The organism is Bradyrhizobium sp. McL0615, assembly GCF_049993905.1.
Taxonomy (GTDB): domain Bacteria; phylum Pseudomonadota; class Alphaproteobacteria; order Rhizobiales; family Xanthobacteraceae; genus Bradyrhizobium.
Map to the genome: position 1 here is coordinate 1017415 of NZ_CP188254.1, position 113310 is coordinate 1130724.

Genomic DNA, 113310 nt, shown 5'->3' on the forward strand with positions numbered 1-113310 from the left:
TTTACATAGCGGTTGCGAGTGCGGCGATTTCTGCGGCGGCCGCCATCTTCCTTACAGCCGCCCCGATCCCGAAATTCTTTGCATGGGTGCCGATCGGCATCGCCGTTCCACTCATCGGGGGCGCCTATTGTTGCTTTGTCAGCATGTGGAGCGCGGACATCCATTTGCCGGGCCGGTCGGCTGATTTTTGGCAATGGGCGATGAGGCCAGATGTCGAAACGAAAAAGGTCTATGAATCCTATCTTGAGCGACTCGGCGAAGGCCAAGCTACCAATACGGCCCTTAACAAGCACATGTCGAAATGGCTTGACTACGCCAAGCGCTGCGGCGTTCTCGCCCCGTTTTGCGGGTTGATCTCTTTTCTTGTCTCGACAGTGAGCCGCCTCTAGCGCGTGGGTAGTCGCGGCGTCTCGTTCTTTCGGTGATCTTGATCAGTTGGCGGGGGCGGCGGCGGCGGCACGTAGGGCTCCCGCTTGTCCTCGCTCGAAATAGTTTCCTCGCTGATCATAACTATTATCCCATGTACGATTCGAGGCTGCAGATTATCACAGCGGAGGCGGTCCTGAATGCCTCGATTTCCTGTGAACGATCGAGGAACAGATTCTCCGGATTTTCCCCGCATCCAAAGGTGATTTCGCGATCTGTTCTGCTGGAATCTGCCGAATGAAGCGAAGCAGCAAATTGCTAAAAGCGTTGAAATGTAAGGAGGAAAATGGTGCTGCCAGACAGGATTGAACTGTCGACCTCTCCATTACCAATTATGAGGCCCGTAATATCTTGAGATTGCTCGGGATTTCCCGAAGCTCCAAAACGCCGTTGCTATAAGAGTTCTCCGCTTTAGGGTGGTTCCTTGAGATTACCCATGATTCCTACCCGGTGGTTACTCGGTGGTTCCGTGGTTCCTAAAGGGGCGCTCGTCAGTGGCAACATCTCAGATCACTAAACGGCTCGTCGACAGTCTCAAACCTCGCCAAGGCGAATACTTCATTTGGGACGGCTCGCTATCGGGATTTGGCGTGCGTATTCAATCGACGGGAGCCATGTCCTATGTCGTGAAATATCGCGCCGGCAGTGGCCGCAGCGCCCCTACGAGACGTCTCACGCTGGCGAAGGCCGGCACCATCACGCCCGACGAAGCCCGCAGGCTAGCCAAGAAAACCCTTGGCTCGGTCGCCCATGGCGCCGATCCGGCAGCCCAGCGGGCCGCTGACAAGCGCGCGTCCACCCTCGCGGAGGTGGCTGAGCAATTTCTGACCGAGCATGTGCAGGCCAAGCGTTCGGCATCGTCCGCCAGATCGTACCGCGATTTGCTGGAGCGGCTGGCTCTGCCGGAAATCGGGAAGCGCAAGGCCGACAAAATCACGTCCGCCGAAATCCAGCGGCTCCACAGCAAAAATGCCCACACGCCTTACCAAGCCAACCGGTTGCTGCGGGTTCTCAGCAGCCTTTTTACCTTCGCGGGCAAGACCCACGTTGTGCCGGTCGGCTTCAATCCCTGCCGAGGGATCGAGTATTTCCCGGAAGAAGGCCGCGAGCGATACCTAACAACTTTGGAACTCGCCCAGATTGGGGAGGCCATCAGGGAGGCTGAAACTATCGGACTGCCCTATTCGGTGGACGAAACGAAGCCGAAAGCAAAACATGCGCCCAAGGAAAGCAACCGCCGCACCGTGATTGGGCCTCACGCCGCCGGTGCCCTTCGGTTGCTGATTTTCACCGGCGCTCGACTGCGGGAAATTCTGCACCTGAAATGGGAACACGTCGATTTCGAGCGGGGGCTCCTGCTGTTGCCGGCCAGCAAAACCGGAAAGAAAACCATTGTGCTGAACGCCCCCGCCTTGGCAATCCTCAACGGCCTACCCAGGACAAGCGACTTTGTCATTGCTGGGTCGTCTATCGATAGCCCGCGCTCCGATCTGAAGAAGCCTTGGAAAGCCGTTGTCACGCGCACGGGCCTGACGGGCGTCCGCATCCACGATTTGCGCCACACTCATGCATCGGTGGGAGCCGGTGCCGGGCTTGGCCTGCCCATCATTGGCAAGCTGCTGGGCCACACGCAAATCGCCACCACGCAGCGTTATGCACATCTAGACAATGACCCGTTAAAAAAAGCATCCGAACATATTGGAAGCCGGTTGGCTGTTGCGATGGGGGAAGTGAAAGCCACCCCCGCGAACATCATCAATATCTCGAAGGCAAAAAGATCAAAGAACCGGCGCGGCTAGGGTAGCTCCCGAAAAGCTGGTCCGCACCAGCCTGCCGCGTCGCCCTCATGCGGAGCACCAGCGGAGGTGCAATGATCGCTTTTTGGCGCGATCCGAGTCGCTGGGCTCGGGATGATGCGGCCCATGTTTTTCTAGCGCGCGCCGTGCATGAAATAGGTAAAGCTCTTTTTGGCAAAGAGTGGACTGGTGACGAAACTTACGTTGAGCTGATGCAATTTCTCCCAATGCAAAAGTCAGAGGGCTCGGTGGGTCAACAGAGTTTCGCAAACCAGTTGCTTGTCCGGCATCATCCAGAGTTTGGTCGAAAGCTTCCAATTCGACGCGCATCAAATCACGGCGGGTTTTCCGGGCCGCCGGCCTCCTTCAGGTTTACCGACCAAGAATGGAAAGCTGCATACTCGATTGTTGCCCGCGACCATGAGCTCAAGCTCCCCGCCTTGCTAAGATTTGCAAAAGTGAAGGAAAGGATAATTGAGCTTGCCGAGTCAGGAAAATTGATCACCGCGCTTCGGCACACTGTAGGTGGCGATCCGGTGGCCGTACATCGCTCGTTCTGGAACTCTGAACGATTATCTGTTCGGTTCAGTTATTGCCAGATGCATCCTAATAAGCCGTTCGGCATCGGTGTGGCGGGGGACGGCTATTGCTGGATATTTGTCACTCGGGAAAGCCTGCGGCACTGCGTGGCCGCCTTGGCACCTCAGCCGGGGAGCGCGGCGGAAGCTCTGCAACCCGAGAGCACCTTAAAAGAGGTGACCCCCAAAAAGTCGCCGGGGCGTAAGAAAGGAGATGGCTCTTTTGCCGAGCTTGATCGCCCCATCTTAAAAAAGATGGAAGAACTGATTTCAACGCACCGGGCAGCCTCGCCGGAAGAGGCCGCTAGAATACTAGCGGGGAAGGCGCACGGTGCGGGCAGCCTGGAAAGCAAAACCGAACGGCTGGCGAAACGATACCGAGCCAGCAGAACTAATTCGCTCGGAAGCGGTTCCTAATTCGCTCGGTACAAATCGGAAACGTTCGGTATCAATCGGGCGACTTTAAGTGTGGTTGATCCTCATAGTGAGTCGTCCGTTAAGAAGCTGATTTAAGCGCGGGCTGGAGGCTGACGACCGCGATTAGGGCTGTGAAGATGAGGCACCAAAGGGTCTTCAGCCAGGCGAGGATACGTCGGAAATTGTGGCCCACGGCTGAGAGGATGACGTTTGCGGCATCGCCGGCGCGGCCTTTGAGGTAGCAGCGGCCGAGGTGACCTTCGGCCTTCAGGTGTCCGATGATGGGCTCGATGGCGGAGCGGCGGCGCAACTCGCGCTTGATGACACCAAAGACGCCGCGCTTCTGGCCGGAGATGAAGACGCGACGGGGATTTTGCGCGTTGTGGCCGCGGTATCCCTTGTCAACATAGGCGCGCTCGATCGGACAGCCGGTGAGTGTTTCGGTGCGATCAATGATGTCCCGCAAGGTGTGACCGTCGTAGGGGTTATCGGGCAGTGCCCTGGCGTGCAGCACGAACAGGCCACCGGGAGCCCGGCGGTTGTTGGTGACGATGGAGGCCTTCACTCCGAACTCGTAAGGCGCCGCGGCCTTGCCTTTGCCGATGCACTCCACCTCAGGGGCATGGAAGGAATAAAGCTTCCAGCCGCGCTGGCGCTGCTGCTGCGAGCGGATCTGCGTGGCCCGGCCAAGCGGGAGGGCGAACGTCTCCTCCAGTGCTGGCTGGCCCTCGATCTTGCGGCGGATGTCGCGGATGATCCGGCCCAGCCTGGAGCGCAGGATACGCAACTGCCGCTGATGCCGCCTGAACTGTTTGGCATGGGCGTAGCGGCCCGCCATCATCGCTGCGGCCTTGGCGACGCGACAATAGGTTTGCCGCAGCCGCACCCCGTGCCTGGTCGCGAGGCGGTTGAGCCCCTTGATGGCCGCATGCAGCAGCTTGGCATCGGTCGGAAAGGTGATGGCCTTCGGCTGCACCGTGGTATCGACCGTGACCCGCTTGAGGTCTTTGCCGCGTAACGCGCCGGTCTCGTGCGCCACCCGAAGGCTCTCGGCCAACAACAGCTCCAGTCTGTCGCCAAGCCGCTTGCGCCAATGGCTCAGGTCCGAGCGCTCGTGCGGGAATGCGTGCTGGAAGAACTCTTCGCCGGTGAAGAACTGGAAATACGGGTCGTGGACCCAGCGCTCACACACCCCCTCATCGGACAGCCCGTAGATGTGCTTGAGCAACAACAGCCCGATCATGAAGCGGGTCTCAATCCCCGGCCGGCCGTTCTCGCTGTAGAGCGGCGCGATCTCGCCGTCGATCCAGTCCCAATCGATGTTGCCGGCAAGCAGAACCAGCTCGTGCTTCAGATTAATGATCTGGTCCAACCGCGCCCGGAACAGATCGTTGGATCCCGTCGACTTGTGCTTCTTCGGCCGCATCGGTCCCTCCGATACGACAGGGAATCATGCTTCGCTCTTCGAGGGAATCCAAAATCGAATTTGCAAGGTTCCGGTGCCCAAAGCACCAAAACCTTGCAATCTCAAATCAACCTTCAAACCAGATCATGATTCCAGATCAGCCGCTTAGCCGTTGTTCACGGACGACTAGTGACTTCGCAATGAGCGAGGTCACCGATGATTACACCACCAAATGAAACTGCCCCAGAGCGACACTTGCGCCGCAAGGATGCGGCAAAATACGTCGTCGAAACTCACAACCTTCCATGTTCCCCAAGAACGTTAGCAAAGCTTGCTTGCATTAGCTCGACTGGTCCGCCGTTTCGGCTCGCGGGACGTTTCCCGCTCTATCCAACGTCCGGTCTTGACGCTTGGGCGCTTGCCAAGATTGGTCCGCTGGTCCGGTCAACGTCCGAAGCCCGAATAATTTCGTAAACCCCGAAACAAAAGCCCGGTGCACACGTCCCCGCGAAGGTGGGTGCAGCCGGGCTTCTCATAAGGAAGTCTAACGTGAACACAAATACCAAACCACCCGTCAAAATTCAACAACTTTCCGGTTTGCCATTGTTCGACTGGAGGGCAGCCGTCGTCAACAAGCCGACCACTCTGGCCGGGCGATATATCCGCTCCCGGTTTTCGGTTTCTCCCAGTCATGCCGACTTGATCGCAACGCTTGCGGGCCTTGGATGGGCGGTGGATCAATGAACAGCCCAAGAATCAAAATTCGCCTGCCGGATGGATCGCAGCAATCTTTCGCCGGGCGTGAGGCTTGGACGCTGCGCCGTCTTGTCGATGCGGGATCAAGAGGCGTGACAACTGTCGACCATCCCGCGCCTCGGTGGTCTCACTACGTTTTCAAGCTACGCAGGGCCGGCCTAGCCATCTCAACGGACTATGAATCTCACAAGGGCGACTTCCCCGGGAAGCACGGGCGCTGCCGCCTTGAAACCCCGGTCACTGTCGTTGAAGGGGGAGCGTCATGACTTTTCATCAATCACGCCCACCGTTGACGGCAATCGAGTTGGACCGCCGCGCGGCCGTCATTTCGGCAGCGAATCCGCCGCAGACTGGTCGGAAGGGAGAAGAGAAACCATCACCGGTCGAAACCTTCAGCTCCGAGCCAAGCGACGAACGGCAGTACGGAAAAATGGCAGCGCAAGTTATCCGCGATGCCAGGCGAAGCGTTGCACTGGCACCCAATGACGCGCGCCTGGCCGTATTCCAGCAAGCGGTAGCCACACTGGCTGAAGCGGTGGCAGGACAGTGGTTGCCGAAAAATGTAGTGGTAGACCGGCTCCGCGATATCGCCGCAGCGCATGGGTTTTTCGGTCAAGAGGCGAGCGCCATCGAAGCAATGATTGGCGACTATTGCGCGAAAATCCCCGCACCGATTTCAGCGGTGGTTCTCCCGCCGATATCGTCGCAGCCTGTAAAGTCCGCGCGGCGACTTATCAGCCATCGCGCCAGCGACCTAAAGCCGGAGCGGTTGGTCTGGGTTTGGCCGGGCAGAATTCCTCAGGGCAAGCTGGTTTTGCTCGGTGGCCCGCCGGGTCTTGGCAAGAGTCAGTTGACGGCTTTTATTTCGGCGGTGGTTTCCAACGGCGGAACGTGGCCCTGCGGCGAGGGGTCGACGCTGTCGGGAGACGTTATCTTTATGAGTGCAGAAGATGGCATCCGGGACACCATCGTTCCGAGATTGATGGCGGCTGGCGCCGATACAAGTCGAGTCCATATCGTCGCGGCGGCTACAAAGCCGGACGGCACCGGGCGCAAAACCTTCAGCCTGAAAACAGATGTCGATTTACTTGAGGCTAAGGCGAAAGAGATTGGCTGCGTTCGGCTGATTATCGTTGATCCGATATCGGCATACATGGGCGGGGTGGACGGCAACGGCAACGTTGAAACGCGCGAAGTCTTGGGGCCTCTTGCAGAGATGGCGGACCGGCTCCGCATTGCGGTGGTTGCGGTCACGCATCTGAACAAAGGCGGCGCTGGCGGCCAAAGTGCATTGAACCGTTTCGCGGGATCCATCGCATTTGTGGCGGCGGCTCGGGCAGCATTCGCGGTCATAGAGGATTCGGTAGACGATGGTCGGCGGTTGTTGCTTCAGGCAAAAAACAATCTCGGGGCCAAGTGCGACGGACTGGCGTTCCGACTAGAGCAAAGGATGGTTGACGGGGACATCCTGTCATCGAATGTCATGTTTGAAAGCGACCATGTTTCGCAGTCGATTGACGAGGCCCTGATGGCATCCGAGGGCCGGGGCGGAGCGGCTGGCGGCCAAACATCAAAGGACGATGCGGCGGAGTTCTTGAGTGAGGTTTTGGCCCAAGGGCCTGTCGACGTTCTCGTGGTCGAATCGCTGGCTCGAGCGGCAACGTTGCTGGCGAACGACAAGCCACTACGTCAGAACAAGGCGTTCCGCGACGCCAGACAAAACCTCGGGATTATCGCACGCCGGGAGGGATTCGGACCGGGCGCCCGCTATGTCCTCAGCCTGCCGGGAGCTCCATGTGCGCCCGAAAACACCATGTGCGTCCCTTTAGGAACAAGGGCGCACATGAGCAATCCGGGCGCACATGACGTAACCGAGGGCGGCCGACCAATTGAAACAACAACGATTAACAATGCCCAGGAGGGCCGATGACGAAGCCAAAGGGACTGACGCTGGAACTCGATCCAAAGCCGAAGGGGGAACTCAAGAGACTTGGCGGCAGCCAATCCGATAAGTGGAATCTGCGGCTGGTAAACCTCGTCACCAACGCTTTGCCGATCCAATCGGACAAGGAAGCAGCACTCGTCGCTACCTCGGCAATCTGCCAAGGCACGGCGGATATGGCTCCAAATGATCCCATCGAGGGGATACTGATTGCTCAAATGATGGCGGCTAACGAGGCATCGCTTTCGATGTACCGGAGGGGTTGGTCACAACCGCCGGAGTTTTTCGAGGCTCGGACGAAGTATCTTCAACTTGCAGACAAGGCAGCGCGGACGGTGATGATGCTGACCGAAAGGCTTGACCACCACCGAGGTCGAGGCCAGCAGCAGATCACCGTCAAGCATGTTACGACGAACAACGTTATCGCAGATCAGGCGATAGTCGCGGACAGCGTTACGACTGAGAGCGCCGCTCGGCGTCATGACGCTTCCTCTCGGCTACTTAGCGCTAGTTCCGAAAAACCAGTGCCGACCCTAGTTGAGCCGCGAGTGGACCTGGTTGAGGCGGGGGGAGGCATCAAATCAAGATGACCGTCAACCCCATGCAAAGCGCCCACGATGCTCCTCGTTGCAAAGCCAGATCCAAACGAACCGGTAAGCCCTGTCGTGCGCCCGCGGTACGCGGCTATCGCGTTTGTCGGATGCACGGGGCTCGAGGTGGCGCGCCGCCCGGCTCGCGTAATGGAAACTACCGAGATGGCACGCGTACGCAGGACACGATCCAAGCAGGGAAATTGATAAGGCTGTTGTCACGCTTTGCACGGAAATCTTGAGAAGCCGCGGCCCGCTTGGGGCCGCCGAGGGGGGCTCCTCGACGACCCCAGCCTGTCGCTTGCTCCTCGAATGAAGGTCGGCGACCGACAGCAATCAACCTGCAATCACTGGAGAAGTTGTTAATTCACTTGGGAAGTGGGGCGTTGGTGACGGGTTAGCGACGAACCCGGCCGGGCGCGCTAAATGAGCGGATTAGGCGTTTCCCTCTGGCGAGGGCCGCCTTGTTGGATTAGTCCAATTGGTGCGTAACAGTCCTTATGGACAGCCATAAGCGCAGTACTCAGCTTGAGCGGCTTGAGGTGGTCGAGACTGGTCGCCGGCGGCGCTGGTCGGATGACGAGAAGCTGCGGATCGTGACCGAGAGCTTTGAAGCGCCGCGCGCTATATCGTCGACGGCACGGCGCCATGGCATATCACGTTCGTTGCTGATGACATGGCGTCGCGCGCTCAATGCCGAGCCGATTAGCCCTCAAAGCGAACAATCTGGCTTTGCGCGGGTCGTCCTTGCCGCTGAGGTCGAGCCGGCGGTTGCTGCCACACCGACGAGCGGGCAGATGGTGATTGTCGTTGGCAGGGATCGTCGGGTGATTGTCGACGCCGGCGTCGATGCGACGGCGCTGGCGCGGGTGTTGCAGGTTCTGGAGCGTCGATGATCCCGATCTCTTCGAACGCACGGATCTGGATTGCGACCGGCTACACCGACATGCGCAAGGGCATGCAGGGTTTGTCATTATTGGTGCAGGAAAGCCTAGGTCGAGATCCGTTTGCCGGAGATGTCTTCGTGTTCCGCGGCCGCGGCGGTTCGCTGATCAAGGCCTTGTGGCACGATGGAATTGGATTGTCGCTCTACGCCAAGCGGTTAGACCGTGGCCGTTTTGTCTGGCCGGTGACGGTGAGCGGTGTGGTGGGGCTGACTGCGGCGCAGATGAGTTATCTGCTGGAGGCGATCGACTGGCGCAACCCGCAGCATACGTGGCGGCCACAGAGCGCGGGATAGGCTCAAAAATGTTCTGAAGCACGGAAGAAAAGACGCCTCAAATCGCCCCTTTTGTGATTCCATCGGGGCCATGGGTGACGGCCTTGAATCGCTGCCAGACGACATCGAAACGCTGAAAGCGGCATTGATCGTTGCTCGCGCGGAGGCTGCGGCCGCCCGCGCTCAGCAGTCCGACAACCAGGCGCTGATCGCCCATCTGAAGCTGCAGATCGAGAAACTCAATCGCGACCGCTATGGGCCGCGCTCGGAGCGTACCGCGCGACTATTGGATCAGCTTGAGCTGACGCTGGAGGAGTTGGAGAGTTCGGCGACGGAGGACGAGCTCGCAGCCGAAATGGCCGCGACCAAAACCATGAAGGTGGCGTCGTTCACGCGCAAGCGACCGTCGCGCCAGCCGTTCCCGGAGCATCTGCCTCGCGAGCGGGTGATCGTGCCGGGGCCTGTGGTGTGCGCCTGCTGTGGCGGCGCGCGGCTGTCCAGGCTCGGGGAGGACATCACCGAGACGTTGGAGGTGGTCCCGAAATCCTGGAAGGTGATCCAGCACGTCCGCGAGAAGTTTACTTGCCGTGATTGCGAGAAGATCAGCCAGGCCCCGGCGCCGTTCTATGTGATTGCCCGCGGCTGGGCGGGGCCAAGCTTGCTGGCGATGGTGCTGTTCGAGAAGTTTGGCCAGCATCAGCCGCTGAACCGCCAAGCGGAACGCTATGCCAGGGAGGGCGTGCCGATCAGTCTATCGACCCTGGCCGACCAGGTCGGCGGCTGCACGGCGGCGCTGGCGCCCTTGTTCAAGCGCCTCGAGGCCTATGTGCTGAGCGCCGAGCGATTGCACGGGGACGACACCACGGTCCCGGTCCTGGCCAAAGGCAAGACCGACACCGCCCGGATCTGGGTCTATGTGCGCGACGACAAGCCTTTTGGCGGGCCGGCCCCGCCGGGGGCGGTGTTCTATTACTCGCGCGATCGCGCGGGCGAGCATCCCCAGGCGCATCTGGCCGGCTACAGCGGCATCTTCCAGGCCGATGCCTATAGCGGCTATGGCAAGCTTTACGACCCGGGCCGCAACGCAGGTCCGATCCTGGAAGCCGCGTGCTGGGTCCATGCCCGACGACCATTCTTCGTAATGGCTGATCTGGCTGAGAATGCGCGTCGCAAGGCTAAGGGCAAGAAGCCGGCAGTGATCTCGCCGCTGGCAATGGAAGCAGTCCGCCGGATCGACGCCTTGTTTGAGATCGAGCGAGGCATCAACGGACAGAGCCCCGAACGGCGCCGGGCCGTCCGCCAGGAACTGAGCGCGCCGTTGGTCGCCAATTTAGAAACCTGGATGCGCGAGCAACGCGCCAAGCTCTCGCGTCGCAACGACATCGCCAAGGCCATGGACTACATGCTCAAGCGCTGGAGCGCGTTCATACGCTTCCTCGACGACGGCCGCATCTGCCTGTCGAACAATGCGGCGGAGCGTGGCGTGCGCGGCATCGCTTTGGGTCGAAAGTCCTGGCTGTTCTGCGGCTCTGATCGCGGTGGCGAGCGTGCCGCGGTGATGTACAGCCTGATCGTCACCGCCAAGATGAACGATGTCGATCCGCAAGCCTGGCTCGCCGACGTTCTGGCGCGCATCGCCGAGCATCCCGTCCAAAGGCTCGACGAACTCCTTCCGTGGAATTGGCGCCACCGAAACAAGCAAGTCGATCAGGCAGCCTGAGTGGCCGGTGTGCGGTCTTCACCGGACGCTTACGATTAGGCGGAGTGTACGTTTTTTAGCCGTGAGGCGGACGCTCCGCGTATCGAGACCCCTCTGGGCAATACATGCAGATCTTTGATTGCCATTCCGCGGTTATGGATGCGCCGAGCCGTTTTCCAGCCCTGAAGGCCGCCCCGATTCGACGCGTTAGATACGCGTCGCGAACCCATAGAGTCATGGACGGCGTCTTGTGAGCAGCGACCGCCTGCTAACATTGTGGAAACGTGAGCAAGGAACCAGCTTCCTTGTCGCGTCGCGATTGTCCCTAGCGTAACTTGAGTTGGGACCGTCCGAAGCAGGTATTAAAAACGTCCTGGCTTTAGAAAGGTTGGTGATTGCGTTTCAAGAAAGCTGCGCGAGATTACAGAACTTCTTATTTTCATGGCTCGATCTTCAATACTTTCACCTTCTTTTGGTGCAACTCGTAATTTGAGCTTCGAGCTATCGCGGCCGACCGTTGCATGCAGTAGCACACCCCCGAGTACCGTACGGCCATCTTCTATATTGAAAGTCCGAGTTTGATCGCCAAGCCCGTTACATTGCGTTGAGTTTTCCGGAATAAGTACTTGAGGTTCATTCCTAGTTACATTGATGCCCATCGGAATTCGCTCACCCTCGGGAGATAGGCCAAGGTCCACGTGTTTTCCACATATGAGAAGTGAGCTGGAGATTGTTTCTAATGCCGGAAACGCCGGTGAAGCTCGCTCGGCCATCTCGATTTTCCCATTGTTTAACGAGAAGCGACCAGTCAACAAGCGGCGTTGTTCGAGCCAAATAGCCGTATTGGCAGTATCGGATGTAAACACTGCGAGTGGTAGATTGAGCCGCTTATCAAATCTTTTGATTACTACCCCATTAGCGTCATAAATTGAAAGAGTTCCAAATCTTTCCTTTCCCAAAACTGCTGGTTTCTGATCTTTGAAAAACAATGGATAACTATCATTGATTTCAGGCTGAGAAATAGCAGAAAACTCAGCAAGCTTTCCCCATTTATTGAAAAACATCCAGTGCTCACATGATAGGGCGAGGATGCCCCACCGTTCAGTTGCCTTCAGATCTGATGCAATGTCGGGCCCATCTCTACTCAAACAAGACGAGACGTCCAGATCGGCCACAAACTCCGAATGAACCTTATTGTAGCGAAACATTGCCGCTGGATTCTCCAGAACCTGGATTGTTTGCCTGTCTTTCCGAAGAAACGGGTCCCGAATATTAAGTTCGTCGCCCTCAATAGCATCGACACTAAGTGCCGAGCATTCCACCTTTTGTGAGTTCGGCGAGACAGGCGTTAAGATCCGATCGCCGTGGGCCATCACTAGAGCCGCCATGCGCAGGCAATAGGTTTGGTGATTGTGATTTACTACGGCGCGAAGTTCATCGCCTTCAGATACTAATTTAAAAGTTAAGCCATTGGAGTTTCCAACTTCGAAGGAAGTATCCCAAGGCTCGCACTTCGACTTGCTGCAATACTGCACGTACGCGCTATCCACATAGGTTTGTCCAAATTCGCCCCTTCGTTCAGTGTCTACACCTGGTGTTTTGGCAGAAACCATCCGGTTCCGGACGTCGTGTGTATCGAAGCTGACGAATAGGCTTTCGCCCGTCTCGATGTTTACCGCTAGTGAGACATTCGGGCCGGACGCGATCAGAAAGGATGAAAATTTTCCAGCGAGTTTTCTTGCCCGAACTGGTTTTGATCTAGTATCGAAGCTGGTCCCTGCGCTGGACGCTGCTGAACGGCTATCTTCAAACAACACCTTTGTAGGCGGCCTTGTTTTATCAAGAACGAACATGGGGGATTGGGACCCGAAGAGCAGAACCTTGTCTGTTGAAAGTGGATGAATTGTTATGGTCGACTGGGAGAGTTCGTTTGCCGAGGGCAGAACAAAATAGTCCCATCCGCCGCACCTTAAGCAGCGGAACATTAGTTTGTTATTTTCTAGGGCGACAAACGGTTGACCATCCGTGGCAAACCCAAACCAATCAAATCGGCCTTGATATATAAAACTTTCGCGATAGGTCAGGTCTCCATCTATCGACTTGTCTGGCTCAAACAAACTGAGTTTTGTATCGTCGCGACCGTGAGCGGCTAGGAACGCCATGTCGCTCTCTCGCATGGTCACACTGACGTCGCCGGTGACTGGCATCGCATAGACAATATCGTTCTCAAGCAGTATGCGCGAAAGCAATTCGTCGCGCGTGCTCTCCCAAAATTCTGTCACTCTTGGAATCTTCGCATACGGCCACACTGGTTTGAGAGCCATAACCTCGTCAACGTCCAGCGCAGTTAGGCGCACTCTATTTCTGATATCGAAAGCAATCTCTTGTCGAGCACCTATGTAACCATTAGCAGTCAAGTTAAAATAGCTTACCGCCGCCGCAACCAAAATGACTGTCGTTGTAAGGAATTTCGAAAACCGCATGAACCCTGCAAGTAGATCCCCGTAACGTGGGCGAGTGCGGGTCCCAGGCGAAATGCTTTCGTTTGATAGGGCCCTAAGGCAATAGTGGGCAATCCAGGAGTCCTGTCGAAGTTTAACGTCGGCGAAATAGCCGCTGTGGCCAAATTTAAAGTACCTCTGTTGCAGGTACTTTCCTTCAAACTGACCTTTAAACCCTACTCGACCGGCCAATCCGGAGTTCAATGGAAGCGCCGCGTTCAACAACAAGATTCGATCATTAGTTGAACAAAAATTGAAGATTGTAGATAGCTCAGAACGAAGAGCAATTGCCGTAACGTCAGCTTCCGACGGAAGAACGCTGCCCATTAGCACGACGTTTCCAATTATTCCATGATGACGCGGCGACAGACTGCGAAGCGCGTGATAGAGAACGTGCGTACCGAAACTGTGGGCAGCGAAATGAACTGTGATTTTTGGTCCATTTCCGCTATGTGCTGAGATGGCATCCAAGAGTGACTCGAGTTTTTTCCTAAACTCAGACACTTGAAGGTGGCGTGTGAGAGGGAATACGAATTTTAAAATATCGAAGAAGCCGTACTTATACCTTTCGGTGCGTTCAACGATTGATTTCTCGATCGCTAACTCGGATACTGCGTCCTGCCAATCGCCATTGTCGCGGATTCCGTGCACGGTCACTAGGACTTTGACCATTTGCTTTTTTCCCTAAGACTGCTTTTCAAAAGCTATCTGATAAATGTCAAATTATCCACTGCGGCTAGCTCCGCGTCGTCAATCAGATATTGCCCTCGAACTTATACTTACTATCTCGAGGACCAACCTGGAGCCCTCTGATGTCGCGGCCGCGCGAACGCGTTTGCCTTCAAGACGGACTGAAGCTGGATTTGAACCGTCTCGCTCGAAAGGGCTTCGTCCGACAAGGCGCGAACATCGGCGTTCGAGGAATTACATGGACGCACTCTTATTGGGGCGACGTCGCCACCGGGATGATTAGCGCGGACATGAGCGGTAAAGAGGAGGGCTGGTTTCGTATCCAGCTCGGCAGCCTCGACCAGTGGATTACCCTCACTGCACGTCCGCGACATTTCGGTGGGCAGCAATGGTATTTTGTCTGCCCAGTCAGGAATCGGCTCGTTTCGGTTCTTTGGAAGCCAAACGGGGCGACGCGGTTCTGCAGCCGCCAGACATGGGGCCGACAAGTCGCTTACCAATCTCAATTCAACGACCCAACAAATCGCGCTCATGCGGGCAAAGCGCGGATCAAGTCCAAGCTGATAGCTGACCTTGATCCAGATGAATGGGATTTTCCCCCAAAGCCGAAATGGATGCGGTGGGCGACATACAATGCTTATTCAGACCGGCACGACCGTTACGATGACGTTCTGGACTGCGGTCTTATAGCGCTAGCGGCAAAATTCTATGGAAAATAAAATCGTTTGAAATCAATAGGAGGCGTCAAGTTAGTCTAGAGATTTCGATTTGAGAAGCTTGCGCCCACGCCGCTACAAGAGGGGCATGAAATCACGCATTCGTGCGGTGTAACCTACCTCACATAAACCTACGCTTCTCAGGTCCACCATGCGTTGGAGCCAAGCGGCGCAGGACATGACGCCCCCGAAGCAAATACCCACGCGGCGGAAGATCGATGTGCTGACCGTCATCGTAGGCTGGGGTTGATCGTACTCGGCACGGTTACCACGACACGCATTCTTGGTACGTCCGTCAAGAGTATGCACGCCTAATTCCGTTTTAGAGGCCAGCTGGTCAAGGGTTTTGGCAAGAATAGGAACGAACGCGATTCGCAGCCGTTTTCCTCGGGTGTAATCAAACAAAACCCAAGGAGACTAAATGAAGAAGTTCCTGTTAGCTTCGGCCTGCATGTTCGCACTCGCAACACCCGCGGCCTTCGCGCAGAACGCCCAGCCCACCGGGGGCGCGTCTAGCTCAGGCAACGTTGGGCCCGGCGCGTCCGAAGGCGCTATGAAGGACGGCACCATGAACCAAGGCACCACAGGTGCTAGCAGCAGACCCTCCCCGCGAGGCGACGCGAGCAGTTCAGGCGCGCCCACGGCGGCCGGAACCCACAATACCGGCACAGACAAAGAGTCGGGCTCGGTACAGAAGGGCGTAAACAAACAGTAAACTTCGAACGTACTTTCGGCGGGGCCGTCCGGGTGGGCGGCCTCAACATGTAAGGGCCGCTCCGTGACTCGGCGCGAGTCACCGGTGCGTTTTACTGGCTGGCGGCCACCACATAGCTCTCACGCAAACGGTTCTCAGCGCGCTCCGCTGGCCGCTCTAGGGCGAACTGCAAAACATCTTGTCCGGAAACAAGGCCCTTCTGCCGAAGACTAGCCAGCGCCCGCCGGGTTGCAGCCTGTTGCTCGTAGCTCAACCGGCCAGGCCTGACCCGATAAACTTCAGAAGCAATGCTCAAAATGGTCGGCCTTTGACCCGCAGCCTCGCACTCCTCGATCACTCGCAGGCATCCACGCTGTATCCGACCAAGACGAACCCACTTAGGCATAAGGCGACTCCGCAAGTGTGCCCCACTCCACCAACACACCATCAACCACATTGTCCACGGCACCATCGCGGCATAACCGTGACTGTACCTTGTTCGATCCGGCGGCCGTTGCTGCACTTCATTTCCTACGCCGCCTCACAGGTTTCGGGTTGAAGTGACCTCCAGATGGTGCCGACGCCAACGCTGTATTCCTCGGCCAGCTCGGGGATTGTCGCACCTTGGCCGTAGCGATCGGCAATGACCCGCTTCTGACCGGCATCCAGCCGCTCGGGGCGCCCGAACTTCTTGCGCTGCTTCTTGGCCCGCTCGATCCCCTCATCGGTGCGCTTGCGGATTAGGCCACGCTCGAACTCAGCAATGCCGCCCATGATGGTCAGCATCAGCCTACCGGCGTCGGTGGTGGTGTCGCACCAACTTTCCCCAAGCGATACGAAGTCGCAAGAAAGGCCATCCAGTTCATGCACGATGTTGTGCAGGTCGCGGCTAGAACGCGCCAGGCGGTCTAGCTTGGTCACAACGACGGTATCGCCGGGGAGCAGCGCCTTCTGCAGCTTCAGAAACTCTGGCCGGCCGTCAGTGTTCTTCGCCGACGCCTTCTCGCTGAAGATCCGCTCACAGCCCGCGGCCTTCAGCGCCTCGACCTGAGCAGTGTAGTCCTGACCCTTCGAGCTCACTCGGGCGTATCCATATTTCATCTCCGAAACTCCGTTATGGAAACCCGACTTTCGGAAAAGTAATTGGTGTGCAGATTCAAGGTCAACAGGTTTCTTTCCAAAACTGTAGAGTTGTGGAAAAACAAATTATCGGGAAAATTGAGCAACTTTGCAAAATGCGCTCCGTTAATTTGGGTCGGTTGCGGTTGTGACAGGAACGCAGCTGGCTGGGGTCGCCGTTGGCTCAAGCCCCCCTGCGGCGGCCCCACCTATTTTTGATAGCAACCACACGATTTCCGCCAGGCTGAACGGCGAGGCGGTAGCTAGTGTTGGACCATTCGGTAGAAGGGGAACCACCACCGCTGACTATCAAAGTTGCGGTTTCGATATACGACCCCGTCATACGCTGCCTGGATCAGGCAGAAGAACAAGGTGACCGCAAAGAGCACCCCCAACTCATCCAGGCCTTCACGGACCTCTGGCTTGATGCAAGCACGCAGACGAAGCAGATAGCGCATTGTGACCTCAACGGCTCCCCAGTAGCGGCCCTTTAATAGCAAACCCGCCAGCGGTGAACTGGCGGGCTTTGAACAATCAAACCCCTCGCCCATAGCGCCCTGTTCGAGCGCTCCCGCCGGTCCAGATTGGACGCATTCGGCCTATTCACCGGCCAAGTAGGCTACGCCTGGAACAACGCTTTATTCTACGTTAAGGGCGGCGCTGCGGTCGTCGACGACCGCCACGACATCCTCTTCGGGGGAGCGGTTGTTGCATCGGCTAATACCGACACCCGTTGGGGCGCTACGGTTGGTGTCGGTCTTGAGTATGGCTTTGCTCCGAATTGGTCGGTTGGAATCGAATACGACCACCTGTTCCTCGATAACCGCACCACGGCCTTCAGGACACCTGCTGGCGTGGTATTTGCCAACGACCGCATCAACGGCGATGCCGACCTTATCATGGCCCGCATCAACTATCGCTTCGGCGGGTACGGGTACGGCGCTCCGGTTGCGGCGCGTTACTGATTTCCGCCATCTCCAGTAAACTAAGCCCCGGCATCGTCCGGGGCTTTTTTTTAGCCACTACCTCCGACATCCGCAGTGGTGAGTAGCCGACAGGGTCGCCTCATCACCAGTTTGGCCCCCCTTGATCGAGAAGTGGTAGTCCCGATGGGCCCCCTTCCAATCCTGTCGGTTCAAACCTGTCTACCGGTTGCCTCTTCGCAGATTGAAAGAGTTGCAACCTGGAAGCCCTCAAATGGGGAAGACCAAGAGATTTCGGGTTTCGGTATCGGTCACCATGGTAGGATATATACCTCGGTGGGCGCCGGGCCTTCTGCCGGTGCGCTTAAAGTGCGCCCGCTGGAGATAATTCTGCATACCTTGCGCGATGGGCAGCCGAAAACAAACGCGGTAATGGAATCCTGCGCTCGCGGTATCAATCCAGGGCACATATAGTTTGCCACATGCTCTTAGTTCTTTTGTGAGCCGCCCGTCATTCCTGGAACGCAAAATGGATCTAGAAAAACAAACTACGATTCTTCGGCCCGCTGAACCAAGCGCATCTTCAAATTCGATTGACGAGCCAAAGCAGGTTTCGCTCTTCGATGCCGTTCGGAAATGGACTGATGCGGAGGGAGCAAATGCTTTTGATATCGAATTGGATGGCAAACGTCTCACCCCAGCGCAGATTCAGGAGATTGCTCATTCAGAGGCCTACAAAGAAAGGCTGTTAGCTTTCCACGAAAGGCTGTCTTGAATGCCGCGACCACGCGAGCGGGTTGTCTCCAAGATGGATTGAAGCTGGATCTGAACCATCTCGCTCGAAAGGGCTTCGTCCGACACGGTGCGAACATCGGCGTTCGAGGAATTACATGGACGCACTCTTATTGGGGCGACGTCGCCACCGGGATGATTAGCGCGGACATGAGCGGTCAAGACGAGGGCTGGTTTCGTATCCAGCTCGGCAGCCTCGACCAGTGGATTACCCTCACTGCACGTCCGCGTCATTTTGGTGGGAGGCAATGGTACTTCATGTGTCCGATTGGAAACCGCCAGGCGTCCGTGCTCTGGAAGCCGTCCGGCTCAACCCGCTTTTGCAGTCGTCAGACGTGGGGCCTTGGACAAAGTTGCTTCTGCTAGACCTAATTGCGCGAGCCGAAGGTTTGCAGGAACAACGGAGGCTGGGCATTTTGTACAAACTGGCCCTGTTCGGGCGCTCGGGCTCCTTGTGGGGCCGGGTCTTGTACCCGTGACTTTTGCTCCCGCCGGACCCTCATTCGGGGATTGTGCACGGGCCGCATCTCTGCCTGCGCATTTCGGGGGGCGCGGACGTGTTGGTGCTTTTGCTTGGGCTTGAGAGATGCTCGGGTATCTTCCGCAATCTGTGCCGGGACATTTTGTGCAACTAGTGCTGGGGCATTTTGCACAACCTGCACGGAGGGTACCGGCCCGACCTGTGCCTGCTCTTCTTTCTCGGCCGCCCACGCTTGGAATTGCCTAAACAGGCCTTCACCATTTTCCGTCGGGTTCTGACCGGTGGGTTCAGAGGAGGTGGCATTTTCCTCGCGGGCCAGCACTTCCTTTGCCGCCGTCGGCAAAGCCTGAACACTGGCGCTAGTTTGAATTGTTGTTGGCATCGCCTGATAGGTGTCAGGCTGGAGCGCCGGTTTGTGGGCGAGCGAAGCCCTGACGTCCGCTATGGACGCCGTGACGTTCGCAAGGAGCGTCACTGGATTACCCACCACCGATAGAATCGCAATACTAAGCGCTGTCGCCGCTGCAGCCCAGATGCTCGCTTTGAGGATGTGGGACGAGAGGGCAGCTCTTTCCTCAGCTTTCCCGTGAGACAGGGGCTCAGGTTCACGTGTGAGAAAGCGAGGCAAACGATGGTCATTAAAATCGTCTTTGGTCGGCATTAGGTGATGCCTCCTTTAAATGTTTTCGTCGGCGAGTACCCTCTATCGTTGACCAAAAGGCGGAGAAATCTTGACTTCGGTTGGGCCGGGGAACCAGATACGCGCCTTCGTACCCTCGCCTTCCGGGAACTCAACTAACTGGGCCTCATGGAAATTAGGAGGGACTGAGCCTTGCAAGCTGGCGCTCCAAGGCGTTGTGACGCTTATGATGCAAGCGGTCCCGCTCCCGCTCAGCGAGCTTATCGAAGTCCTCGGCGAGCCGCAGCCAGCTTGCCGCATCAACTAAGCTGCGAGCCTTCTCCGACTCTTTCCGGCAGACCTCTGCTTGCCTGCGGTATCTATCCGCATCATTATTAGCGATGGCCATAAAAATGTAATGAAGCTATCCGGCGGGAAGTTCCAAAGCCGCAAGGCCGGACGGGTGCGAAAGCTGGCGCGGCATCATAACCCCTTCAACGTCGTTCGTTCCTGCCAGCCCTCGCACTGCTCCAGCGCAGCCTCGCGAGCGCCGTCTCGGGCCTAAGGCGCCCATTAATTAATCCTGTCACCATCATTCCGGGTCTTCGATTATGAGGAGAATGGACGTGGCCTCGTGCGTGCGACGGCGGCGCACCGGATATCGGACGAACCCGCCCCAGATTCGCTGGTGACGACGCTGTGTCGCTTTTCGAGGACCTCCTGTTGAAAGTTCAGGAAGCTCGCGACGTACAGGGCCGCCGGAAATGATTTTCCAAGTTGTCGGTGTTTTGCACTTGTGCCGAAGGGCACGTGAGTCTCGACTTCAAACTAGCGGCCCCTTCCGGCGAGGGACCGCTTTTTTGTGAAGGTGTTTCAACAAGAGTATCCCCAGCCGCCAAGCCTGCGACGCACGACAGGGCTCCTATAGAGAATACATTCCCAACATCGAATCCGGTGAGCAGTTGTGTCAAAGAATAAGCCGCCCTCAGCTTTGTTGTTACCGGTGAAGAGGTACAGGAGTTCATGTGCTTTACACTGACGCTAGCCCGCCTTTCGTTTGCTTGCAGGCTTCGATGACTTCGACTTCTTAATGGCTTTCGCGGGCTTTCCGCCGGGGTAGCAGGACATGAAACCCTCGAAGCAAATACCCACGCGGCGAAAGATCGATGTGCTGATCGTCATCGTACGGATAGGGTTGATCGCATTCGGAACGGTTATCACCAGCGCACGCATTTTTGGTGCGCCGATCTAGAAGCACGCGGTACGCTGGAGGCACACGCTCAGGTGGGACGGTCGCCGCATAATTGACATTCAGCGGCTAATTTGGCGTCCTTGCCGCCCTCGGTAATGCAGCGGAAGTAACTGGTGTACTGGCATTTGCCCGGATATTCCCATAGCGGGCCCTGCAAGCAGTAGCGATCCGGCACTCCTTCAGCAGCGGCAAGCGATGCTGCGGTCGGAGCGGAGAGAGATGCCAGAACGGCGACGCACACAGGGCGCATGAGCACTCCTTAGGCCTTATATAAATCCCAAAGATGATTGCCTACTTCGTTCCTTTCATCATGGCCGCTACGCCGAAGAAGTCGAACGCGAAAGAGAGAAAGTTCGGACGACCGAAACGGGCAAAGCTGCACGTTTATGATCCAGCGAATGCACCTAGAAAAAGGCCGACCGCCCTTGGCACCTGCGAACATTTATGATCGCAAACAAAGGAACCAACCTCGGTCATCCCGTTTAGGAGTATGGACTCAGGATGCGGCCGGCAATCGATCGTCTCCGGGTCTGTCAAACCTGTCTCAGGAAGCCCATCGGAGTGCGTGAAATGGCAAGCCAGATCGTGATGGATCATACCGGTGACACCCGCCACTTGTTCAACAAGCAGGATCGTGCGGAGGTCGCAAAGGCCGAGCAGCGGTTCAAGGAATTGACCGGAGCAGGCTTTACGGCAGCTGTCCGTTCCGGGCCGGGCGAACAGCGGATTATCCGCTCATTTGATCCAACGGCGGAAGAAACCTTGTTCTATCCGCGTCTAGTCGGCGGCTGACCGCGGTGGTTGAGCAAGCGCTTGCGTTGGGCTGGTACTGCCTGGCTTTGATCTGCCTGCCCGTGATCGGTACGCTGCTGCTTTTTGCACTTGTGTCGGCCGTGGTGCGGCCTGGTTTCTTCGACGCGAGGGCGCGGGCACTGACCCTGCTGGAGGATTGGCTTTCGCCGGAGCAACGCGCGTGCTATGACCGCTTCCGGTACTTCGACGTCGTCGGCAGCGATACCGGCACGCATTATCGGATACACCACGGCACCCAGACCAACATTGAGGAATTAGGCCACGCAGGGCAGCGTGTCTGCAGATGGTGCTTCGTTCCGGAGGGCAATCTCGTAGCTCGCGATGTGATGCTGGCGCAGAAGATCGCACTTGAAACGAACGAGCGCGGCGCGCTCGCAGTGGCGCATCGCTCATTTGTGTCGATGTAGGCGCGATGCAGACAGTCAATTGTCAGGCCGGACGTCTCGCCGGGGGTTTCGGCTGGCTAGACACCAACGGCATACTGCGCCGGTCGCCTACAACGATTCGAGACAAGCGGCCATGAACATTGAGCCCAGCGAGGAGTGTCTCCGTACGGATAGGTGGGCGGCTTTTTCGTCCCGCACCGCGTCACAAAATGTTCTTGATTGCCCAAAGTTCCCGACCCACGATGTTGGTAACGCCGCTGGGGAGCGGCGCACCACAGTGGAGGGGGACGATGGGAACGATCGGAGATTTTCTGATTGTCTTGCTGGGTGCTGCAGCGGGCTACATTTGCCGCGATCAAATTTCGCGAGTTCGTCGCTATCGCGAGCGAGTTCGGCACGCGCAAAGGGAGGAAAAGCGCTTGAATGCGCTCTCTTCCTCGATCGACCTGCCGGCATTTCTAAGTCGGCCACCGAACGCTTAGTCTCCACGAGCCTTCCTGACGGCGCGTCGTCGCCTAGCCGAAGTCCAGGCTCGCAGACCGTAGCCGGCCGCGAAACCAAGCCCAACCAAGATAGCTGCCTCCATCAACATTGGATGCTTGTACGATGCTCGCTCTTCGAAAGCGTGACTTTTAGTCTAGTCGTACAACCCGCTGTCGCCGCTCGTGGATGAAATGCCCAGTGGGGTGATGGCGAGGCACCCAGCAATCCCTAAGAAAATTTACTGTCCAGGACATACCTAAACTCCTGTTCTGAACATGACACCGGTGCATGGTGCGCTGCGGTGACGGCATTGCGGTAACGGGACATTAGCAGTTGCGACTTGCTGTCGCGTGGGAGCTGCGGAGCTGCTGCTCTTGAGGACTAAGGTCCATGACGGAACAACGAAAATGTCCACTGCGCGGCTGCTGTCGGGTAGCCGACATAAATTTTGGTCGGCCTCTGCGGTGGGTTCGGCCCTGATTCAGCGCGGGTCACCGGTGCGTTTTTCCTGCACTGGCCTCACGCGATGCGGATCAGCGCGTCTCTAAAGCCCAAGAAACGTCGGGTCACGAGTTTCGCTTCAGACAATCGAGAATATGCGCCACCTCTTGCTGAAACCGGTCGTAAGCCTCTCGTGCCGTCATCATAGAATTTACCTCGTATTCGAAGGCCACGCCTTCCGGGTCGTTGACAGCTAACCAAGCCTCCGCGGCATCCTGGCTGTCGAAGACCTTGAGTTGGCCGCGGTCTCCGACCTGCTTAGCGGTGTTGACGTAGATCCAGACTGTCATCTGCCGCTCTCGATAGCAACGCGCTCGCTTAAGGACTAAATTCATCAGCGCAATTATTTCGAGACGGTCGGCTGACTCGGCAATTCCTTTTCCAAGAAACTGAGTGCAATGTCGATCTTCATCAGCTCGCCCTCAATTTTCTCCCGCTCCTCTGGGCCTACGGCTCGCTCTAGATGGTCCTCCAGCTGCCGCTTCCGTGTTCGGAGATTGTCGAGGGTGGTCATGGTCGAGAACCTTGCGCATGTGCCCGTCCGGCTTACGAAAGCTAGTCGTCTGCATCTCCTGCGCAACTAAACGCGAATGTTAAGCTTGATAAGTCCATTGCGGGTTAATTTCGGAACCCCGATCGGCCGTCGGTGTTCAGAAGTTAAACCAATATCCGCGTATTATCGGGTTCAAACCGACTTTGGTTTCAGGGGCACGGCCATCGTCACTCAACGCTCTTCGTCTGGATGCACCCACTTATAAGGCGTAATCGCGCGCGTCTCGGTCAGCTTGATCATCCGCACCGGCGGCGCGGACCGACCTTTCCGGCACGACCGGCACTTCAATGACGCCTCAAGTTCCAGATCGGCGTATCCCGCGGCCGGCGAATGGCATCCAACGGCAGGCTTGCCCGCTTGGTCAATCCGACTAACGGAACGATTCGATGCTCGTCGGCTTGAATCCCCGTTTTGTGGCCGCCAGGTTCAGCTCCAGCATGTCTGCTTGTGTTGAAGCGCTGAAGCAGAACCGGACGGAAGATGGCTCCGTCACACAGGTCACAGCTTGGCTATCAACGCTTTGAGAGGCAGGGCTGCGGAGTGCTTGCGAGCAAGTCGGTAATGAGAACCTACTGCAACGATGTCAGGAGGTGGGGGACCCACGCGGCGGTCGACATGGTCTGGTCCATGTAATGCCGGCGGGATACCGCGTCTTCGGCGGCCCAGACCGCCCGGGTCATCTGAACGGGAGAGAGGAAGCTACCGACACTCGCTTCTGGCGGGACTGGCCCACTCCACGAAAGGACGCACGCTGGAATATGCAGCCTCCAACATGCTCGCACGGTGTTCCGTCAGGAAGAATTTCTCACGCTCAAAATCGGACAGCGCTCGCGGAACAATCTCTTGTCCCCTTTGAATAGCCGCATCGCACGCCGGCAGCGACCAGATGGCCATCCTTCCATTTCCTGACGTTGTCCAAAGACCAGAGCTATCTTCGAGAAACGCCGCAGAATGAAATTCATCCTGAGTCTTCAATTCGGCCACCACCAGCTTCGACTTCAAGTCAATCACCTCAGCCGAATAATACTTCGCGGAGAATACGAATCTGCTGTCACGTGAGAACACCACATTCCCGCGCAGTTCGCCTTGCTGGAAAGCATCGCCGCTGTTCATAATCGAATTCGCAGAGGCGCCGGGAAAGGTAGCAATCAGGGAGCCGTCGCGAGCTTTCCAGACCCGCAGTTCGTCCTTTTGCTGAGCATTCCACTCTTCCGATTTGTCGTCGCCGGTGGACGCAATCATTTCACTGTCGGCACTAAACGCAAATGTGTAATCGCCCGAACCGGAAAGGGTCGCGATTTTTTCTCCCGTTGCCGGGTCCCACAAAATTGCGCGTCCATCGAACGCCGCTACGATTCGGCTCTTATCTGGCGCAATATAAACATGTCGAAGCTCGCCATTCTCAATGTTAAGCTCGGCGACTGGTGAATGTGAACCCCTTTCCCACACGAGGAGTCGATCTTTGAAGCTCACCAAGACTTTTGTATCAGACAGAAAGGATGCGAACATAACGTCTTCATCGCTTTCGAGAGTATCGATCAATTGGCCCGTCCCACTGTCTCTCAGCTCTGGCGCGCCAGTTGCCGACAACATCAAAATCGATCGAGCGTCGGGAGCGAACAGAGGTTCGACATATCGATTTGAGTTTGCCATCGTCAAGATTTGGGTGCCGGTATCTGCTAGCCACGTTTGCACGGTCCCATCGTCGGATTTCGTTGCGATTTGAGTTCCGCTTCGTGAGAACGTTCCACTGCGAACAACGCCGTGGTGGCCGCGGAACACAGATATCACCACCCCGGTCCCGGCGTCCCAGACCCTGGCAGTGCGATCGCCCGAAGTCGTGAGAATTCTTCTGCCGTCATCGGATACGGAGAGGGAGGTGATTGGGCCACTATGACCAGCAAGGGTGGCAATCAGCTTGCCGGAGGTCATACTGAATAATTCTGCAGTCTGTCTTCGTGGTGACCATCTCGCGAACCATTTGCTGGTCGGCCCTATAACGAAGCTATTATCACTCTCTTCCGACGATCGAATGACGGTCGGTTCGGTTGCTTTGGACAAAGTCCACAGTCGAACCGTGTTGTCAGCAGAAAGCGTCAGAATGCGACTCCCATCGGATGAAAACTCCGCCTTTTCGACCGTTGCCCCGTGGCCACGCAGCCTTGCTACTTCTGCTCCGGATACTGCATTCCAAACGGCTGCCGTTCCGTCGTCAGAGGCCGTCGAGATTGCTTTTCCGTCTGAGGAATAGGACACATCTGTGATCCCACTGTTGTGCGCGTGGACCGTCCACAGCAGACTGCCTGATTTAACGTTCCACGTTTGCAGTTCGCCGCTCGCTTCTCCCGAGGCAATAGTCCCCTCGTCCGGTGCAAATGCGACTGAGCGCGTTCCGGATTTGTTTGAAGGCCATGTTAAGAGGACTTGAGCTGTGGCCGCCGACCAAAGCGTCACCCCCCCTTCTTGGGAAACGGTAGCCACTAAGTGACCAGTAGGCGCGATTCTGGCTTGGACGATAGGATCCTTCCCCTTCAAGCTGGTGAGTGCAGATCCTGTAGTCACGTCCCATAAGCGAGCAACTCCATCATCGCTCAGCGAGAGAACCTTCTTGCCATCGGATGAGAATTCGGCCGTTCTGACCGGACCCGCATTGGCGTCATAAGTTCGTAGTGACACCTTGGAATTTAGGTCCCATATACGCAGCGTACCGTCGTCGCTTCCACTCAGCAACGTCAGTCCATCGGGCGAAAACTGCAGGGTATTGATTTGTCTCTTATGTCCCAACAGCCTCCGCGAGCCTCCGCTCGAAACATCGAAAAGCTCGATTTCCCCTCTCGATGAGCCGGTCGCTATCCATTTGCCGTCTGCCGATGTCGCGCCGAGGTTCGCCCCGCGAGAGGTTTTCCACGTTATCCGCGTGCCACTCATGTCCCAAATAGTGGATCGTCCGTCTAGCGAGACCGTATTCACCCGATCAGTACCGGGCAGGAATCCAGCGAACCTGATAGTCGACTTTGGCAGATCACCAATAACTCTTCGATCTACGCTCTCCAGACGCCATACCCTGCTGGTTCCGTCAGACGAACTCGCCAAGACAAAGTTGCCGTCAGGAGAAAATTCAGCTGTGGTGACGGGTCGGTGAAACGGCGCAAGCTTGTAGAACTCCTTGCTGAGGTCCCACTTTTTCCAAACCTTCACAGTCCCGTCGGCGGACGCTGTGAGGATCAAGTCTCCGTTGGGTGAGAATTTTGCAGCCGTAACCTTATTGGTGTGCGGCCTGCTGACCGACGGTGGTTTCAGTGTCCTCGATGCGCGATCGACATCCCAAAGAGCCATCGTGCCATCATATGATGCTGTCAATGCCGAATCTCCGTTCGGCGAAAATGCTATCGCTACCACGGACCCGTTGTGGGCCTTAGCAAATTCATCTCTTTCGATCTCAGGTTTCCCGATCCAGTCCCAAACTTCGACCTCTCCTCTTTCGTGTCCAGCTACAACCCTGCTGTCGTCTGGAAAAAAGGCGATTGAGGTAACTGCGCCTAAAGAAGGCTGCGTGTTATTCAGATCTTTTCCGAGTCTTGCGACAAGCGAACCTGTCTTCGTGTCATACACGCCAGCGACGCTCCTGAGGGACCCTGCGGCCAGGTGACTCCCGTCCGCTGAAAAAGTCAGGCTAAGGATGTTATCTATGCCCCTGCGACGAGAAACGAGCCCCTCGAGAGTCACAGTTTTCCGTCCGGTTCGAGCGTCCCAAATGGATATAAAGGAATCAAATCCGGTGAGTGCGACGAAATGGCTATCGGGTGAAAATTTGGCCGTTGTGATCCGATTGTAGAATGGGCGGTCCCCTTGGTCGTCGAGTATCCAAAGCAATTTTCCGCTCTCACCTGACCAGATCCGTACCGTTCCGTCTTCCGAGGAGGTCAGTAGCAGTTTGCCGTCGGGTGAAAAGGCAGCTCCGGTAACTGGTTTTTTGTGGCCGACCAACTCGCTGAGCAACTTGCCATCGGCGGTCCTCCAAATCCGCGCCGTGTCGTCTTTCGACCCTGTGACGATACGCGTGCCGTCCGGTGAGAACGCGGAAGTTAGGACGTCTTGCGTGTGCTCCTGAAGCACAATGGTCTCTCTCTCATTAGAAATGGCGCGACGAAGAGCAGCCATAGCTTGAGCTAGCAGAGGTCGGTTCGGAGAAGAGGCCTTCTTGGGCAATGCCTCAAGCGCCAAAAGGATACCCAGTGTAGAGTCGCCGTCAGAATTTGCGGCTAGAGAATCTCGGGCGAGGAAAAGTGATTGCGAGGTGAGCGCAGAATCACGCTGGCCCTGAGCGACCCACAACGCACCCAGGGCAGTCCCGGACAAACCCAGCAGAATGAGCACGACGACGCTCACCAACGCTCGCCTTACCCGCGCAGCTGCCGTGGCAGCGGAGTTTGACTGGTCGATAAACAGGCGCACATCGCTCGTAAGTTCCGCGCCGAAATTTTTGACTAACACATTCGCTTCAGCGAGCTCGAGTTCGGAGGAAATCAGCCTGGCTTTAATTCGACCCTGCTGGTTCCACCGCCTGAACGACGACTCGACTTCCGCCCGGATGCGAAAAAATTCCCTATTCTTCACAACCGCGTCGCTTGCGCGAGGCCAGCTTGCGATTACCGCGTCGTGAGCTAACCGCACAGTTGGTCTTCCGGTCGCATCGAAGCGCGCTGTCACAATCCGAGCGTCAATGAGAGCCTCGAGCAGAGCTTCCTCAGATGAATCACTAGAGATTTCAGCCTTAAGCACTTCACGAAGAGTGAACGCCGTCGCATCCCTGCCAGGCTCCACAAGACGGCGCATCAGCCGAGGGAGAGACACTTGGATTCGCGGTGATAGATCGGAAACCGCCTTCTCGGCTACCTTTGCGATTGCGCCACTCAAGCCGCCAAGAACTTCGTACTCCGAATGAGTCAGCTGAACTATATGGTTCGAGCGGATGCCTCGTTCATACAAGAGCTGCAGTGTAAATTGCAGGAGAGGTAAACTGTCTGTGCCTTTCGCTTCAGTGATTAGACGTTCGTCAAGGCCAATGCCCTTCGGATCCACCTCGAAGGCCAGTCCCGCTGCCTTGGCCGGCTGACGGATGACGTCGACGAGCTCAGTTGCTCCCGGCGGCTCAAGATCGAAAGTCGAACCTGCGTCCTTCAACTTCTTCAAAGCCGGTTCGCGGAGAATAGCCTCATAAACGTCGGCCCGGAGCGTGGCGATACACCAGACGGACCGACTCTCGACGAGCTCAGCCAAGCAACAAGCAAATATTGCGCGTTCCTCCTCGTCCACCGTGCGAGCAAAAAGCTCTTCGAGCTGATCAACCAGTAGTATTAACGCACCCTTCTGGCGATTTTCGCTGCTACGCTTTCTCAGTTCACCCTCTTCTGCCCGCTCTAGCGCGCGCAGCAAAGGCTGAGCGATCATTGTCCGTGCATGACGGAAGTGACTCGCCAGCAAATCCGGAGTGTTGAAGTCACCATTGCGAAGCTCGGGGAGCGCATCCGCAGAAAACAAGGAGCTTGCAAGGGCCGCGATCGGCCGGGCTCCCATCTCGCTCGGCTTGAGCCGGGCTATTCGCCAGAATCCGATCCCGGGAACGATCCCAGGAATTACAAGTCGAGGGATGAGCCCCGCGCGTGCCAGTGAGGATTTTCCGGCCCCGCTTGCCCCCACAATCAGCAGAAAGGGCGCTCCGTGCTCGTAGGCGGCAACAAGACGACGACGCCCCTCATCGATCACCCGCTCGCGTCCAAAGAAGACCGCAGAATGTTCAGCTTCAAAAGGTGAGAGCCCACGGAAAGGAGATCCTTTCTCCGGTGGCCAAGCTAGCCAGTTGTCACGGACATTGTGGTTTGCGAGCCATTGACGAAGAAGTTTCTCCAGTTTGATTTCGAAGTCATCGGCCGTGCCAAAGGTCTGAAATGCCGCTCGGAACTCGCCGGTTTCACTTTCAAACCACTCGCTCCAGAAGGCTTCAAGCGCGTCAAGTTGCGCTTGCGCAACGCGCCGGCGAGCAGAATCTGCGGCAGGCAATGCGAGATCTGAAGTCTTTCGGAAAACATAGACGTCGGGAATTCCGGTCTGTCGTGAAGCTTGGAGCGCGGTGAGCAATTCATAGACCGTCCCTGACGGGTAGGATGCCCCGTTCGGCATCTGCCCGAAAGCGACCGGCAGCTCAGTACCAAGGCGGCTCCAGAAAATCGAAACGACCACGTCGCAGGCGTTCGGTCCCTCTATCTGGGCCTGGAATGTTGCGTCTGCCTTATAGAAGTTGTCTTCCCAGAGGATAGTCTCGAACTGTGCGATTCTTCGATATTCAGCATTCAATTTGGAAGTTACTGCCTGTACTCGCCCCCTTTCCGGGGCGACATCGCTCGGTGAGGATACGAACAGGCGAATGACCTTAATCTCACCGTTGGTGCTCACCGCTGCTCCCTCCCCTTCCAACTATGAGCTGCACCATTGAAGCAGCTCGCACTACGGTAATTGTTGCATGGATGTCAATTAACGAACAAGCGGGCGACGGGTACCAAGAGATCTCAGGAGTGCGGAAACCTGTTCAAAGTCCTTCCTCACTTCCGCCGGCGATTTCCTTAGCTGCTCCCAGGGGATGAGCAGCGGATGATGTCGCTTCTGATCATCACGCGATGGGCCATACGACCACCCGTCCAGCTTCCGCTCTATCATCCATCGTTCGTGTTCGACGCGCGACAATTCCGCAGCGAATTCGGAGTTTGAGGCCTTTTGCAAAACCGCGGCCAATGCGTCAGGATTCAGGTTTGGTAGCTCGCCAGGAGCCCACTCACGAACCTCAACCCCTAAGCTCCAAAGCAGAGCAGGTATTTGGTCGGCCGCGCGGATGTTTGCTCTACGGAGAGAATCCGGCAGCATCTCCCACGTGGCTGCCGATTGATGCGACGGCGTCGCCCTCCGATAATTCTCGTGAGATGCGCGGGCCAGATCTTCACGGCCGTCAAGGTCGAGAATGTCGTTCACAAGCATTTCAATGGGGGCTTGCATTGCGACGATTTCGTCCTGTTCAGACAACGATAGTGGGACGAACGATCGCTCTGTGCCCGACGGCCGTTGATAGTAAAATATAGGCCCTCTAAGATCTCCAGTTCGTTCCTGGTAGCGTCTCAACAAGAGCGCCGCTCGCAAGCTCTCAGACTCACTGTTAAAGGCAACATAGATCGCGGTGACGCCACTGCCGGCTTCCGATCGGAACAGGCTCTCCATACCAGCCGTGTTTTCGAGGGTCGACGAAAGGTCAATGTCGATATCGAATTGAACGAATCGGATCGGAAGCTGTTCTATAACTCCGGGCCTTCGCGCCCTGAATTCCTGTTCGCGCCGTGCCGCATCACGATCAAGAATGGTCACCAGGGGAACGTCCAGCGAAACTCCTATTGAGGTCAGCAGGACCTGATCAACAAGTCGCTCTGCCAAATCGTTTGCGCCAAGTATAACAGCGTGCACTCTGCGTTGGTTGCGCTGGCTTGCAAGAACGAAGAGCGGATAGCGTGCCAATGTGTAACGGGCGACAGTTCGATACTCGTCAAACTGCATCGGGCGGATTTTTCTAGTCATATTGGCTTTGCCGGGGACTGATCCAGTGTAACGCTCGACAAACTCCAGAAACTGTTCGGATAGCACTTGGTCTTCCACCTTGAGGGCCAAGCGGCTTTCATTTGGCGAACTTGGTCGATCTTTCGTATCTGGCTCTTGAATTACGTTCAATCCAAGAAGCATTCCCTGTCCAAACGCGAGCGTTGCCGCATCAGTCTCCAGGTCCACAACTATCAGTCTGGCTCGATGCGATCTGGTGGCGGAAATGACATCCGAGGCGTCGAAACCGATGGGCAGGCTCGTGGGTGAACGCTCGCCATTAACAGGCCCCACCTGAACAACACGGTTTCCGTTCGAACGAAACCGGCTGGCAAGACGAGACGCTAAGGGAGTGTCCCCAACAACAATAACGTGCTCGGTCCAGACATACTTCGTCCTGAACCTCAGCAGGCGCTCGCGTGAAAATACGAAGGCGAAGGCAATGACGCCGGCGAACGTAGTCAGCGAGCCAAAGAACGCCGAGAGATTTACGAACCAATTGCTCTGCTCGGTAATGGACTTGTAGTCGGTCGACAGGTTGAAGGACGATAGGGTAAGCACAACGATTTTGACAGCCGATAGAAGCGGGTCCTTTCTGTCGAAAGAGACGGTGCTCCATCCGACCAGCCCCAAGATTATCGTCACGACGACCGGGATCGCAATCAGCAAAGAATAGGATGCGGCGGCGCGACGTGCCTCCCGATTGGGCGCGTCATACTTCTTCCTGAGGTTGTTCATCTCGTGTCGAGCCTCTCGCCCTGCAGAAGAGAGACTACCGCTGCTCCCCCCTATGTTCTCCCAAGTATAAGAATGTCGTCTGTACGACCGCAAGGACTCCTGGCCGTAGCGGCTGGTTGTGCATAAGATTGGCTAGCCGCCGCGCAACGCGTGCAGCTCGCGGGCGATGACGATGGCCTGGCGCGACAGCGGCACCTAGTGCTGCCGCTTCATCTTCATGGTCGCGGCGGCCGCCGTCACTGCAAATTGCCAAGGGGAGGGCGATATCGGCGGCTTGGAATAGGCAGGTTTCGGGTTTACCCTTCGCGTGCAAGCGCTATTGAAGCGTTTAGCGCGCTCACCACCCGAACGGCCTTAAGAACGCAGAAATGTCGAATATCAGGCTTTTCAAACCGAAAGCCCGGTCGGAATTGATCTGGCGCAATATCGGCTCGCCCAACGTGCCGGCAACTAATTGGACCACCTTCTCCAGCGTGTTGACCCGTGGGCTGCAATGATTATTAAGTCGTGGGCTTTAACAGTCGCCGTTCTTGCAGCCGCGCAGTTTACGAACTTGAGCGCCAACGCCGACACGGTGAATGTCCATGGTGAGTTTAACTTCGGCCGACAAGGACCGGCATTTTGGGCTGATGCGGTGCTCTTCGATTTGCCTACCGGTTTTACGAACGCCACATTCACAATTAACAGCTATTTCGCAGATGACAGCTCGGTCGCCTTTTTAAACCAAGGGGAGTTGACCAGCACTGGGATTGGCGGACCTGGCATGGGGGCCTTTACTTTTGATGGCGTGACATCGCAACCATACAATTTTCTCAACGAAAACGCGTTCACATCCTTCACGACCCTGTTTCGCTTTTTGCCCGCGCGGTAGACCCATGCAGAATGCTGCATGTGACAGTACTTGCTCGTCTAGAAGAAATGAAAATTGCTCTGTTGCGCCAGGAGTTGCGCCGTGGTGGTATGCTGAATTGTGAGGGTGTCATGCAGAGCATCCGTAACGACTGCATTGCCCGATAGATCGTCGTGAGTGGCTGCGATCAGCGCGTCGATATCTGCAAGCACTGATTTGCCGAAGTAAATGTTGTCTGATACAGGATCGAAGTTTGTGATGATTAGCTGCCCAAAGTTTGGATTGAATACAAATCCATCGTGCCCAGACATCGTTACGACGACGGGCTGACTTGAAAGCGACGGCGGCCCGGACGTATAAACAGTCGTTCCCCCGAAGCCGTCGTTAGCAAAATGGAAATTTTCTGGCGAGTACTGACCCGAAAATTCTAGTTTTGCTGTAATGGTGCCGTCGCCCACGATCAGCACGCCCGTCGTGCTATCGAAGCTCGAATAGAGGGAATTCGAATTGATGCCCTTAAGATCTATCTGATCCGACCCGCTAACTGTGCCATCACCTCTGAATCCGATAATCGGTCCATTGAGCATCGGCGGGTCGAGAATCGGTATTCTACTGTCGAATGAATACGATCGCGTGAGAACGAGATCCGCTTGGGGGGAGGCCAGGGCTGTAGCAGAAGGAATTCCGACGGTCCCGTCACCGTTGAGGTCCTGATTGAAGGTGGTCTCGTATTGTTCAAGGACGGTGCTGTTCGCCGCGACGCCGGAAAAAATGTCATTGATGTAGTTGCCGTTGCTGTCGACGCTCGAGACGGCATAGACCCCGGTGGGAAACTTCCAGGCGATGTCATAGCCGCCGGAAACATGGACAGCGCCGATCAGGGTCCAGCTTCCAAATTCGCCACTATAGAGCGGTGTGCCATTGTATTTTAGTTCGGGCCCTGTCCCTCCGCTAACCGGGTTCAGGAAGTAATTGGTTCCGACCTGAATTAGGCTGGTCGTCCCATCGTTGTGGATGACGGTTGTCGGAATTCCGACGGTGCCGTCACCGTTGAGGTCCTGGTTGAAGGTGGTCTCGTATTGTTCAAGGATGGTGCTGTTCGCCGCGACGCCGGAAAAAATGTCATTGATGTAGTTGCCGTTGCTGTCGACGCTCGAGACGGCATAGATTCCAGTGGGAAACTTCCAGGCGATGTCGTAGCCGCCGGAAACTTGAACTGCGCCGATTAGCGTCCAGCTTCCAAACTCGCCGGTGTAGACGGGCGCGCCGTTATATTTGAATTCGGGGCCAGTGACGCCGCTACCAACGGCATTGAAGAAATAGTTGTTTCCGACTTGGACCAGGCTAGTCGTGCCGTCGTTGTGGATGACGATTGTCGGAATTCCGACGGTCCCGTCACCGTTGAGGTCCTGATTGAAGGTGGTCTCGTATTGTTCAAGGACGGTGCTGTTCGCCGGGACGCCGGAAAAAATGTCATTGATGTAGTTGCCGTTGCTGTCGACGCTCGAGACGGCATAGACCCCGGTAGGAAACTTCCAGGCGATGTCGTAGCCGCCGGAAACTTGAACTGCGCCGATCAGCGTCCAGCTGCCGAATTCGCCGCTGTATAGCGGCGCGCCGTTGTATTTTAGCTCGGGGCCAATCCCCCCTCCAACGGGGTTCAAGAAGTAATTGGTTCCGACCTGAATTAGGCTGGTCGTCCCATCGTTGTGGATGACGGTTGTCGGAATTCCGACGGTACCGTCACCGTTGAGGTCCTGGTTGAAGGTGGTCTCGTATTGTTCAAGGATGGTGCTGTTCGCCGCGACGCCGGAAAAAATGTCATTGATGTAGTTGCCGTTGCTGTCGACGCTCGAGACGGCATAGATTCCAGTGGGAAACTTCCAGGCGATGTCGTAGCCGCCGGAAACTTGAACTGCGCCGATTAGCGTCCAGCTTCCAAACTCGCCGGTGTAGACGGGCGCGCCGTTATATTTGAATTCGGGGCCAGTGACGCCGCTACCAACGGCATTGAAGAAATAGTTGTTTCCGACTTGGACCAGGCTAGTCGTGCCGTCGTTGTGGATGACGATTGTCGGAATTCCGACGGTCCCGTCACCGTTGAGGTCCTGATTGAAGGTGGTCTCGTATTGTTCAAGGACGGTGCTGTTCGCCGGGACGCCGGAAAAAATGTCATTGATGTAGTTGCCGTTGCTGTCGACGCTCGAGACGGCATAGACCCCGGTAGGAAACTTCCAGGCGATGTCGTAGCCGCCGGAAACTTGAACTGCGCCGATCAGCGTCCAGCTGCCGAATTCGCCGCTGTATAGCGGCGCGCCGTTGTATTTTAGCTCGGGGCCAATCCCCCCTCCAACGGGGTTCAAGAAGTAATTGGTTCCGATCAGAACCAGGCTAGTCGTAAGGTCCGTTTGGACCACGACAGGCGTCGGCCCCCTGACGGTAAAGGTGTGCCAACCACTCCAGAGCATTCCATCGTTGACGCGGAGTTGAAGCGTGTCTGTAGCGCCGACACTCTGATAAGTGAGCTGTGAAAGCTGTGCGGAGCTTACGTCGATTTCCTGGTTGTTGGCCTGCGCGACGCCATTGAGCAGGAAGTAACCTGTCCCCGAATTGATGAAGCCGTATGTGACGAGACTGTCAGCGTCGGGGTCGTAGGCTACACACAACGAAGAAGCCGCAACCATTGAGACGTTCGCATTCAAGACCACATTTGAAGTGATCGCCACCGGCGCTCGCTCGATCGCGATTTGCGAGGTATTATAGAAAGTGCTGCTGCCGTCGTTAACGCTCCAGGTGACGGTGCGAACCGGATGGCTGCCCATGGAGACGTCGGTGCCTGTGTCTTGGTAAGAGATTTGGCCGAGCAGTGCGTCGTAGGTGGCGATCGAAGCGTTCCCCGACAGCGTAAGCGTATCAGCGCTGACGTTCCAACTTGCCGTTACACCGGTGGCGACGACTCCGTTCTGGGTCCCGTTCACTGAGAGCAGGTCGCCCACAATGGCGCCGCCGCTCGCGTTGGTGATCTTGATGGTTGCGCTCGAAAGGGTTGTGCTCGTACCGGCGATGGTCGGCTGGGTGCTCAGGAGTTTGACCGCGCTACCTCCCTGAATCGCCTGCGATGATGTGCCGGTAACGAAGATGGCCTTCGAGGCCGTATGAAAACCGAGTGCGTCGAGGATCTGTTTGTCGACTGTCGTGAGACTTTGCAGCGTGCCGCCGCCGTAATACTCGTTGAATGGATCGGTGGATCCTTGCACGCCGCTGTTCAGAAAATCGCTTGGGTCGGAGTATTGGCCGAAATCGGCGAGGTTCGTTGATCCGCCGTCGAGCGAGAAATAGGCCGGCGCGGCTGTGCTACTTCCGTCAAATAGCCGGACACCGGGGCTTGTGAAGCGAAACAGGTCGAAGATGTCGGGCGACGAACTGTAGGGAGACCCGTAGGGGACGCGGCCCATCGCATGCGTTAATTCGTGGAGTGCGACGCCGACGAGCAGATTGGAATTGATGTCGGTTGCAAAAGTTGCGCTGCCGTCGTCCGTCGTGGTGTCGGTCGCCCCCAGCACACCCCAAAGCTTTAACTGGGCGTTCCAAACCGCGACATTGGTCTGTCCCTGGATCGACGTACCGCTCGGCAGCGCGTTGAACGCCGTGTCACCAGCCGTCGCATGATTGATCAGGTTGCTCCTAACGAAAGAATAGGACTCATAGAGCCCTGCATCTGGGCCCGCTGCCGCGCCGCCCCCCGTGCCGCTGTAGTCGATCTTGATATTGACAGTGATCTGGTCCGAAATCGCCGCCGTCAGCAGTGACGCAGCCTGCTGGATGCCGGCCCGAAAACTCGCGGGCGCAGCCATCGCTGCGGCGTCGAACAACAGGTTGATGGTGATGCCGCCGGTCGTCATGGAGGTGACCGTGGTGGGGCCGCTTTGAGCGCCCAAAGCTTCTACGGCTTCGCTGACGAGGGCCGGGGTGTACGGCACCTCTACCGGTGCGTCTAGGCTTGATGCAGGCTCTGCGCTGGCACCGATCGCTGATAGGAGCCACGCTTGGCTCGGGGAGGGCGTAAAGTGCCAGGCTTGGCCCAAGGCCTCTCCAAAAGCGTCGAAAAAATTCGAGCCGTCGGCTGAGTCGAACGGATCACTAAGGAGACGTGGCTTCATTCGGGTCTCCAGCTCCTGACATCCGCTAGCGTGAACCGTGGCCGTCACAATCGTCGGGAGGAAGGCAGCCACAGCTATGGCCGACCTTCGTCATCATCTTTTTGGAGGGTTAAATTGTCGTTTAGCGATTTGGAGCCTGAACGCTATGGCGTGTTTAGCTCGGGCCTATGCTGCCGCCCTGAGGCGAACAAGCGCAGTGTGGTTACGCGGTGGTTCCATAAAGTGCCCGCGGAATAAAGCCGCGTAAATCGAGTATGAAAGATACAATGATTTCAGTAGGATGGGTGGTGCTGCCAGACAGGATTGAACTGTCGACCTCTCCATTACCAATGGAGTGCTCTACCACTGAGCTACGGCAGCATGCCCGGTATTGAGGGGAATCGGCCCAAATGGCCGCCCACTAGGCGGCCGGTTCTTGCCACATGGGCCCCTCTCGCGCAAGCGCGCGGGCAGGCCGGAAAGGACCCAAAATCGTCAAAAAGCGGCGCTTGTTGCCGGCAAGCTTCTTCAAAATCGGCCAAACCCCGGGGCCGACGCGGTTCCCAACCATCCTTGGTCCGTATTCGAACCGCCGAATCATGACTTCGCACGGCCTTGCGGCGGCACGGGTCATTGCGGCAAGGGGCGTCGAAACCCACTATGCTTTGACGACAGTGCTGCGGGCGGCGTGGTGCCCGGCTCAACCAAGGCATATTCGGCGGACGGACGATGATGAAGGGCGATCAAGGCAAGCACGCGGAAAAGAGCGACGCGGATATGAAGGATTCACGACGGGACCGGCTGAAGCTGGCGCTGCGCGAAAATCTCAAGCGACGAAAGTCGCAGGCCCGTGGGCGCAGCGATGCCGATGCATCTTCCGAAGACGCCGACGCGTCCCTAGATGACGCCAGCGGAGAAAAGCCGTAGCCAGTAGCGTAGAGGGAAACCTCCATCGCTCGCCGGATGGCATGGCGCGCTCCTTGCAAGGTTTCTGTTTCTTTTTTAGGCGGGTACAATGAGTGCAGACATCACGGCCGGTCCGGCGACCGGCGCGACTTCCATCGCGTTTCCCCGTCACGAGCAGACGTTCCCGACGCTGACCCCTCACGAAATCGAGCGCATGCGCCGGTTCGGGGAGCTGCGAAGCTACAGCGACGGCGATGCCTTGTTCGAGACCGGCAAGGTGGGTCCCGGCATGTTCGTCGTGCTCACGGGCCATGTCGCCATCACCCAGCGCGACGGCCTCGGCCATGTCACTCCCGTCATCGACCAGGGCCCGGGACAATTTCTCGCCGAGATCGGCCAGCTTTCCAGCCGCGTTGCGCTGGTCGACGGCCATGCCGAGGGTAAGGTCGAAACGCTGTTGATTCCGCCGGACCAATTGCGCGCGCTTCTGGTCGCGGAAGCCGAACTCGGCGAGCGCATCATGCGCGCGCTGATCCTGCGCCGGGTCAACCTGATTCAGGGCGGCGTCGGTGGTCCGGTGCTGATCGGGCCTGGCTCGCTCGGCGACACGGCGCGGCTGCAGAATTTCCTGGTGCGCAACGGCCAGCCGCACCACGTGCTCGATCCCGCCACCGACAAGGACGCCGCCGATCTGGTCGCGCGCTACTCGCCCTCGCGCGCCGATCTGCCGCTGGTGGTGTGCCCCGACGGCACCGTGCTGCGCAATCCGTCGGAGACGGAGCTGGCGCTGGCGGTGGGGATGATCACCAACCAGGCGCATGTGAAGCTCTACGACGTGGCCGTCGTCGGGAGCGGCCCCGCCGGCCTCGCCACCGCGGTCTATGCCGCGTCCGAAGGATTGTCGGTCGCGGTGTTCGATGCGCGGGCCTTCGGCGGCCAGGCCGGCGCCAGCGCGCGCATTGAAAACTATCTGGGATTTCCGACCGGGATTTCAGGGCAGGCGCTCACCGGCCGCGCCTACAATCAGGCGCAGAAATTCGGCGCGGACATGCTGATTCCGGTTTGTGTCAGGTCGCTGGATTGTTCGCATCGCGACGGCGTGTTTGCGCTGGCGACCGAATGCGGGCAGTCGTTGCGTGCGAAATCCATCGTGGTGGCGAGCGGGGCGCGTTACCGGCGGCCCGAGATCGAGAATCTCGAGAAATTTGAAGGCCGCGGGGTCTGGTATTGGGCCTCACCGATCGAGGCCAAGCTCTGCGTGGGCCAGGACGTCGTATTGGTCGGCGGCGGCAATTCGGCAGGCCAGGCCGCGGTGTTTCTGTCCGGCCACGCGCGCAAGGTCTACATGATTATCCGCGGCGGCGGGCTGGGGGCCAGCATGTCGCGTTATCTGATCGAGCGGATCGAGGCGGCGCCCAATATCGAACTGATCTTCAACGCCGAAGTGCTTGCAGTCCAGGGCAGCGAGGATGGCTCGCTCGAACGCGTGCGCTGGAAGAGCCGGCTGGCGTCTGAACAGCACCATTTCGATGCCCGCAACCTGTTTCTGTTCGTCGGCGCCGACCCGGCGACCCATTGGCTGAACGGCTGCGGCGTGACGCTCGACCGCGCGGGCTTCGTGGTGACGGGCGCGCAATCCGAGCAAAATCTCGGCCGCCCGGTGCCGCCGCTGGAAACCTCGGTGCCCGGGGTGTTCGCGGTCGGCGACGTACGCGCCGGCTCGGTCAAGCGCGTCGGCGGCGCGATCGGCGAGGGCGCGCAGGTGGTGGCCGCACTGCACGGCTATCTGGCCGATGCCATGAAACCGTCGCTCTAGGGAAGGGATGCAACGATGTCCAAGGGCTGCAGCCATATCGCCGGCATTCAAACGGTGACGCCGAGCGCGCTCGGCTGCGAGGAGTGCCTGAAAAGCGGAAGCGAGTGGCTGCATTTGCGGATCTGCCGCACCTGCGGCCATGTCGGCTGTTGCGACGATTCACCGAACAAGCATGCCACCGCGCACTTCCATGCCACCGGCCATCCAGTGATCGAAGGTTACGATCCGCCGGAGGGTTGGGGTTGGTGCTATGTCGACAATGTGCTGTTCGATCTCTCGAACCGAAAAACTCCACACAACGGACCGATACCGCGCTACTACTGATCCTCTTTCAACGAAGAATGAGGAATCTCACATGCAATGTGTGCCGAGAACGTTACGCGCCATCGCTTCCGTCACGTGGATGGCGCTATCGGTCGCATTGATCCCTTCGAGCGGTGCGTTCGCAGAGTCGCCGCAGAGCAAATTTGCCGACGTCAACGGCGTCAAGCTGCACTATCTGGTTGCCGGCAAGGGCGATCCCGTCGTGCTGCTGCATGGTTTTGCCGAAACCAGCCATATGTGGCGGCCGCTGATCGCCAAACTTTCCGACAAGCACACCGTGATCGCACCTGATCTGCGCGGCTTCGGCCAGTCATCGACGCCGGAGGGCGGATACACCAAGAAGGCGATGGCGCAAGACATCCACGCTTTGGTGAAAAGCCTCAAATACGACCGTATCCGGCTGGTGGGTCATGATATCGGACTGATGGTGGCCTACGCCTATGCGGCGCAATACCCGGGCGAAGTCGACCGGATCGTGCTGATGGAAGCGTTCCTGCCCGGCGTTGGCGAATGGAATAACGTCTTTCTGCTGCGCGACCTCTGGCACTTCCACTTTTTCGGCAAGACGCCGCTGGCGCTGGTCACCGGCCGCGAGCGCATCTATCTCGAACATTTCTGGAACGATTTTGCCGCCGATGCCACGAAATCCGTCTCCGAGGCCGATCGTCAATTCTATGCCAAGGAGTATGCCAGGCCCGGCCACATGAAGGCGGGGATGGAAGTTTTTCGTGCATTTCCGCAAGACGCCGTCGAGTTTGCAGGCTTTGCTAAGACAAAGTTGTCGATGCCGATGCTGGTGCTGTCGGGCGAGAAGGCCGGCGGTCCATTCCTGATCGAGCAAGGAAAAATGGTCGCGACCAATGTTGAGGGTATGCTGGTGCAGGGGCGCGGACATTGGCTGATGGAAGAGGCGCCCGATCAGGTGATTCCCAAACTGGTCGAATTTCTCAATCGTTAAAACTCGAACGAAGCACTGCCTCCATTTGTGACGGCGGTGCAAATATTTCGTGCATCAAACAACTTTCGTTGATGTGTCTTCATTCACTCACATGCCTACATTGCCGACGCAGTACGCGATGCGTGTGGAAATTTTCCATGACGCATCGTAGTCTTTAGAAAGTTTCCAACGAAGGGGCCTATCATGATTTTGGGTATGAGTTTGGCGACGTTTGTTCTTGTGCATGTCGTCATCAGTTTGATCGCAATTGTGGCGGGCCTGATCGTGATGTTCGGAATGCTCGGCTCGAAATCTCAGCCGGGGCTAACCGCGATCTTCCTGGTGTTCACGATCCTGACCAACGCCACCGGCTTTCTGATTCCGCCGCTGGTGTCCGAGAAGCTGTTGCCGTCGCACATCATCGGCATTCTGTCGCTGGTACTGCTGGCGATTGCCTGCATCGCGCTCTACGTCATGAAGCTGGCTGGGCCGTGGCGCTGGATCTATGTGCTGACGGCGCTGCTGTCGCTTTACTTCAACGTGTTCGTGCTCGTCATCCAGAGTTTCCTCAAGATACCGGCGCTGACGACGCTGGCGCCGGGCAATCCGCCCTCCGGGCCGGTATTCGCGGTGGCGCAGGGCATCGTGCTGGTGTTTTTCGTCCTCATGATCATCGGCGTATGGCGGCGCTTCCGCCCGGCGTGACCGAACGCGACTGAATCTTGGCTGCGGCTCGGTGAGCGTCTGTTCGCCGAGCCGTGCGCCGTTGATTGCAACTGAAGAAGAGGAGAATTCCCATGCCCACCATCACGACAAAGGACGGCGTCGAGATCTTCTACAAGGATTGGGGCAAGGGGCAGCCGATCGTGTTCAGCCATGGCTGGCCGTTGTCGGCTGACGACTGGGACACCCAGATGATCTTCTTCGCCAATAACGGCTTCCGGGTCATCGCCCATGACCGCCGCGGCCACGGGCGTTCCAGCCAGGTCAGCGACGGCCATGACATGGACCATTACGCCGACGACCTCGCGGCGGTGACGGCGCATCTCGACCTGAAGAACGCGGTTCATGTCGGCCATTCCACCGGCGGCGGCGAGGTGGTGCACTATATCGCCCGCCATGGCGAGAGCCGGGTGGCGAAGGCCGCGATCCTCAGCGCCGTGCCGCCGCTGATGGTGCAGACGGCGGCCAATCCGGGCGGCCTCCCCAAGGAAGTCTTTGACGGACTTCAGGCGCAGCTCGCGGCCAGCCGCACGCAATTCTATCGCGATCTCCCGGCAGGCCCGTTCTACGGCTACAACCGGCCGGGTGCCAAGCCGTCGGAGGCCGTGATCCAGAACTGGTGGCGTCAGGGCATGATGGGCGGCGCGAAAGCGCATTACGATGGCATCGTCGCCTTCTCGCAGACCGATTTCACCGAAGACTTCAAGAAGATTACCGTGCCGGTGCTGGTGATGCATGGCGACGACGACCAGATCGTGCCTTATGCCGACTCGGCGCCGTTGTCGGCGAAGCTTTTGAAGAACGGCACGCTGAAAACCTACAAGGGCTTTCCGCACGGCATGCCGACCACGGAAGCGGCTACCATCAATGCCGACCTGCTCGCGTTCATCAAGGGATGAGCGGAGTCATCCTGACATGAAAGTCATCCTGTTCGGCGCCACCGGCATGGTCGGGCAGGGTGTCCTGCGCGAATGCCTCGTCGATGCCGGCGTCACGGAAGTACTGGCGGTCGGGCGCGGCCCGACCGGGGTGCAGAACGCCAAGCTGCGTGAAATCCTGCACGACGATTTCACTGATTTCGCGAAGATCGAATCCCGGTTGGCAGGATATGACGCCTGCCTCTTCTGCCTCGGCGTCTCCTCGATCGGCATGGACCCGGAGCGCTACCGGCATCTCACCTACGACGTCACCATGGCGGCGGCGAAAACATTGGCGCGGCTCAACCCCGGCATGGTGTTCACCTATGTCACCGGCAAGGGCACCGACTCAACCGAGCAAGGCTCGCTCCGATGGGCACGGGTCAAGGGCAAGACCGAGAACGATCTTTTGAAACTGCCGTTCAAGGCGGCCTACATGTTTCGGCCTTCCGGCATCCAGCCGCTGCACGGCGTCCGGTCGAAGACCGGCTGGATCAACGTGGTCTACGCCGTCACCGCGCCGCTGCTGTCCTGGATGGTGCGAGCCACGCCGAACCACATGACGACCAGCGAGCAACTCGGCCGCGCCATGATCAAGGTGGCGCGCGATGGCTATCCGAAGCCGATCCTGGAGAGTTCGGACATCAACGCAGTCTGAGTGTCACGGCACTGTCGACCGTCATTCCGGGGCAGCCCGCAGGGCTGAACTTTGATGTGCAATTGCACATCAAAGAATCCATTTCGCGGCTGAGTGCGCGGCACAATGGATTCTCAGATGTGCAATTGCACATCGTAGCTGGCGCTTCGCGCGCCCCGGAATGACGGCGGTGATTGACAGCGCACCCCATCAAATCGCCGCAAATGTCACGGCTTCTGCCGTTGACGCACAGGCTTCATAAATTGTGCGTCGCAAGGGGGGGTGGCATGGACCGCATTCGTATTGTCGGCGGCAGCAAGCTCAACGGCACCATCGCCATTTCCGGCGCGAAAAACGCCGCGCTGCCCCTGATGATCGCCGCGCTCCTGACCGAGGAAACCCTCATCCTCGACAACGTGCCGCGCCTTGCCGATGTCGCGCAGTTACAGCGTATCCTCGGCAACCATGGCGTCGACATCACCTCGGTTGGCAAGCGCTCCGGCGACCGCGCCTATCAGGGCCAGACCCTGCACATCTCGGCGGCCGACATCATCGACACCACCGCACCTTACGACCTGGTGTCGCGGATGCGCGCCAGCTTCTGGGTGATCGCACCGCTCCTGGCGCGGATGCACGAGGCAAAAGTCTCCCTGCCGGGTGGCTGCGCCATCGGCACGCGGCCGGTCGATCTCCTGATCATGGCGCTGGAAAAGCTCGGCGCTGAGCTCACCATCGACGGCGGCTATGTGGTGGCGAAGGCGCCCGGTGGCCTGCGCGGCGCCGAAATCGATTTCCCCAAGGTGACGGTGAGCGGCACCCATGTCGCCCTGATGGCGGCGACGCTGGCGAAGGGCGCGACCGTTATCACCAACGCCGCCTGCGAACCCGAGATCGCCGACGTTGCCGATTGCCTGAACAAGATGGGTGCGCGCATCACCGGCGCCGGTACGCCGCGGATCGTGGTCGAGGGCGTCGCGAAGCTGCACGGCGCGCGGCATACCGTGCTGCCCGATCGGATCGAGACCGGCACCTATGCGATGGCGGTCGCCATGACCGGCGGCGACGTGCAGCTTTCCGGCGCGCGTCCCGAACTGCTGCAGTCGGCGCTCGACGTGCTGGCTCAGGCCGGCGCCGACATCACCGTCAACAATGACGGCATCCGGGTTATCAGGAACGGCGCCGGGCTCCGGCCGGTGACGGTGTCGACCGCGCCGTTCCCGGGCTTCCCGACCGACCTGCAGGCGCAATTGATGGCGCTGATGGCCTGCGCCGGCGGTTCCTCGCAGATCACCGAGACGATTTTTGAGAACCGTTTCATGCATGTGCAGGAACTTGCGCGGTTCGGGGCGCGTATATCCCTGGACGGCGAGACCGCGACCATCGACGGCACCGCAAAACTGCGCGGCGCGCCCGTGATGGCGACAGACCTGCGCGCCTCGGTGTCGCTGGTCATCGCGGGACTTGCCGCCGAGGGTGAAACCATGGTCAACCGTATCTATCACCTGGACCGCGGTTTCGAACGGCTTGAGGAAAAACTCTCAGGCTGCGGTGCGTCGATCCAGCGCATCAGCGACTAGCGCGCGTATCCCGCAAAAGCATGTCCTCGGACTTGATCCGTGGATGGGTACCGGTTTTGCGATTATGATACGCGCAAATTAAAGGTAAGGACTTTTGGGATGCCGGCGCCCGACCCGCTCAAATTGATTGCGCTCGACGCCGACGATCTCGCGGTCATATCGGCCCATGTGCAGGACGCCCGGGTGCAGGCCTCCGACATCGTCTGGCGACAGGACGAAAAGCGGCTGGTGGTCGGCATCGACCGGCTGGACTGGGAGCAGACGCTGTCGGGCGGAACCGAGCCGCGGCGTTCGATCGCGGCGCTGCGCTTCGACCGCGTGCTGGCCTGCAAGTCGCGCAACATCGATCTGGATCAGCCCGAGGCGGTGCTGGAACTGGTCGGGATCGAATTCCATCCGGGCGAAGCCCCCGGCGGCAGTGCGCTTTTGCTGTTCAGCCATGGCGAGGCGCTGCGGCTGGACGTCGAATGCCTGGAATGCGAGCTGACCGACCTCGGTACCGACGACCTCGGCACCAGCGACCTGGCTATCGCGCCGGAGGGGTGAAGGGCTCGTCATTCCGGGGCGATGCGCAGTGCCGTAGGGTGGGCAAAGGCGCGTTTGCGCCGTGCCCACCATCTTCGGCCGCCCGCGGGATGGTGGGCTCGCTGCGCTCAGCCCACCCTACGGGTCCTATTTCCGGGCAGACATGGGTTGACGGCCCTTGGCCGCCGCGCCATTGAGCAGGGGCCTTCGCTGTCTCTCAGAAAGCCACCATGCCCGTTCGCCTGGATACCAGCAGCGCCGATTTTGGTCCGCTATTCAAGCAATTCCTTGCCGCCAAGCGCGAGGTCTCGGCCGATGTCGAGCGCGCCACCCGCGCCATTGTCGATGACGTGGCCGCGCGCGGCGACGCCGCCCTGATCGAGGCGACGAAGAAATTCGACCGGCTCGAGGTCGCAGCCTCCGGCCTGCGCGTGACCCCGGCCGAAATCGATGCCGCCGTGAAGGCCTGCGACGCGACCACCCTCGAGGCCCTGAAATTCGCCCGCGACCGGATCGAATTGTTCCACCGGCGGCAATTGCCGAAGGACGAGCGCTTCACCGATGCGCTGGGTGTCGAGCTCGGCTGGCGCTGGAGCGCGGTCGAGGCGGTCGGCCTCTATGTGCCCGGCGGCACCGCCGCCTATCCGTCCTCGGTGCTGATGAATGCGGTGCCGGCGCGCGTTGCCGGCGTGCCGCGGGTTGTCATGGTGGTGCCGTCGCCCGACGGCAAGCTCAACCCGCTGGTGCTGGCGGCAGCCCAGCTTGGCGGCGTCTCCGAGATCTATCGCGTCGGCGGCGCGCAAGCGGTGGCGGCGCTGGCGTATGGTACGGCCACCATCGCGCCGGTGGCGAAAATCGTAGGCCCCGGCAACGCCTATGTCGCCGCCGCCAAGCGGCAGGTGTTCGGCAAGGTCGGCATCGACATGATCGCCGGCCCCTCGGAAGTGCTCGTCATCGCCGACGACACCGGCAATGCCGGCTGGATCGCCGCCGATCTGCTGGCACAGGCCGAGCACGATGCGAGCGCGCAGTCGATCCTGATCACCGACAGTGCAGCCCTGGCCGCCGACGTCGCGCGTGCAGTGGAATCGCAACTGGCGACGCTGCCCCGCGCCGACATCGCGCGGGCCTCGTGGAACGATTTCGGCGCTATCATCATGGTCAAAAAACTCGACGAGGCGGTGGAGCTCGCGAACGCCATCGCCGCCGAGCATCTGGAAATCATGACCGCGGATGCGGAAGCGCTGTCGGCAAAAGTCCGCAACGCCGGCGCGATCTTTCTTGGGCCCCATACGCCGGAAGCGATCGGCGATTATGTCGGCGGCTCCAACCATGTGCTGCCGACGGCGCGTTCGGCGCGGTTTTCGTCGGGGCTCGGTGTGCTAGACTTCATGAAGCGCACCTCGATTCTCAAATGTGGGCCGGACCAGTTGCGCGCGCTGGGGCCTGCCGCGATGACCTTGGGCAAGGCCGAGGGTTTGGACGCTCATTCACGCTCGATCGGATTGCGCCTCAATTTGCCATGAACAAGCCGCCACCAGACGATGACCAGCACAACCGCATCGTCGCGGTGACGCTCGACGAGGAATCGATCGGGCGTTCCGGGCCCGACATCGAGCATGAGCGCGCGATCGCGATCTACGACCTGATCGAGCAGAATTTGTTCGCGCCGGAAGGGGCGGGCGAGGGCCCGTTCACGTTGCATCTGGCGATAACCGGCAACCGGCTGATGTTCGACATCCGTCGCGAGGACGGCACGCCCGTCGTGGCGCATTTGCTGTCGCTGACGCCGTTCCGGCGGATCGTGAAGGACTATTTCATGATCTGCGACAGCTACTACCAGGCGATCCGCACCGCCACCACCGACAAGATCGAGGCGATCGACATGGGCCGCCGCGGCATCCATGACGAAGGCTCGCGCACGCTGCAGGAACGGCTGAACGGCAAGGTAAGAATCGATTTCGAAACCTCGCGCCGGCTGTTCACGCTGATCTGTGTCCTGCACTGGAAGGGGCAGGACGGATGAGTGGTATAGAGGGATCTTTCGAAGAGGTCTCGCCTCAAACAAGAGAAGCCTGACCGCATGGATGCGCCCCGCGCGCGCAATCCGCAGGCCGTGCTGTTCGCATGCGGTTTCAACAGCGTGCGTTCGCCGATGGCCGAGAGCCTGCTGCGGCAGATGTTCCCGCAGGCGCTCTATGTGAAATCCGCCGGCGTCAGGAAGGCTGAACTTGATCCGTTTGCGGTCTCGGTGATGGCTGAACTCGGCCAGGATATTTCGGGCCACAAGCCGATGACGTTCGAGGAGCTCGAGGATTGGGAGGGGCTCAATTTCGATCTCATCATCACGCTGTCACCCGAGGCGCATCACAAGGCACTGGAGCTGACACACACGCTCGCGGCCGATGTCGAATATTGGCCGACGCCTGATCCCACCGGCACGGAAGGCAGCCGTGAGCAGAAGCTGCAGGCCTATCGCGAGGTCTGCGACGGACTCATGATGCGCATCCGCCGCCGCTTTGCCAAGGCAGGCGCGGCGAGCGGCTGACCGCATGCCGTAGCGGCTCAACCGATCGATGCAACCCAGGCGTTAAATCTCTCCACGGAGGTTTCAAATTGGACATCTCACGTGGTCGTTCGTTGAAGCTGACGCGCCACTTTGTTCAGCCTCAAGATAAAGTGTTGCGTCGACCGGTTGAGACCGCTCCTCGATAACGGGCAGGTGCGATACTACATTCGACCGGCGGGTGGGGGCGCCTGCGCGCGATTTCGTTCGCGCATTTCATGTTGGAGTAAGCGATGAGCGAGATCTGGCAACTTCCGGCCACTGAGCTGGCGCAGCGCATTGCACGCCGGCAACTGAGTTCGGTTGAAGTGGTGGATGCCCATCTGGCGCGTATCGATGCAGTGAACCCTGCGCTGAATGCCGTGGTGCGCGTGCTGGCCGACGAGGCCCGCGCGGCGGCCGTCAAGGCCGACCAGAAGCTGGCGGCCGGCGAGACCATTGGCCCGCTGCACGGCGTGCCTTTCACGGTGAAGGAAAACATCGACATGGCCGGCCTGCCCACCACCTGGGGCGTGCACGCGCTGGCCCAGGCGGTGGTGCCGGTGGATGCGCCGGTCGTCGAACGCATGCGCGCCGCCGGCGCCATCCCGATCGCGCGCACCAATCTGCCTGACATGGCGCTGCGCGTGCACACCGACAGTTCGCTGCACGGCCTGACGCGAAATCCCTGGCATCCCGGCCGCACCGCGGGCGGCTCGAGCGGCGGCGAGGCTGCGGCGCTGGCCAGCGGCATGAGCCCGATCGGCCTTGGCAACGACATCGGCGGCTCGCTGCGGAATCCGGCCAATGCCTGCGGCATCGCTTCCATCCGTCCCTCCGCCGGCCGCGTGCCCGATGCGGGTTATGTTCCGGCCGAAGACCGCTTGCTGGCGGTTCAACTGATGAACGTGCAGGGGCCGATGGCCCGCCGCGTCGCGGATGTGCGCCTCGGACTGCAGGTATTGATGGGCGCACATCCGCGCGATCCCTGGTCGATCGATGCCCCGTTCGAGGGCCGGGCGTTGACGCGGCCGGTTCGCGTGGCTGTGCTGTCCGAGCCGCCCGGCGGCGGCACCGATCCAAAGGTGGCGGCTGTGGTGCGACATGCCGCGCAGGCGCTGACGGATGCCGGTTATGTCGTCGAGGAAGCCTGCCCGCCGCGCTACGAGGACGCGGTCGGCTGCTGGCGCCGCCTGATCATGGGTGATTTCGGCTCGGTGCTGGCGTTGTTGTCCCCGATGATGGGCGCTGACGCGATGGCCTTCCTGAATAACTTCAATGAAGGCATACCGCCGTTGGCCGACGCCGCGGCATGGTCGCTATTGATGGCCGAACGCGACGGCATCGCGCGCGCGTGGTCGACCTTCATGGCCGACCGGCCGCTGCTGCTGTCGCCAACCTGGACGCAATTGCCGTTCGAGCACGGTTTTGATTCGGCGAGCCTGGCCGGAGCGGAGGCGACCAAGGAGCTGATGCGTCCGGTGGTCCCGGCCAACCTGCTCGGCCTGCCTTCGGCCTGCGTGCCGGCGGGGCGTGACGAGGCGACAGGGTTGCCGATCGGCGTGCTGATCACCGGGCAGCGGCTGCGCGACGATTTGTGCCTGGAAGCGGCTGAGGCCATCGAGGCCCGCCTGGGCATAGCTACGCCGATTGATCCGGTGCGCTGAGGGCGCCCGCTGGCTAGCGGCGTGACAAACACTCGCTGTCGTTCCTGCGAAAGCAGGAACCCCGAGCGTGAGCGCAATTGCGCTCATCGCGGCGCCGCGGCCGAGCGATTTAAGGCAGTGCCAGTCGCTCTGTCACGCCCATGACAACGGCCTGTGGTTATGGGTCCCTGCGTTCGCAGGGACGACGGAAGATTGGTAATCCGTTCAAGCACTTGTTCCCCGGTTGTGGAATGGAGTGCCTTCCGATAGGTTCCGCGCGCGCATCCCTCCGAATCCTTATTTCCGCGACAAACCCCGCATGCTTGGCCGCCCCAAAATCGTTCTCGCTTCCGGTTCGCCGCGACGGCTCAGCCTGCTCAACCAGGCCGGCATCGAGCCCGACGCGCTGCGGCCGGCCGATGTCGACGAGACCCCGAAGCGGGGCGAGCTGCCGCGCGCCTGCGCCAATCGCCTCGCCCGCGCCAAGGCCGACGCGGCGCTGAAATCTATCCAGCTCGACGACGAGCTGCGCGGCTCCTTCATTCTCGCCGCCGATACGGTGGTCGCGGTCGGCCGCCGTATTCTCCCCAAGGCCAATCTGGTGGATGAAGCCGCGCAGTGCCTGCGGCTGCTGTCGGGCCGCAATCACCGCGTCTACACCGCCATTTGCCTGGTGACGCCGAAGGAGGCGTTTCGCCAGCGCTTGATCGAAACCCGCGTCCGCTTCAAGCGCCTGAGCGAGGACGACATCCAGGCCTATATCGGCTCCGGCGAATGGCGCGGCAAAGCCGGCGGCTACGCCGTGCAGGGCATCGCTGGATCGTTCGTGGTCAAGATGGTCGGCTCCTACACCAACGTCGTCGGCCTGCCGCTCTACGAATCGGTCACGCTGCTCGGCGGCGAGGGTTTCCCGATCCGCTTCGGCTGGCTCAATGCCAGCTGAGCCCCCCGCCAAAGCCGGGGAAACCAAGGGCGGATCAAAGCCCTGCCCGGAATGCGGCAAGCCGTCGAGCCCGGCCACCGCGCCGTTCTGCTCCCCGCGCTGCCGCGACGTCGACTTGAACCGCTGGCTGTCGGGCAAGTACGTCATCCCCGGCAAAGAGACCGATCCCGAAGACGCGGAATAGGTGTGATTCGCCAATCATTTGGGGAAGGGGCACACGGCGGGCCGCGCCCAGCGAAGCCGCAGGCGAAGCTGGGTGGACATGCGCTCCCGACCTCTCTATAAACCGCCCGCTCGCCTAGCCCTTTGGGCCGTCCGAGTATGCCCAGGTAGCTCAGTTGGTAGAGCATGCGACTGAAAATCGCAGTGTCGGTGGTTCGATCCCGCCCCTGGGCACCATTCAAATATCTGAAATCACTTTATATTTTTTTGCGGGTCGTGCGGCTAATTTGGAGCCGAAAGCAGGATCGTTCGCCGTGTCATGGGCAATGACTACGGCCTGACAGCCTGCGACCCCGTAAAGAGATCATCGGATGGCCGAGCATTATTGCGCTGGCATGTATCCCGCGTCATTATCCAGAGCGGCGCAAAGCCAGGCTCGGTCCGGTCTGGCATCGCTTGCCAGCTTGAACTTGAAATCCATTTTCGGAAGCTGGTAGGTGTGTTCTTTTTCAAGCTTGATATTGATGTCCTGAGAATTTTCAGACTTTCCGACGGGCGGGAAAATGTCCATCTGGTCCGCACCGTAAACCGGATGGATATAGCACGAGCGCATTTCCATGCGGTTCAGGGTCATCGTAAAGGGCGGTTGGAAGAGTGCGTTCGTCGTCACTGATCCTTCATCCACGTGGCCGCTGACCTCGCCGTCTTTGACCTGATATGTGCCTTTCATCCGCACGGCTGCCTGAGATCCTGGCAGCGCGCCGAATTCAAAAGACGCAGGTCCCGCGATGTTTAGAAGCGCGACACCAACCGGCACAGGTGGTGGTGGCCGTGGATTAAGATATCGCGAAGCCATGGCAATGCCGATGACCGCAAATATAAAGACGGTGGAGGTCACCGCCACGTAAAGAAAATAGTTCGGTCGCGTGGTCCGGTCCTGAAGCAGGGACTTGACGACCACCAGCCCGACCCCGGTGACACCGGACGCAAGGCTTGTCCAGATCGCGGAATAAGCATTGGTGACGAATGTGGGCAGCACCTGAAAGGTCGGACTGTTTATGAATTGCGTTCCGATCGTGAAGATGAAAATGACAATCGACGCCGAAAACAGAAGAACGATAAAGATGTCGACCAGATCGAGAGACGGCCTGACCGCAGGCCTGATGGTTTGATCGTTCGTCACAGCGCCGTCCCCGAATTTGTTCTGGCCTGGGTGCACATTGGACGCCCGATCGCCATGAATGGTTCAAAAGTGAAGCAAGATAAAGATCTCTATTGCGGCCATTGCTGATAAAGATTGGCATAGCGCGCTTCCGCGTTGCTTTGGGCCTCGTTCTCCATCTCGTCATAATTGCTGATGTAATCGACTGCGAAGCCGTCCACTGACTCGAGCAGATTGCCGCTGTACCGCATATATTGTTCGATATGAAACATCTCGTGCAGAAGCCACGTTACCCCATCCTGCGTGCTAAGGTCCGGCGCTTGCGAGAAAATCATTATGTTGCCAACGGTGACGGCAAATCCCTGTCCCATCATTTCGTGCCCGGCATTGAGAAAGCCTGGAATCGTGAAGTTCGGGACGCTGCCGATCGTCCAGCGCGCGCTGGCAACGACCGGAAACGGTACGACGCGGCTCAGAATCTGGATGAGCTGCGGATTGAGCGGTTGCGAGTTAGGGAAATAGACTTTGTAGGCGTCACGTAGCGACGCAGCCAGAGGCATTGCGGTCATCTGATTGACGCTGCAAGCCCCTGTCGCAAAGCACTGGCTCAGAAAGCGCCCTTGCGTAAAGGCCATCTCCTGCTGAATCCGCTGCGACGCCGTCAGGGCGTCATAGGCGTTGAGCCAATCACCGCCCAGATTGCTCTGGATTACGTCGCGCTGCACCCGGCTTATGAAATCGTTTCCCTGCTGGATCAGATTTATCGCGCTGCCTGCGGCAACCGCTGGTGCGCCGACCTGAAGGTTCAACTGATTCTGGGCAACTTCATTGGCGGGCCGTCCCTGCAGCAGGTCCTGGGTCGCCTGAATGGGCGCGCGTATGGGTGCGGTAACGGCGTTTCCGACATCAGAGAAAAAATCCGCAGATGCCGGTGTGAAAATCGTCAATATTGCAATGATCGAAACCGGTATGAATCGCAAATTCATCACAACCCCCTGAAAAAAGCGGGTGTTAACTTATGCAATCACGGGCTGCAACGAATGTCACGCGATAGTTTGAAGATCAGGGGGGAGCGTGTCCGGCCCATGCCCGCCGGGCCACATTCGTCTGTTGCCTTACCGAGTCTGACGCCTCGGCCCATGAGGGTGACTGTCCCTCACGCGGAAGGCAAGCAACGGTCAGCTGCCGCTAACATTTATTCCGTCTGGAAGAGGGGCCTTGCCCCAGGCCGTCAAGGCCAGGCCCTTCGGGCGGTTATGCCGGTGTCCCCATCTTTCACTTCGCTGCAAGACGGCTGCGCCGCCCTTCGGGTGAGATTACGGTGACAGTACTGGACTGCACAAAACTCCATGCGCTATTAGGCGCACCGTAATCAAACGCCCGTAATCGCGGATCGAGCAACGCCGAGACGACTTCCGGCAATTTGATATTGGCTTCAATCCAAAGAATAGGACAACGCGATGCGCGGCGGGGGGATCCGCGACGCAACCGCGCGGTGGCAGACCTCTGCCATAGTTGTCATAACTCAACCTGCAAGACCTGATTTGCGCCGAACTGCTTAATGGGCCAACGACGAATTGAGGTCGCTACATGTTCGACCACTTGCGATTGAAATGGACCATCTTTGTCTATAACTATCAATGGCCGGACTACGTTCCCCTGTTTGATGGATGGATCGCCAAGTGTTCGATGGCTGTGCCAATCGTTGGATACCTCATTCTATTCAATGACAGCATTTCGCAGCACATTGCGTTCAATAGTCTCGCCAGCGAGCAGCTACTCAGCTTCGGCATTTCGCCCGGAGCGCGGCTGAAATTTCTATATTTCGGGCTCTTAGCCTTAGGCGCATCGAACATCGTCTATCGAATTCGACGCCCATACGCGCTCAAAATTGGCAAAAACCAATTCGAATATGTTGAGGCGGCCCTGAAATACTTCACCGTGGACGATTACATTCAAATAAATGGGGAAATCAAAAGCAGCGATTTCGATCCTTATACCCAACACGGAAAATACTACAGTTCCGAGTTCGACGCGTTTTTAAAAATGTCTATCGGTGGCAACTACGGGAAAGATGCAGACGCCACACATTGGGTGGAAGCGAAAAGAAAATTCGAAGGTTTGCTAAGAGCAATGCTTATCGAGACTTTCTTTCGACAAAAAATTCGAAGGAGATATTCTTTGACGTTCTGCATTGTTCTTTCCCTTATCGGATATTTTTTGTTGCTCGTTCCAAGTGCCGATCTGTTCTTAAAGGTCATGTCTGTTGTCTTAGGTTACCGGACGTAAAAGGTTCGCCGATCTCGATTTCATTACGGTGACAGTGCACTAAAATTCAACCGCCTGATTAAGTGCACTGGCACCGTATTGCCCGCGCTTGAAAGCGCGTTCAAGGACGTTGCTGATAGACTTCGCGTGCCACTGCCTCCGCCGCGACACCTCCCGGCATTCGACTGTTTAACCATCCGTTAACCATAGCTATTGATGATGCTTCTCGTGTGTGTTCGCGACGAGCTTGAACTACATGGCGCAGCGTAATTCCAGAGCGTCAGTTGAAGGGGATGAGGGCGCCCTGAGCTTTCCCTCCCCGCTGGCACCAGACAAGGGAGCAACAGCCCTCGATCTGGTATATCAAGCAGCCGATATTTTCCGCGGTATGGAGAAGCACGCCCGCGAGACGGAAGCTCGCGCCCAGTCGCTTTGCGCGAGCGCCTTGGAAGGATTGCGGCTTGCCGAAATGCGAGCGGAGGCCGCCGAGCAGGCACAACGCGAACTCATCGTCACCGCCGAACTTAAGCTGCAACAAGCGTGTCGAGCGCTGGAACAAGCCCGGTCCTGTATTGAAGGTCAGAAGGACAAGTTGACCGCCGTAGAGCTTCGTGCCGAAGTTGCTGAAGCTGAAGCGCGACAAGCCAAGGAGGCGCTCGCGCTCGTCGAAGAGGCCATTCGCAAGCGTCTGCTTTGCGCAAGCCCGGATGCCGGTGTCAGGTTGACAGCGGTAGCCTGACCCATAGCGACTGCCATGGCTCACCGGGTACTACAGTGGGCAGGCGCGGCACGAGCGAACACGCTGCTGTGAGCTTGACGGCAGCCGCCTCCTTTAGGCCAACCATTTGAAATCGGGCGGCGCATGTCGGGGCTCAAGTAAGCGTGTGCGCCAATTCAACATGACAGAGCCGAACGATAACCGGTTATTAACCAAGTTGGATTATCTGGAGAGTTGGGCATTCGGGGCGTGTGTGCTGGCTTGCGGGCCAGCCGGTAGTGTAGGCGTGGACCCATGGCCCTTGACCCCGAAGAGTTCGTCACCCTCACAGATCACGGCTCGATGAAACTGCGCGCGGCCGTTTCGCGCGCGATGACCTTGCTACCCAAGGAACGCAAGCGGGCGACAATCGTTCGCGAGGGTGAACCGGCGATCCTGAATTTCGACCAGATCAAGAACCTTGCGGCGCAGTGGGACGAACGGCTCGTGCCAATCGACTAGTTGCGCCGTGCCAGGTTCAATCGGGCCGTGCCCCAGTCGAAGCGGTAGTTGATCCGCAGGCTGACCATATCGACGAAATTTTTCCCTCCCCGGAGCTAGCGTGAATGAAGCATGCTTGCCGGTCCCCTCAACAAAAAAGCATGCTTCACGTCATTTTTTTTCTCTCCCCCGATAGGTGTCCCAAAAGTACTGGTGGCGACGGGGATCAAAATGTGGATGCGCCCCGGTTTGGCGGCCAGTTACAACCACTCATCGCGATCAATCTATTTTTCGTCTTCAACGCACAGCAGGGATCTCGCGGCACTGCGCCTCATCCCGTGGGCTACTTGCTTAAACGAAACGCCATACCAGTCGGATGATCGAGTGACTCCACGCTGGCAGTCGGCATAAGATTGCCGATACCGCCATCACGCGAGGCCTTCGCATGCTGCCCATTCCCGCAGATATCTTCACCGAACCCGACGACGTATCCCCCGACAGCCTGGCCAATCTCGGACCCCTGCGCCATCTGGCAGGCGTTTGGCAGGCCGACAAGGGCGTGGACGTCAATCCCAAGGCCGACGGCCCCGAGCGGCGGGTGTTTCGCGAGCATATCCGGATGGACCCGATCGATCCGCAGGCCAATGGACCGCAGCTCTTTTATGGCTTGCGTTATCACATCCACATCAACACGCCCGAAGAAGACATCACCTTCCACGATCAGGTCGGCTACTGGCTTTGGGAGCCGGCGACCGGCCTGATCCTGCAGACCGTGGCTATCCCGCGCGGCCAGGTCCTGCTCGCATCGGGCCAGGCGAAGCCGGATGACATGAAGATCTCCGTCACCGCGAAGCGCGGCGACACGCGTTACGGAATCTGTTCGACGGAATTTCTGGACGAAGCTTTCCGCACCGAAAGCTACCGTTGCGGCATCACCTTCAACACTGACGGCAGCTGGACCTATCTCATCGAAACCGAGCTAATGGTGAAGGGAAGGGACCAGCCGTTCAATCATCACGACTCCAACACCTTGCAGCGCGTCGGGGCGCCGGCACTCAATCCGTTGGCGGCCATCCTGAAAGATCGCGAAGAGAAGAAATAGCAGGCGTAGCCCGGATGAGCGGAGCGACATCCGGGGTGAGGTTAGCGCTGCTCCCGCATATCGCTCCGCTCATGCGGGCTACCGGCGAACAAGCGAGCGTCGTTCACTCCGGAAAAAGACCCGCCAGAATTTCCCCGGCCATGTTGAACGCCGCCACGCCGCGGAACAGGGCGGCGATGCCGGCGGCGGCGTGCAGTTCTTCCAGCGTCGCGCCGGCCTTGATCGCGGCCTTGGCGTGGTTGGCGGCGGCTTCGGAGGTCTGCACCAGCAGGATCGCAAAGGCCATCAATTGCACGGTCTTCTGATCCAGCGCATCCGGCGTCAACGCCGCGATCCGCCAGTCTTCCAGCGCCGTCACCAGATCCGGATCGATGCGCATGCCGAGTTCGAGTCGCTTCGCGATCTTGGGCGGCGTGAAGCCGATCATGGATTCGTAGCGCGACTTCAACTCGTCCAGTGACGCCGGCTTTTTAGTCATGCGCTTCTCTTCCTCGTCTCGACGCCGGTTCACTCGACCTTGGCGCCGGAGGTTTTTACCACCTCGCCCCACTTGTCGACCTCGCTGCGCAGGAAAGCGCCGAACGCATCGCCGGACAACGTGCCGGGCTCGGCGCCGACGTCGGCCAGCCGCTTCGCCATGTCAGGCTCGCTCATCACCTTGCTGACGGCTTCGATCAGCGCCTTCGTGACGTCAGGTGGTGTCTTGGCGGGCGCAACCAGGCCGAACCACGACGAGGCCTCGAAATTCGCCACACCCGCTTCGACCATGGTCGGAAGCTCGGGAAACAGCGGCGAGCGCGCGGCGCCGGCGACGGCCAGCGCGCGGATCTTGCCGCCCTGCACCTGCGGACGAACGGCCGGCATGTTGTCGAACATCATCGGCATCTCGCCGGAGATCAGATCGTTCATCGCCGGCGCCGCGCCGCGATACGGCACGTGAACGATATCGATGCCGGCCCGCGCCTTCAGCAGTTCGCCGGCCAGATGATTGGTCGAACCAAGACCCGACGATCCGAAATTGAGCTTTCCGGGCGACGCCTTGGCCAGCGCGATCAGTTCGGACACGGTTGTCGCCTTCACGCCAGGATTCACCGCCAGCACGATCGGCACCGATGCAATCAACGCGATCGGAGTGAAATCCTGTGCCGGATTGAACGACAGTTTTGAATACAGCGATTGATTGACGACCAGCGGCCCCGGCGCTGTCAGCAGCAGCGTGTAGCCATCGGCCGGCGAGCGCGCCACGGCTTCGGCGCCGATATTGCCGCCACCGCCGCCGCGGTTGTCGATGACCACGGACTGCCCCCACAATTCGGACAATCGATTTCCCAGCAGGCGCGCCACCACGTCATTCGATCCACCGGCCGGGAAGGGGACCACGATCTTGACGCCGCGCTCGGGGAATTCGGCGTGCGCCGCCTGCCCGATCAACGATGCCATGACGAGGGCCAGCACGGAAATGAGGTACCGCATTCGCGTCTCCAGATAATCGATTTTTTTTATTTCGTCGATTTTAAGTTGACAGCAATAAGGACGGCCGTCAAATCGGCCGTCGTCATGCCGTCCGATCAAAGTTACCGACAGGTCAATGAGGAGCCATGAGCGCGTATCAATCCGGCACAGTGAAACCTTGTCCCGGTCCGGACCGCCATCCGAGACGTCCGGTCTATGCCATGCCGGCGGGCGCCTGCGACACGCATGTCCATGTCTTCGGACCACAGGCTGAGTTTCCCTTCAGCGACCAGCGCAGCTACACGCCGGAGGACTGCACCTGTGAAGACCTGATGCAGCTTCACGCCACGCTCGGAATCGATCGCGCCGTCATCGTGCACGGCGGCGCGCATGGCACCGATAACAGCGCCACGCTCGCGGCGCTTGACCGCCATCCCGAAAAATTTCGCGGCGTTGCCGTCATCCCGTCCGGATTGCCCCGGGCTGAACTGGAGGACATGAACCGGCGCGGCATGCGCGGTTGCCGCATGTCGACGGTGGTGAGCGGCGGCGCTTCGTTCGCGCATCTCGGCGGACTGGCCGGGGAAACCTTCGATCTGGGCTGGCACCTCGTGCTGCATTTCAACAAGGCAACCGAACTGGTGGAGGTGGCGCCACAGCTCAAGCAAATTCAAAACCCGTTCGTGCTCGATCATCTCGCGCGGATCAGCGCCACTGAGGGCGTCGACTCCGAGCCGTTCCGGACGCTGCTGCGGCTGCTCGACACCGATCGATGCTGGATCAAGCTCGCCAGCCTTTATCGCCTGTCTTCGGAGCCCTATCCCCATCGCGACATGCTGCCGATGATCGAAAAGGTCGTCGAATTGCGTCCGGACCGCATCCTGTGGGGCAGCAACTGGCCGCATCCGATCTGTCCCGTGCCGATGCCTGACGACGGCGATCTGGTCGATCTGATTCCGCTGTGGCTGCCGGACAGGCGCACGCAGCAACTCGCTTTGGTCGCCAACCCCGCTTTGCTTTACGGTTTCGACCCGGTACCCTGAGCGCACCATGATCGACGCACGCACCGCCGCCGTTCCGGCCTCCGCCACGCTCTCGACGACGCTGGTCGCCCGCCTGCGCGACGCGATCATGCGCGGTGAATTGCTGCCGGGAAGCAAGCTCAACCTGGACCGGCTGCGCACGGCCTTCGGCGTCAGCCTCAGTCCGCTGCGCGAAGCGCTCTGCCGCCTGGAAAATGACGGCCTGGTCGCCCTGATCGACCAGCGTGGCTACCGCGTCACGCCGGTCTCCGCGGATAACCTCACCGAGATCATCCGGCTCCGTGTCGAACTCGAGGGTCTCGCGATCAAGGAGGCGATCGAACACGGCGACGTCGCCTGGGAAGGCCGTATCCTCGCGGCGCTGCATCAACTGAGCCGCTGCAAGCGTGGCGCGCGGTCCGCAGCCGAGCAGGAGGTTTGGGAGACCGCCCATCGCGCCTTCCATGCCGAACTGATTTCGGCGTGCCAGATGCCGCTGCTCCGCCAGTTCTGCGCCACCCTGCACGATCAGAGCGATCGCTATCGCCGGATCTTTCTCAAGAAGAATGCGCCGGACCGCAAGGTGCCGGCCGAGCACACCGCGCTCGCGCAGGCGATGATCGAGCGCCGCGCGCGCGACGCCACGCGGATCCTGCGTGAGCACATCGAACGCACCGGGCGCAACATTCAGGCGGCGCTGGCGCTCAGCTCGAAATAATACTCAATTCGTAGCCCGGATGAGCGCAGCGACATCCGGGATCTACTAATCCCCGCATATCGCAAGCGCTCATGCGGGCTACCTCGCGCAAGCGCATCCATGTTGCGCGCACGCCATCGTCCAGCGAATTCCGGGATAATGGCGTTGTGCCGCTGATTTGCCCGACGTGTCAAGTTGTCGAACCAAACCTTGGACTGCGGCCGCCGCCGGCTACTTTGCATGGGGTTGTTTTCGATATTTTTGGTGCGAGGCCCGGCAGCCCGGCGCGACGCATCTCACTTCTGCTCTTGCGCCTTCATCTCTTCTGCGAACGGCTGCAGCGCCTTGTTCATGTCGTCGAGACGCTTTTGCCACTCGGCGCCGGGCATGAAGGCGAGAACGGCGGCGTCGGCGGGCGAGGCCTTGATGAACTCAGGGTCGCGCAGGCCTTCGGCGATGGCGGCTTCGAGCTTCCTGGCGATCTCGTCGGGGACGGCCTTGGGTACCGCAAAACCGCGTTCGGCGGTCATCGTCACCGCGATGCCCAACTCCTCGGCGGTTGGAACGTCGGGGAGAACGGGTGAGCGCTGCTTAGAAAGAATCGCGAGGGCGCGGACGGTCCCCTTGCCGCCGCCATGCAGTTCGGGCACTTCGCTGACGCTGACCATGCCGACCTCCAGATGGCCACCGAGCAGATCGGTCCGCTGTACAGCGGTGCCACGATAGGAGATTTCGTTGGGCTCGACCTTGGCGGCGCCCGCCAGCATGCGGATCGCCAGATGGCCGTTGGTGCCTGCACCGTTGTGGCCGAACGTCACCGAGCCCGGCTTGCTGCGCAGCGCCGCCAGCACGTCCGCCAGCGTGGCGTACTTGCTGTCCGCCGGCACCACGATCACGCTGGGATCGTCCACCACGCGCGCGATCAGGCGAATTTCATCCATGCTGTATTGGGTTTTCCGCGTCATCGGGATGAAATTGTAGCCGGGCACGTTGACCACGCCGATCGAATAGGCGTCGGGCGCAGCGCGCTGGATTCCGGCAAAGGCAATCTCGCCGCCGGCGCCGGGCTTGTTCAGCACGACGAACTTGGTCTTGCCGCCCAGCCGCTGCTCGACGAACGGTAATAGCTTGCGCGCCATGACGTCGGTCGCGCCGCTGGGCGCAAAGCCGATGACGACTTCGATCGGCTTGTCGTCCGGCCATCCCGCCCAGGCTGATCCGCAAGCTACGACCCCGACGACTGCTGCAACCAGCGCGACGACCTTACGATGCATGAAATTCCACCCTTTTCTTGTTGTTAGCCGGCCGCCCGCCGCCGGGGCAGCGCGACCGATGATTTGCGATCGCTTTGTAACTGCCCGGCTCGGCGAAGAACAGCCGGCGCAACAGCACGCATAGCCGCATGCGCGGCTTGTCCGGCGTAGCTCAACGAGCGAAGGCGGAAGCGATATCCGACTTTGGCTGATGCCGATCCTCACACATTGCTTTGCTCATGTGATCGACTCGCGAAGGCTGTACGCGGGCTTCGACCAGAAGCGGACATTTGCGGCTTGCAATCTTACGGCGCGAGTAATCCAGTTCACACCCGCTATTCCATGGCTGGTCTAGGATTCCTCCAAGGCCATTCTAGACACTCGCTCAAAACTTGACGTCGCCCGGGAGCAGACGAGCTGAACCGTCTGTTCTCAAGACATGGAGGCCTGTATGCCTGATTTCGATCGCAAGCACGCATTGATCTCAATTGCAGATGTAGACTACGCATGGCTCCGCGACATCCTCGTGGCGCTTCACGGCGGCGCCCCTTCGAACTGGGCCATCCTGTGCGTATGTTTCAAGGACGACCCCGTGTCACTGCCGCCGCTGGATCATTACCGCAAGCTCTTCACCAGCGAAGGCGCGGGCACCATGAACATGGTGGAGTTCTTCCGCGACATGTCGCACGGGCAGATCGACGTCGGCGCCTCAAAGGTCTTCGGATGGTATCGATTGGACCGCCCGCGCAGCGACTACGTCGGCAACGTCTACCCGCAGCCTGACGGCAAACTCAACCGCAATGGGCTTCTGGACGCGGGAAAGGCCGCCGCGACCGCTGCCAAGGTGGATCTCTCGAAGTTCGACGGCGTCGTCGTATCCGGTTATGGCGGCACCGATTTGTGCGGCTGGCTCGGCGGGATGGCCGCGCTGTGCGATGCCAATTCATTGCAGCCCAGTCTGCTGGGACAGGAGATGGGCCATGGCTACGGCCTGGACCACGCGCGGCTGAACGGATCGACGGCGGACTACCAGGACCCGTGGGACGTCATGAGCACCGCGGCCTGGCCTGACCGTCAGGCGCCCAACACCGACTACGTCAGCATCGGCCCCGGGCTGAACGCCGCATGCATGCGGTCACGCGGCTGGCTGGATGAAACGCGGGTGTGGAGCGGACCGTACGCCGGCTTTGACTCCGTCATCACGCTCCGTCCGCTGCATCACCGCCAACTGAGCGGCTACCTCGCCGCCGAGGTCGGCCCGTATCTGGTCGAACTGCGGGTACGCGATCGCTGGGACGCTGCCATTCCGCGCGCGGCGGTGCTGGTCCACCGTTTCTCCGACAACCACAGCTACCTGATGCCCGCCTCCAGCGGTTCCGAGGACCTCGGTGAAGGCGAGCAGTTCGAATCCGGCAGCGCGGACCACGTCTTTCGGCCGCACGTTCTGGTCAAGGTGCTCGATATCGACGAAGGCGGCCGCACTGCGAGGGTCCGAATAGGCTGGCGCCCGCAACAATTCCCGCCGAACTACGAGATCGTCGGCCACCTGATCGGGGCCGTCGCGATCGACGGCGGCGGCGGCATCATCGTCAACGGCAAGTTCATCCCGGTGCCGCCAAGGGGGCCGGAGTACCAACTGCTCAGCGCGCTCAGTAATGCCTTGTCCAGCGACATCACGGCATCGGTGTCTGCGGGAACGTCCTACAAACGGGACCTGTTGCGGCAGGTGGTGAAGAGCGCCCTGCAAATGCAGGCGGAGCTGGCGGAGGTAACGCATTCACCGCCGCGTCGCGATACGCCACAGCGCAGGAACCGAGAGCATTAGGTCTCGCTCGCAAGACGATCCCTGCTCGGCAGCAAGCGTGGCCCGGATAAGCGAAGCGACATCCGGGTTTCGGTGTTCCGATTTCCGCATATCGAGGAGCCTGTCATCTCCGCGCGAGCGCAATTGCGTTCGTGGCGCGCACACAGCATCGGCGGCAAAATCGTTCCAGAAATGTTCGAGATAGATGCGCTCACGGCCGGTAACCAGCGCCAGCGGCGTTTTGCCGAAGAAGTGGAAGTGCCAGAGGTCGTGCAGCAGAAAGACGTTATTCCATTCGCCAACGCCCGGGAGGAACAACGCCGCCGGCGTGTCGTTAACACTCCTGTAGCAATGGAGTAAAACATGACCAACGACAACGCTCGCGACGTCGAGCGCGCATGGGAATTGATGAAGAAGATCGGTTTCGCGATGCTCGTGACGCGCGATGGAGACAAGCTGCGCGCCCGGCCCATGAGCGCGTATCTTGAGCGCGAGAGCAACACGATCTATTTCCTGACCGATGCGCGGCGTCACAAGGACGAAGAGATCGCGCGCAACCCCGGCATCAATCTCAGCTTTGCCGACGCCTCTGCCCAGAAGTACGTCTCTTTGACCGCGACCGCGGTCGTTTCCAATGACCGCGCCAAGATCAAGGAATTGTTTTCGACGCCTGCGAAAGCGTGGTGGGAAAGCGCCGATGATCCGAACATCCGCGTCCTGAAAGTCACGCCCGACGATGCGGAATATTGGGATTCGCCGGGCACCATTGTCTCATACGTGAAGATGGCAGCTGCCGCCGTCACCGGCACGCGGCCCGATATCGGTGAAAACCGCAAGATCTCGATGTGACCTCGAGGAGGAAAGCCGTAGCCCGGATGAAGCGAAGCGCAACCTGGGACAGTGTAGCCGTCGAGAGAGAAACCCGGTTGCGCTCCGCTTCACCCGGGCTACTTGCTGTTTTATCGTCGCCGATGTGGCTTGGGTTTCGGAGGGTCTGTTCCGGTAATGGCCCGATACCACGCGGCGTCTGATTGCGCGAGCGCTCTGTCAGCAGCAAGATCCGATTGCGCACGATAGAACTGACTTAGGCCGAGGTAGCAATCGGTGCGTGCCGGTCCGTGAGGTATCGCCTCGCAATTCGGTTGCGCGTTCGCAACGGCAGGCGGAGCCACCAGCAAGGCTGTGAAGAGACTTGCAGTCCAGGGTCGCATACTGCCTCCAAGTGCCCCCGCACGGGCAAGCCATCGGATTCAGTAATAACTACGCCGGCGCAGGTTCGCGTTGATCGTGCATTTGATCACCTGGCGGTCGCAGCGCCAACATTTGTCCAGGCGCCCCCAGTCGCTTATCCCTGCTGCCCTGTCGGTACATCTGCCCAAGCAATTCGCGGCTCTGTCTTCACATCGCCAATGCTGTGCTTCGGAAGGTGAGTTGAGGAGCACTCCGGTGCCTATGAGCGCAATCGCGAAAAAAAGGTGCCGTGTCATGATCGGACCTCCTGAGAAAGGCGCGGGCCGTTCCAATCCTAACCCCTCGGCAGAGCTAAATCCAGCGGGCGTGGCCCAGCGACATGCGGATCTGGTCCGTGCCGATTCCCGCGCATCGCTTTGTTTGACGGTTGGATTTGAACGATGACGTCTAGCGGCTCGTCTTGCCGAGCATGAGATCGACCGTATGGGCGGCAATCTTCCTAAGCTGCGCCTCATCACCGAAGGCGCGTTCGAGCACGGCCAATCCGCGCGTCATGGTGACGATGTGCAATGCAGCGGTCTCGGGTTCTCCGTTGAACTCGCCTCGTGCGGCACCCTCGGACAAGGCCTGCTGAACCAGGCCGGTGATGCGCGCCACCAGATCCGCGAAGGTTTTGCGCGCGTTCTCGTCCAGCCCTTCGCCTTCGACCGACCCAAGCTCCATCAGTCCCCGCGTGGTTGGACAGCCGCGGGGCGGCGAGCCGGAACGAAAATTCTTGATCGTCAGCTCGAAAAACGCGGTGAGGCGCTCCCGCAAGGTCCCCGAGCCGAGCGTCTTTTGAAGCGCGCTCAGATAGTCGCTCGCATAGCGCTCGTAGGCGCAGAGAAACAGCGCTTCCTTGCTGCCAAAAGCGTTGTAGAGACTGCCGCGCTGGACGCCAGCGTCACGGGCGATGTCCGAGAGCGACGTTCCCCGCACCCCCTTGCGCCAGAATTGATCGAACGCAATGCGCAGGACGTCGCCATGGTCAAACTCGCGCGGTCTCAAGCTTCCCTCCAGGGTGCGACATCGATCCGATGCCGCCTGACGTCGGTCAAAAAAGTATTTGACACAACGTCAAGAATTTCGAATATCCATTTCGACAACGTGTCAAAAACTATTGATAGCCGATTTCATCAACGGGGTGAACCAGCCGTTGCGGGGGCCGCAGGCGTGCGTCCGCCTTGCCGGTTTCAGATAAGGATCCGCGATGCCGCTCATTCACATCTCCCTGCGCGCCGGAAAGCCGGAAGCCTATCGGCAGGCGATCTTCGACGGCCTGTACCGCGCGATGCGCGAAGCGCTCAGCGTGCCCGAAGACGACCAGTTCATGACCATCACCGAACATGACGCCGCGAATTTCCGCTACAGCGCGTCCTGCTATGGCGTCAGCCGGAGCGAAGATGTCGTGTACATCCAGATCACCGTGTTCGACAGCCGCACCGCCGAACAGAAGAAAGCGCTGTTTCGGCGGACCGCCGAACTGCTCGGCGAAAACCCGGGCATCCAGCCGGAGAACGTGTTCGTGAACGTTCTCGAGTCCGCGAAAGAGAATTGGTCAGTCGGTCACGGTCTCGCGCAATTCGCCTGAGGCGGACCAGGCGGTCGCCGGGATTGCGGGCCAGGGCGGCCATGATCAGGAGCCAGTTCATCCCGACAGCTTAGACCATTTCGTGCAGCGCAAAAGACTGCCCAAAGGCGGCCTCGCTGCGGTTCCGTCAGGGCAATCAGGCGGCACGGATCGCAGTGCTGTATGCTCACAGGCACATGTGCCGGCCATCATGCCGCCCTCGCGTCCGGATTGACTCGGAGCCGGCAATGGCTTCTCAACGAGGCCACGGCGCGTCTGGTTGCCGATCAAGCCAGAGAGGTGCACCCATGACGGAATGGTATTTTGTTTGGGTCGAAGGCCTGCGCGGGCCCGTGCCGCAGAAATGGTCGTCGGATGGGCTCTGGGGGCAGGTGGGCCGTCAGGATGTCATCGTTCGTTTCACGCTTGATGATGCGGAGGCGCATCTGTCGCTCGACGAACTGGCGAGGCTGCATCCCATTCCTGACAGGCGATAGCTGGCCGCCCCGTTGGCGGCCGCCACGAGATTTTCACACTTGGTGTTTGGTTCAGGCCTGGCTTTGTTGGGAACATCGCGAGTTTAATTTCGTTGCCGGGTTGTACCGGAGCAAAGAGGCACCATTGTCCCGGGTTCAATTCGCTGTTCTCGCGGGTTGAACGACAACTTGCGAACCAGCGCGCGGTGCTGGTGGGGACGAGCGATCAGGATCCAAAGCACCTGACGCCTTTATCCTTCGCAAGCAGCAGCCGCGCGCGGTCAGGCCGCATGCGGTCCTCAACCAACCAAGCCAGTCAAGGAGTCGTGCATGAAATTGAACTCTGCACAGGTGGAACGCGCTTTGAAACAGTTCGAAGCCCAGGCGCTTCCCGACGACCATCCGGTGGTTCCGCAACTTGCCAGCATGTTCGGGGAACATACGTTCTTCCTCGACAGCGGCGGGCTCAATGTTTTGGAACCGACCGAAGCTACCGAGTCCGAAGCGCCGGCCGGCATGATCGTCAACCTGGCCTACTGGAGCGATGAGACGCTGACAAAACTGTCGCCGCACGAGCCTGAGCCGACAGGCGTTATCGTCAGCCTCGCATCCAGGCACTGACGCCACAGGCTGCGAGGAGCGTTCATTTCGCGGCGGGTTTGGTCACGACGTATCGGGCCGGTCCCGCCGCGATCTGAGATGCGCCTGCGCTGCGCGGCGTCAGGTTTCGAAATGAACCCCGATCCGCTTCTCTTTTCGCCACATGACACGACATGGCAGATGGCTGTGGTCGGCTTCGACCACCAGCGTGAAGCGCTCGGGAATCCCGACGGGAGAGCTCACCTCGAGCGCAGCGCCGGTTTCGGAAAAATTACGGATCGTGCAATCGATGGCGGCGCCGCCGCCAAACGATATCCTGCCCGATTTCAACAACCGCCGCCGTGGTGCAATTCTGTGCTCGTCCACCACCTGGACCTCCGCCTGAACGGGGAAGTCTTCGATGCTCGAGGTTACTATCCCGTTAAGGTATGTTGCAGATCTGATACAACTAAAGGTGGTGATCTGCCACAGGGCCGTTCCATCCGTTCATCGGCCTCCGCCACCCGTCCGTGCCCGCCGTCCCTCGATCGGATAGGCCGGGTCGTTGAAGCCCGGCGTCGAGGGGTGGCCGCTCACCACGAGTTGATCGATCAGCGCCTCGTCCTCGGCCGTGAAGCGATAATCGAGCGCCTTCAAGTAGTCGTCCCATTGCTCCTCGGTGCGCGGACCTGCGATCACCGCCGAAACGAACGACGAATTTAACACCCATGAAACCGCGAACTGCCCGGCGGTGATGCCGCGAGCTTCGGCGTGCCGCTTGATCTCCTGGGCGAGCTGCAGGGATTCCGGCCGCCATTCGGTCTGCATCATGCGCTTGTCGGCGCGGCCTGCGCGCGTCTCCTTGTCGGGCGCGGCGTCGGGCTTGTACTTGCCGGTCAGCACGCCGCGGGCCAGGGGGCTATAGGGCACGATGCCGAGGCCGTAATAGCCGCAGGCCGGAAAATGCTCGACCTCGGGCATACGATTCATGGCGTTGTAATAGGGCTGGCTGACGATCGGGCGGTCGATGCCGTTCCGATCGCAGATGTTGCAGATCTCGGCGACGCGCCAGGCGCGGTAATTCGAGACGCCGAAATAGCGGATCTTGCCCTGGCGCATCAGATCGCCGATCGCGCGCACCGTCTCCTCCAGCGGCGTCGCGTGGTCCTCCTTGTGCAGGTAATAGATGTCGATGAAGTCGGTGCCGAGCCGCTTCAGGCTTTCGTCCGCCGCCTGCAGCACCCAGCGCCGCGACAGCCCGCCGCGATTGGGATCGTCGCCGATCTGGTTGGCGAGTTTTGTTGCCAGAATCCAGTTGTGCCTGTTGTTGGAGATGGCGCGGCCGACCACCTGTTCGGACTGGCCGCCATTATAGGCATCCGCAGAGTCGATGAAGTTGATGCCGGCCTCGCGCGCCTTGGCGACGATCCGCGACGACGTCGCCTCGTCGGTCGGGCCGCCGAACATCATGGTGCCGAGACAGATCGGCGAAATCTTTAGGCCGCTGCGGCCGAGTTGGCGGTATTGCATGGGGTGGGTCCTCGCATTCGCTGCATCTACTCCCTCGCCCCTTGCGGGGAGAGGGTTGGGGTGAGGGGCTCTCTCCCCGGGCCACGATCGATCGATAGCCCGGTACCCCCTCACCCGGACTGCTGCGCAGTCCGACCTCTCCCCGCAAGCGGGGCGAGGTAAGAAAGCGCATCAACTCTCATTCTTCAATATCTTGAACACGCCGCTCGCCATCGCGATACAGCGCTTGTCGACGGTCACTTCTGTCGTGATGAAAATGAGGCTGCGGGTGGAGCGTACCACATGCGGCCTCGAGATCAGGACTTCGCCGATCTTGCCGGCTTCAACAAAGTGCGTATCGAGCTGCACGGTCGCCAGCGTTGGCTTGCCCGAGACGAAGCGGGCGGTGATGCCGCAGGTTCGGTCGGCGAAGGTCATGATCACGCCGCCCTGCACCAGGCCACGGCGATTGTGGTGCTTGTCCTCGGTCGCAAGCGCGTATTCGTGCGTGCCGTCGACCACGCGCTGCCATAGCGGGCCGATCAGGTGCAGGAAACCCGACGTTTCGACGATCTTCCAGCCGTCGGATTTGAGTTTGTCCGCGGCTTTGCTCGTCATGTCGTGGTGTCCATTCCCTGCGGGTTGTCATGCGATCCGGGTCATTTCATCGGCTGCGCTTGTGTTGTAGTCAAGCGGGATGGTCCGGTCATTCGACGATACCACAAGGCGGAATATTGCAGGTCGCTGCGCGGCATTCACGCGGGTGCCGTCGGGCGACCCGGCGCCTGAGCTGAAACGCGCGGCGGTGGCCATTGCGCTGACGGAAGCCGAGGCCGGCGGCGGCACGACGTTTCTGCTGACCCGCCGCGCCGCGACCTTGCGTTCGCACGCCGCCCAATGGGCGCTGCCGGGCGGGCGCTGCGACCACGGCGAGACGCAGGCGCAGGCCGCCCTGCGCGAACTGCATGAAGAACTCGGCGTCGCATTGGGCGAGGGCGATGTGCTCGGCCTGCTCGACGATTACCCGACCCGATCGGGCTATCTGATCACGCCGGTGGTGGTCTGGGTGGGTACCAGCACCGAACTCATCCCTAACCCGGCAGAGGTCGCATCGGTGCATCGCGTCGCGCTCGACGATATCGAACGAAACGACGCCTTCAGCTTCACCACGATTCCCGAAAGCACGCGGCGCGTGATCCGCTTCCGCCATGCCGGTCAGCATATCCACGCGCCGACGGCGGCGCTGATCTATCAATTTGCCGAACTTCTGGCGGGAAGAAACACCCGCGTCGCGGAACTGGAACAGCCGGTATTTGCGTGGCGGTAGTCCGGCATCGTGAGGTGCGGTAGGGTGGGCAAAGGCGCGTTAGCGCCGTGCCCACCATCTCTGAACCAGCGCGCCGACAGCGATGGTGGGCACGCTTCGCTTTGCCCACCCTACAGCTCTGCCCGCATCGCCATAGCCGGGTTGCGAATACCGGTCGTTTCGGCGACGATAGCGGACCAACGATAAGAAATAATCCCGGGAGTTCGCTCAGCATGCTCAAGAAATGGCTTTGCGTCGCCGCCGCAGTGCTCGTCCTGGGCGCATTCCACGGCGCTCAAGCGCAAAACTATCCCACTCGCGCTATCACGCTGGTCATCCCATTCGCGCCCGGCGGCAGCACCTCGATCGTCGGCCGCGCCATCGCCGACAAGATGAGCGAAGTGCTCGGCGAAAAGGTGGTGGTCGACAACCGCCCCGGCGCCGGCGGCACGGTCGGCACCAAGGCGGTCGCCAAAAGCGATCCTGATGGCTATACGCTGCTGCTCGGCTACACCGGCACGCTGGCGATCGGTCCCTCGCTGTACAAGAATCCCGGCTACGATCCGCGCAAGGATTTTGCGCCGATCGGCATGATCGGCAACGCGCCGAATTCGCTGGTGGTGCATCCGTCGTTTCCCGCGAAAAGCGTGGCCGAACTGATCGCCTATGCGAAGGCCAATCCCGACAGCGTCAATTTCGGCTCGGCCGGCGCCGGCACCGCCAGCCACATCACCGGCGAATATTTCGCCCGTGCTGCCGGCATCAAGCTGGTGCACATCCCTTACAAGGGCACCGGGCCGGCGTTGACCGATCTGCTCGGTGGCCATATCCCGATGGCGTTCGCGCCGATTCCGGCCTCGCATCCCAACGTCTCCGCCGGCAAGTTGCGCGCGCTCGCGGTCACCAGCGTCACCCGTTCGGGCCTGTTGCCCGACGTCCCGACGATGATCGAAGCGGGCCTGTCCAGCTTTGACGCCTCGCTGTATTACGGCCTTGTCTCTCCCGCCGGCACGCCGCGGCCGATCGTCGACAAGCTCAACAAGGCGCTGCGCGACGCGCTCGCCTCCGACGAGGTGAAGAAGCAGCTGGGCAATGACGGCACCGAGATCACGCCCGGCACGCCGGAAGACTATGCCGACTTCATCGACAAGGATGAGAAGAAGTGGTCGCAGCTCGTGAAAGCGAGCGGCGTCGAGCAGGAGTAGGAGACTCTTCCCTTCTCCCCCTGTGGGAGAAGGTGCCTTGCCGAAGGCAAGGCGGATGAGGGGTTCTCTCCGCGGAGACATACCCCTCATCCGGCTCGCCGCTGCTTCGCAGCGTCGATCTTCCTTCTCCCACAAGGGGAGAAGGAAGAAGGCTTCCGGCAAAGTTGATTCCTTTCGGGGCTGACTTCGCGGACACGCTTGCTACAACGGGGCCATGCGCCTGCCATTGATTCGCATGGGTTCCGGCTTCGTCACGCTTGCGCTGTTCGCGGGCGCGCCTGCAATGGCAGTCAAAGCGGACGTATTGCCTCCCTCGACCACCGATGCGATGGCGCAAGCGGCCTCACCGCAGGCGATCGCAGAATATCGCCGCAGGCTGAAAGAGTACGAGGAAGCGCGCGCCGCGTTCGAGGAGCAAGCCGGCGCCTATTGGTCTTCGATCTCGGAGAGACGAAAGGGCCGCAACGCCAAGCGCCGGGAACGCCAGAGCATTGCGCTTGATGATTATGTGTTGACCCAGCCGCCGGTCTACAGCGGTCCGAAGCGCCCGGTGAATCCGGAGCCGGAGGAGGAAAAGCCGCCGCGCGAGCGCAAGCCAATTCCGGTGGTCGCCGATTTGCTGAAAGTTGCCGCGGAAAATTTCCAGTTCGTGCCGCAGCGGCCGTCGTCCGAGGTCGAATTCAAGCGCGCCTATGCCCGCTACGCGCTGGCCGCGGGACTGACCCGCGAACAGGCGGTGCGGGTCTATTCGTTCGAGACCGGCGGCACCGGCAACCACGACATGCAGTCGGGCTTGAGCGCCTCGCGCCCGGGCTCCCGTGCGATCTCGACCGCGATCGGCTACAACCAGCTGCTCACCACCAACAGCGTCGAATTGCTGGCCGAACAGGGCCACGAATTCATCAAGGAATTGACGGCAAGGGCCGCGACGCTCTCCGGCGCGCCGCGCAAGGCGATGGATCAGAAGCTGGCCGTGCTGAAAAAGATGGTGGCGTTCACGCGTACCGTGCCGGACACATGGTCCGATCATGAGAAGCTCGCCAATACGCCGCAGGGCTGGGCCGTGCACGCCATGGTGCTCGATATCGACGTCGGGCCGATGCTGCAGACCCACAAGCTCCTGACATCCGTGATCTTCGCCCGCGCCAAGGGCTACAATCGCCCGCTTTCGGCCTCCGAACTCGAAATGATGAACCTGACCGGCGACGGCACCGGCCTCGACATGGTGACCATGCCGCAGGCGATGCGCGAACAGGTGCCGACCTCGAATTTCTTCCAGCGCGGCGGCTACGAGCGCAACCCCGTCGCGATTCGCCACAACACGGTGGCGAAGCTGCTGGCGGTGACCGACGAGCGCATGGATTTCAACTCCGGCAAGCCTGGCGCGAAGGAATTGGCGGCGGCGTTTTAATTGAGCCACGACCCCGAACCGTCATGCCCCGCGAAGGCGGGGCATCCAGTAATCGGCACTATCAGAGCAAAGTCGCGGACGGCCCGGCGTACTGGATCATCCGCTTTCGCGGATGATGACATCCTGCCTGTGGCTGATCGCCCCTCAATTCGTCCCGAACTTGAACCTGCCGTCGTCCTCGAGATAGGGGCCGGTCCGGATGTAGAGTTGTCCATTCTCGCCGAGGAAGAACAAGGTGCCCTTCGGCACCTTCTTGGCGCCTTTCAGCAGCGTGCCGGCATTATTGGTGCCCATCTTGTAGGACAGCGTCTTGCCGTCCTTGCCATAGGCATAGCCCATGTCCGGCTTCAGCTCCCAGGGGGTCGGCGCCGCGCCTTGCGCAAATGCGCACGTCGAGAACCCCGCCAGGGCGGCCATCGTCAAAACCGTCTTCGTTGAAATGCCCGTCATCATCCATCCTCCCCACGGCCGTTCGGCCTCTTGCCCCACGTTTTGAACAAATCACGAACGGCATTGTGCCGTCAATTGGCACCTTCGACGCATCACGCAGCCCTGTAGACTTTGTGATTCCCCGCGTTCGACTTCGCGACTATGTTCGCCTTTCCGGCTACAAGCATGCATTGCGAAAAACGTCATAGGATGGTCAGGATGAACCACGTCATGAAGCTCGGTCTTGGTGTTGCGCTGTCGTTCATGACGCTGGCTCAAGCGGCGGCCGCCGACGATTTCAAGCTCTCCAACAACCAGCGGATCGCCTGCAGCCGCGGCTTGAGCGCGGGCAAGCTCAACACCTCGACCTGCAAATCCTATGCGTATGTGTTCAACACCAAGACGTCGGAATATTTCCGCTGCCAGGTCTCACTGGCGCTGACGCGGGACAACAAGGAAGTCATCAACGTCCAGGCGGACGGCAGCTGCGCCAAGAAGCCGCGCATCTTCGATGCCGATTCGAGCTATTCGTTCGATGCCACCGAAACCGAGCCGCCGAACACCAATTCGTTCTTCGGTCCCGGCGGTTATTCGGTATGGGCCAGCGACAACACTAATCTGAAGGTGCGCGGTTGCATCATCATCTCGTCGGGCCTCGGCTCCGATATCGCCAAGTGCATCGACATGAAGTTCGAGTGAGGCGAGAGCATGCTTCAACTGAGTTGAATCATGCTCCTCGATCATCTTCTTGTTTGAGCATGATCTCCGGGCAAACGCGTTCCGCGTTTGTCCCGAGGGAAAACCGGTGTCCACTTTTCTGGATCATGCTCTCGCTCAGGACGGCTCGTCGGAGCCGGATGGGAGCTGAGGGCGGGAACGGGCAAATTTCCGCACCGCCACCGGCTTGCCGAACAGGTGACCCTGGACCAGATCGAACCCGATGTCGTGGGCGGCAAGAAAATCGGCGCGGGTCTCCACGCCCTGGGCGACGACGCGGGCGCCGTTGTCCCGGGCCAGCTCGACGATGCGCCGGCATACCGTCTGCTTCAGCCGGTCGTCGGTACAGCCGTTGATGTATTGCTGGTCGACCTTGAGTTCGGCGAACGGGAAGCTCCGCAGCTCCAGCAGGGACGGCCATTCCGTGCCGACATTGTCGATGGCGATCGCGATATTGTGCAGGCGCAGCCGCCTTGCGGCGTCCACCGTCAGGTCCGGATGCTCGATCACCTCGCTGCTGTCGATTTCGATTAAAAGTCCGCCGAAGGCCGGGTGAGTGGGCATGGCGCGGCACAGATCGCGCACCGCCTCGGCATTGCCGAAGAACGATGCCGGCAGGTTGATCGAAAGGTCGACCGGACCCTGGCTCTCCAGCAGGTAGCGCCAGTCTTCGATGGCGCGTCCGACCACGAATTCGGACAGCGCGCGAAAATGCGGATCCTTGTCGTCGGGAATGAAATAGGCCGGCGGGACCACGCCCCAGGCGGGATGCCGCATCCGGACCAGTGCCTCCGCTCCGCTCGGCACCAGCGTGCGGGTGTTGATCTTCTGCTGGTACCACAATTCGAGCCAGCCGGCCTTCAAGGCCTCGGCGACATCGACGGCCGGGCTTGGCGCGGGCTCGGCCGGCAGCAACTCCGCGACGCTGGCACGCAGGCTCGCCGCACCGAACGGCGTTGGCAGCGAAGGCAGCATGGCAATGCCGTACTCGTCGCCAATTTGCCTGACGGCCTTCACCATGATTGAATCGGGTTGTCCGATGACGAGGACCTTGCCGCCGAAATTTTTCCGGACAATGACCTCGAGAATTTCGCCGACATTGATCCCGTCGACACACACGCTGAGCACGATCAGGTCCGGTTGCTCCGTCTGCAGCATGCCCGCCAGATCGCCGGTCTGACCGCATTCGCAGGTGACGAAGCCGAGATCCTCGAGCGCGTCGGAAAGAAACAAGCGAAGGTGTTTTTTGCTGTCGACGACGCAGGCCCTCGGCGTCAGCTTTCGATGCCCGAAGTTAGCTGCGCGCGAATATTCGCTAAAGCTGATCTGCTCCATCCCCGCCCTCCCAACAGATACCCCGGCGCCAGTGGTACATCCGCCTTGAGGTCGCAATAATGGAATTTTGCGGGAAGCCACATGATTACTTCAATAGGGTTAAGAGCGCAGACGAGAATCTGATCTTGCGGTCATTGCAGCCTTTCAACACGCGCTGCCGGTGAGCGGATAAACCCATCCATTTCATGAGCTTCAGTGAGCGCCCAACTCACCTGGGCAATTCTTGATCGGCTCCGCATGTTAACGCCTGTGGTCGCTTGTCGGCGCCGCGATGTCCGTGACTCGTTCGCAGCAGCAGCAATGATGCGGCGCACCAAGTCATATTCGACGAGGAGAGCAGGCGAACGGCGCTTCTTCAATCGCCGGGCTTGCCTCCCTCATCCTGCGCACGCCGCAATGTCTCCGGCATCATGGTCGCAAATCCGATCAGTCCAGCCCCGGCCACCGCCGCAAGAAAGAGGAATGCCGCGCTGTAGCCGGCCTTGACGACGATAAGGCCGGCGGCCGTGGTGCTGAGCGAGCCGCCAAGGCCGGCAGCGGTCGCAATCGCACCCTGGCTGATATTGAAATGTCCGGTGCCGCGCGTGAGGTCGGCGACGACGAGCGGAAACAGCGCGCCGAAAATCCCGGCGCCGACGCCGTCGAGCAGTTGCACCGACACTAGCCAATAGGCGTTTTCGGAGAGCGGATAGAGCATGCCACGCAGCATCAACACGGCAAGCGCGGCGGTGAAGATCGGCTTGCGTCCCCAGACGTCGGCCTTGTGCCCGACCAGCATCGCGACCGGCACCATCACCATCTGCGCGGCGATGATGCACACCGACATCAGCGTGGTGCCGAGGTCGCGGTTGACCAGTGCCAGCTTCTGCCCGACCAGTGGCAACATCGCCGCGTTCGAGAAATGAAACGCCACCGTCGCAACCGCGAAGATCAACAAAGGCCTGCACGTCAGAAGTACCTGGAAGCCGGATGGCTTGTCGTGCCCAGCGCTATTCGTTTCGGTCCCATCGTCGAGGCCTCGCGCGACATGGTGGTCGATCGCATCTGACGGGATCGCGAGTGTAGCGAAGATGCTGGCGACCGCCATTGCGGCCAGCAGCCAGAACACCACGACGGGCCCGAACGAATAGGCGGTAGCGCCGGCAATGGCGGCGGCCACCGCATTGCCGGCATGGTTGAAAGCCTCGTTGCGGCCGGTGCGGCGGGCAAAGGCGCGCGGGCCGACGATCCCGAGGGTCACCGCGGCAACCGCAGGCGCAAAAATCGCTCCGGCAGCCGCCGCGATCGCCTGCGTTGCCGCGACCAGTTCAAACCGGTGGATCAGCGGCAAGGCGATGCAGGAAAGGGTGACGAGGACGGCCGCCGTTACCATCAATGCGCGCTTCGCCGTCGTGCGGTCGATCAGCGCGCCGGCGGGCGTCTGGGCGATGATCCCGGCGAGCGCGGCCACCGACATCACGATGCCGATCGAGGCCTCGTCCCATTTCTGTTCTGTCAGGAGGTAGATTGCGAGATAGGGGCCGAGGCCGTCGCGCACGTCGGCGAGAAAGAAATTCAGCGCATCCAGCGCCCGCTCAACGCCTGGCTTCTCGACATTGGCCAAATTTGTCTCACGTGCATCCATGCCCGCGAGGTAACTTTATCCGAACGGTTCAGTTCCCGTTAGGGTGGGCAAAGGCGCGACTGCGCCGTGCCCACCATCTCTATCGAAGTCATGCAAGTGGTGGGCACGCTTCCGCCTTCGCTCTTCGAGCTACGGCGGACAAGTCGCTTTGCCCACCCTACGGCTACTTGCCGATACCCTGCTCCTTGAAGTATTTCAGCGCGCCGGGATGGAACGGGATCGGCGAGCGCTCCTGCAGCTGGTTGTCGAGCGAAAAACTCTCGGCTTCCTTGTGCACGGCGACGATATCGGCCTTCTTCTCCACCAGCGTCTTGACGATGGTGTAGGCATCCTCGTTGCTCATCTTGTCGTTGGTGACGATCAGGTTCCAGACCTCGGTGATGGAATTGTCCTTGTCGTAGCCGGGATACGAGCCCGCCTTGATCTTGTTGGGCGAATAGAGCTTGCCGTATTTGGCGTTCATCTTCTCGGCCAGGTCGCCGTGGTCGACCAGTTTCATCTTCATGCCTGGCGTCGCGGCGAGGTCCGTGACCGCGGCGGTTGGAATGCCGCCGACCCAGAAGAACGCGTCGATCTTGCGGTCCTTGATGGCGTTGACGGATTCGGCGACGCCGAGCCGCTCGCGTTTCATGTCCTTGTCCTTGTCGAGGCCGGCGGCTTCGATGACGCGGAACGCCATCACTTCGGTGGCGCCGCCCGGCGACCCCGTCGAGACGCGCTTGCCCTTCAGGTCCGCCATGGTGTTGATGCCGGTGCCTTCAACCGTCACCACATGCATGCGGTTGGGATAGACCACCAGCAGCGCCTGCAACGGCAGCTTGCCGCTCTTGAACTTGTCCTCGCCGTTGAGCGCATCGAGCGCGGCATCGGCCATGGTGAAGCCCAATTCGCTCTTACCGGCGCCGATCAGCTTGAGATTGTCGACCGAGCCGCCGGTGACCTCGGCGGTGGCCTGCACGTTGGGAAGGCTCTTCGACAGCACGTTGGCAACTGCGCCGCCGAGCGGATAATAGACGCCGCCGGTGCCGCCGGTTCCGATCGACATGGTTTTCTGCTGGGCATAGGCCGCGCCCGCAATTGCGAGGCCCAGGGTCATCGCCAACATGGCTGTGGTCTTTTTCATTTTTGTCTCCTCAATCCCTTCGTTGACTATGTCGTGAGCGCCGGCTGCTCTGGCGCCCGCGTTCTGGCCTGCCACAGCACCACGCCGAGACCGATGATCAGGCCCGGCACATAGGTGTAGCTGATATCGCGGCCGATGATCCCTTCGATGATCGCCTCGATCAGGCTTGGAAACACCAGCAACAATCCCGATAGCAGAAGCAGGCCGCGCTCGACCGCTGTATTTTGTCGCAGCGCCCAGTTCTGGGCGAACGCCGCCAGCGCCAGCAGGCCGAAGGTCGTCTTGATCGTGATCTCGACAATATCGACCCATGACCCGCCCTTCGGGATCGACAGCAGGAGGCCAACGCCCTGCGGGTCGAGCACGAACACGAACGGCACCAGGAACGCCGGCAGCGTGTACTTCCAGGATTGCAGCGTGGTCTTGTAGGGATCGCCACCTGTGATGGCAGCGGCTGCGAACGGCGAAAGCGCCGTCGGCGGCGACACCTCGGACAGCACCGCATAGTAGAAGATGAACATGTGCGCGGCGTAGTCGGGCACGCCGAGCTTGATCAGCGCGGGCGCCGCGATGACCGCGCAGATAATGTAGGAGGCGGTGACCGGCACCGCGAGGCCGATGATCCAGACGATCAGCGAGGTGTAGATCGCCGTCAGCAGCAGGCTGCCGCCGGCATAGCTGATGACGATCGACGAGAATTTGAGGCCGAGACCGGTCAGCGTCACGATGCCGACGACGATGCCGGCGCAGGCGCAGGTGGTCGCGGCATTGAGCGCGCCGATCGAGCCGTCGGCCAGCGCCTTCACCAGCTTCTTCGGCATCAGCGCGGTTTCCTTGCGCAGGAAGCTGAGCACGAAGGTGACGACGATGGCGTAGAACACCGACAGCGATGGCGAATAGCCGATGATCATGAATACGACCACGGCGAGCAGCGAGATGAAGTGGAAGCCGTAGCGCTTGGTCATCTGGCCGAGCGACATCTCGGGCGTAAACGTCACGTCCTTGGCGTGGAATTTCTTGGCGTCGAGTTCGACCATGAACAGCAGCGACATGTAATAAAGACAGGTCGGGATCGTCGCCATCCAGATCACGTCGAGGTAGCTGATCTTGAGAAACTCGGCGATCAGGAACGCGGCGGCGCCCAGCACCGGCGGCGACAGGATCGCGCCCAACCCGCCGGCTGCGAGCAAGCCGCCTGCGGCGTTTTTCTCAAAACCTGCCTTGGCCATCATCGGATAGGCCACGGTGCCGATCATGACGGTCGTGGCGACGCCTGATCCGGAGGGACCGCCGAGCAGGAATGACGACAGCACCACGGTGCGGCCGGCGCTGTTCGGCTTTCCGCCCATCAGCGCCAGCGAGAAATCGATGAAGAATTTTCCCGCGCCGGATTGCTGCAGGAATGCGCCGTAAATCGTGAACAGGATGATCAGTGTCGCCGACACGTCGACGGCGACGCCGAAAATGCCTTCCAGCGTAATGAAGAGATGACCGACCAGGCGGGCGATGTCGTAGCCGCGATGGGTCCAGGGCGCCGGCAAATACGGGCCGAGCATGGCGTAGGCGATAAACAGCAGCGACACCACGGGCATGATCGCGCCGGTGGTGCGCCGCGTCGCCTCCAGCAGCAGCACGATGAAGACGATGCCGACGACGATGTCCCAGTGGTCGGGCATGGTAGCGCGGTCGGTAAAGTCGTCGCCGCCCCACAGCGCATAGACGATGGTCGCGACCGCGACGACCCCGGGAACGATGTCCCACCAGCGCACGCGATTGCGAAAGCGCGTCGCCAGCGGAAACAGCAGGAAGCTCAGGACCAGCGTGAAGGCGACGTGGATGTAGCGCAGTTCCTGGGTCGGAACGATGGCGTAGGCCGCGTAGAGGTGAAACAGGCTCATGACCACGGCGATCGCGGTCGAAATTTTCCCCGCCCACCCCATCAGGCGGTTGGCCGCACCTTCTTCCGCCTCGACGAAGGACTCCGCCTTCTGCAAGGCTTCGTCGGATACCGCAATGACCTCGTCATTGGGCGGCGTTGTCTTGTCTTCTGCCATGCTTTCCCCGGTGACCCGTTAACTCCCAGACCCGGTGCCCCCCGGACCTTTCGCGGGCGCATTCAGTCCAATTTGGGTAACCGTGGCAAGGGCCTTGTAGGCATATGCCGGGCGCATCTTTTTAGCTTATCGGACGGCTTGACCCGGAGCCGCCGCCCGTCCACCTTCCCGGCCAAAATAAGCGGAGAATGGTTTTCATGAACTCCCGATTGATTGCAGCCGCCATTGCCATGGCGGCCATATTTTTTGCCAACGGCGCGCATGCGCAGTCGTTCATCAACATTCTGACCGGCGGAACTTCCGGCGTGTATTATCCGCTCGGCGTCGCCATCGGAAAGATTTACAGCGACAAGATTCCGAACGTGAAGACGCAGGTGCAGGCCACCAAGGCCTCGGTCGAGAACCTGATCCTGTTGCAACAGGGCCGCGGCGAACTCGCCTTCACGCTCGGCGATTCGCTCAAGGCAGCCTGGGAGGGCGACGAGGAAGCCGGCTTCAAGTCGAAGCTGGACAAGCTGCGCGTCCTGGGGGCGATCTATCCGAATTACATCCAGATCGTCGCGACATCGGACAGCGGCATCAAGACGCTCGCCGACCTCAAGGGCAAGAGCCTCTCGGTCGGGGCGCCGAGATCAGGCACGGAACTGAACTCGCGCACCATCCTGGCGGCCGCCGGCATGACCTACAAAAGCATCGGCAAGGTCGAATATCTCCCGTTCGCCGAATCCGTCGACCTGATGAAGAACCGCCAGCTCAATGCGACGCTGCAGTCGGCCGGCCTCGGCGTCGCCTCGCTGAAGGATCTCTCGACGTCGACCGAAATCACCGTGGTGTCGGTGCCGAAGGCCGTCGTCGACAAGATCGGTCCGCCCTTCGTGCCGGCCATGATTCCCGCCAACACCTATACCGGCCAGGACAAGGACGTCGCGACGGCCGCGGTGGGGAACTATCTCGTCACCAGTGCGGCGGTCTCCGATGATCTGGCCTATCAGATGACCAGCCTGATCTTCGAATCGCTTCCGGAACTCGTCAACGCGCACGCGGCCGGCAAGGAGATCAAACTGGAGACGGCCGCGACCGGCAGCCCGGTGCCGCTGCACCCCGGCGCGATCCGATATTACAAAGAAAAGGGCGTGATGAAGTAGGCCGGGCCTGCGAGTCCTGCCGTCATTGCGAGCGTAGCGAAGCAATCCATGTCTCAGCTTGCGGCGCGATGGATGGCTTCCGCCTTCGTTCTTCGAGCTACGGCCGACAAGTCGCTGCGCTCGCATTGACGGACGCTTGGCGGTTATCTCGCACTTTCCTGTCTTTCCCGGGCGTGGCCGGGCCGGTATAACCGGCGCGGGCAGGGAATCACGGACATGCGGCAAGCTGAGGGGCCGGAAGAGCCCGTTAGGGTCGAGTTCGACAATTTCGAACATGGTTTTCCGGCAGGCTTCGGCCCGGGCGGCTGGGGCTATCTTGCCTATGCCATCGGCATCGTCTTTGCGGCCTTCCAGCTTTACGTCGCCGCGTTCAATTATCTGCCGAGCCAGGTGGTGCGCGGCGTTCACGTCGGCTTCCTGCTGCTGATGACCTTCGGCCTGATCGGCAACTTCACCGCCAAAAGCGATTTCGGCCGGGCGCTCGGCTGGCTGATCGGCGGCGCGGGTTTTCTGTGCGGACTGTACCAGTGGATATTCTACGCCGACCTGATCGCCCGCGACGGCGATCCGACGCGCGCCGATCTCGTGGTCGGCACGCTGCTTGCCGTGCTGATCTTCGAAGGTACGCGGCGATTGATGGGACTGGCGCTGCCGCTGATGTGCGGTGCGTGTCTGCTCTATTGGTTCTTCGGCCAGTATCTGCCGCAGCCTTTCAACCATCGCGGCTATGATTTCGATCAGGTCATCACGCATCTTTCCTTCGGCACCGAAGGATTTTACGGCGTGCCGATCTATGTCTCGGCGACCTACATCTTCCTCTTCATTCTGTTCGGTTCGTTCCTCGAACGCGCCGGGATGATCCAGCTCTTCACCGATGTCTCGCTCGGCCTGTTCGGCCGCGCCCGCGGCGGACCTGCCAAGGTCGCGGTGTTCGCCTCCGGCTTGATGGGAACCATCTCCGGCTCCGGCGTCGCCAATGTCGTGACCGTCGGGCAGTTCACGATTCCGCTGATGATCAAGTTCGGTTATCGCCGCGCCTTTGCCGCCGGCGTCGAGGCCACGGCCTCGATGGGAGGGCAGATCATGCCGCCGGTGATGGGCGCGGTCGCCTTCATCATGGCCGAGACGCTCGGCGTGCAATATTCCGAGATCGTCAAGGCCGCGGTGATCCCGGCCATCCTCTATTTCGCGTCCGCGTTCTGGATGGTGCACCTGGAAGCCGGCAAGCATGGGCTCGTCGGCATGAAGCGTTCGGAAATCCCGAACGCCTGGAAAGCGCTGGTAGCGCGCTGGTACCTGGTGTTGCCGCTGGTCGCGCTGGTCTACATGCTGTTCGAAGGTTTTACGCCGCTTTACGCCGGCAGCATGGGGCTTGCGCTGACGGTCGCCCTGATCCTCGGCGCCAGCATCACGCTCGGTCTCTCCCACACCGTGGTGCGTTACATCTTCTGGTTCGGGCTCGCGCTGGTGGTGGCCGCGGTGTCGCGCTCTGGCCTTGAGATCGTTCCGATCGCGTGCGTCGTCGGCGGGTTGCTCCTGATTGCCGCGTTCACGCGGGGCGGCCGGACGACGCTCGCGATCTGCCGCGATTCACTCGCTGACAGCGCCAAATCGGCGCTCACCGTAGGCATGGCCTGCGCCATCGTCGGCACCATCATCGGCATGATGACACAGACCGGCGTCGGCACCATCTTCGGCGGCTGGATCATCGGGCTCGGTGCCAAGAGCCTGTTCCTGGCGCTGGTCATGACCATGCTGCTGTCGATCCTGCTCGGCACCGGCATCCCGACGATTCCGACCTACATCATCACCGCGGCGCTCGCAGCGCCGGCACTCGCCAAACTCGGCGTGCCGCTGATCGCGAGCCACATGTTTGCGTTCTATTACGGCATCATGGCCGACCTCTCGCCGCCGGTGGCGCTGGCCGCGCTCGCGGCGGCGCCAATCGCGAAGGAAAATCCCGACCGGATCGGCTGGGAGGCGATGCGGATCGCGCTGGCGGGTTACGTCATTCCGTTCATCTTCGTCTACTCGCCGGCCCTGATGCTGCAGGCGGGCGATCCCATGGCGGTCCAGCTGGGTTTCTACGGCGCGGTGGCGCTGGCAATGCTCAAGGCGCTGGTCGCGATCGGCCTGTTCGGGATCGTCGCCATCGGTTTCCTGTTTACGCGGCTGACCTGGCTTGAGATCGCGGTCGCCTTCGGTGCGGCGCTGTGCCTGCTCGGCGAGTTCGCGTTCAGCGACACCATCGGCTTCGTGCTGGCAGCGGCCGTCGTGGTCTGGCAATGGCGCCAGCGTTCGCGCAGCGCGGTGGCGGCGGCATGAGCCTTTGCCTCGCTTCGGCCGGCGTGGTGAAGATGCTGTCGGTTGCGGCGTTCACGCTTGCATGGACGCATTCGATCGAGAAGTCCGACTGGCAGGAAGACTGGCGTATCACGCCGCAGGGGCTGGAACTGGTGCAGGCGCGCATCAAAGGCAGCGGCGCCGGCATGGAACCGCCGCCGGAAGCGCGATTGATCGATGGCTGGTTTCAATGGCAGCCCGCGCGAGCGCCGTTGCCGGAAGTGGTGCTTGGCAATTCCGGTTCTGCCGGCGAATGGCGGCTGTGCCATGATGGCAATTGCAGAACATTATCTGACATATTCGGTCGTCCGGTCGGAATTGATGTGACGATCATGCGCGCCTGCAATCCGTAGCCCGGATGGAGCGAAGCGCAATCCGGGGAAACTGCAAAACAAGAATCCCGGGTTGCGCTTCGCTTCACCCGGGCTACAAGAAAATGAGAAACTCACTGGGAGAAGAAAGTCGATGGAACGGCTCAAGGGCAAAACGGCGATGGTGGTGGGCGCGGGCTCGATCGGTCCCGGCTGGGGCAATGGCAAGGCGACCGCCGTCACCTTTGCGCGCGAGGGCGCGCAGGTGTTTTGCGTCGATCGCAACGCGGCGGCAGCAAAGGAGACGGTCGAGATCATTACGGGCGAAGGCGGCAAAGCCACCGCTTTCACCGCCGACGTCTCGCGTGAAGCCGAGGTCGAGGCGATGGTGGCGGCGTGCCTGAAGGCCTACGGCCGCATTGACGTGCTCGACAACAATGTCGGCATCGCCGAGGTCGGCAGCGTCGTCGAGGTGAGCGAAGCGAGCTGGGACCACGTCTTCGCGGTCAACCTCAAGAGCGCCTATTTCGCCATGAAGCACGTCATTCCGGTGATGGCGAAGCAGGGCGGCGGCTCGATTATCAACATCTCCTCGATCGCCTCGATCCGCCATGTCGGCATTTCCTATGTCAGCTACAATGCGAGCAAGGCGGCGATGAACCAGATGACGCGCACCACGGCGGTCGAATTCGCGCCAAAGCATGTGCGGGTGAACGCGATCCTGCCGGGATTGATGAAGACGCCGATGGTCGAGCATTCGGCAGGTCTCGCGCAGAGCTACGCCAAGGGCGATGTGGAAGCGATGTGGCGGGCACGCGACGCGCAGGTGCCGATGGGGCACATGGGCGACGCCTGGGACGTCGCCAATGCCGCGCTGTTTCTCGCCTCGGATGAATCGAAATACGTCACCGGCATCGAGCTCGTGGTCGATGGCGGTATCACGAGCAAGTCGGGCGCGTAACGCGCGTTATGCCTGTGCGCTCAATTCGGCGCGGTCGAGCTCTTCTTCCACCTGGTGGAAGGCGTCGTCGCTGATCTCTTCGAGATGACGCATCCTCAACAGCGCCTCTCGTGCCGCGCCGATGGCGCGGCGGCGCAGCGGATCGGCCGGCAGTTCGCTGCTCGCGATGCCGAGTTCGGGTTCGGTTTCGGCGCGCAGCAGCACAGCGCGGTATTCGAGCCGCAGGATCTCGGCTTCCTCGGAAGGATCGGATTCAATCGCCTCGAGCGCGGCGCGATAGGCGATGCAGCGGGCTTGCGCGGCCTCGCGCGCGACCGGATCGTCCTCCTCGAATTTCAGCGCGAGGATCACCGGCCGCAGCGTCAGGCCCTGGACCACGAGCGTTCCCAGCACCACGGCAAAGGCCGTCAGCAGGATGAGGTCGCGGTACGGAAAACTCTCGGGTAGCGCGAAGGCGGCCGCCAGCGTCACGATGCCGCGCATCCCGCACCAGGACACGATGATGCCGCGTTCCACCGTCGGTACCGCGGGAGACACATAGGGAGGAAGCAAGCCATACGCATTCAAGGCGCGCAGCAAGGCGCCGTATGACATCACCCAGGTGATGCGGGCGAAGACCACGACGGCGAAGATCGTCGCGGCAAAGCTGCAATATTTGAACCGCACCTCGTCGTCGAGCCCGGACCAGATCGGATTGAGCTGCATGCCGATCATAATGAATGCCAGCACGTTGAGCACGAACACGACGGTTTCCCACACCGCATAGGAGGCCACGCGCAGCCGCGCCGGGGTACGCTCGGGCGCGGTGCGGGCGATCGTGATCGCATAGGCGACGATGGTGAGAATGCCTGATAGCCCGATATGCTCGGCGACGATCCACACCATGAAGGTGCCGGCGAATTGGGTGATGATGGCGCTGGGCGCCTCGGTGATGCGGCGCGTGATCTGCGCCCAGACCCGTGCGAACAGGAAGCCGGCGATGAGGCTTCCGAACAGCGCCAGCGCAATGGACGGCACGAACTCGTGCACCTTCATGTGCTCGGCGGCAACCAGGCCGACGCAGACGCGGTAGATCAGGAGCGCGCTGGCATCGTTGAGCAGGCTTTCGCCCTCGAGGATCTTCTGGATGCGGTAGGGGGGGTTGATCTGGCGCAGGATCGCGGTGGCCGCCGCGGCGTCCGGCGGCGCCACGATGGCGCCGAGTGCGATCGCGACCGCCCACGGCATGTCCGGGCGCAGCCAGTGCGCGACGACAGCGACGGCGGCGGTCGTGACCCCGACCGCGACCAGCACCAGTGTCGAGACCGGCAGCCAGTTGTTGCGGAGGTCGCGCAGTGATGTATCGAAAGCGGCGTCCAGCAGCACCGGCGCCACGGACAGCGCCAGCGCCAGCTCAGGCTCCAGCGCCCACGACGGACCCCCGGGCACGAATGCCAGCAGCATGCCGCCGATCGCAAGAAATGTCGGATAGGGCACCTTGAGCCGCCGCGCCAGCGCGGACAGCCCCACCGCGCCAAGCAGCAGCCCGATGATCCATTCGAATGCTAGCAAATCTGGGATTCCTGCCGGTCGAGATCGATGTCGCCATCAATCTAGCACCAAATCCGGCAAGTCCAGTCCGGCAAGTCTATTGCGCCATCGCCAATATGCCGCCTGCGAAGGCATGCCACAGCGGCGACACGCTGATCGGCCAGTTCAAAAGCTTGACGGCGATCAGCGCAATGCCGCCATAGACGTAGACCGGATGCGGCCGGCCGCGCGTGCGCCAGTCGAACACCATGGCGACCACCAGCAACAGATAGGCAACGAAGGCTGGCGGGATGGTCACCGGCACCGGCGGCGGACCGAGCGGGCCGGGAGGCGCCAGGAAGGTCAGAAACCAGCGCGCGACCGCGGCGTCCAATAGCGAGATGCCGGCCAGCAGCATCAGCCGCTTGTGCGTCTCGGGCTTGCGGATGGCGGCGATGGCCAGCGTGAACACCACGGCGAAGAAAAGAATTCCGCTTAGCGGAACAATCGCGAATGCGATTCCGTCATCGGTCAATCCCGCCGCGGCGGAGCGCTTCATTGCATTGACAGCCACCAGGAAGCCGAAGATCGTCATCGCGGTCGCCAGCGACACGCCGATCATTCCGATCGTGCGGTGCCAGGCGACCTTGCCGGATGCGGCAAGCCAGCTCTGGAAAGCAAAATAGAGTGACCAGGCGAAGAACAATAATCCGTGAAAGTGGACGACCGGGGAAGCCGAAAACGACCGCTTCGCCATCGGCAGCCAGTAGGTCGGCGCAAAGCCGAGAAAGGCGACGGCCGTGCAGGCCAGCGCCATGTAAAAATAGAAGTAGCCGGTTTGGGATTGCGCAATCGTGCGCGGCGGATTGAAGTCGGTCAATGTGGTCATGGATATTGAGTCCGCGAGAGCTGCAAAAGGTTCAAGGCAAATTTCGTGACCGAACCTATCCATCCGCGTGCGTATGACGGTGTTTTCGCGCGTGTCATGTTTCAGCCAGAATCTGTCCCCGTACGAAAACGGATACGCGCACACGCCAGTTGTCGAAAAAGTGCGCGGCTTGCTAGGATCGCGCGCCAATCCGACGCTTCCCGGATCACAAGGCTTCCCGGATCAATTGATGCGATTCCATTCCGACATCCGCAAACTCGTCGCGGCTTCCTTGTTATGGATCGCGTCAGTGCAGGGCGTATTGGCGACCGGTGCCGAACCGTCCAAGGATCTGCGCGTGGACCCCGCGCTCTGCCTGGCCGCCGCGCTGGCGCGTGACGACGACAAGACGGTCGCGAACTGTGGCGCGCTGATCGACAACGCCAAGACGGAAAAGGCCGACCGCATCAAGGCGCTGATTGCGCGCGGCGCTGCCTACGAGCGCAAGGAGATGACTGAGCGCGCTATCGCCGACTATGACGGCGTGCTGCGGCTCGATCCCTCGCTCGCCGATATCCATAACACGCGCGGCGAACTCTGGCGCAAGAAGGGCGACCTGCCGAAGGCGGTGACGGATTTTGCGGCAGCGATCAAGCTGAACCCGGACCACGTTACGGCCAGAGCTAACCACCGGGCGTTGGCGCAGGAGCTGGAGCGGTTAGGCGCGCTGAAGGCGATCGCCGGCAAGCCGAGCTTCAATTGCGTCACCGCCCGCCGCAAGGTGGAAAAAGCGATCTGCGCCAACCCCGAGCTTGCCGATCTCGATCGCGAGGTCCAGGGGTCGTATGTCAGGGCGGTCGCTGAGAAGATGACGCCACAGCAGGCGCGCAAGCTGCGGCGGGAGCAGGAGGAATATATCTCCCGTCGCAACGCGGAATACGGCCGGCCCGGCTACGATCTGAAAAAAACGATGCGCGACCGCCTGCGACAGATCAACGGAATCGACGGATACTAGATTACAGCATGAACAGCCCGAGGCCTTCGACAACTTCCCGCTTCGTTGTCTCGGTTCGGCTCCGCGCCTTTTCCGTACCGCGGCGGATCACGTCGAGCACATAGACCGGATCCTTGGCCAGTTGCGTCCTTCGTTCGCGTATAGGTCCAATCAGCGCCTGCAAGATGTCTTCGAGACGGCGCTTGATCTTGCTGTCGCCTAGTCCTCCCCGCCGATACTGCGCCTTCAGCTCTTCCAGCGTGGTGCGGTCCTCGTCGAAAGCATCCAGATAGGTGAAGACGACATTGCCTTCGACGTGCCCGGGATCTTCGACCCGCAGATGATGGGGGTCGGTGAACATCGCCTTCACGGCCGCCGCGATCTCGTCCGGCGATGCCGAAAGGGCGATGGCATTGCCGCCGGATTTCGACATTTTCGCTTTCCCGTCCACGCCCGGCAGTCGCCCCACCTGCGCAATGACGGCCTGCGCTTCCGGCAGGATGGCCCGTCCGGCGGTGGTGTTGATACGGCGCACGATCTCGTTGGTCTGTTCGATCAGCGGCGCCTGATCCTCGCCCACCGGCACGACGGTTGCCTTGAACGCGGTAATGTCCGCCGCTTGCGCCGCAGGATAGCACAGGAAGCCTGCCGGGATGTCGCGCCCGAAGCCGCGGCCGCGGATCTCGTCCTTGATCGTGGGGTTGCGCTCCAATCTGGCGACGGTCACGAAGTTCAAATAGAGCATCGACAGCTCGGCCAGCGCGGGCAGGTGGGATTGCAGGCAGATCGTGGACTTGTCTGGGTCGATCCCGACGGCAAGGTAGTCGAGCGCCACCTCCATCACACCAAGCCGTACCTTGTCGGGGGCGTGAGCATTGTCGGTCAGGGCTTGTGTATCAGCCAGCAGCAGGAACTGCTCATGGGTGTCCTGAAATCGCAGACGGTTGAACAGCGATCCGGCATAGTGACCAACGTGCAGCGGGCCGGTGGTGCGGTCGCCTGTCAGAATAACGGGTCTGGTCATGGGGTGTCCTCGTGAGATGAGGGGGGCACCGCATGGGGGGATCATCAAAACAAAAGGCCGCCCTTGCGGCGGCCCCAGATGCAATGAAACGTCCGGCCGCCCTGTCAGAAGGCCAGCCACCAGAGTGCGACAATGATCATCGTGCGTTTCATGGAAATCTCCCTAGGCCATGCACGGATGCAGGTCAATACGAATGACAACAAGAGGCTCGGACCCCGATTTATGGATGGTCCTGCGCCCTGGCCGTATTGGCTCGATCGGAGGTAGATGCCCGCAAGCCCTCGAACCTTTGGAAGATCAGCGGCGACCCAGTGATCGGGCGCGGCATATCCGCGCGTCCTTATTTTGAAGAGTCGATTATGCGCTCATTTATTTCGCGATTTGCTGCGAAGGCGGCTTTTTCCGTTGCAATCCTGACCTCCTTCGGCGCCCCGGCTCAGCCAGCCGCCGAACCGCCGGTCATTTGCGCGGCGCTTTCGGCCGCCGAGCCCGCGAAGGTGATCGAGGCTTGTACCGCGTTGATCGACAGTCCGGCGACGCCGGAGGGCGACCGGCTCGACGCCACAATTACCCGCGCCGCCGCCCTGCATAATAGCGGCCAGACCGCCAAGGCCCTGGCCGAAATCGATGCCGTCATCGCCAAGGATCCCAGCCGGGCCCGCGCTTTCCGCGCCCGCGGTGAAATCCTTCGCCAGACCGGCAAGACGGAGGCTGCGTTCGAGGCGTTGAATCAGGCCGTCCGGCTCGAGCCTGACAATGCCAACGGATACGCCAACCGCGGCAATGCCTTCAACAACGCCAAGAAATACGATCGCGCCATCGAGGACTATAACGAGGCGCTGCGGCTGCAGCCCGATCTTGCGCAGGTGTTTTCGGATCGCGGCGCAGCCTGGTACTTCAAGGGCGAGTATCAGAAGGCGATCGCCGATTACGACGAGGCGCTGCGTCTCGAACCGCATCGCGCGCGCACCTACAGCAACCGTTCGGCGGCTTACCGCAAGCTGGGCCGTACGGAAAAAGCGATCGAGGATGTGAGCGCGGCGATCCGGATCGATCCGACGCAGCCGGAATTCTTCGACAATCGCGGCCTCGACCTTGCCGGCAATAGCGATTATGCCCGCGCGATTGCCGACTATGACGAAGCGATCAAGATCCGCCCCGAGCCGAAATTTTTGACCAACCGCGGCGACGCCTATCAGGCGCTGAAGGACTACGACCGTGCCATCGCGGACTACGACGCCGCGCTGAAGCTCGATCCGAAATTCCAGCGCGCCCACAACAACCGCGGCGCGGCCTGGGTCAAGAAGGGCGACCGCGGCCGCGCGCTGCAGGATTATGCCGAAGCCGTGCGTCTCAACCCTTCCGACAGCACGGCCGCCGCCAATCACAAGGACGTGGCGCAGGAAATCGAACGGCTGGGCTCGCTGTCGTACCAGAAGAATCTGCCGAGTTTTAATTGCGCCACCGCAAAACGCCAGGTCGAAAAGGCGATCTGCGCCGACCCCGGCCTCGCCCAACTCGACCGCAACATCAACGACGTATTCCTGCGGGTGGTCGCGACTGCGGAATCCGACAGCCATCGCGCGGCGCTGGCGCTGACCCGGCAGCAGCGCGACTTCATCGAAAAGCGCAACAGCTCTTTCGGCAAGCGCGGCTATGACCTCCGTCAGGCGATGGAAGACCGGCTGGAGAAGCTTAATACGATCGCCCGGCAGTGAGGTCCGGCTGAACGGCCGGCCTGTTCCGGCTTGATCTCCCGCGGCTTCCCGTGACAATGCGTTCAAGAAAAGTGGCCTGCATTTGATCCTGGTCAATGGCGGGGCGCCTGGCGCCCGCCCATGTCAGGATGCTGCAAAGTGGCCCAAGAACGCGTCGACCGGGAGTGCGCCATGAATATTCAGAACAACAGCAGATACCACGAGGTCCACGCCCGCTCGCTCAGCGATCCGGAGGGCTTTTGGGCCGAGGCTGCACGTGAAATCGACTGGATCGAGCCGGCCAAAAAGGTCTTCGATCCCTCGATGGGGGCGTATGGCCGCTGGTTTGCCGGCGCCGTCGTCAACACCTGCTACAACGCGCTTGATCGCCATGTCGCGAACGGTCGCGCCGATCAGGTGGCGCTGATCCACGATTCGCCGCTCACCAACTCGATCTCGAAATTCACCTATGCCGAGATGCTCAAGGAAGTGCAGACGCTCGCCGCCGTGATGGCCGATTTCGGTGTCGCCAAGGGCGACCGCGTCATTCTCTATATGCCGCTGGTGCCGGAAGCGGTGTTTGCGATGCTGGCCTGCGCGCGGATCGGCGCGGTGCATTCGGTGGTGTTTGGCGGTTTTGCCGCGAAAGAGCTCGCGACCCGCATCGAGGACGCCAAGCCGAAACTGATTCTTTCGGCAAGCTGCGGCGTCGAGCCCGGCCGCATCGTGCAGTACAAGCCGTTGCTCGACGAGGCGATCAGGCTTTCCAGTGTGAAGCCGCAGGCTTGCATTATCCTGGAGCGGCCGCAGCATCCTTGCGAACTCACGGCCGGCCGCGATCACGATTGGGCGGCGCTCCGCAGCGCCGCGCTCGCCGCCGGAAAGGCCGCGCCGTGCACGCCGGTGCTCGCGACCGATCCGCTCTACATTCTCTATACGTCCGGCACCACGGGAATCCCGAAGGGCGTCGTGCGTGACAATGGCGGGCATCTGGTCGCGCTGAAATGGTCGATGTTCAATCTCTACGGCGTCAAGCCCGGCGAGGTCTGGTGGTGCGGCTCCGACATCGGCTGGGTGGTTGGTCACAGCTACATCGTCTATGGCCCGCTGATTCACGGCGCCACGTCCATCATGTATGAGGGCAAGCCGATCGGCACGCCGGATGCCGGCGCGTTCTGGCGCGTGATCTCCGAACACAAAGCTGTCGCGTTCTTCACCGCGCCGACCGCCTTCCGCGCCATCCGCAAGGAAGATCCGGAAGGCAAATTCATCCGCAAATACGATCTGTCGAAATTCCGTACGCTGTTCCTGGCCGGCGAACGCGCCGATCCGCCGACGGTGGAATGGGCGGAAGCGCAGTTGAAGGTGCCCGTGATCGATCACTGGTGGCAGACCGAAACCGGCTGGTGCATCGCCGGCAATCCGGTGGGGCTAGGGCTGCTGCCGGTCAAGCACGGCTCGCCGACGGTGCCGATGCCTGGCTATCAGGTCGACGTGGTCGACGAGGCGTCGAGGCCAGTGCCGGCGGGCACCATGGGCTCGATCGTAATCAAGCTGCCGATGCCGCCGGCCTGCCTGCCGACATTGTGGGAACAGGATGCGCGCTTCAAGGAAGCCTACCTCACGGAGTTTCCCGGCTACTACAAGACCTCGGACGCCGGCTACAAGGATGACGACGGCTATGTCTGGGTGATGGGTCGCACCGACGACATCATCAATGTCGCCGGCCATCGGCTCTCCACCGGCGGCATGGAGGAAATCCTGGCCTCGCATGCCGACGTCGCCGAATGCGCGGTGCTCGGCATCAAGGACGCGATCAAGGGCGAAGTGCCCTGCGGCTTCCTGGTGCTGAAGGCCGGCGTCACGCGCCAGCCTGCCGAGATCGAAAAGGAGATCGTGGCGCTGGTGCGCGACAAGCTCGGGCCGGTCGCGGCCTTCAAGCTCGCGATCACGGTCGGGCGATTGCCGAAGACGCGCTCCGGAAAAATCCTGCGCGGCACCATCAAGAAGATCGCCGACGGCGAGAGCTGGAGCATGCCGGCCACCATCGAGGACCCCAAGGTGCTCGACGAAATCGGCGACGCGCTGAAGGGCAGGGTGTAGGGGCGAGGCAAGCCCTTCGCTGGCCCCGCCCGTCGCACCTGCAGCTATCCCAGCAGCTCTTCGATGACCTCGTCGGAGAACCGCTTTCGCACGCCGGCAATCAGTACCCATTCGGGATCGTCAGGGATGATCGTGGCGCGCGGCATGCCGTGATCGAGCAAAGCGCGCGCGCAACCAACCCAGTCTCCGCCTTCGACCGGCTCGTTGAGGGATGCCCACGACAGCGAGCCGCTGGCATTGTCGCCAAAGCCATGCTGCTCCGTCCATTTCGCGCCGTGCTCGAGCAGAAAGCGCGTCAGGCCGGCGTCGCCGCGAAAGATTGCGTAATTGAGCGCGGACCCATCCCAATCGCCGCCGCGCACGGCGATCGGCCAGCCAAGACTGACCATCAGCTTTACGGCGTCGCCGGCGCCTTCCGCCGCCACGTCCGGCAGCAATCGCAATTGCACCGGCGACAGCGAGGCCGGTAGATCGGGGTGCGCGTCACGAATACTTCGCGCCTCGCTCTCGTCACCGCGCGCGCAGGCGGCCACGAAGCGTTCCTCGTCCGAGCTGTCAGGCACATCAATCCGCTCGCGCAGCAGAGCGGCAATTTCGGAGAGCCCGAACCGCAGCGCCAGTTGGTAGGGGCTGGCGCCATCCGCGGCGGGCCGTGATGCATCCGCGCCGGCATCCAGCAGGGCCTTCGCATGCCGCGGGCGTCGGCGCTGGATCGCCCATCCCAGCGGCGAACCCCAATCGGTCAGTGGCGGATTTCGCGCCGGCTCGTTCGGATCGCCACCATGCGCCAGCAACAGTTTCAGCGCGGTATCGTCGTCGAGGTCCATGGCGCGGTAGATCGCATTGCTTTCCGCAATCCGCGCGCCGTGCTCCAGCAGCAGTCGCGTGCATGCCGGATTCTCCAGTGAATGGTAGAGCGATTCACCGTCATTGGGATACGCACCGGCTTCGATCAATAATCTGGTCAGATCGGGATCATGGTTGCTACCCGCTGCGCCGTAGAGCGTCGAGAGCGCATAGCGCTGATCCGGCTCACTCAGCGATCCCGGCGGCCAGCGACTGTGGATGTGCTGGTTGACGTCGGCGCCATCAGCGATCAGCGCTGCCGCGCAGCGATGCAGCCGCTCGCGAAATTCTTCCACGCGCAGCAGGCTCGAATGCGCAATCGCGAAGAGCGGCGGCAATCGTAGCGGACCACCTGACAGGTTGACCCATGCCGGATCGGTCTTCATCGCCTGCCGTATCGCGCCTTCGTCGCCGATCGCGCAGGCGAGCCAGGGATCGCCCGCGATCAGGTCGGGATCATCGGCCAGAATCCGCAACGCCACGCGCGGGTTTGCGCGGTTGACCGTGCCGCTGACGTCGCCGGAATATACCAGCTGGGCCCAGTGCAGGACGCGAACGGCGCGCTCCTTCTGCGCCACGGCCTGCACCTCGACGTAACGCTTCAGGTCAAGCCAGGATGCAAAGCCGTGTTCGCGCGCGATACATGATTGCGCATCGTGCAGGCGTAGTTGTTGCGATGAAATGGCTTCATCGCTGAGGCCCGTCGTTGCCGGCAGCGCGTTGCGAAACCGCGCCATCGCCGCCGCGTCGTGGCTTCGATAGAGGCGGATCAGTTGCTTGGCTTGCTTCTTCAGATGATCGAGATTCAATCGATCGGGGAGCGGATTCATCAAAACACCTCCGTGCATGACATCGCCGAAGGCCCGCAATACCGGCTGCACAAAGGTTGTGGATGTCGCTCGAAAGCTGCAAGTGGGTTCAACCCTTCCCGCGGGCCCGGGAGCGGCTTGCACCGCATCCGCTAGAATATGGCGGACGCTGGCAATGGTCAACGTGGCCGGATCAGGCACGATTCCAGGGCAGAAAAATCCCGGCCGCGTGTTACGGCCGGGATCTTTATTGCAGGGACGTTCGATCAGTAAGCGCAGACGTTCACAGTGCGCAGGCGCATGCCGCGGCGGGTTTCGACCCAGCGCTGCTGCAGGCAGCCGTTGAAGCCGGTGTTGACATAGAGACCGCCGATGCCGACGCCGACAGCGGGACCCCAGCCATAGCCGTAACCGTGGCCCCAGTGATGGCCGTGGTAGAAGCCGCCCGCGGAAGCGGGCGCTGCAGCGGCGATGGTGAGCGAGGCGGCGGCGATCAGTCCGAGGGTCATCTTGCGAAACATTTTAAGTATTCTCCAATTGATTGGCGCGAGGCCGTTGTTGCGTCCCTGCCCATCAGTCGTATCGGAAGCGTCGTGCGTTCACGTGCGCCGGGGAGAATCGTGTTTCAGGAATGTTTCGTGGCGTGCGATCTGCGGATATCCTTGTCATCCTGGTAACCATGTTGCGCCGTCTGGTAGCGTGCGGCCATGGCCTGGGTGAGTTCGGCCATCCTGTCACGCAGCTCGGCCGGCGCCAGCACCTCCGCCTCCGCGCCAAGACGCAGCAGCTCGGCGGCCGCATGCCACACCGTCTTTCCGATCGGGACCATAGCGATCCGCCAGCCGGCCGCATCCGCGGTCTCCTCGATACGGGTGCGTGTCTTCACGTAAGGCTGGCTCAAGGCGTCGAGCAGTTTTATGCCGAACGGCGACAGCCGCACGGTGGCGGTGTTGGGATGCATCTCGGCTTCGAGCCGGACCGTTGCGGCTTGCCAATAGGCGGCGAGATCGAAATCGGCGGGCCGCACGCAGCGCTCATCCAGAACGCTGCAGTCGAGAACACGCGCCACGCGATAGGTGCGCACGCTGCCATCGACGTGTCCTGCGAGATACCAGTTGCCGCCTTTCAGCACGAGGCCGAGCGGCGCGAGGCGACGGCGTTTCTCGGCCCGCCAGCTTTGATAGCGGATTTCGATCAGGCTCTCGCGCAGCAGCGCGCCGGCAATGGCGCGTAGATGCTTCGGCTGCTCGGCTTCGCCGAACCAGCTTGGCGCATCGAGATGAAAGCGTTCCTGCATCCGGCTGGCGTTCGGGCGCAGATTGGCCGGCAGTGCCGCCATCAGCTTGGTCTGCGCCGCCAGCATCGCAGGCTCGAGGCCAAGCGCGGCTGCAGGCCCCGGCAATCCGGTCATGAACAGCGCCTCGGCCTCCGGCTGCGACAGTCCATTCAGCCGCACGCGATAGCCATCGAGCAGCCGATAGCCGCCTTCCGCGCCGCGGTCGGCATAGACGGGAATGCCGGCCGCGGCGAGCGCATCGATGTCGCGATAGATGGTGCGCACAGAAACCTCGCAGGTGTCCGCGAGTTCAGGCGCGGTGACCTGTCCCCGCGCCTGCAGGGTGGTGAGGATCGAAAGCAGCCGGCTCGCGCGCATGGTTCCTTAAACCATACCTGACACAGGATGTCAGGTATGGTCAGGCATACAGGGTCCGTTGCCCGCGGAGTTCAAAAGAGCGGGTTCAAAAGGAGACTGCCAATGACCAGCCAGGACCGCATTACGCTTTATTATTCGCCGCAGACCCGGGCGACCGGCGCGCGGGTGCTGCTGGAGGAACTGGGAGCCCCCTACGATCTGCATGTCCTGAACATGAAGGCGGGCGAACAACGCCAGCCGGCCTATCTCGCCATCAACCCGCTGGGCAAGGTGCCGGCGATTCGCCGCGGCGAGGCGCTGGTGACGGAGCAGGTGGCGATTTACATCTATCTCGCCGACCTGTTTCCGAAAGCCGGGCTGACACCCGCGCTCGACGATCCCAACCGCGGCCCCTATCTGCGCTGGATCACCTATTATGGTTCCTCCTTCGAACCTGCCTTGATCGACAAATTCATGAAGCGCGAACCGGCCCCTGTGACGCAGTCGCCATATTCCGATTACGATTCCATGCTCAGCGCATTGGAGGCGCAACTTTCCAGGGGGCCGTATCTGCTAGGAGAGCGCATGACGGCAGCCGACATTCTCTGGGGCGTGGCGTTCAGCTGGACGATGACGTTTGGCCTCGTGCCACGAAAGGACGTATTTGTGGCCTATGCCGAGCGGATGACGTCGCGGCCCGCCTTCCAGCGGATCACCGCTGCCGATGCCGAGATGGCGGCGCAGCACGCCGCGGCTTGCGGCGGGTGAGCAGCACCACGGGTTTCCCGATGACAAAAACAGTCCACACGACCAACTGTTTCGACACCTTCATCCAGGTTGCGGAGGATTGCCCTGCGCGCACCGGCGAGAAACCGCCGGCCCGCGCCGGGAATCCGACAGTGGCAGGCCTGCAATACAGGATGATTGCGGAGGCGCCCTACAAATACACGTCGGACGACGTGATATTCGCGACCTCCGCCGGCGGCCGGCAGCTCGATGCGAAAGCGACGAAGAAGGAACGGAGCCTTGCCCGCGATGAATTCTTCTCCAGGGGGCAGGCGTGTATGCGGGCATCAGGACTTGGCAAGCGCTTCGGCTGGGGCGTGCATGCCGATGCCGAGGCGCGTATCGCCATCTATGCGGTGGACAGCAAGCGCTATCAGGCGCTTGCGCGGGATCCCGGTCTCAAGCAGGTCCGGGCGATGCGGGCCAAGCGAGCCTGAGTTTGCAGGTTAGAATTTCGGCGGACGCTTCTCCGCAAACGCCTTGATGCCTTCCTTGATCTCGTCGCTGCGCATGCTTTCGCGATGGCGGAGGTCGGCCGCTTCCTCATCGAATTTGCCGCGCGCGAATTCGTTGATGGCGCGCTTCATGCCGCGCATCGCGAGCTGGGCGTTGCCGGCCAGAATGTTGGCGAGCTTGTCCACTTCCTCATCCAGCATTTCCAGAGGCACCATGTCGGTGAGGTAGCCGATTCGCAGCATTTCCGGCGCGGTGATCTTTTGCGCAGTCAGGAACAGCTTCTTTGCGTTGTCGACGCCGAGCCGCGACACGTAGCGGGCGATGCCGCTCTTGTAATAATGCAGGCCGAGCCGCGCCGCCGGCATGAACATTTCAGCCGTATCGACCCCGATGCGGAAATCGCAGGCCAGCGCCAGATCGGTCGAGCCGCCATAGACGCCGCCATTGAGCCGGCAGATTGTCGGCACGCCAAGGTCCTCCAGGCGGTCGACCACCGCTTCGAATGCCGATCCCGCGCTCGGCTGCGCGGTTGCGCTGGTGGCGCGGTCCGCCACCGAATTGAGATCGTAGCCGGCGCTGAAGGCGCGGCCGTTGCCGGTCAGCACCAGCACGCGGATGGCGGGATCGGCCTCGATCCGGTCGAACAGCTTTATGAGATCGCCGAGATCCTCGCTCTGCAGCCGGTTCAGATGTTTTGGCCGGTTGAGGCGGATGGTGGCGCGCGCGCCGTTGATCTCGAGGATGGGCGCGCTCGCCGCCTCGGCTGCTTCAGGCATTATTTTCTCCATTGTTGGCCGTCATTGCGAGCGAAGCGAAGCAATCCATCTTGCCGCTCAAAGAAAGAATGGGTTGCTTCGTCGCTTCGCCCCCTTGTGCAAACGCTCTTCGTTTGTACAGGCAATGACGTCCTGTGAGTTATTCATTTGTTTTCTTGCGCGCGCCGCTGCGCCTCGGCATCGATGGTCTCGGCCAGATCGGGATGCCTCGCCATCAACAGGCGAAAATCCACGAGATCGAGCACCAAGAGCCGCGTCACCTTGGTGGTCGTGACATTGGCACCGCGCACATTGTTGCCGAGCAGCGCCATCTCGCCGAAGAACGCGCCTTCGCCGAGCGCCACTTTCTTGCCGGGCAATTCGACCTCGGCCTCGCCGGCGGCGATGAAATACATGCAGTCGCCCTGCTGGCCCTTGCGGATGATCATGGTGCGCGCCGGCAGGTCCATGGTTCGCAGCATGTGGGTGACGTCGGCGATCGCGGCTGGGCCGAGGGTGGCGAAGAACGGCACCTTGCTGACGGTCTCCCATGTCTTCAGGAAATTGTCGCGGCGGGTCTCGGCGGCAAAGCCGGTGGCCAGAATACCGGTCCAGAGCCCGAACACGCCGAGGCCGGAGATCATGACCATCGCCGCGACCATGCGACCGAGCGGCGTGATCGGCACCACGTCGCCATAGCCGGTGGTGGTCAGTGTCACCACCGCCCACCACAGCGCCGCCGGCACGCTGCCGAAGGTCCCCGGCTGCACGTCGCGCTCCAGGAAATATTCCGCGACCGACGCCAGAAACACCACCATCAGGAAGATTACGAGCACGCTGAGCAGCGGCCCTGATTCTAGCACCAGCACGCGCCGCAACTGCCGCAGCCCAGGGATGCCTGGAACGACCTTGAGCACCCAGAGGATGCTGAACAGCCACGCCGTCCTGGGCTCGATGCCCGAGAGCAGCGCGACCGGCACGGCAAGGGCGCCGATCGCGTCGACGATCCCGCTGGCGGAAAGCGCGTAGAGCGATAGCCGGTCTTGCCGCGCCATGTGGCGCAGCCGCACCAGCCATTCGAACACGAAATAGACGAGGCACGTCCACAGCACCGCGTCGACCCAGTGGTGCGCCATCTCGTAGGCGGGGCCCGTGGTGAGCACCACCATCGCGGCGACGCCGGCCGCCACCGCGGCATAGGCCGCCTTGGTCATGTTGCGACCGGCCGTCTTGGCGGCGAATTGAGCCAGTGCCGAGAGAACGAGCCGCTGGGTCATCGGATAAGGAGGGCCCTGATGGGTGCAATGAAAGCTGGATAATGGCCAAGCCGCAGCGTGACCAACGCCCGCAAAGTGCCTGCCTGCGGGGAGGCCGTCAACGACGGCCTTCACATGGTGCTGCGCGTCCTCAAGGCGGCCGGTCCAGCCCGCTGCCGGGTCCCGGGTTGAGGCCGAATTATACCGGTGAATGGTGAGAAACACGACAAATCGTCGTTCTTTCCTCGTATATCAAAATGGCCCCGCGGACATTACGATAGCGGCGCTGCAACAGAATCGTGAACGTTTAGATATTGGTTGGTTTCCGATGGATACGTCTCATCTGGTACAACACGCAGGAACCGCGGGCGCGCTGTTCGCATCGATCTTCGTGGTCGCCACCACCACGATGAAGACCATGATCCCGCTGCGGGTCTTCGGCATCCTGGCCAACGTCGTTCTGATCGTGACCGCGATCCCTAGCCATAATTTCCTGGTGATGGGGGTGCAGGTGGTCATGCTTCTGGTCAACTCCTATCGCCTGCACCAGATGCTGCAGCTGGTGCGCGACGTGAAAAAATCCGTCAACAGCGACCTCTCGATGGAATGGCTGAAGCCGTTCATGACCGAACGCCAATGCGCGGCCGGCGAGATACTGTTCTACAAGGACGAAAAAGCCGAGGACATGCTCTATATCGTCAGCGGCAGGTTCAAGCTGGTCGAGTCGGGCATCGTGCTGCCGGTCGGCGCCATCGTCGGCGAGCTCGGCATGATGTCGCCGTCGAACATGCGAACCCAGACGCTGGAATGCGTGGAAGCCGGCCTGGTGCTGAGCGTCAGCTACACCAAGGTCGAGGAGCTCTACGTGCAGAATCCGGCTTTCGGCTTCTATTTCCTTCGCCTCTGCACCGCGCGGCTGTTTCAGAACCTCGAGACGCTGCAGCAGCAGTTGAACCAGCAAACGGCGCCCACCGCGGCGCCAAAGCCTGCATAGAGGCCGGAGCTCAGGGGAGTGGTAGACCGCGGTATCCTGTCGTCGTTGCGTTATCTGTTCGCCGATGTCCTTGGCGATGATGACGACACGCCGCCGTTCCTGCCCGAAGGGCTGCCGGAGCCGGTTGTGGCGGTGACGAGCGACGCTATCCATCTCCTCATCGACTATCAGGGCCCGAGCTACGCTCACCTCTATGTCGACCGGCTGCGGCGGTTCATCGGCAAACAAGGCGTCGACGATGCGATGCTGGCCGACATCGCACGGCTGATGGCGGTGCGCATGAGCTACGAGGACCCGATCCGGATCGCGCAACTCAAGCTCATCGAACTTGACGGCGGGCCCGGTGCGTCGGCCGGATCCATCGACGTCAGGAAATTCCGAATCGAGGAGTTGATCGGCGCGCTTCCAGCTATCGTCGCCGAGTATGTGCTCGACGCCCTCGAATGGGCAGGCTGGCTGCACAAACGGGTCTCCATCCGCTTCAGCACGGCCAGCCCGTTCGGCATCCGCCGGCTCAAGATCGAGGCGGGGCTGCGGCGATGGCGGCTGCTTTCGGTGCGTTACACCAAGGAGCGGGTCTGGGTCGAACGCTGGCTGCACATGATCGACCGCAGCCTGAGCAAGCAGCCCGCAGCCGCACCCGCGATCGTGCAGAGCGCGACCATGATCGAGGGATATGGCGACGGCTATCGTCAGGGCCTGGCGGACTGGAATGCGATCATCGACGGCCTGGTCAAGCCGACCTTCGATGGCGGGCTGGCGCTGCGTGATCTCGGGAGCGCGGTGACCGAGGCGCGCGCCGCCGCGCTGCCCGACCCGCGGCAGTCCGCGCTCAAGCGCAAGATCGCCGAAATCCGGGCGCGGGCGACTGCAAGCTCATATGTGACCTGATTTCAAGCGCTCTGCGCGGTCTTCACGGCCACCACCTTGTCATCCCCGGGCGGCGGGTGCCGCTTGAGATGTTCGCGGCGCAAGCCGATCTCGTCGCGCACGAATTCATAGCCGAGCTTGAACGTGTCCAGCCCGTCGCTTGAAATGGTGCCGTCGCGCAAGCCGATCACCACGCCGCGCAGGACTGCTTCCAGCTCGTCCTGCAATTCGTCGAGCGCATCGAGCGATTTGGCGTATTCCATCCGCTCGCCGATATCGAGAATCGCGGTTGCGAGCTGGCTGGCCTTCTCCGGCGCGACCCGCGTGACCTTGGTGTAGATGGCGGCAAAGATCGAGCCGATGATGCTGAGCGCGGCTAGCCCGACATAGATCAGCTCACTGTAGCGCTCGATGAAGGACTTCGATTCGTCGTTGATGTACTCGGCGGCGCCCGGATGCGCCACGATGAAGGCGTCCTTGTCGGTTGCCGCCGGCTCGATCTTGGACGCGAAGCCGTCGGGAAGCGCGAGCTCGGTCTTGTTCTCGTAGATGATCCGGGCGAGGTCGGCGACGGTCGCGGTCGGCAGCTTGGACTGGGCGACCAGCAGCCATTCCAGCCCGATCGTGTCGAGGTCTTCTTCAGGGACCGCGGGCGAAGCGGACAGCATGCCGGTCGCCACTGTTTCCTCGGAAACGGCCGGATTTTTCCGGGCGATCGATTTTGCCGAATCGATCGCATTCAGGGTGAAGCCGCCGCGCCGGGCGAGTTGCTCGTAGCTCTTGTCCTTTACGATGTGCGAGGCATGCGCGACCTTGATCACGGCGCCAAAGCCCGAGGTGAACAGCCTGTCGAAGGTCGAGCCGGGCGGCGCCATCTGGACCCGGGCCGCCGCATCCGGGGTGTCGGAGAGTTCGAGAATATTGCGTACCAGGGCTACGCTGCTTTCGCTGTCGGCGATGACCGCGATCTTCTTTTTCTTCAGGTCCGCAATCGTCTTGATCTTCTTGCCGCCGGGACTGATCAGCAGGAACAGGTCATGATCGAGAATTGCCAGTGAGCGGGCGCGAGGCGGAATCCTGGCGTCGGTGCGCAAAATCGCCAGATTTGCCTCTTTGCGATCGAACTGCGACAGCGCCTTTGCATTGTCGCCGCTGGGCACGATCTTGAGACGCAGCCGCGAGGAATTATTCTTCAGCACCGTCGCCAGCCGGGCAGCGAAGCGCGCCTCGGGACCAGTGGACTCGCCGACGGCAAACACCAGCGTCTCGGAATTGCGCAGCCAGGTCCGGCCGCCCCATACCACGGCGGCGGTCAGGGCCAAGGTCAGGACGGAAAACAGCAGGATCTGGGTCCGGTTGCTCTTGACGACCCGCGAACGGCGACGCGGCATTTCCGGATGCGGCGTTGGGGCTTCAGCACTCATCGCTCGTACCCCGGGATCAGGGACGTGTCGCCGCCGCGCAGGCCGCAGGCCGTCCGAATGAATTCGTAAATACCTAGAAAAGAACGATAATTTTGCCTGCGGGCCAATGATAGCTCGCTCCTGTGGGATTGCAAACCGCGCCCGGCGGTAACCTTACCCCCGCGGGCCATGCCGCGCGCCCGCACCGCAGTATCGCAGTTCCGCCACACCGTGCGATTTTCAGACTACCCACAGGTGCATTCCGGCGCGGGAGATGTCATAAATAAAGGCAACGTTCGAACAGTCCGGGTTTGACAACAACATTGCGCTGACAGCCTAGGTCCCGGTTTTTTTTCGCCACCTCTCCAGTCCCAGAAAAGGGCGTCAGCTTTGTTGTTTCCTTCGATGTCGTCCTCGGTCCCGGTTGGTGCGCTGATAGGATGGATGCTGCTTCTTACCGTGAAGCACATCATTGCCGATTTCATGCTGCAGAATTCCTGGATGGCGATCGGCAAGGATCAAAAGACCGGCTGGGCCTTGCCGCTATTGGCGCATTGCCTCGTGCATCTTGCGGTCGCGTTGGCGCTGATCCTGATCGTCGCGCCGCGATTCTGGTTCGTCGCCTTCATCGACTTCGCCATTCACATCACCGTCGACCGTATCAAGGGGATCTTCGCTTCCCGCTACGGCGTGACGATGGAGAACGAGCATCCGTGGTTCTGGACGCTGATCGGCGTCGACCAGGCGCTGCACCATCTCACCGGTTTCGGCCTGTCGATCTTCATGGCGGCGAACTGATCCTGCGTGGCCAGCGGCGTCGGCCTGCTTTGTTTCAATTCTGCTCCGGCATCTGAAGGCCAGCATCCACGCTGGCGCGAATCATGTCGCGGTTCCAATTCAGTTGCGGCTGACAAGTCCCCCCGGAACACTACTGATGCGCGTGGTTAACCTTTCATTAGCGTATTGCATTGCATCTTCCGGACAGGGAGAACCCGCAATGTTTTCAAGCCGTGACGCCTTCGAGAACGATTTCTGTCCGGTCCGCGACGAGTTGCTCGGCGAGATGTATCGGGCCAACGCAAACGGCCTGCCGCTTCTGGTGGAGAGCGTTTCGTCCGAGGTCCGCGCCATGCTGGCGCTATTCTGCTATCGTCGCAGCCATCTTCACGCGCTGGCTGTTGCGATCGCTGCGAGCTGCACCGAACGCGAGCTGATCCATCTCGGCGGCCGGGTCGGTTCCACGCTCTATGCACTGTCGCGCGAACCCGCCGGGCGGTCCGTCTCGGCGTCATCCCATGGCGGGCGCAAGCCGATCACGCTTTCGACCAAGCCGCTTTCGACCTTCAAGCCGATCGAGGACGAGGTCGACGATGATGATTTTGCCGAAGCGGTGACGGCGTAAGCCCTTCCGTCGTTCCTGCGAACGCAGGAACCCATACGCCGCGGCCGTATTTATTGGCACGCGGGTCGACGTCCTTCTTCAACAACGCAACCCTGTGGTTATGGGTCCCTGCGTTCGCAGGGACGACAACTCATATCACGCCAGCACAGGCAATCCGTGCCGCTTCCGCGCCATCGCGCATTCGACATCGCCGGGCATGCAGGTGCGGCACACGTCGGGCCGCACCGCATAGATCAGGCATGCCGTCGCCTCGCCGACCTTGCCTGACAGCGCCGAACAGCGGTTACCGTCGCAGCGCATTCCCGACAGTCGTTCGTTGACGAATCTTTCCGGGATCTGGTCGAGCGCCGCATCGTCCTCGATCGTGAAACGCGGCCAGTTCTGCGAATAGCTGCAGCAGGCGCCGCAGGCCTGGCAGGGGCTGTCGTGATCGGCGGCGATTCGAGGCATGCCTGCGTTTAATCCCAAATGACGGCCGCGGCCAGCTCCCCGTGCCAGGCATGCACTCCAGGTATCCCTTTCAGGTATCCTTTTCAGGTATCCTTTTCAGGTATCTTTGGGCGCTTCCCAGACCAGGCTCCGCCGCCATTTCGCCCGCAGGATGTCGCGGCGCTCCGGATATTTTTCGTCGTGATACATGGCATCGACGACGCGGTCGGTGCGAAAACTGCGGAAATCCTTGCGCAGCTCGCACCACGCCGCGAGTATCCGCACCGCCTCGTGATAGCCGACCGCGATCGGCCAGATCGTACGCTGGCTGTCGCGGCCGTGCTCGTCGCGATAGTTCAGCGTGATCTTTTTGCCCTCGTGGATTTGCGTCCGTGTCCGCACCATGTCGATACGGTCCGGCTCCCGGTTCCATGCCGATCGGGCGCGGCTGGCCGGCTCCAGCACGAAGGGCCGCAGGCGCTCGGGCACGGTTTCGGCGACTTTCGCCATCAGGTCCTGGGCCGCGCGTGCCAGTGCGGGATCGGCATGGCCGACCACCCACTGCGCGCCGAGCACGCAGGCCTCGATTTCATCGGGCGTGAGCATCAAGGGCGGCAGGTCGAATCCCTTCTCCAGGATGTAGCCCACGCCGGCTTCACCGCGGATCGGCACCCGCTGCTCGATCAGGGTCGTTATATCGCGATAGATGGTTCGCTTCGACGTCTCCAGCTCGGCGGCAATGGCATCCGCCGTCAGGGGTTTGCGGGTGCGCCGTAGCACCTGAATGATCTGGAACAGCCTGTCGGCCCGTCGCATGGCTCGTTCTCTTTTCTCAAAGCCGCTCTTTTCTAGAAGGTACCTGTCCGATGCTGACAGCATGTTGGCAGCAGGGGGTGGGTATATCGGGACAACACCTCAAGTGAAGGGAATTTGTCCATGACGATTTTCAGTGAATTCGGCCCCCTAGGAAGCCGCGGACCTCTCGTAAATGCCCAGGGATTTGCGTTGGAACAGCTGGTTTCCATCCAGTGCGTCACCACCGACCTGCGCTGGGCGATGGTTGAGCTGGCGTGGCGCTCATTCACAGCAATGTGCGTCTTTGCGCAAGGGCAGCTTGTGTCGTGGGCGCGCAAGGTCCGTACGCCGCGGTCCGAAGCGGGCCGCGGCCGCCATTGCTGCTGCTGACACCATGGTGGCAGCAGGGGGGCGCTAGCCTCGGGGCACGTTTTCAGGAGATCGGGAGACCAGCATGATTACCCTTTACGGCTTCGGCGCCGGTTTCGGCCTGCCGGAGATCAGCCCCTTTGTGACCAAAACCGAGGTCCAGCTGAAGATGGCCGGTCTTGCCTATCGCAAGGAGAGAGCCAAGCCGCCGGCCTCGCCGAAGGGGCAATTGCCCTACATCGTCGATGAGGCCGAGACGATCGCCGACTCCACGTTTATTCGCGCGCACCTGGAAGCCAAATACGGTTTCGATTTCGATGCGCCGCTCAGCCTGCAGGCGCGGGCGCAGGCCTGGGCCTTCGAGCGGATGATCGAGCACCACGTCTATTGGGCGCTGGTCGGCGCGCGCTGGGTCGATGGCGACAATTTTGCCAAGGGCCCGGCGCATTTCTTCGACAGCGCCCCGGTCCATCTGCGCGAGAAGATGCGCGAGGACGCGCAATTTCGCGTCGCCGAGAATTACCTGCTCAGCGGCCTCGGTCGCCATGCGCCCGAAGAGGATATCGATCTCGCCGTGCGCTCACTCTTTGCGTTGTCGGTCCAGCTCGGCGACAAGCCGTTTCTGATGGGCGAAACGCCCTGCGGCGTGGACGCTACCGCCTTCGGCGCGCTCGCTGGAATTTTGACGCCGTTCTTCGAGTCAGCGCTGCGGCAGCGGGTGGAGCAGTTCGCCAACCTCACGGCCTATGTCGACCGGATGATGCTGCTGTACTATCCGGAATTCGCCTGGGCGCCCGTGCAGCAACAGGCTGCGTGATGCCCATAGCGTTTTCGAGCGAAGTGGATTCCGGTTCGCGTTAAGAAAACCCGTCAAAAGAGCAGATGGCGCCCGGTTCTGATTTGATCAGAACCGACAAGTCTCCTAGGTCGCCGAGGCGGACTGGCCCTGCAGTGCAGCCAGTTCTGCTTCGAGCTCGGCGATGCGGGCGTCGCGCACAGCAAGCGCCTGCGCCACGTCGGCGGCATCGAACTTCTGCGGGATGTGCTGCGGGCAATTGGTGTCCCAGGCCGAGATCTTGAACAGGATGACCTGTTCGGGCCGCGCCTTGTAGCCCTGCGGCATCAGCGATTTCGTCAAAGCCGGATCGTCCTCCACCACACGTGCATCACCCCAGATCTTCACGCGCCGGCGATGCGCATAGTCCATCACGAAAATATGCCCCTTCGGATTCTCCGACAGGTTTCCCTGCGTGATGTACTGCCGGTTGCCGCTGTAATCGGCAAACGCGATGGTGTTCTTGTCGAGGATTTTGACAAAACCCTTCGGGCCGCCGCGGTGCTGGATATAGGGCTGGCCGTCCGCAGAGGCCGTCGCAAGGAAGAAGCTGTTGGTCTCGGCGAGGAAGCCGGCGAGATTTTCGTCGATCTCGGTACGCCAGCCGCCACGCTCCTCGACATGGGCATAGCCCTCGCGCGAACCCTTGCGGGTCTGGATCGCCTTCACCGCCGGGGTAAAGGCGACGTCGCTGGAATAGGTGTGAACGTCAGACATCTGAACCTCCCATGGTTGGGCGTCGAAACGATCGTCCTTCCGCTCCAAAGTGGACATTCCCACAAATAAAACAATTCAGCGGATTGACACTACACTATTGCCATATATGCAATAATACGATGGACCGGATCGATGCCATGCAGGCCTTCGTCGCCGTGGCTGACCTGCGGGGCTTTGCCCCTGCGGCGCGCAAGCTTGGCCTGTCGCCCTCGGGCGTCACGCGGCTGATTGCGGCGCTGGAGGAGCGTCTCGGCGCGCGGCTGCTGCAACGGACTACGCGGCAGGTGACGCTGACCGACGCCGGCTCACGCTACCTGGAGCGCGCGCGACGGATCCTGGCCGATATCGAGGAGGCTGAGGACGCCATCGAGGGCGAGCGCACGCGGCCGGAGGGGCAACTCGTCATTTCGGCGCCGGTCGGGTTCGGCCGGCTGCATGTCAGCGGAATCGTGACCGCCTACCTGAAGCGCTATGGCGACGTCGGCGTCGACCTCCGTTTGTCCGATCGCATGATCAACCTCGTCGAGGATGGTGTCGATCTCGCGGTCCGGATCGGCCATCTGCCCGACTCGACCCTGGTGGCGCGCCACGTCGGCGAGATGAGGCGGATCGTGGTGGCCTCGTCAGGCTATCTCAAGGCGCGCGGCGAGCCGAAACAGCCACAGGAGATCGCCGCGCATGACACGATCCAGTTCGGCGCCATGATGACGGCGCTCGACTGGCGATTCGTCGAGGACGGCCGCGAGATCCGCGTTGCCAGCACACCGCGATTCGCCACCAACAGCTCGGATGCCGCGATCCAATATGCGGAAGCGGACGGCGGGCTGACGCGGGTGCTGGCCTATCAGGCCGCCGAATCGTTGAGGGCAGAGCGCCTCAAAATCGTATTGGCGCGATTCGAGCAGCCGGCGGTGCCGATCCACATCGTCTATCCGACCTCGCGGCTGTTATCCGCCAAGGTTCGGACCTTCATCGATCTCGTGACCGAGATCGCCGACTGGAATTTTGACTAGGAGACCGGCGCCTTCTTCGGCACCACGCGGAATGTGGCATTGGCGCGCGCGATGACGACGCCGTCGGCCTTGATCAGGCTCTGCACGAAGCAGATCGTCTTGCCGGTCTTGACGACGTCGCTCTCGACAGTGAGCCATTGCCCGACCTCGGCGGTGCCGATGAAATCGACTGCAAGTGAGATCGTCACCAGCGACGACACGCCGCCCATGACATAACCGCAGGAATGGCCCATGGCGTTGTCCGCGAGTGCCGCGATCAGTCCGCCGTGGATCAGGCCGCGGCCGTTGGTGTGCGGCTTGGCAAGCCGCAGCCCGATGATCACGGCCTTGTCGGTCTGCTTCGAATACAGCGGCTCCCAGGGATCGGTTAGCGGGCTCCTACGGGTGCGGCGCTCAAAGCCTTCGGGGATGTCGGTAGCGGTCATGTGCGGCTCGCTTTGCAATGATGTTTGTCGTCATTGAACGCAACACGCCGTGCGAAGTCACCACCTACAAAGTTTTAAACGGGATTACGGCGGGTGTTTAAATCTATCATGGTGTCGTCACCTGCAGGCGGGTGACCCAGTATTCCAGCCGTAGGGTGGGCAAAGCGAAGCGTGCCCACCATCTCTCAGCGTGCTCGGTGATAGATGGTGGGCACGTCGCTTCGCTCCTTTGCCCACTCTACGGCCCGCCTAAAACGGCAACCCCACGTAATTCTCCGACAGCGAGGCGGAGGCTGCCTTCGAGTTGACGACATAGTCCAGCTCGGCGAGTTGAATGCGGGCGCCGAATTCGCCCTCGTCAGGGAATTTGTGCAGCATCGAGGTCATCCACCAGGAGAAGCGCACCGCCTTCCAGACCCGCGCCAGCGCGCGTCCCGAATAGCCGTCGATGCCGGCGGATGATTTCTCGTCGTAGTACTCGCGGAACGCCTGCGAGAGATAATGCACGTCGCTGGCGGCGAGGTTCAGCCCCTTGGCGCCGGTCGGCGGCACGATGTGGGCGGCGTCGCCGGCCAAAAACATCCGGCCGAAACGCATCGGCTCGGCGACGAAACTGCGCAACGGCGCGATGCTCTTTTCGATCGAGGGGCCGGTGACGAGTTCGTCCGCCGCCTTCTGGTCGATCCGGCGCTTCAGTTCGTCCCAGAACCGCTCGTCCGGCCACTGCGCGATATCGTCGTCGAGCGGGCATTGCACGTAATAGCGGCTGCGCCGGGTCGAGCGCATGGTGCAGAGTGCAAATCCCCGCGCGTGGTTGGAATAGATCAGCTCGGGACTGACTGGCGGGGTTTCCGACAGGATGCCGAGCCAGCCGAACGGATAAATCCGCTCATAGGTCTGGATCGCCGACGGTTTTACGCTGGCGCGGCTGACGCCGTGAAAGCCGTCGCAGCCGGCGATGAAGTCGCATTCGATCTCGTGCGTGAGGCCATCCTTGACGTAGCTGACGCGCGGGTGGTCGGTGTCGAAATCATGCGGCTTGACGTCGGTGGCCTGGTAGACCGTGGTGAGGCCGGCAGCCTTGCGGGCGTTCATCAGGTCCAGCGTCACCTCGGTCTGGCCGTAGATCATGACGGTCTTGCCGGTAGCGGCATGCATGTCGATGCGGTGGCGTGCGCCGCCGAACGCGAGTTCCACGCCATGGTGGACCAGTCCCTCGCGATGGGCGCGTGCGCCGGCGCCGACTTCGTCGAGCAGCGCCACCGTGCCTTCCTCGAGCAGGCCGGCACGGATCCGGCCGAGCACATATTCCGGCGTCTGGCGCTCGAGAATGATGTTTTCGATCCCATAGAGGTCTAATAGTTGCCCAAGCAACAATCCTGCCGGACCTGCACCTATGATTGCTACTTTTGTCCTCAATACCCGCTCCCCGATTGCTGTAGTCTGCGGGCAGGTCACCCGCGGACTTGCCCCGATAATTATATCATATAACAGTCTTGGCAAAGCACGTCGGCGCTAAAACTGTGAAGCGCAGTTCGCCGCACCGCAAAAACGGTGCGACCGGATGTCCGCCTTGAAAAAGCGGGCGGACTAGATAACATGTTAAATAACGGGGCCGCACCTAAAAGGCCTGTCATGCCAGGGGAGGAATGTCCATGAGGAAAGCGTTGTTGGCGCTGCTGCTTGCCGCCGGCGTCACGCCTGCGCTGGCGCAGGAAAAGACTTTTGACCTGAAGATTTCGCACTGGGTGCCGGCCTCGCACCCGCTGCAGAAATCGCTGGAAGACTGGGCCGCTGCGGTCGAGAAGGATTCCGGCGGCACCATCAAGTCGAAAGTGTTCCCGGCCCAGCAGCTCGGCAAGGCATTCGACCATTACGACATGGCGCGCGATGGCATCGCCGATGTGACTTACGTCAATCCCGGCTATCAGCCCGGCCGCTTCCCGATCATCGGCGCCGGCGAGATGCCGTTCCTGATGTCTGATGCCAAGGGTGGCTCGATGGGGCTCGACGCCTGGTACCGCAAATATGCCGAGAAGGAGATGAAGGACGTCAAGTTCTGCCTCGCCTTCGTTCACTCTCCATCGTCGTTCCATTCCCGCACCAAGAAGATCGTGGTGCCCGACGACGTGAAGGGCATGAAGGTGCGTCCGGCGCACGCCACCATGGCGAATTTCGTGACGCTGCTTGGCGGCACCAACGTGCAGTCGTCCGCGCCTGAAGTCCGCGACATCATCGAGCGCGGCGTCGCCGACGCCGTCACCTTCCCGTGGGGATCGCTGGTGCTGTTCGGCATCGACAAGGTAACCAAGTTCGACATGGAGGCGCCGCTCTACACCACAACCTTCGCCTTCGTGATCAACAAGGACAAATACAACGCGATGTCCGACAAGCAGAAGAAGGCGATCGACAATAACTGCAACACCGAGGCCGCGGGCAAGGTCGGCGAGTTCTGGGGCAAGATGGAGGACGCCGGGATCGACAAGGTCAAGGCGGAGTCCGGCCATGAGGTCTACAAGCTCACGCCGGAGCAGATCGGACTTTGGAAAAAGGCTGCCGAACCGTTGGTCAAGACCTGGGGCGAGGGCGTCAAGAAGAACGGCGGCGACCCGGACGCAGCGCTGTCCGAGCTCAAGGCTTCGCTCACCAAGTACAACGCGCTCGCACAGTAGACGCGTATATATCCTCCGGCGGCAGGGATCTCCTGCCGCCGTTCCTCCTTTTCCCACCGGCACCCGTTCGGAGCGGACATGAATCGCGCGTGGATGGATCGCTTCATCGACACCATCGAATGGATCGCCGCCGGCTTCGTCGGCATCGTCGCCCTCAACATCTTCGTCGGCGTTCTGCTGCGCAACACGCTCAACTATGCAATCCCGGATTCCTTCGACATCGGGCGCATGCTGCTCGGCATCCTCATTTTCTGGGGGATCGCCGCCACCTCCTATCGTGGCGGCCATATCACCGTCGACCTGATCTGGGCCAATGTCGGCCCAAAGTACCAGCGCATGATCGACGTGTTCGCGACGTTGGTCCTGCTGTTCGTGGTGTCGGTGCAGACCTGGACGCTGTTCGACAAGGTGCGCACCACCTACAATGACAACGTTCTTACCTTCGACATGCACATGCCGACCTGGCCGTTCTTTGCGATCGCTTGGGCCGGCGACGGCGCTGCCGTGCTTCTGATCGCGATCCGCACCTACCGGCTGATCTTCCATCCCGAAGATATCCATGATGCCAAAGTGAAGACGGTGGAGTAGGCCGCATGGGCACCGACGCCGTCGCCGTCCTTGGATTTGTCGCGCTGTTTGCGCTGATGCTGCTGCGCGTGCCCGTCGGCATGGCGATGGGCCTCGTCGGCGTCTGCGGCTTTGGTTACCTGGTCGGCTTCGCGCCGGCGCTGAAGTTGGTCGGCCAGACCTCGATGCGCACGGTGACCGACTATACTTTCGGCGTGATCCCGATGTTCCTGCTGATGGGAACGTTCGTCAGCAATTCCGGCATGAGCCGCGAACTGTTCCGCGCCGCCAACGGCTTTGTCGGCCATCTGCGCGGCGGGCTCGGCATTGCGACCGTCGCAGCCTGCGGCGGCTTTGCCGCGATCTGCGGCTCGTCGGTCGCGACCGCCGCGACGTTCTCGGCTGTGGCCTATCCCGAGATGCGCCGCTTCGGCTATCCGCAATCCTTTGCCACCGGCGTGATCGCCGCCGGCGGCACGCTCGGCGCCATGCTGCCGCCGTCCACCGTGCTCGCGGTCTACGGCATCATCACCGAGCAGGACATTGGCAAGCTGTTCATCGCCGGTATCATTCCCGGCATACTCGCCATGACCATGTACATGCTGACGATCGCGCTGATCGGCTGGTTCCGTCCGAACTTCCTGCCGACCGGTCCGCAAACCACCTGGCGCGAACGCTTTGCCGGCCTGAAGAACATCTGGGCGCCGGTGCTGTTGTTCATCTTCGTGATCGGTGGGCTCTACGGACTGCCGTTCCTGCCGCGCTTTACGCCGACCGAAGCCGGCGGCGTCGGCGCCACCGGTGCGTTCCTGATCGGCCTGTTCACCGGGCGGCTCGATAAGGAGAAGATACTGGCCTCGCTGCTGCAGGCGACCCGCACCGCGGCTGCGGTGTTCACGGTGCTGATCGGCGCATTGATCTTCGGCTATTTCCTGACAGTGACCCAGACCCCGCAGAAGGTTACGGAACTCCTCACCGGCCTCGGTCTCGGTCCCTACGGCATCCTCGCTTTGATCATGGTGATGTATCTGGTGCTGGGCTGCCTGATGGATGCGATGGCCATGATCATCCTGACCGTGCCGATCATCTTCCCCGTCATCATGCATCTTGGTTTCGATCCGATCTGGTTCGGCGTCATCATCGTGATGACGGTCGAACTCGGCCTGATCCATCCGCCGGTCGGCATGAACGTGTTCGTGATCAAGAGCGTGGTGAAGGACGTGTCGTTCTCGACCATCTTCCGCGGCGTGATTCCGTTCGTGGTCACGGACCTGATCCGGCTGGTGATCCTGATCGCATTCCCGATATTGGCGCTGTGGCTGCCGCAACGTATGGCCGGATAGGATGGCCCGATGACCCCGCAGCTTTCGACGAAGTATGTTTTCACGATCACCGCGCGGATCGGCGACGTGACTTCAGCGGGCGAGATCGGCACCGGTGTGCGCCGGATCATTCCCATCATCGGCGGGGAGGTGAAAGGCGAGGGGATCAATGGCAAGGTCTGCCCGTTCGGCGCCGACTTCCAGATCATCCGGCCCAACGAACTGATCGAGCTGGAGGCCAAATACGCCTTCGAGACCGACGACGGCGCGGTGGTCTATGTCGAAAACAAGGGCCTGCGCTTCGGTCCGGTCGACTTGCTGCAAAAGTTGAAGCGTGGCGAGCCGGTCGATCCGAAACTGATCTATTTCCGCACCGTGCCGCGGTTCGAGACCGGTAGTGAAAAATACCGCTGGTTGATGGAAAACCTGTTCATCGGCTCCGCCGCCCGCCACGCCGACCGAGTGGTGATCGACGTGCATCAGGTGCTGTGACTTTCCGGCCCTGCAGGGGCGCACAGCTATTATTGAATCGAAATGGACTTTTGTTTCGTGCGCGAATTCTGAAATGACCCCGGCGCACGCAACGATTTGAGACGCGTCGCGACCGTGTCGATCATCGCACTTGGTAAGGTCGCCAGCCGCGCTGTTGCCATCCGTATGCAAATCGAGGATTCACGCCACAATACGAAAATGTTCCGGAGGCCGAAGCCTGGCACTGCTGGTAGCTCGTATACCGACACAAACCCGGGTAGCCGTAATCTCTGCCTTGTAGGCAGTAGGGATAATCGTAGGGATCGCTGGGTTGAGCAGATGCCGATAGCGCTGTGAACACCATGGCTACAAACGCTGCGGCTCCAATGGACTTGCGCATTTCAATTTCTCCTGATGCCAAACCGCTCCGAATCGAAGCATCTCTCGGGTCGCCGAAGCGCAGAACACCTTATCGATTTAAACTTGGTAACCTTTTCAGACTCTTCCATGGCTCGTAACCCGTCCATCTACTCAGCGTTTAAGAGGGCGTCAGGTCAATCGAAATGCACGCGCGCGACTTGATAGCGCCGAAGTCCCCTGACGGATCAAACGGTCCCGGTCATTTCGACGGCC

General features: G+C 60.6%; 105 protein-coding genes, 2 tRNA genes and 1 pseudogene (1 of these 108 only partly in view). 67 read left to right on the forward strand and 41 right to left on the reverse strand.

The features are described 5' to 3' along the window. The 3 genes from ACPPVP_RS04770 to ACPPVP_RS04780 all read left to right on the forward strand — a co-directional run. Positions 1-389, forward strand: the 3' portion of a protein-coding gene (locus ACPPVP_RS04770) for a hypothetical protein (protein WP_426531769.1). The gene continues 112 nt to the left of window position 1, outside the view; 389 of the gene's 501 nt are visible here — the last part of the coding sequence; its start codon lies off the left edge, out of view; the stop codon is at positions 387-389. 531 nt (positions 390-920) lie between these two features. After that, the gene (locus ACPPVP_RS04775) at positions 921-2225 is read left to right on the forward strand and encodes a tyrosine-type recombinase/integrase (protein WP_426531771.1); all 1305 of its coding nucleotides are present in this window, start codon (positions 921-923) and stop codon (positions 2223-2225) included. Between the two features lie 71 nt (positions 2226-2296). Beyond that, positions 2297-3217, forward strand: coding sequence for a hypothetical protein (locus ACPPVP_RS04780; RefSeq protein ID WP_426531773.1), 921 nt, complete (start codon positions 2297-2299; stop codon positions 3215-3217). Positions 3218-3296: 79 nt separating this feature from the next. Here the strand turns inward: ACPPVP_RS04780 and ACPPVP_RS04785 are convergent, their stop codons facing one another. Then, positions 3297-4643, reverse strand: coding sequence for an IS5 family transposase (locus ACPPVP_RS04785; protein WP_426527868.1), 1347 nt, complete (start codon positions 4641-4643; stop codon positions 3297-3299). A 528-nt stretch (positions 4644-5171) separates the two neighbouring features. On the opposite strand from ACPPVP_RS04785, the gene ACPPVP_RS04790 reads away from it, so the two are divergent. From ACPPVP_RS04790 to tnpC, 7 genes are all read left to right on the forward strand, one after another. Further along, complete coding sequence (locus tag ACPPVP_RS04790; protein WP_426531775.1) at positions 5172-5366, forward strand: hypothetical protein; 195 nt, start codon at positions 5172-5174, stop codon at positions 5364-5366. Next, on the forward strand, positions 5363-5644 hold the full coding sequence (locus tag ACPPVP_RS04795) for a winged helix domain-containing protein (RefSeq protein ID WP_426531777.1): 282 nt from the start codon (positions 5363-5365) through the stop codon (positions 5642-5644). Before ACPPVP_RS04790 ends, ACPPVP_RS04795 begins: the two co-directional genes overlap by 4 nt. Further along, a complete protein-coding gene (locus ACPPVP_RS04800) occupies positions 5641-7308 on the forward strand; it encodes an AAA family ATPase (RefSeq protein WP_426531779.1) in 1668 nt (555 codons plus the stop codon). Before ACPPVP_RS04795 ends, ACPPVP_RS04800 begins: the two co-directional genes overlap by 4 nt. Beyond that, entirely contained in the window at positions 7305-7910 is a 606-nt protein-coding gene (locus ACPPVP_RS04805; RefSeq protein ID WP_426531781.1) for a hypothetical protein, read from the forward strand. Before ACPPVP_RS04800 ends, ACPPVP_RS04805 begins: the two co-directional genes overlap by 4 nt. A 500-nt stretch (positions 7911-8410) precedes the next feature. Next, positions 8411-8806 (forward strand): IS66-like element accessory protein TnpA, encoded by a 396-nt coding sequence (gene tnpA / locus ACPPVP_RS04810; protein ID WP_426527613.1) that lies wholly within the window; start codon positions 8411-8413, stop codon positions 8804-8806. Then, positions 8803-9150, forward strand: coding sequence for an IS66 family insertion sequence element accessory protein TnpB (gene tnpB / locus ACPPVP_RS04815; RefSeq protein ID WP_426527612.1), 348 nt, complete (start codon positions 8803-8805; stop codon positions 9148-9150). The genes tnpA and tnpB overlap by 4 nt, the downstream gene beginning before the upstream one ends. A 70-nt stretch (positions 9151-9220) precedes the next feature. Beyond that, the gene (tnpC, locus tag ACPPVP_RS04820; protein ID WP_426527611.1) at positions 9221-10849 is read left to right on the forward strand and encodes an IS66 family transposase; all 1629 of its coding nucleotides are present in this window, start codon (positions 9221-9223) and stop codon (positions 10847-10849) included. Positions 10850-11190: 341 nt separating this feature from the next. Here the strand turns inward: tnpC and ACPPVP_RS04825 are convergent, their stop codons facing one another. Further along, positions 11191-14001: a hypothetical protein gene (locus tag ACPPVP_RS04825; protein ID WP_426531783.1), complete on the reverse strand. Its 2811-nt coding sequence runs from the start codon at positions 13999-14001 to the stop codon at positions 11191-11193. Positions 14002-14141: 140 nt separating this feature from the next. Here ACPPVP_RS04825 and ACPPVP_RS04830 point away from each other — a divergent pair, with 140 nt between their 5' ends. Further along, complete coding sequence (locus ACPPVP_RS04830; protein ID WP_426531785.1) at positions 14142-14738, forward strand: hypothetical protein; 597 nt, start codon at positions 14142-14144, stop codon at positions 14736-14738. A gap of 1222 nt (positions 14739-15960) precedes the next feature. Here the strand turns inward: ACPPVP_RS04830 and ACPPVP_RS04835 are convergent. Continuing rightward, positions 15961-16509 carry a recombinase family protein gene (locus ACPPVP_RS04835; protein WP_426531787.1) on the reverse strand — a complete coding sequence of 183 codons (549 nt, stop codon included), beginning with the start codon at positions 16507-16509 and terminating at the stop codon, positions 15961-15963. A gap of 623 nt (positions 16510-17132) precedes the next feature. Between ACPPVP_RS04835 and ACPPVP_RS04840 the strand changes: the two genes are divergently transcribed. Together ACPPVP_RS04840 and ACPPVP_RS04845 are read left to right on the forward strand one after the other, a co-directional pair. After that, the gene (locus ACPPVP_RS04840) at positions 17133-17513 is read left to right on the forward strand and encodes an outer membrane protein (protein WP_426531789.1); all 381 of its coding nucleotides are present in this window, start codon (positions 17133-17135) and stop codon (positions 17511-17513) included. A gap of 487 nt (positions 17514-18000) precedes the next feature. Continuing rightward, positions 18001-18246, forward strand: coding sequence for a hypothetical protein (locus ACPPVP_RS04845; RefSeq protein WP_426531791.1), 246 nt, complete (start codon positions 18001-18003; stop codon positions 18244-18246). A 385-nt stretch (positions 18247-18631) separates the two neighbouring features. On the opposite strand, the gene ACPPVP_RS04850 is transcribed toward ACPPVP_RS04845, so the two are convergent. Both ACPPVP_RS04850 and ACPPVP_RS04855 read right to left on the reverse strand, forming a co-directional pair. Next, complete coding sequence (locus ACPPVP_RS04850; protein WP_426531793.1) at positions 18632-19405, reverse strand: hypothetical protein; 774 nt, start codon at positions 19403-19405, stop codon at positions 18632-18634. A 1238-nt stretch (positions 19406-20643) separates the two neighbouring features. Then, complete coding sequence (locus ACPPVP_RS04855) at positions 20644-20865, reverse strand: DUF3551 domain-containing protein (protein WP_426531795.1); 222 nt, start codon at positions 20863-20865, stop codon at positions 20644-20646. A 320-nt stretch (positions 20866-21185) separates the two neighbouring features. On the opposite strand from ACPPVP_RS04855, the gene ACPPVP_RS04860 reads away from it, so the two are divergent. Both ACPPVP_RS04860 and ACPPVP_RS04865 read left to right on the forward strand, forming a co-directional pair. Next, positions 21186-21407 carry a hypothetical protein gene (locus ACPPVP_RS04860; protein ID WP_426531797.1) on the forward strand — a complete coding sequence of 74 codons (222 nt, stop codon included), beginning with the start codon at positions 21186-21188 and terminating at the stop codon, positions 21405-21407. 5 nt (positions 21408-21412) lie between these two features. Continuing rightward, entirely contained in the window at positions 21413-21835 is a 423-nt protein-coding gene (locus tag ACPPVP_RS04865; protein ID WP_426531799.1) for a hypothetical protein, read from the forward strand. A 1028-nt stretch (positions 21836-22863) separates the two neighbouring features. On the opposite strand, the gene ACPPVP_RS04870 is transcribed toward ACPPVP_RS04865, so the two are convergent. From ACPPVP_RS04870 to ACPPVP_RS04890, 5 genes and pseudogenes are all read right to left on the reverse strand, one after another. Beyond that, the gene (locus ACPPVP_RS04870) at positions 22864-23088 is read right to left on the reverse strand and encodes a hypothetical protein (RefSeq protein WP_426531801.1); all 225 of its coding nucleotides are present in this window, start codon (positions 23086-23088) and stop codon (positions 22864-22866) included. Between the two features lie 53 nt (positions 23089-23141). Further along, complete coding sequence (locus ACPPVP_RS04875; RefSeq protein ID WP_426531803.1) at positions 23142-23312, reverse strand: hypothetical protein; 171 nt, start codon at positions 23310-23312, stop codon at positions 23142-23144. 210 nt (positions 23313-23522) lie between these two features. After that, positions 23523-23707 (reverse strand): annotated as a pseudogene (locus ACPPVP_RS04880) (hypothetical protein); the annotation flags it as partial. Positions 23708-24050: 343 nt separating this feature from the next. Continuing rightward, the gene (locus ACPPVP_RS04885) at positions 24051-29804 is read right to left on the reverse strand and encodes a hypothetical protein (RefSeq protein WP_426531805.1); all 5754 of its coding nucleotides are present in this window, start codon (positions 29802-29804) and stop codon (positions 24051-24053) included. A gap of 78 nt (positions 29805-29882) precedes the next feature. Next, the gene (locus tag ACPPVP_RS04890) at positions 29883-31724 is read right to left on the reverse strand and encodes a RyR domain-containing protein (RefSeq protein WP_426531807.1); all 1842 of its coding nucleotides are present in this window, start codon (positions 31722-31724) and stop codon (positions 29883-29885) included. Positions 31725-32178: 454 nt separating this feature from the next. Here ACPPVP_RS04890 and ACPPVP_RS04895 point away from each other — a divergent pair, with 454 nt between their 5' ends. Continuing rightward, the gene (locus tag ACPPVP_RS04895) at positions 32179-32595 is read left to right on the forward strand and encodes a hypothetical protein (protein WP_426531809.1); all 417 of its coding nucleotides are present in this window, start codon (positions 32179-32181) and stop codon (positions 32593-32595) included. A 38-nt stretch (positions 32596-32633) separates the two neighbouring features. On the opposite strand, the gene ACPPVP_RS04900 is transcribed toward ACPPVP_RS04895, so the two are convergent. Both ACPPVP_RS04900 and ACPPVP_RS04905 read right to left on the reverse strand, forming a co-directional pair. Further along, positions 32634-36734, reverse strand: a complete 4101-nt coding sequence (locus tag ACPPVP_RS04900; protein ID WP_426531811.1) for an NF038122 family metalloprotease — start codon at positions 36732-36734, stop codon at positions 32634-32636. 285 nt (positions 36735-37019) lie between these two features. Next, a tRNA-Thr gene (locus ACPPVP_RS04905) sits at positions 37020-37094 on the reverse strand. Positions 37095-37445: 351 nt separating this feature from the next. Here ACPPVP_RS04905 and ACPPVP_RS04910 point away from each other — a divergent pair. The 16 genes from ACPPVP_RS04910 to ACPPVP_RS04985 all read left to right on the forward strand — a co-directional run bounded on the left by ACPPVP_RS04910 (position 37446) and on the right by ACPPVP_RS04985 (position 50608). After that, positions 37446-37640: a hypothetical protein gene (locus tag ACPPVP_RS04910; RefSeq protein ID WP_426537676.1), complete on the forward strand. Its 195-nt coding sequence runs from the start codon at positions 37446-37448 to the stop codon at positions 37638-37640. An 88-nt stretch (positions 37641-37728) separates the two neighbouring features. Then, a complete protein-coding gene (locus ACPPVP_RS04915; protein ID WP_426531813.1) occupies positions 37729-39435 on the forward strand; it encodes an FAD-dependent oxidoreductase in 1707 nt (568 codons plus the stop codon). Positions 39436-39450: 15 nt separating this feature from the next. Further along, complete coding sequence (locus tag ACPPVP_RS04920; protein WP_426531815.1) at positions 39451-39759, forward strand: UBP-type zinc finger domain-containing protein; 309 nt, start codon at positions 39451-39453, stop codon at positions 39757-39759. A 31-nt stretch (positions 39760-39790) separates the two neighbouring features. Beyond that, positions 39791-40717: an alpha/beta fold hydrolase gene (locus tag ACPPVP_RS04925; protein ID WP_426531817.1), complete on the forward strand. Its 927-nt coding sequence runs from the start codon at positions 39791-39793 to the stop codon at positions 40715-40717. 183 nt (positions 40718-40900) lie between these two features. Then, positions 40901-41401, forward strand: coding sequence for a hypothetical protein (locus tag ACPPVP_RS04930; protein WP_426531818.1), 501 nt, complete (start codon positions 40901-40903; stop codon positions 41399-41401). Between the two features lie 92 nt (positions 41402-41493). Further along, positions 41494-42318 carry an alpha/beta fold hydrolase gene (locus tag ACPPVP_RS04935; RefSeq protein ID WP_426531820.1) on the forward strand — a complete coding sequence of 275 codons (825 nt, stop codon included), beginning with the start codon at positions 41494-41496 and terminating at the stop codon, positions 42316-42318. 16 nt (positions 42319-42334) lie between these two features. Next, a complete protein-coding gene (locus ACPPVP_RS04940; RefSeq protein ID WP_426531822.1) occupies positions 42335-42994 on the forward strand; it encodes an epimerase in 660 nt (219 codons plus the stop codon). A gap of 266 nt (positions 42995-43260) precedes the next feature. Further along, positions 43261-44550 (forward strand): UDP-N-acetylglucosamine 1-carboxyvinyltransferase, encoded by a 1290-nt coding sequence (murA, locus tag ACPPVP_RS04945; RefSeq protein ID WP_426531824.1) that lies wholly within the window; start codon positions 43261-43263, stop codon positions 44548-44550. A 99-nt stretch (positions 44551-44649) separates the two neighbouring features. After that, positions 44650-45096, forward strand: coding sequence for a DUF2948 family protein (locus ACPPVP_RS04950; protein ID WP_426531826.1), 447 nt, complete (start codon positions 44650-44652; stop codon positions 45094-45096). Positions 45097-45305: 209 nt separating this feature from the next. Continuing rightward, positions 45306-46601, forward strand: a complete 1296-nt coding sequence (hisD, locus tag ACPPVP_RS04955) for a histidinol dehydrogenase (protein WP_426531828.1) — start codon at positions 45306-45308, stop codon at positions 46599-46601. Next, positions 46598-47101 (forward strand): UPF0262 family protein, encoded by a 504-nt coding sequence (locus ACPPVP_RS04960; protein WP_426531830.1) that lies wholly within the window; start codon positions 46598-46600, stop codon positions 47099-47101. Before hisD ends, ACPPVP_RS04960 begins: the two co-directional genes overlap by 4 nt. A 57-nt stretch (positions 47102-47158) precedes the next feature. Beyond that, positions 47159-47623, forward strand: coding sequence for an arsenate reductase ArsC (locus ACPPVP_RS04965; protein WP_426531831.1), 465 nt, complete (start codon positions 47159-47161; stop codon positions 47621-47623). Positions 47624-47874: 251 nt separating this feature from the next. Continuing rightward, positions 47875-49287, forward strand: a complete 1413-nt coding sequence (locus ACPPVP_RS04970) for an amidase (protein ID WP_426531833.1) — start codon at positions 47875-47877, stop codon at positions 49285-49287. 298 nt (positions 49288-49585) lie between these two features. Continuing rightward, positions 49586-50209 (forward strand): Maf-like protein, encoded by a 624-nt coding sequence (locus ACPPVP_RS04975; RefSeq protein ID WP_426531835.1) that lies wholly within the window; start codon positions 49586-49588, stop codon positions 50207-50209. After that, positions 50199-50393, forward strand: a complete 195-nt coding sequence (gene yacG, locus ACPPVP_RS04980; protein ID WP_426531837.1) for a DNA gyrase inhibitor YacG — start codon at positions 50199-50201, stop codon at positions 50391-50393. Before ACPPVP_RS04975 ends, yacG begins: the two co-directional genes overlap by 11 nt. A gap of 139 nt (positions 50394-50532) precedes the next feature. After that, a tRNA-Phe gene (locus ACPPVP_RS04985) sits at positions 50533-50608 on the forward strand. 145 nt (positions 50609-50753) lie between these two features. Here the strand turns inward: ACPPVP_RS04985 and ACPPVP_RS04990 are convergent. Next, complete coding sequence (locus ACPPVP_RS04990) at positions 50754-51554, reverse strand: hypothetical protein (RefSeq protein ID WP_426531839.1); 801 nt, start codon at positions 51552-51554, stop codon at positions 50754-50756. Positions 51555-51643: 89 nt separating this feature from the next. Beyond that, positions 51644-52519, reverse strand: coding sequence for a hypothetical protein (locus ACPPVP_RS04995; RefSeq protein WP_426531841.1), 876 nt, complete (start codon positions 52517-52519; stop codon positions 51644-51646). Positions 52520-53123: 604 nt separating this feature from the next. Between ACPPVP_RS04995 and ACPPVP_RS05000 the strand changes: the two genes are divergently transcribed. The 4 genes from ACPPVP_RS05000 to ACPPVP_RS05015 all read left to right on the forward strand — a co-directional run bounded on the left by ACPPVP_RS05000 (position 53124) and on the right by ACPPVP_RS05015 (position 56101). Then, the gene (locus tag ACPPVP_RS05000) at positions 53124-53822 is read left to right on the forward strand and encodes a hypothetical protein (RefSeq protein ID WP_426531843.1); all 699 of its coding nucleotides are present in this window, start codon (positions 53124-53126) and stop codon (positions 53820-53822) included. A 235-nt stretch (positions 53823-54057) separates the two neighbouring features. After that, entirely contained in the window at positions 54058-54540 is a 483-nt protein-coding gene (locus ACPPVP_RS05005; protein WP_426537678.1) for a hypothetical protein, read from the forward strand. A gap of 273 nt (positions 54541-54813) precedes the next feature. After that, on the forward strand, positions 54814-55020 hold the full coding sequence (locus tag ACPPVP_RS05010; protein ID WP_426531845.1) for a hypothetical protein: 207 nt from the start codon (positions 54814-54816) through the stop codon (positions 55018-55020). A 424-nt stretch (positions 55021-55444) separates the two neighbouring features. Then, a complete protein-coding gene (locus tag ACPPVP_RS05015; RefSeq protein ID WP_426531847.1) occupies positions 55445-56101 on the forward strand; it encodes an FABP family protein in 657 nt (218 codons plus the stop codon). Positions 56102-56204: 103 nt separating this feature from the next. Here the strand turns inward: ACPPVP_RS05015 and ACPPVP_RS05020 are convergent, their stop codons facing one another. Both ACPPVP_RS05020 and ACPPVP_RS05025 read right to left on the reverse strand, forming a co-directional pair. Next, positions 56205-56579, reverse strand: a complete 375-nt coding sequence (locus ACPPVP_RS05020; RefSeq protein ID WP_426531849.1) for a carboxymuconolactone decarboxylase family protein — start codon at positions 56577-56579, stop codon at positions 56205-56207. 29 nt (positions 56580-56608) lie between these two features. Then, the gene (locus ACPPVP_RS05025; protein WP_426531851.1) at positions 56609-57574 is read right to left on the reverse strand and encodes a Bug family tripartite tricarboxylate transporter substrate binding protein; all 966 of its coding nucleotides are present in this window, start codon (positions 57572-57574) and stop codon (positions 56609-56611) included. Between the two features lie 125 nt (positions 57575-57699). On the opposite strand from ACPPVP_RS05025, the gene ACPPVP_RS05030 reads away from it, so the two are divergent. Beyond that, positions 57700-58596, forward strand: coding sequence for an amidohydrolase family protein (locus ACPPVP_RS05030; protein WP_426531853.1), 897 nt, complete (start codon positions 57700-57702; stop codon positions 58594-58596). Positions 58597-58603: 7 nt separating this feature from the next. Next, positions 58604-59293, forward strand: a complete 690-nt coding sequence (locus tag ACPPVP_RS05035; protein WP_426531855.1) for a GntR family transcriptional regulator — start codon at positions 58604-58606, stop codon at positions 59291-59293. Positions 59294-59568: 275 nt separating this feature from the next. Here ACPPVP_RS05035 and ACPPVP_RS05040 read toward each other — a convergent pair whose 3' ends face one another. Beyond that, complete coding sequence (locus tag ACPPVP_RS05040; RefSeq protein ID WP_426531857.1) at positions 59569-60546, reverse strand: tripartite tricarboxylate transporter substrate binding protein; 978 nt, start codon at positions 60544-60546, stop codon at positions 59569-59571. Between the two features lie 430 nt (positions 60547-60976). Here ACPPVP_RS05040 and ACPPVP_RS05045 point away from each other — a divergent pair, with 430 nt between their 5' ends. The 3 genes from ACPPVP_RS05045 to ACPPVP_RS05055 all read left to right on the forward strand — a co-directional run bounded on the left by ACPPVP_RS05045 (position 60977) and on the right by ACPPVP_RS05055 (position 63178). Continuing rightward, positions 60977-62350 carry a hypothetical protein gene (locus ACPPVP_RS05045; protein WP_426531859.1) on the forward strand — a complete coding sequence of 458 codons (1374 nt, stop codon included), beginning with the start codon at positions 60977-60979 and terminating at the stop codon, positions 62348-62350. Positions 62351-62422: 72 nt separating this feature from the next. Then, the gene (locus ACPPVP_RS05050; protein WP_426531861.1) at positions 62423-62689 is read left to right on the forward strand and encodes a hypothetical protein; all 267 of its coding nucleotides are present in this window, start codon (positions 62423-62425) and stop codon (positions 62687-62689) included. A 3-nt stretch (positions 62690-62692) separates the two neighbouring features. Beyond that, complete coding sequence (locus ACPPVP_RS05055; RefSeq protein WP_426531863.1) at positions 62693-63178, forward strand: pyridoxamine 5'-phosphate oxidase family protein; 486 nt, start codon at positions 62693-62695, stop codon at positions 63176-63178. A gap of 789 nt (positions 63179-63967) precedes the next feature. Here ACPPVP_RS05055 and ACPPVP_RS05060 read toward each other — a convergent pair. Next, positions 63968-64567 (reverse strand): TetR/AcrR family transcriptional regulator, encoded by a 600-nt coding sequence (locus ACPPVP_RS05060; RefSeq protein WP_426531865.1) that lies wholly within the window; start codon positions 64565-64567, stop codon positions 63968-63970. A 202-nt stretch (positions 64568-64769) separates the two neighbouring features. On the opposite strand from ACPPVP_RS05060, the gene ACPPVP_RS05065 reads away from it, so the two are divergent. From ACPPVP_RS05065 to ACPPVP_RS05075, 3 genes are all read left to right on the forward strand, one after another. Next, positions 64770-65150, forward strand: coding sequence for a tautomerase family protein (locus ACPPVP_RS05065; RefSeq protein WP_426531867.1), 381 nt, complete (start codon positions 64770-64772; stop codon positions 65148-65150). 287 nt (positions 65151-65437) lie between these two features. Continuing rightward, on the forward strand, positions 65438-65626 hold the full coding sequence (locus tag ACPPVP_RS05070) for a hypothetical protein (protein ID WP_426531869.1): 189 nt from the start codon (positions 65438-65440) through the stop codon (positions 65624-65626). Positions 65627-65935: 309 nt separating this feature from the next. Continuing rightward, the gene (locus ACPPVP_RS05075; RefSeq protein WP_426531871.1) at positions 65936-66226 is read left to right on the forward strand and encodes a hypothetical protein; all 291 of its coding nucleotides are present in this window, start codon (positions 65936-65938) and stop codon (positions 66224-66226) included. 99 nt (positions 66227-66325) lie between these two features. Here ACPPVP_RS05075 and ACPPVP_RS05080 read toward each other — a convergent pair whose 3' ends face one another. From ACPPVP_RS05080 to ACPPVP_RS05090, 3 genes are all read right to left on the reverse strand, one after another. After that, complete coding sequence (locus tag ACPPVP_RS05080; RefSeq protein ID WP_426531873.1) at positions 66326-66571, reverse strand: PilZ domain-containing protein; 246 nt, start codon at positions 66569-66571, stop codon at positions 66326-66328. A 120-nt stretch (positions 66572-66691) separates the two neighbouring features. Next, a complete protein-coding gene (locus tag ACPPVP_RS05085) occupies positions 66692-67714 on the reverse strand; it encodes an aldo/keto reductase (protein ID WP_426531875.1) in 1023 nt (340 codons plus the stop codon). A 171-nt stretch (positions 67715-67885) separates the two neighbouring features. After that, the gene (locus ACPPVP_RS05090; RefSeq protein WP_426531877.1) at positions 67886-68311 is read right to left on the reverse strand and encodes a PaaI family thioesterase; all 426 of its coding nucleotides are present in this window, start codon (positions 68309-68311) and stop codon (positions 67886-67888) included. A gap of 79 nt (positions 68312-68390) precedes the next feature. Between ACPPVP_RS05090 and ACPPVP_RS05095 the strand changes: the two genes are divergently transcribed. The 3 genes from ACPPVP_RS05095 to ACPPVP_RS05105 all read left to right on the forward strand — a co-directional run bounded on the left by ACPPVP_RS05095 (position 68391) and on the right by ACPPVP_RS05105 (position 71615). After that, entirely contained in the window at positions 68391-69020 is a 630-nt protein-coding gene (locus ACPPVP_RS05095) for an NUDIX hydrolase (RefSeq protein ID WP_426531879.1), read from the forward strand. A 212-nt stretch (positions 69021-69232) separates the two neighbouring features. After that, positions 69233-70204, forward strand: a complete 972-nt coding sequence (locus tag ACPPVP_RS05100) for a Bug family tripartite tricarboxylate transporter substrate binding protein (RefSeq protein ID WP_426531881.1) — start codon at positions 69233-69235, stop codon at positions 70202-70204. A gap of 214 nt (positions 70205-70418) precedes the next feature. Beyond that, on the forward strand, positions 70419-71615 hold the full coding sequence (locus ACPPVP_RS05105; protein WP_426531883.1) for a hypothetical protein: 1197 nt from the start codon (positions 70419-70421) through the stop codon (positions 71613-71615). 144 nt (positions 71616-71759) lie between these two features. Here ACPPVP_RS05105 and ACPPVP_RS05110 read toward each other — a convergent pair whose 3' ends face one another. After that, entirely contained in the window at positions 71760-72065 is a 306-nt protein-coding gene (locus tag ACPPVP_RS05110) for a hypothetical protein (RefSeq protein WP_426531885.1), read from the reverse strand. A 198-nt stretch (positions 72066-72263) separates the two neighbouring features. Between ACPPVP_RS05110 and ACPPVP_RS05115 the strand changes: the two genes are divergently transcribed. Next, entirely contained in the window at positions 72264-72743 is a 480-nt protein-coding gene (locus tag ACPPVP_RS05115; RefSeq protein WP_426531887.1) for a hypothetical protein, read from the forward strand. A gap of 135 nt (positions 72744-72878) precedes the next feature. On the opposite strand, the gene ACPPVP_RS05120 is transcribed toward ACPPVP_RS05115, so the two are convergent. The 4 genes from ACPPVP_RS05120 to ACPPVP_RS05135 all read right to left on the reverse strand — a co-directional run bounded on the left by ACPPVP_RS05120 (position 72879) and on the right by ACPPVP_RS05135 (position 78897). Next, on the reverse strand, positions 72879-74096 hold the full coding sequence (locus ACPPVP_RS05120) for an EAL domain-containing protein (RefSeq protein ID WP_426531889.1): 1218 nt from the start codon (positions 74094-74096) through the stop codon (positions 72879-72881). A gap of 355 nt (positions 74097-74451) precedes the next feature. Beyond that, complete coding sequence (locus ACPPVP_RS05125) at positions 74452-75699, reverse strand: MFS transporter (RefSeq protein WP_426531891.1); 1248 nt, start codon at positions 75697-75699, stop codon at positions 74452-74454. 184 nt (positions 75700-75883) lie between these two features. Continuing rightward, positions 75884-76843 carry a TAXI family TRAP transporter solute-binding subunit gene (locus tag ACPPVP_RS05130; protein WP_426531893.1) on the reverse strand — a complete coding sequence of 320 codons (960 nt, stop codon included), beginning with the start codon at positions 76841-76843 and terminating at the stop codon, positions 75884-75886. 26 nt (positions 76844-76869) lie between these two features. Next, positions 76870-78897, reverse strand: a complete 2028-nt coding sequence (locus ACPPVP_RS05135; RefSeq protein WP_426531895.1) for a TRAP transporter permease — start codon at positions 78895-78897, stop codon at positions 76870-76872. A gap of 197 nt (positions 78898-79094) precedes the next feature. On the opposite strand from ACPPVP_RS05135, the gene ACPPVP_RS05140 reads away from it, so the two are divergent. From ACPPVP_RS05140 to ACPPVP_RS05155, 4 genes are all read left to right on the forward strand, one after another. Continuing rightward, entirely contained in the window at positions 79095-80042 is a 948-nt protein-coding gene (locus ACPPVP_RS05140) for a TAXI family TRAP transporter solute-binding subunit (protein ID WP_426531898.1), read from the forward strand. A gap of 216 nt (positions 80043-80258) precedes the next feature. Further along, positions 80259-82367 carry a TRAP transporter permease gene (locus ACPPVP_RS05145; protein ID WP_426531900.1) on the forward strand — a complete coding sequence of 703 codons (2109 nt, stop codon included), beginning with the start codon at positions 80259-80261 and terminating at the stop codon, positions 82365-82367. Next, on the forward strand, positions 82328-82738 hold the full coding sequence (locus ACPPVP_RS05150) for a DUF1850 domain-containing protein (RefSeq protein WP_426531902.1): 411 nt from the start codon (positions 82328-82330) through the stop codon (positions 82736-82738). Before ACPPVP_RS05145 ends, ACPPVP_RS05150 begins: the two co-directional genes overlap by 40 nt. Positions 82739-82850: 112 nt before the next feature. Continuing rightward, entirely contained in the window at positions 82851-83657 is an 807-nt protein-coding gene (locus tag ACPPVP_RS05155; protein WP_426531904.1) for an SDR family NAD(P)-dependent oxidoreductase, read from the forward strand. Positions 83658-83663: 6 nt separating this feature from the next. Here the strand turns inward: ACPPVP_RS05155 and ACPPVP_RS05160 are convergent, their stop codons facing one another. Then, positions 83664-85208 carry a cation:proton antiporter gene (locus ACPPVP_RS05160; protein ID WP_426531906.1) on the reverse strand — a complete coding sequence of 515 codons (1545 nt, stop codon included), beginning with the start codon at positions 85206-85208 and terminating at the stop codon, positions 83664-83666. A gap of 76 nt (positions 85209-85284) precedes the next feature. Next, positions 85285-86055: a hypothetical protein gene (locus ACPPVP_RS05165; protein WP_426531908.1), complete on the reverse strand. Its 771-nt coding sequence runs from the start codon at positions 86053-86055 to the stop codon at positions 85285-85287. A 229-nt stretch (positions 86056-86284) separates the two neighbouring features. Between ACPPVP_RS05165 and ACPPVP_RS05170 the strand changes: the two genes are divergently transcribed. Next, entirely contained in the window at positions 86285-87049 is a 765-nt protein-coding gene (locus ACPPVP_RS05170; protein ID WP_426531910.1) for a tetratricopeptide repeat protein, read from the forward strand. A 1-nt stretch (position 87050) separates the two neighbouring features. Here ACPPVP_RS05170 and trpS read toward each other — a convergent pair whose 3' ends face one another. Further along, a complete protein-coding gene (gene trpS / locus ACPPVP_RS05175; RefSeq protein WP_426531912.1) occupies positions 87051-88052 on the reverse strand; it encodes a tryptophan--tRNA ligase in 1002 nt (333 codons plus the stop codon). Positions 88053-88411: 359 nt separating this feature from the next. Here trpS and ACPPVP_RS05180 point away from each other — a divergent pair, with 359 nt between their 5' ends. Next, positions 88412-89770 (forward strand): tetratricopeptide repeat protein, encoded by a 1359-nt coding sequence (locus ACPPVP_RS05180; protein WP_426531914.1) that lies wholly within the window; start codon positions 88412-88414, stop codon positions 89768-89770. A gap of 171 nt (positions 89771-89941) precedes the next feature. Further along, positions 89942-91852: a propionyl-CoA synthetase gene (locus tag ACPPVP_RS05185; protein WP_426531916.1), complete on the forward strand. Its 1911-nt coding sequence runs from the start codon at positions 89942-89944 to the stop codon at positions 91850-91852. A 44-nt stretch (positions 91853-91896) separates the two neighbouring features. Here ACPPVP_RS05185 and ACPPVP_RS05190 read toward each other — a convergent pair whose 3' ends face one another. The 3 genes from ACPPVP_RS05190 to ACPPVP_RS05200 all read right to left on the reverse strand — a co-directional run bounded on the left by ACPPVP_RS05190 (position 91897) and on the right by ACPPVP_RS05200 (position 95161). Next, positions 91897-93528 (reverse strand): ankyrin repeat domain-containing protein, encoded by a 1632-nt coding sequence (locus ACPPVP_RS05190; protein ID WP_426531918.1) that lies wholly within the window; start codon positions 93526-93528, stop codon positions 91897-91899. Positions 93529-93773: 245 nt separating this feature from the next. Continuing rightward, positions 93774-94028, reverse strand: a complete 255-nt coding sequence (locus tag ACPPVP_RS05195; protein ID WP_426531920.1) for a hypothetical protein — start codon at positions 94026-94028, stop codon at positions 93774-93776. A gap of 104 nt (positions 94029-94132) precedes the next feature. Then, positions 94133-95161: a helix-turn-helix transcriptional regulator gene (locus tag ACPPVP_RS05200; RefSeq protein WP_426531922.1), complete on the reverse strand. Its 1029-nt coding sequence runs from the start codon at positions 95159-95161 to the stop codon at positions 94133-94135. A 102-nt stretch (positions 95162-95263) separates the two neighbouring features. Here ACPPVP_RS05200 and ACPPVP_RS05205 point away from each other — a divergent pair, with 102 nt between their 5' ends. After that, on the forward strand, positions 95264-95908 hold the full coding sequence (locus ACPPVP_RS05205; RefSeq protein WP_426531924.1) for a glutathione S-transferase family protein: 645 nt from the start codon (positions 95264-95266) through the stop codon (positions 95906-95908). A 20-nt stretch (positions 95909-95928) separates the two neighbouring features. Continuing rightward, positions 95929-96363 carry a DUF6157 family protein gene (locus tag ACPPVP_RS05210; RefSeq protein ID WP_426531926.1) on the forward strand — a complete coding sequence of 145 codons (435 nt, stop codon included), beginning with the start codon at positions 95929-95931 and terminating at the stop codon, positions 96361-96363. A 9-nt stretch (positions 96364-96372) separates the two neighbouring features. Here the strand turns inward: ACPPVP_RS05210 and ACPPVP_RS05215 are convergent, their stop codons facing one another. Beyond that, on the reverse strand, positions 96373-97158 hold the full coding sequence (locus ACPPVP_RS05215; RefSeq protein WP_426531928.1) for an enoyl-CoA hydratase/isomerase family protein: 786 nt from the start codon (positions 97156-97158) through the stop codon (positions 96373-96375). A 143-nt stretch (positions 97159-97301) separates the two neighbouring features. Further along, a complete protein-coding gene (locus tag ACPPVP_RS05220; protein WP_426531930.1) occupies positions 97302-98414 on the reverse strand; it encodes a cyclic nucleotide-gated ion channel in 1113 nt (370 codons plus the stop codon). Positions 98415-98721: 307 nt separating this feature from the next. Here ACPPVP_RS05220 and ACPPVP_RS05225 point away from each other — a divergent pair, with 307 nt between their 5' ends. Continuing rightward, positions 98722-99387 carry a Crp/Fnr family transcriptional regulator gene (locus tag ACPPVP_RS05225; RefSeq protein ID WP_426531932.1) on the forward strand — a complete coding sequence of 222 codons (666 nt, stop codon included), beginning with the start codon at positions 98722-98724 and terminating at the stop codon, positions 99385-99387. An 18-nt stretch (positions 99388-99405) separates the two neighbouring features. Next, complete coding sequence (locus tag ACPPVP_RS05230; protein ID WP_426531934.1) at positions 99406-100278, forward strand: DUF6537 domain-containing protein; 873 nt, start codon at positions 99406-99408, stop codon at positions 100276-100278. Between the two features lie 2 nt (positions 100279-100280). Here ACPPVP_RS05230 and ACPPVP_RS05235 read toward each other — a convergent pair whose 3' ends face one another. After that, entirely contained in the window at positions 100281-101681 is a 1401-nt protein-coding gene (locus ACPPVP_RS05235) for a TAXI family TRAP transporter solute-binding subunit (RefSeq protein ID WP_426531936.1), read from the reverse strand. Positions 101682-102104: 423 nt separating this feature from the next. Between ACPPVP_RS05235 and ACPPVP_RS05240 the strand changes: the two genes are divergently transcribed. After that, a complete protein-coding gene (locus ACPPVP_RS05240) occupies positions 102105-102458 on the forward strand; it encodes a DUF3307 domain-containing protein (protein ID WP_426531937.1) in 354 nt (117 codons plus the stop codon). Positions 102459-102657: 199 nt separating this feature from the next. Further along, entirely contained in the window at positions 102658-103062 is a 405-nt protein-coding gene (locus ACPPVP_RS05245; protein ID WP_426531939.1) for a hypothetical protein, read from the forward strand. Positions 103063-103197: 135 nt separating this feature from the next. On the opposite strand, the gene ACPPVP_RS05250 is transcribed toward ACPPVP_RS05245, so the two are convergent. Both ACPPVP_RS05250 and ACPPVP_RS05255 read right to left on the reverse strand, forming a co-directional pair. Then, positions 103198-103512, reverse strand: a complete 315-nt coding sequence (locus ACPPVP_RS05250) for a YkgJ family cysteine cluster protein (protein WP_426531941.1) — start codon at positions 103510-103512, stop codon at positions 103198-103200. A gap of 96 nt (positions 103513-103608) precedes the next feature. Then, positions 103609-104307 (reverse strand): helix-turn-helix transcriptional regulator, encoded by a 699-nt coding sequence (locus ACPPVP_RS05255; protein WP_426531943.1) that lies wholly within the window; start codon positions 104305-104307, stop codon positions 103609-103611. Between the two features lie 433 nt (positions 104308-104740). Between ACPPVP_RS05255 and ACPPVP_RS05260 the strand changes: the two genes are divergently transcribed. Next, positions 104741-105472, forward strand: a complete 732-nt coding sequence (locus tag ACPPVP_RS05260) for a glutathione S-transferase family protein (protein ID WP_426531945.1) — start codon at positions 104741-104743, stop codon at positions 105470-105472. 105 nt (positions 105473-105577) lie between these two features. Here ACPPVP_RS05260 and ACPPVP_RS05265 read toward each other — a convergent pair whose 3' ends face one another. Continuing rightward, on the reverse strand, positions 105578-106207 hold the full coding sequence (locus ACPPVP_RS05265; protein WP_426531947.1) for a pyridoxamine 5'-phosphate oxidase family protein: 630 nt from the start codon (positions 106205-106207) through the stop codon (positions 105578-105580). A 119-nt stretch (positions 106208-106326) separates the two neighbouring features. Here ACPPVP_RS05265 and ACPPVP_RS05270 point away from each other — a divergent pair, with 119 nt between their 5' ends. Next, a complete protein-coding gene (locus ACPPVP_RS05270) occupies positions 106327-107220 on the forward strand; it encodes a LysR family transcriptional regulator (protein WP_426531949.1) in 894 nt (297 codons plus the stop codon). Here ACPPVP_RS05270 and ACPPVP_RS05275 read toward each other — a convergent pair. After that, positions 107217-107645, reverse strand: coding sequence for a PaaI family thioesterase (locus ACPPVP_RS05275; protein WP_426531951.1), 429 nt, complete (start codon positions 107643-107645; stop codon positions 107217-107219). The two genes, ACPPVP_RS05270 and ACPPVP_RS05275, sit on opposite strands and share 4 nt — an antisense overlap. 249 nt (positions 107646-107894) lie before the next feature. Next, positions 107895-109064, reverse strand: coding sequence for a 4-hydroxybenzoate 3-monooxygenase (gene pobA / locus ACPPVP_RS05280; RefSeq protein WP_426531953.1), 1170 nt, complete (start codon positions 109062-109064; stop codon positions 107895-107897). A gap of 236 nt (positions 109065-109300) precedes the next feature. On the opposite strand from pobA, the gene ACPPVP_RS05285 reads away from it, so the two are divergent. From ACPPVP_RS05285 to ACPPVP_RS05300, 4 genes are all read left to right on the forward strand, one after another. Next, complete coding sequence (locus ACPPVP_RS05285) at positions 109301-110317, forward strand: TRAP transporter substrate-binding protein (protein WP_426531955.1); 1017 nt, start codon at positions 109301-109303, stop codon at positions 110315-110317. Positions 110318-110395: 78 nt separating this feature from the next. Further along, positions 110396-110905 (forward strand): TRAP transporter small permease, encoded by a 510-nt coding sequence (locus ACPPVP_RS05290; RefSeq protein WP_426531957.1) that lies wholly within the window; start codon positions 110396-110398, stop codon positions 110903-110905. 5 nt (positions 110906-110910) lie between these two features. Further along, positions 110911-112227, forward strand: coding sequence for a TRAP transporter large permease (locus ACPPVP_RS05295; protein ID WP_426531959.1), 1317 nt, complete (start codon positions 110911-110913; stop codon positions 112225-112227). Between the two features lie 9 nt (positions 112228-112236). Beyond that, the gene (locus ACPPVP_RS05300) at positions 112237-112698 is read left to right on the forward strand and encodes a DUF3237 domain-containing protein (protein WP_426531961.1); all 462 of its coding nucleotides are present in this window, start codon (positions 112237-112239) and stop codon (positions 112696-112698) included. A gap of 121 nt (positions 112699-112819) precedes the next feature. Here the strand turns inward: ACPPVP_RS05300 and ACPPVP_RS05305 are convergent, their stop codons facing one another. Continuing rightward, a complete protein-coding gene (locus ACPPVP_RS05305) occupies positions 112820-113077 on the reverse strand; it encodes a DUF3551 domain-containing protein (protein WP_426531963.1) in 258 nt (85 codons plus the stop codon). Between the last annotated feature and the right edge of the window lie 233 nt (positions 113078-113310).

Bases quoted from the DNA above. Each gene is read 5' to 3' on its own strand.
- ACPPVP_RS05030 (WP_426531853.1), top strand. From the start codon at position 57,700: ATGAGCGCGTATCAATCCGGCACAGTGAAACCTTGTCCCGGTCCGGAC.
- hisD (WP_426531828.1), top strand. From the start codon at position 45,306: ATGCCCGTTCGCCTGGATACCAGCAGCGCCGATTTTGGTCCGCTATTC.
- ACPPVP_RS05100 (WP_426531881.1), top strand. From the start codon at position 69,233: ATGCTCAAGAAATGGCTTTGCGTCGCCGCCGCAGTGCTCGTCCTGGGC.
- ACPPVP_RS05130 (WP_426531893.1), bottom strand. From the start codon at position 76,843: ATGAAAAAGACCACAGCCATGTTGGCGATGACCCTGGGCCTCGCAATT.
- ACPPVP_RS04830 (WP_426531785.1), top strand. From the start codon at position 14,142: ATGTCGCGGCCGCGCGAACGCGTTTGCCTTCAAGACGGACTGAAGCTG.
- ACPPVP_RS05095 (WP_426531879.1), top strand. From the start codon at position 68,391: ATGGTCCGGTCATTCGACGATACCACAAGGCGGAATATTGCAGGTCGC.
- ACPPVP_RS05205 (WP_426531924.1), top strand. From the start codon at position 95,264: ATGACCAGCCAGGACCGCATTACGCTTTATTATTCGCCGCAGACCCGG.
- ACPPVP_RS05295 (WP_426531959.1), top strand. From the start codon at position 110,911: ATGGGCACCGACGCCGTCGCCGTCCTTGGATTTGTCGCGCTGTTTGCG.
- ACPPVP_RS05045 (WP_426531859.1), top strand. From the start codon at position 60,977: ATGCCTGATTTCGATCGCAAGCACGCATTGATCTCAATTGCAGATGTA.
- ACPPVP_RS05225 (WP_426531932.1), top strand. From the start codon at position 98,722: ATGGATACGTCTCATCTGGTACAACACGCAGGAACCGCGGGCGCGCTG.
- ACPPVP_RS05305 (WP_426531963.1), bottom strand. From the start codon at position 113,077: ATGCGCAAGTCCATTGGAGCCGCAGCGTTTGTAGCCATGGTGTTCACA.
- ACPPVP_RS04855 (WP_426531795.1), bottom strand. From the start codon at position 20,865: ATGCGCCCTGTGTGCGTCGCCGTTCTGGCATCTCTCTCCGCTCCGACC.
- ACPPVP_RS04800 (WP_426531779.1), top strand. From the start codon at position 5,641: ATGACTTTTCATCAATCACGCCCACCGTTGACGGCAATCGAGTTGGAC.
- ACPPVP_RS04900 (WP_426531811.1), bottom strand. From the start codon at position 36,734: ATGAAGCCACGTCTCCTTAGTGATCCGTTCGACTCAGCCGACGGCTCG.
- ACPPVP_RS04845 (WP_426531791.1), top strand. From the start codon at position 18,001: ATGGATCTAGAAAAACAAACTACGATTCTTCGGCCCGCTGAACCAAGC.
- ACPPVP_RS05290 (WP_426531957.1), top strand. From the start codon at position 110,396: ATGAATCGCGCGTGGATGGATCGCTTCATCGACACCATCGAATGGATC.
- ACPPVP_RS05265 (WP_426531947.1), bottom strand. From the start codon at position 106,207: ATGTCTGACGTTCACACCTATTCCAGCGACGTCGCCTTTACCCCGGCG.
- ACPPVP_RS05075 (WP_426531871.1), top strand. From the start codon at position 65,936: ATGAAATTGAACTCTGCACAGGTGGAACGCGCTTTGAAACAGTTCGAA.
- ACPPVP_RS05210 (WP_426531926.1), top strand. From the start codon at position 95,929: ATGACAAAAACAGTCCACACGACCAACTGTTTCGACACCTTCATCCAG.
- ACPPVP_RS04950 (WP_426531826.1), top strand. From the start codon at position 44,650: ATGCCGGCGCCCGACCCGCTCAAATTGATTGCGCTCGACGCCGACGAT.
- ACPPVP_RS05120 (WP_426531889.1), bottom strand. From the start codon at position 74,096: ATGGAGCAGATCAGCTTTAGCGAATATTCGCGCGCAGCTAACTTCGGG.
- ACPPVP_RS05240 (WP_426531937.1), top strand. From the start codon at position 102,105: ATGCTGCTTCTTACCGTGAAGCACATCATTGCCGATTTCATGCTGCAG.
- ACPPVP_RS04935 (WP_426531820.1), top strand. From the start codon at position 41,494: ATGCCCACCATCACGACAAAGGACGGCGTCGAGATCTTCTACAAGGAT.
- ACPPVP_RS05185 (WP_426531916.1), top strand. From the start codon at position 89,942: ATGAATATTCAGAACAACAGCAGATACCACGAGGTCCACGCCCGCTCG.
- ACPPVP_RS05065 (WP_426531867.1), top strand. From the start codon at position 64,770: ATGCCGCTCATTCACATCTCCCTGCGCGCCGGAAAGCCGGAAGCCTAT.
- ACPPVP_RS04825 (WP_426531783.1), bottom strand. From the start codon at position 14,001: ATGGTCAAAGTCCTAGTGACCGTGCACGGAATCCGCGACAATGGCGAT.
- ACPPVP_RS04970 (WP_426531833.1), top strand. From the start codon at position 47,875: ATGAGCGAGATCTGGCAACTTCCGGCCACTGAGCTGGCGCAGCGCATT.
- ACPPVP_RS05255 (WP_426531943.1), bottom strand. From the start codon at position 104,307: ATGCGACGGGCCGACAGGCTGTTCCAGATCATTCAGGTGCTACGGCGC.
- ACPPVP_RS05250 (WP_426531941.1), bottom strand. From the start codon at position 103,512: ATGCCTCGAATCGCCGCCGATCACGACAGCCCCTGCCAGGCCTGCGGC.
- ACPPVP_RS05135 (WP_426531895.1), bottom strand. From the start codon at position 78,897: ATGGCAGAAGACAAGACAACGCCGCCCAATGACGAGGTCATTGCGGTA.
- ACPPVP_RS04930 (WP_426531818.1), top strand. From the start codon at position 40,901: ATGATTTTGGGTATGAGTTTGGCGACGTTTGTTCTTGTGCATGTCGTC.
- ACPPVP_RS05270 (WP_426531949.1), top strand. From the start codon at position 106,327: ATGGACCGGATCGATGCCATGCAGGCCTTCGTCGCCGTGGCTGACCTG.
- ACPPVP_RS04805 (WP_426531781.1), top strand. From the start codon at position 7,305: ATGACGAAGCCAAAGGGACTGACGCTGGAACTCGATCCAAAGCCGAAG.
- ACPPVP_RS05300 (WP_426531961.1), top strand. From the start codon at position 112,237: ATGACCCCGCAGCTTTCGACGAAGTATGTTTTCACGATCACCGCGCGG.
- ACPPVP_RS04960 (WP_426531830.1), top strand. From the start codon at position 46,598: ATGAACAAGCCGCCACCAGACGATGACCAGCACAACCGCATCGTCGCG.
- ACPPVP_RS05275 (WP_426531951.1), bottom strand. From the start codon at position 107,645: ATGACCGCTACCGACATCCCCGAAGGCTTTGAGCGCCGCACCCGTAGG.
- tnpA (WP_426527613.1), top strand. From the start codon at position 8,411: ATGGACAGCCATAAGCGCAGTACTCAGCTTGAGCGGCTTGAGGTGGTC.
- ACPPVP_RS05105 (WP_426531883.1), top strand. From the start codon at position 70,419: ATGCGCCTGCCATTGATTCGCATGGGTTCCGGCTTCGTCACGCTTGCG.
- ACPPVP_RS05115 (WP_426531887.1), top strand. From the start codon at position 72,264: ATGAACCACGTCATGAAGCTCGGTCTTGGTGTTGCGCTGTCGTTCATG.
- ACPPVP_RS05020 (WP_426531849.1), bottom strand. From the start codon at position 56,579: ATGACTAAAAAGCCGGCGTCACTGGACGAGTTGAAGTCGCGCTACGAA.
- ACPPVP_RS05140 (WP_426531898.1), top strand. From the start codon at position 79,095: ATGAACTCCCGATTGATTGCAGCCGCCATTGCCATGGCGGCCATATTT.
- ACPPVP_RS05145 (WP_426531900.1), top strand. From the start codon at position 80,259: ATGCGGCAAGCTGAGGGGCCGGAAGAGCCCGTTAGGGTCGAGTTCGAC.
- yacG (WP_426531837.1), top strand. From the start codon at position 50,199: ATGCCAGCTGAGCCCCCCGCCAAAGCCGGGGAAACCAAGGGCGGATCA.
- ACPPVP_RS04785 (WP_426527868.1), bottom strand. From the start codon at position 4,643: ATGCGGCCGAAGAAGCACAAGTCGACGGGATCCAACGATCTGTTCCGG.
- ACPPVP_RS05195 (WP_426531920.1), bottom strand. From the start codon at position 94,028: ATGTTTCGCAAGATGACCCTCGGACTGATCGCCGCCGCCTCGCTCACC.
- ACPPVP_RS04860 (WP_426531797.1), top strand. From the start codon at position 21,186: ATGGCAAGCCAGATCGTGATGGATCATACCGGTGACACCCGCCACTTG.
- ACPPVP_RS05235 (WP_426531936.1), bottom strand. From the start codon at position 101,681: ATGAGTGCTGAAGCCCCAACGCCGCATCCGGAAATGCCGCGTCGCCGT.
- ACPPVP_RS05245 (WP_426531939.1), top strand. From the start codon at position 102,658: ATGTTTTCAAGCCGTGACGCCTTCGAGAACGATTTCTGTCCGGTCCGC.
- ACPPVP_RS05025 (WP_426531851.1), bottom strand. From the start codon at position 57,574: ATGCGGTACCTCATTTCCGTGCTGGCCCTCGTCATGGCATCGTTGATC.
- ACPPVP_RS05190 (WP_426531918.1), bottom strand. From the start codon at position 93,528: ATGAATCCGCTCCCCGATCGATTGAATCTCGATCATCTGAAGAAGCAA.
- ACPPVP_RS05150 (WP_426531902.1), top strand. From the start codon at position 82,328: ATGGCGCCAGCGTTCGCGCAGCGCGGTGGCGGCGGCATGAGCCTTTGC.
- ACPPVP_RS05070 (WP_426531869.1), top strand. From the start codon at position 65,438: ATGACGGAATGGTATTTTGTTTGGGTCGAAGGCCTGCGCGGGCCCGTG.
- ACPPVP_RS04925 (WP_426531817.1), top strand. From the start codon at position 39,791: ATGCAATGTGTGCCGAGAACGTTACGCGCCATCGCTTCCGTCACGTGG.
- ACPPVP_RS04795 (WP_426531777.1), top strand. From the start codon at position 5,363: ATGAACAGCCCAAGAATCAAAATTCGCCTGCCGGATGGATCGCAGCAA.
- ACPPVP_RS05155 (WP_426531904.1), top strand. From the start codon at position 82,851: ATGGAACGGCTCAAGGGCAAAACGGCGATGGTGGTGGGCGCGGGCTCG.
- ACPPVP_RS05015 (WP_426531847.1), top strand. From the start codon at position 55,445: ATGCTGCCCATTCCCGCAGATATCTTCACCGAACCCGACGACGTATCC.
- ACPPVP_RS04915 (WP_426531813.1), top strand. From the start codon at position 37,729: ATGAGTGCAGACATCACGGCCGGTCCGGCGACCGGCGCGACTTCCATC.
- ACPPVP_RS05170 (WP_426531910.1), top strand. From the start codon at position 86,285: ATGCGATTCCATTCCGACATCCGCAAACTCGTCGCGGCTTCCTTGTTA.
- ACPPVP_RS05000 (WP_426531843.1), top strand. From the start codon at position 53,124: ATGTTCGACCACTTGCGATTGAAATGGACCATCTTTGTCTATAACTAT.
- ACPPVP_RS05110 (WP_426531885.1), bottom strand. From the start codon at position 72,065: ATGACGGGCATTTCAACGAAGACGGTTTTGACGATGGCCGCCCTGGCG.
- ACPPVP_RS04995 (WP_426531841.1), bottom strand. From the start codon at position 52,519: ATGAATTTGCGATTCATACCGGTTTCGATCATTGCAATATTGACGATT.
- ACPPVP_RS04940 (WP_426531822.1), top strand. From the start codon at position 42,335: ATGAAAGTCATCCTGTTCGGCGCCACCGGCATGGTCGGGCAGGGTGTC.
- ACPPVP_RS04850 (WP_426531793.1), bottom strand. From the start codon at position 19,405: ATGCCGACCAAAGACGATTTTAATGACCATCGTTTGCCTCGCTTTCTC.
- ACPPVP_RS05215 (WP_426531928.1), bottom strand. From the start codon at position 97,158: ATGCCTGAAGCAGCCGAGGCGGCGAGCGCGCCCATCCTCGAGATCAAC.
- ACPPVP_RS04910 (WP_426537676.1), top strand. From the start codon at position 37,446: ATGAAGGGCGATCAAGGCAAGCACGCGGAAAAGAGCGACGCGGATATG.
- ACPPVP_RS04890 (WP_426531807.1), bottom strand. From the start codon at position 31,724: ATGAACAACCTCAGGAAGAAGTATGACGCGCCCAATCGGGAGGCACGT.
- ACPPVP_RS05260 (WP_426531945.1), top strand. From the start codon at position 104,741: ATGATTACCCTTTACGGCTTCGGCGCCGGTTTCGGCCTGCCGGAGATC.
- ACPPVP_RS05085 (WP_426531875.1), bottom strand. From the start codon at position 67,714: ATGCAATACCGCCAACTCGGCCGCAGCGGCCTAAAGATTTCGCCGATC.
- ACPPVP_RS05220 (WP_426531930.1), bottom strand. From the start codon at position 98,414: ATGACCCAGCGGCTCGTTCTCTCGGCACTGGCTCAATTCGCCGCCAAG.
- ACPPVP_RS04870 (WP_426531801.1), bottom strand. From the start codon at position 23,088: ATGACAGTCTGGATCTACGTCAACACCGCTAAGCAGGTCGGAGACCGC.
- ACPPVP_RS04875 (WP_426531803.1), bottom strand. From the start codon at position 23,312: ATGACCACCCTCGACAATCTCCGAACACGGAAGCGGCAGCTGGAGGAC.
- ACPPVP_RS05005 (WP_426537678.1), top strand. From the start codon at position 54,058: ATGGCGCAGCGTAATTCCAGAGCGTCAGTTGAAGGGGATGAGGGCGCC.
- ACPPVP_RS05200 (WP_426531922.1), bottom strand. From the start codon at position 95,161: ATGCGCGCGAGCCGGCTGCTTTCGATCCTCACCACCCTGCAGGCGCGG.
- ACPPVP_RS05180 (WP_426531914.1), top strand. From the start codon at position 88,412: ATGCGCTCATTTATTTCGCGATTTGCTGCGAAGGCGGCTTTTTCCGTT.
- ACPPVP_RS05165 (WP_426531908.1), bottom strand. From the start codon at position 86,055: ATGACCACATTGACCGACTTCAATCCGCCGCGCACGATTGCGCAATCC.
- murA (WP_426531824.1), top strand. From the start codon at position 43,261: ATGGACCGCATTCGTATTGTCGGCGGCAGCAAGCTCAACGGCACCATC.
- tnpC (WP_426527611.1), top strand. From the start codon at position 9,221: ATGGGTGACGGCCTTGAATCGCTGCCAGACGACATCGAAACGCTGAAA.
- ACPPVP_RS05040 (WP_426531857.1), bottom strand. From the start codon at position 60,546: ATGCATCGTAAGGTCGTCGCGCTGGTTGCAGCAGTCGTCGGGGTCGTA.
- ACPPVP_RS05055 (WP_426531863.1), top strand. From the start codon at position 62,693: ATGACCAACGACAACGCTCGCGACGTCGAGCGCGCATGGGAATTGATG.
- ACPPVP_RS04920 (WP_426531815.1), top strand. From the start codon at position 39,451: ATGTCCAAGGGCTGCAGCCATATCGCCGGCATTCAAACGGTGACGCCG.
- trpS (WP_426531912.1), bottom strand. From the start codon at position 88,052: ATGACCAGACCCGTTATTCTGACAGGCGACCGCACCACCGGCCCGCTG.
- ACPPVP_RS04975 (WP_426531835.1), top strand. From the start codon at position 49,586: ATGCTTGGCCGCCCCAAAATCGTTCTCGCTTCCGGTTCGCCGCGACGG.
- ACPPVP_RS04780 (WP_426531773.1), top strand. From the start codon at position 2,297: ATGATCGCTTTTTGGCGCGATCCGAGTCGCTGGGCTCGGGATGATGCG.
- ACPPVP_RS04965 (WP_426531831.1), top strand. From the start codon at position 47,159: ATGGATGCGCCCCGCGCGCGCAATCCGCAGGCCGTGCTGTTCGCATGC.
- ACPPVP_RS05285 (WP_426531955.1), top strand. From the start codon at position 109,301: ATGAGGAAAGCGTTGTTGGCGCTGCTGCTTGCCGCCGGCGTCACGCCT.
- ACPPVP_RS05010 (WP_426531845.1), top strand. From the start codon at position 54,814: ATGGCCCTTGACCCCGAAGAGTTCGTCACCCTCACAGATCACGGCTCG.
- ACPPVP_RS05035 (WP_426531855.1), top strand. From the start codon at position 58,604: ATGATCGACGCACGCACCGCCGCCGTTCCGGCCTCCGCCACGCTCTCG.
- tnpB (WP_426527612.1), top strand. From the start codon at position 8,803: ATGATCCCGATCTCTTCGAACGCACGGATCTGGATTGCGACCGGCTAC.
- ACPPVP_RS05090 (WP_426531877.1), bottom strand. From the start codon at position 68,311: ATGACGAGCAAAGCCGCGGACAAACTCAAATCCGACGGCTGGAAGATC.